The organism is Coprococcus sp. AF19-8AC, from assembly GCF_003603115.1.
GTDB classification, from domain to species: Bacteria; Bacillota; Clostridia; order Lachnospirales; family Lachnospiraceae; genus Coprococcus; species Coprococcus aceti.
Window position 1 is genome coordinate 865,070 of record NZ_QTMI01000001.1, and the last position, 115,343, is coordinate 980,412.

Annotated in this window: 104 protein-coding genes and 3 tRNA genes (2 of these 107 running past the window's edge); 13 read left to right on the forward strand and 94 right to left on the reverse strand. The window is 44.2% G+C overall.

The annotated features are described in order from the left end of the window. Nucleotides 1–102: the 5' portion of an Asp23/Gls24 family envelope stress response protein gene (locus DWX57_RS03920; RefSeq protein ID WP_015534873.1), read on the reverse strand. Its footprint begins 258 nt before the window's first position; the window shows 102 of its 360 coding nt (coding positions 1–102); the start codon lies at nt 100–102; its stop codon lies off the left edge, out of view. Nucleotides 103–326: 224 nt separating this feature from the next. Between DWX57_RS03920 and rpmB the strand changes: the two genes are divergently transcribed. After that, entirely contained in the window at nt 327–512 is a 186-nt protein-coding gene (gene rpmB / locus DWX57_RS03925) for a 50S ribosomal protein L28 (protein WP_015534872.1), read from the forward strand. Between the two features lie 320 nt (nt 513–832). Here rpmB and DWX57_RS03930 read toward each other — a convergent pair whose 3' ends face one another. The 6 genes from DWX57_RS03930 to DWX57_RS03955 form a co-directional block, all read right to left on the reverse strand. After that, nucleotides 833–1,249, reverse strand: a complete 417-nt coding sequence (locus DWX57_RS03930) for a GerW family sporulation protein (protein ID WP_117549019.1) — start codon at nt 1,247–1,249, stop codon at nt 833–835. A gap of 1 nt (nt 1,250) precedes the next feature. Then, nucleotides 1,251–2,147 (reverse strand): DUF2953 domain-containing protein, encoded by an 897-nt coding sequence (locus tag DWX57_RS03935; protein ID WP_120123070.1) that lies wholly within the window; start codon nt 2,145–2,147, stop codon nt 1,251–1,253. Nucleotides 2,148–2,179: 32 nt separating this feature from the next. After that, complete coding sequence (locus DWX57_RS03940; protein ID WP_015534869.1) at nt 2,180–2,503, reverse strand: hypothetical protein; 324 nt, start codon at nt 2,501–2,503, stop codon at nt 2,180–2,182. A 24-nt stretch (nt 2,504–2,527) separates the two neighbouring features. Further along, on the reverse strand, nt 2,528–3,955 hold the full coding sequence (locus DWX57_RS03945; protein WP_117549021.1) for a hypothetical protein: 1,428 nt from the start codon (nt 3,953–3,955) through the stop codon (nt 2,528–2,530). A gap of 47 nt (nt 3,956–4,002) precedes the next feature. Then, nucleotides 4,003–4,848, reverse strand: coding sequence for a hypothetical protein (locus tag DWX57_RS03950; protein WP_022216549.1), 846 nt, complete (start codon nt 4,846–4,848; stop codon nt 4,003–4,005). Between the two features lie 173 nt (nt 4,849–5,021). Next, nucleotides 5,022–5,357 (reverse strand): LysM peptidoglycan-binding domain-containing protein, encoded by a 336-nt coding sequence (locus DWX57_RS03955; RefSeq protein WP_022216550.1) that lies wholly within the window; start codon nt 5,355–5,357, stop codon nt 5,022–5,024. Nucleotides 5,358–5,571: 214 nt separating this feature from the next. Here DWX57_RS03955 and DWX57_RS03960 point away from each other — a divergent pair, with 214 nt between their 5' ends. Beyond that, the gene (locus DWX57_RS03960) at nt 5,572–9,792 is read left to right on the forward strand and encodes a 2-hydroxyacyl-CoA dehydratase (RefSeq protein WP_120123071.1); all 4,221 of its coding nucleotides are present in this window, start codon (nt 5,572–5,574) and stop codon (nt 9,790–9,792) included. Nucleotides 9,793–9,879: 87 nt separating this feature from the next. Here DWX57_RS03960 and DWX57_RS03965 read toward each other — a convergent pair whose 3' ends face one another. The 3 genes from DWX57_RS03965 to DWX57_RS03975 form a co-directional block, all read right to left on the reverse strand. Next, nucleotides 9,880–11,163, reverse strand: a complete 1,284-nt coding sequence (locus tag DWX57_RS03965; RefSeq protein ID WP_117549024.1) for a hypothetical protein — start codon at nt 11,161–11,163, stop codon at nt 9,880–9,882. Continuing rightward, nucleotides 11,163–12,119, reverse strand: coding sequence for a hypothetical protein (locus tag DWX57_RS03970; RefSeq protein WP_117549025.1), 957 nt, complete (start codon nt 12,117–12,119; stop codon nt 11,163–11,165). Before DWX57_RS03970 ends, DWX57_RS03965 begins: the two co-directional genes overlap by 1 nt. Nucleotides 12,120–12,205: 86 nt before the next feature. Next, a complete protein-coding gene (locus DWX57_RS03975; protein ID WP_117549026.1) occupies nt 12,206–12,664 on the reverse strand; it encodes a hypothetical protein in 459 nt (152 codons plus the stop codon). Nucleotides 12,665–12,819: 155 nt separating this feature from the next. Between DWX57_RS03975 and DWX57_RS14680 the strand changes: the two genes are divergently transcribed. Then, the gene (locus tag DWX57_RS14680; RefSeq protein WP_055144587.1) at nt 12,820–13,026 is read left to right on the forward strand and encodes a helix-turn-helix domain-containing protein; all 207 of its coding nucleotides are present in this window, start codon (nt 12,820–12,822) and stop codon (nt 13,024–13,026) included. Here DWX57_RS14680 and DWX57_RS03985 read toward each other — a convergent pair. From DWX57_RS03985 to DWX57_RS04025, 9 genes are all read right to left on the reverse strand, one after another. Continuing rightward, nucleotides 13,023–13,418: a hypothetical protein gene (locus DWX57_RS03985; protein WP_055222548.1), complete on the reverse strand. Its 396-nt coding sequence runs from the start codon at nt 13,416–13,418 to the stop codon at nt 13,023–13,025. The genes DWX57_RS14680 and DWX57_RS03985 overlap by 4 nt on opposite strands. Before the next feature lie 397 nt (nt 13,419–13,815). Continuing rightward, the gene (locus DWX57_RS03990; protein ID WP_120123072.1) at nt 13,816–14,700 is read right to left on the reverse strand and encodes a hypothetical protein; all 885 of its coding nucleotides are present in this window, start codon (nt 14,698–14,700) and stop codon (nt 13,816–13,818) included. 184 nt (nt 14,701–14,884) lie between these two features. Continuing rightward, complete coding sequence (locus DWX57_RS03995; protein ID WP_055222544.1) at nt 14,885–15,127, reverse strand: hypothetical protein; 243 nt, start codon at nt 15,125–15,127, stop codon at nt 14,885–14,887. 109 nt (nt 15,128–15,236) lie between these two features. Then, nucleotides 15,237–15,632: a hypothetical protein gene (locus DWX57_RS04000; RefSeq protein WP_055144596.1), complete on the reverse strand. Its 396-nt coding sequence runs from the start codon at nt 15,630–15,632 to the stop codon at nt 15,237–15,239. A 161-nt stretch (nt 15,633–15,793) separates the two neighbouring features. Beyond that, nucleotides 15,794–17,179 carry an AAA family ATPase gene (locus tag DWX57_RS04005; RefSeq protein ID WP_117549028.1) on the reverse strand — a complete coding sequence of 462 codons (1,386 nt, stop codon included), beginning with the start codon at nt 17,177–17,179 and terminating at the stop codon, nt 15,794–15,796. A gap of 103 nt (nt 17,180–17,282) precedes the next feature. Then, on the reverse strand, nt 17,283–17,561 hold the full coding sequence (locus tag DWX57_RS04010; protein WP_117549029.1) for a hypothetical protein: 279 nt from the start codon (nt 17,559–17,561) through the stop codon (nt 17,283–17,285). 108 nt (nt 17,562–17,669) lie between these two features. Next, complete coding sequence (locus tag DWX57_RS04015; protein ID WP_120123073.1) at nt 17,670–18,692, reverse strand: hypothetical protein; 1,023 nt, start codon at nt 18,690–18,692, stop codon at nt 17,670–17,672. 29 nt (nt 18,693–18,721) lie between these two features. Beyond that, a complete protein-coding gene (locus tag DWX57_RS04020) occupies nt 18,722–18,895 on the reverse strand; it encodes a DUF1848 family protein (RefSeq protein ID WP_330514390.1) in 174 nt (57 codons plus the stop codon). Between the two features lie 16 nt (nt 18,896–18,911). Then, on the reverse strand, nt 18,912–19,913 hold the full coding sequence (locus DWX57_RS04025; protein ID WP_117549032.1) for an IS3 family transposase: 1,002 nt from the start codon (nt 19,911–19,913) through the stop codon (nt 18,912–18,914). Between the two features lie 234 nt (nt 19,914–20,147). On the opposite strand from DWX57_RS04025, the gene DWX57_RS04030 reads away from it, so the two are divergent. After that, entirely contained in the window at nt 20,148–20,621 is a 474-nt protein-coding gene (locus DWX57_RS04030; RefSeq protein WP_117874252.1) for an RNA polymerase sigma factor, read from the forward strand. Between the two features lie 3 nt (nt 20,622–20,624). Then, the gene (locus DWX57_RS04035) at nt 20,625–21,350 is read left to right on the forward strand and encodes a hypothetical protein (RefSeq protein ID WP_243106166.1); all 726 of its coding nucleotides are present in this window, start codon (nt 20,625–20,627) and stop codon (nt 21,348–21,350) included. A gap of 248 nt (nt 21,351–21,598) precedes the next feature. Here the strand turns inward: DWX57_RS04035 and hisF are convergent, their stop codons facing one another. The 30 genes from hisF to DWX57_RS04185 all read right to left on the reverse strand — a co-directional run bounded on the left by hisF (nt 21,599) and on the right by DWX57_RS04185 (nt 59,826). After that, nucleotides 21,599–22,360, reverse strand: a complete 762-nt coding sequence (gene hisF / locus DWX57_RS04040) for an imidazole glycerol phosphate synthase subunit HisF (protein WP_120123074.1) — start codon at nt 22,358–22,360, stop codon at nt 21,599–21,601. Nucleotides 22,361–22,363: 3 nt separating this feature from the next. Beyond that, nucleotides 22,364–22,975 carry an imidazole glycerol phosphate synthase subunit HisH gene (hisH, locus tag DWX57_RS04045; protein WP_117549448.1) on the reverse strand — a complete coding sequence of 204 codons (612 nt, stop codon included), beginning with the start codon at nt 22,973–22,975 and terminating at the stop codon, nt 22,364–22,366. Between the two features lie 27 nt (nt 22,976–23,002). Continuing rightward, nucleotides 23,003–25,279, reverse strand: coding sequence for a DNA gyrase/topoisomerase IV subunit A (locus tag DWX57_RS04050; RefSeq protein ID WP_120123075.1), 2,277 nt, complete (start codon nt 25,277–25,279; stop codon nt 23,003–23,005). Nucleotides 25,280–25,342: 63 nt separating this feature from the next. Further along, a complete protein-coding gene (locus DWX57_RS04055; RefSeq protein WP_055273466.1) occupies nt 25,343–27,244 on the reverse strand; it encodes a DNA gyrase/topoisomerase IV subunit B in 1,902 nt (633 codons plus the stop codon). Between the two features lie 101 nt (nt 27,245–27,345). After that, nucleotides 27,346–28,956, reverse strand: coding sequence for a sensor histidine kinase (locus DWX57_RS04060; RefSeq protein ID WP_117874255.1), 1,611 nt, complete (start codon nt 28,954–28,956; stop codon nt 27,346–27,348). Beyond that, nucleotides 28,956–29,633 carry a response regulator transcription factor gene (locus DWX57_RS04065; RefSeq protein ID WP_117874256.1) on the reverse strand — a complete coding sequence of 226 codons (678 nt, stop codon included), beginning with the start codon at nt 29,631–29,633 and terminating at the stop codon, nt 28,956–28,958. The genes DWX57_RS04060 and DWX57_RS04065 overlap by 1 nt, the downstream gene beginning before the upstream one ends. 165 nt (nt 29,634–29,798) lie before the next feature. Further along, a complete protein-coding gene (locus tag DWX57_RS04070) occupies nt 29,799–30,443 on the reverse strand; it encodes a hypothetical protein (RefSeq protein ID WP_120123076.1) in 645 nt (214 codons plus the stop codon). Between the two features lie 138 nt (nt 30,444–30,581). After that, on the reverse strand, nt 30,582–31,307 hold the full coding sequence (trmD, locus tag DWX57_RS04075) for a tRNA (guanosine(37)-N1)-methyltransferase TrmD (protein ID WP_015534852.1): 726 nt from the start codon (nt 31,305–31,307) through the stop codon (nt 30,582–30,584). 49 nt (nt 31,308–31,356) lie between these two features. After that, the gene (rimM, locus tag DWX57_RS04080; protein ID WP_120123077.1) at nt 31,357–31,899 is read right to left on the reverse strand and encodes a ribosome maturation factor RimM; all 543 of its coding nucleotides are present in this window, start codon (nt 31,897–31,899) and stop codon (nt 31,357–31,359) included. Between the two features lie 223 nt (nt 31,900–32,122). Then, entirely contained in the window at nt 32,123–32,350 is a 228-nt protein-coding gene (locus tag DWX57_RS04085; protein ID WP_004851223.1) for a KH domain-containing protein, read from the reverse strand. Between the two features lie 102 nt (nt 32,351–32,452). Further along, nucleotides 32,453–32,698: a 30S ribosomal protein S16 gene (gene rpsP, locus DWX57_RS04090; protein WP_004851225.1), complete on the reverse strand. Its 246-nt coding sequence runs from the start codon at nt 32,696–32,698 to the stop codon at nt 32,453–32,455. A gap of 25 nt (nt 32,699–32,723) precedes the next feature. Next, nucleotides 32,724–34,070 carry a signal recognition particle protein gene (gene ffh, locus DWX57_RS04095; RefSeq protein WP_120123078.1) on the reverse strand — a complete coding sequence of 449 codons (1,347 nt, stop codon included), beginning with the start codon at nt 34,068–34,070 and terminating at the stop codon, nt 32,724–32,726. Between the two features lie 30 nt (nt 34,071–34,100). Next, nucleotides 34,101–34,457 carry a YlxM family DNA-binding protein gene (gene ylxM / locus DWX57_RS04100; protein WP_120123079.1) on the reverse strand — a complete coding sequence of 119 codons (357 nt, stop codon included), beginning with the start codon at nt 34,455–34,457 and terminating at the stop codon, nt 34,101–34,103. 106 nt (nt 34,458–34,563) lie between these two features. Next, nucleotides 34,564–35,817 (reverse strand): ATP-binding protein, encoded by a 1,254-nt coding sequence (locus DWX57_RS04105; protein ID WP_117549041.1) that lies wholly within the window; start codon nt 35,815–35,817, stop codon nt 34,564–34,566. A 394-nt stretch (nt 35,818–36,211) separates the two neighbouring features. Further along, the gene (locus tag DWX57_RS04110) at nt 36,212–36,457 is read right to left on the reverse strand and encodes a hypothetical protein (RefSeq protein ID WP_330416363.1); all 246 of its coding nucleotides are present in this window, start codon (nt 36,455–36,457) and stop codon (nt 36,212–36,214) included. Between the two features lie 86 nt (nt 36,458–36,543). Beyond that, complete coding sequence (locus DWX57_RS04115; RefSeq protein ID WP_120123080.1) at nt 36,544–42,087, reverse strand: DUF4132 domain-containing protein; 5,544 nt, start codon at nt 42,085–42,087, stop codon at nt 36,544–36,546. A 136-nt stretch (nt 42,088–42,223) separates the two neighbouring features. Next, nucleotides 42,224–42,637, reverse strand: coding sequence for a hypothetical protein (locus DWX57_RS04120; protein ID WP_120123081.1), 414 nt, complete (start codon nt 42,635–42,637; stop codon nt 42,224–42,226). A 1,079-nt stretch (nt 42,638–43,716) separates the two neighbouring features. Continuing rightward, complete coding sequence (locus tag DWX57_RS04125) at nt 43,717–44,412, reverse strand: YczE/YyaS/YitT family protein (RefSeq protein ID WP_120123082.1); 696 nt, start codon at nt 44,410–44,412, stop codon at nt 43,717–43,719. Then, a complete protein-coding gene (locus DWX57_RS04130; protein WP_120123083.1) occupies nt 44,409–44,870 on the reverse strand; it encodes a MarR family winged helix-turn-helix transcriptional regulator in 462 nt (153 codons plus the stop codon). The genes DWX57_RS04125 and DWX57_RS04130 overlap by 4 nt, the downstream gene beginning before the upstream one ends. 173 nt (nt 44,871–45,043) lie before the next feature. Next, entirely contained in the window at nt 45,044–50,347 is a 5,304-nt protein-coding gene (locus DWX57_RS04135) for a glycoside hydrolase family 9 protein (protein ID WP_120123084.1), read from the reverse strand. Between the two features lie 135 nt (nt 50,348–50,482). After that, nucleotides 50,483–51,454, reverse strand: coding sequence for a bifunctional riboflavin kinase/FAD synthetase (locus DWX57_RS04140; protein WP_120123085.1), 972 nt, complete (start codon nt 51,452–51,454; stop codon nt 50,483–50,485). Nucleotides 51,455–51,466: 12 nt separating this feature from the next. Continuing rightward, a complete protein-coding gene (gene truB, locus DWX57_RS04145) occupies nt 51,467–52,369 on the reverse strand; it encodes a tRNA pseudouridine(55) synthase TruB (protein ID WP_120000418.1) in 903 nt (300 codons plus the stop codon). An 84-nt stretch (nt 52,370–52,453) separates the two neighbouring features. After that, nucleotides 52,454–53,401: a DHH family phosphoesterase gene (locus tag DWX57_RS04150; RefSeq protein ID WP_120123086.1), complete on the reverse strand. Its 948-nt coding sequence runs from the start codon at nt 53,399–53,401 to the stop codon at nt 52,454–52,456. A 33-nt stretch (nt 53,402–53,434) separates the two neighbouring features. Beyond that, nucleotides 53,435–53,848, reverse strand: coding sequence for a 30S ribosome-binding factor RbfA (gene rbfA, locus DWX57_RS04155; protein ID WP_015534838.1), 414 nt, complete (start codon nt 53,846–53,848; stop codon nt 53,435–53,437). A gap of 8 nt (nt 53,849–53,856) precedes the next feature. Then, entirely contained in the window at nt 53,857–56,742 is a 2,886-nt protein-coding gene (infB, locus tag DWX57_RS04160; RefSeq protein ID WP_120123087.1) for a translation initiation factor IF-2, read from the reverse strand. 3 nt (nt 56,743–56,745) lie between these two features. Further along, nucleotides 56,746–57,075, reverse strand: a complete 330-nt coding sequence (locus DWX57_RS04165; RefSeq protein ID WP_082418050.1) for a L7Ae/L30e/S12e/Gadd45 family ribosomal protein — start codon at nt 57,073–57,075, stop codon at nt 56,746–56,748. Continuing rightward, nucleotides 57,059–57,328 carry an RNase P modulator RnpM gene (rnpM, locus tag DWX57_RS04170; protein ID WP_015534837.1) on the reverse strand — a complete coding sequence of 90 codons (270 nt, stop codon included), beginning with the start codon at nt 57,326–57,328 and terminating at the stop codon, nt 57,059–57,061. The genes DWX57_RS04165 and rnpM overlap by 17 nt, the downstream gene beginning before the upstream one ends. 49 nt (nt 57,329–57,377) lie before the next feature. After that, a complete protein-coding gene (gene nusA / locus DWX57_RS04175) occupies nt 57,378–58,568 on the reverse strand; it encodes a transcription termination factor NusA (RefSeq protein ID WP_117549056.1) in 1,191 nt (396 codons plus the stop codon). A gap of 12 nt (nt 58,569–58,580) precedes the next feature. Further along, complete coding sequence (gene rimP, locus DWX57_RS04180) at nt 58,581–59,003, reverse strand: ribosome maturation factor RimP (protein WP_055144996.1); 423 nt, start codon at nt 59,001–59,003, stop codon at nt 58,581–58,583. A 184-nt stretch (nt 59,004–59,187) separates the two neighbouring features. After that, entirely contained in the window at nt 59,188–59,826 is a 639-nt protein-coding gene (locus DWX57_RS04185) for a precorrin-2 dehydrogenase/sirohydrochlorin ferrochelatase family protein (RefSeq protein ID WP_015534836.1), read from the reverse strand. 99 nt (nt 59,827–59,925) lie between these two features. On the opposite strand from DWX57_RS04185, the gene DWX57_RS04190 reads away from it, so the two are divergent. Beyond that, nucleotides 59,926–61,158 carry a peptidoglycan-binding domain-containing protein gene (locus tag DWX57_RS04190; RefSeq protein ID WP_118017490.1) on the forward strand — a complete coding sequence of 411 codons (1,233 nt, stop codon included), beginning with the start codon at nt 59,926–59,928 and terminating at the stop codon, nt 61,156–61,158. 66 nt (nt 61,159–61,224) lie between these two features. Here the strand turns inward: DWX57_RS04190 and DWX57_RS04195 are convergent. From DWX57_RS04195 to DWX57_RS04255, 13 genes are all read right to left on the reverse strand, one after another. Then, a tRNA-Glu gene (locus DWX57_RS04195) sits at nt 61,225–61,296 on the reverse strand. Between the two features lie 41 nt (nt 61,297–61,337). Further along, nucleotides 61,338–61,409: transfer RNA gene (locus DWX57_RS04200), tRNA-Glu, on the reverse strand. 41 nt (nt 61,410–61,450) lie between these two features. Next, a tRNA-Glu gene (locus DWX57_RS04205) sits at nt 61,451–61,522 on the reverse strand. 130 nt (nt 61,523–61,652) lie between these two features. Beyond that, on the reverse strand, nt 61,653–66,548 hold the full coding sequence (locus DWX57_RS04210) for a PolC-type DNA polymerase III (RefSeq protein ID WP_120123088.1): 4,896 nt from the start codon (nt 66,546–66,548) through the stop codon (nt 61,653–61,655). A gap of 47 nt (nt 66,549–66,595) precedes the next feature. Continuing rightward, nucleotides 66,596–67,645, reverse strand: a complete 1,050-nt coding sequence (gene ispG, locus DWX57_RS04215) for a flavodoxin-dependent (E)-4-hydroxy-3-methylbut-2-enyl-diphosphate synthase (RefSeq protein ID WP_117549059.1) — start codon at nt 67,643–67,645, stop codon at nt 66,596–66,598. A gap of 58 nt (nt 67,646–67,703) precedes the next feature. After that, nucleotides 67,704–68,801: a M50 family metallopeptidase gene (locus DWX57_RS04220; RefSeq protein WP_120123089.1), complete on the reverse strand. Its 1,098-nt coding sequence runs from the start codon at nt 68,799–68,801 to the stop codon at nt 67,704–67,706. 1 nt (nt 68,802) lies between these two features. Further along, a complete protein-coding gene (dxr, locus tag DWX57_RS04225; protein ID WP_117549061.1) occupies nt 68,803–69,945 on the reverse strand; it encodes a 1-deoxy-D-xylulose-5-phosphate reductoisomerase in 1,143 nt (380 codons plus the stop codon). Nucleotides 69,946–70,037: 92 nt separating this feature from the next. Next, on the reverse strand, nt 70,038–70,835 hold the full coding sequence (locus tag DWX57_RS04230) for a phosphatidate cytidylyltransferase (RefSeq protein WP_117549062.1): 798 nt from the start codon (nt 70,833–70,835) through the stop codon (nt 70,038–70,040). Nucleotides 70,836–70,856: 21 nt separating this feature from the next. Beyond that, on the reverse strand, nt 70,857–71,585 hold the full coding sequence (locus DWX57_RS04235) for an isoprenyl transferase (RefSeq protein WP_117549063.1): 729 nt from the start codon (nt 71,583–71,585) through the stop codon (nt 70,857–70,859). Nucleotides 71,586–71,630: 45 nt separating this feature from the next. Next, nucleotides 71,631–72,176: a ribosome recycling factor gene (gene frr, locus DWX57_RS04240; RefSeq protein WP_015534829.1), complete on the reverse strand. Its 546-nt coding sequence runs from the start codon at nt 72,174–72,176 to the stop codon at nt 71,631–71,633. A gap of 45 nt (nt 72,177–72,221) precedes the next feature. Beyond that, nucleotides 72,222–72,920, reverse strand: a complete 699-nt coding sequence (pyrH, locus tag DWX57_RS04245) for a UMP kinase (RefSeq protein ID WP_055145001.1) — start codon at nt 72,918–72,920, stop codon at nt 72,222–72,224. 250 nt (nt 72,921–73,170) lie between these two features. Next, on the reverse strand, nt 73,171–74,583 hold the full coding sequence (locus DWX57_RS04250; RefSeq protein WP_117549064.1) for an LCP family protein: 1,413 nt from the start codon (nt 74,581–74,583) through the stop codon (nt 73,171–73,173). 119 nt (nt 74,584–74,702) lie between these two features. Then, nucleotides 74,703–75,515, reverse strand: coding sequence for a Cof-type HAD-IIB family hydrolase (locus DWX57_RS04255; protein WP_055224117.1), 813 nt, complete (start codon nt 75,513–75,515; stop codon nt 74,703–74,705). Between the two features lie 122 nt (nt 75,516–75,637). Here DWX57_RS04255 and DWX57_RS04260 point away from each other — a divergent pair, with 122 nt between their 5' ends. Then, nucleotides 75,638–76,036 carry a 23S rRNA (pseudouridine(1915)-N(3))-methyltransferase RlmH gene (locus tag DWX57_RS04260; protein WP_015534825.1) on the forward strand — a complete coding sequence of 133 codons (399 nt, stop codon included), beginning with the start codon at nt 75,638–75,640 and terminating at the stop codon, nt 76,034–76,036. A gap of 6 nt (nt 76,037–76,042) precedes the next feature. Here the strand turns inward: DWX57_RS04260 and DWX57_RS04265 are convergent, their stop codons facing one another. Continuing rightward, complete coding sequence (locus tag DWX57_RS04265; RefSeq protein WP_015534824.1) at nt 76,043–76,498, reverse strand: 23S rRNA (pseudouridine(1915)-N(3))-methyltransferase RlmH; 456 nt, start codon at nt 76,496–76,498, stop codon at nt 76,043–76,045. A gap of 15 nt (nt 76,499–76,513) precedes the next feature. Next, nucleotides 76,514–77,962: a hypothetical protein gene (locus DWX57_RS04270; protein ID WP_117549066.1), complete on the reverse strand. Its 1,449-nt coding sequence runs from the start codon at nt 77,960–77,962 to the stop codon at nt 76,514–76,516. A gap of 272 nt (nt 77,963–78,234) precedes the next feature. Between DWX57_RS04270 and DWX57_RS04275 the strand changes: the two genes are divergently transcribed. Beyond that, nucleotides 78,235–80,259, forward strand: a complete 2,025-nt coding sequence (locus DWX57_RS04275) for a Na/Pi cotransporter family protein (RefSeq protein WP_242992612.1) — start codon at nt 78,235–78,237, stop codon at nt 80,257–80,259. Nucleotides 80,260–80,369: 110 nt separating this feature from the next. On the opposite strand, the gene DWX57_RS04280 is transcribed toward DWX57_RS04275, so the two are convergent. The 16 genes from DWX57_RS04280 to glgA all read right to left on the reverse strand — a co-directional run bounded on the left by DWX57_RS04280 (nt 80,370) and on the right by glgA (nt 98,719). Next, the gene (locus DWX57_RS04280; protein ID WP_055224121.1) at nt 80,370–81,032 is read right to left on the reverse strand and encodes a thiamine diphosphokinase; all 663 of its coding nucleotides are present in this window, start codon (nt 81,030–81,032) and stop codon (nt 80,370–80,372) included. Nucleotides 81,033–81,054: 22 nt separating this feature from the next. Continuing rightward, complete coding sequence (gene rpe / locus DWX57_RS04285; protein WP_117549067.1) at nt 81,055–81,717, reverse strand: ribulose-phosphate 3-epimerase; 663 nt, start codon at nt 81,715–81,717, stop codon at nt 81,055–81,057. Then, the gene (gene rsgA, locus DWX57_RS04290; protein WP_118649327.1) at nt 81,717–82,589 is read right to left on the reverse strand and encodes a ribosome small subunit-dependent GTPase A; all 873 of its coding nucleotides are present in this window, start codon (nt 82,587–82,589) and stop codon (nt 81,717–81,719) included. Before rsgA ends, rpe begins: the two co-directional genes overlap by 1 nt. A gap of 14 nt (nt 82,590–82,603) precedes the next feature. Next, nucleotides 82,604–84,814, reverse strand: coding sequence for a Stk1 family PASTA domain-containing Ser/Thr kinase (pknB, locus tag DWX57_RS04295; protein ID WP_120123090.1), 2,211 nt, complete (start codon nt 84,812–84,814; stop codon nt 82,604–82,606). Nucleotides 84,815–84,820: 6 nt separating this feature from the next. Next, the gene (locus DWX57_RS04300; RefSeq protein WP_015534819.1) at nt 84,821–85,555 is read right to left on the reverse strand and encodes a Stp1/IreP family PP2C-type Ser/Thr phosphatase; all 735 of its coding nucleotides are present in this window, start codon (nt 85,553–85,555) and stop codon (nt 84,821–84,823) included. Nucleotides 85,556–85,638: 83 nt separating this feature from the next. Beyond that, the gene (rlmN, locus tag DWX57_RS04305) at nt 85,639–86,715 is read right to left on the reverse strand and encodes a 23S rRNA (adenine(2503)-C(2))-methyltransferase RlmN (protein WP_120123091.1); all 1,077 of its coding nucleotides are present in this window, start codon (nt 86,713–86,715) and stop codon (nt 85,639–85,641) included. Nucleotides 86,716–86,745: 30 nt separating this feature from the next. Next, a complete protein-coding gene (rsmB, locus tag DWX57_RS04310) occupies nt 86,746–88,083 on the reverse strand; it encodes a 16S rRNA (cytosine(967)-C(5))-methyltransferase RsmB (RefSeq protein ID WP_118649326.1) in 1,338 nt (445 codons plus the stop codon). A 35-nt stretch (nt 88,084–88,118) separates the two neighbouring features. Then, nucleotides 88,119–89,045, reverse strand: a complete 927-nt coding sequence (gene fmt, locus DWX57_RS04315; protein WP_118649089.1) for a methionyl-tRNA formyltransferase — start codon at nt 89,043–89,045, stop codon at nt 88,119–88,121. 34 nt (nt 89,046–89,079) lie between these two features. Then, entirely contained in the window at nt 89,080–89,547 is a 468-nt protein-coding gene (gene def, locus DWX57_RS04320) for a peptide deformylase (RefSeq protein WP_015534815.1), read from the reverse strand. Nucleotides 89,548–89,567: 20 nt separating this feature from the next. Continuing rightward, entirely contained in the window at nt 89,568–91,826 is a 2,259-nt protein-coding gene (priA, locus tag DWX57_RS04325; RefSeq protein ID WP_120123092.1) for a replication restart helicase PriA, read from the reverse strand. Further along, nucleotides 91,795–93,348, reverse strand: a complete 1,554-nt coding sequence (locus tag DWX57_RS04330; RefSeq protein ID WP_120000391.1) for a UDP-N-acetylmuramoyl-L-alanyl-D-glutamate--2,6-diaminopimelate ligase — start codon at nt 93,346–93,348, stop codon at nt 91,795–91,797. Before DWX57_RS04330 ends, priA begins: the two co-directional genes overlap by 32 nt. A 137-nt stretch (nt 93,349–93,485) precedes the next feature. Further along, nucleotides 93,486–93,725, reverse strand: a complete 240-nt coding sequence (gene rpoZ, locus DWX57_RS04335) for a DNA-directed RNA polymerase subunit omega (protein WP_015534811.1) — start codon at nt 93,723–93,725, stop codon at nt 93,486–93,488. 77 nt (nt 93,726–93,802) lie between these two features. Beyond that, nucleotides 93,803–94,441 carry a guanylate kinase gene (gene gmk / locus DWX57_RS04340; protein WP_117549074.1) on the reverse strand — a complete coding sequence of 213 codons (639 nt, stop codon included), beginning with the start codon at nt 94,439–94,441 and terminating at the stop codon, nt 93,803–93,805. A gap of 27 nt (nt 94,442–94,468) precedes the next feature. Next, nucleotides 94,469–95,347, reverse strand: a complete 879-nt coding sequence (locus DWX57_RS04345) for a YicC/YloC family endoribonuclease (RefSeq protein ID WP_117549075.1) — start codon at nt 95,345–95,347, stop codon at nt 94,469–94,471. A 95-nt stretch (nt 95,348–95,442) separates the two neighbouring features. Beyond that, a complete protein-coding gene (locus DWX57_RS04350; protein ID WP_055280072.1) occupies nt 95,443–97,188 on the reverse strand; it encodes an Rqc2 family fibronectin-binding protein in 1,746 nt (581 codons plus the stop codon). Between the two features lie 94 nt (nt 97,189–97,282). After that, nucleotides 97,283–98,719 carry a glycogen synthase GlgA gene (glgA, locus tag DWX57_RS04355; protein ID WP_015534807.1) on the reverse strand — a complete coding sequence of 479 codons (1,437 nt, stop codon included), beginning with the start codon at nt 98,717–98,719 and terminating at the stop codon, nt 97,283–97,285. 182 nt (nt 98,720–98,901) lie between these two features. Between glgA and DWX57_RS04360 the strand changes: the two genes are divergently transcribed. Next, the gene (locus DWX57_RS04360; RefSeq protein ID WP_055144706.1) at nt 98,902–99,399 is read left to right on the forward strand and encodes a DUF5721 family protein; all 498 of its coding nucleotides are present in this window, start codon (nt 98,902–98,904) and stop codon (nt 99,397–99,399) included. Nucleotides 99,400–99,647: 248 nt separating this feature from the next. After that, nucleotides 99,648–101,615, forward strand: coding sequence for a molecular chaperone HtpG (htpG, locus tag DWX57_RS04365; RefSeq protein WP_120123093.1), 1,968 nt, complete (start codon nt 99,648–99,650; stop codon nt 101,613–101,615). Between the two features lie 122 nt (nt 101,616–101,737). Here htpG and DWX57_RS04370 read toward each other — a convergent pair whose 3' ends face one another. The 5 genes from DWX57_RS04370 to DWX57_RS04390 form a co-directional block, all read right to left on the reverse strand. Beyond that, nucleotides 101,738–102,610 (reverse strand): methionyl aminopeptidase, encoded by an 873-nt coding sequence (locus DWX57_RS04370; protein WP_015534804.1) that lies wholly within the window; start codon nt 102,608–102,610, stop codon nt 101,738–101,740. 113 nt (nt 102,611–102,723) lie between these two features. Then, nucleotides 102,724–104,829, reverse strand: a complete 2,106-nt coding sequence (locus tag DWX57_RS04375; protein ID WP_120123094.1) for an LTA synthase family protein — start codon at nt 104,827–104,829, stop codon at nt 102,724–102,726. A gap of 112 nt (nt 104,830–104,941) precedes the next feature. Then, nucleotides 104,942–105,616 (reverse strand): orotate phosphoribosyltransferase, encoded by a 675-nt coding sequence (pyrE, locus tag DWX57_RS04380; protein ID WP_055144715.1) that lies wholly within the window; start codon nt 105,614–105,616, stop codon nt 104,942–104,944. A gap of 90 nt (nt 105,617–105,706) precedes the next feature. Next, nucleotides 105,707–106,849 (reverse strand): tyrosine-type recombinase/integrase, encoded by a 1,143-nt coding sequence (locus DWX57_RS04385; protein WP_117549079.1) that lies wholly within the window; start codon nt 106,847–106,849, stop codon nt 105,707–105,709. A 134-nt stretch (nt 106,850–106,983) separates the two neighbouring features. Next, nucleotides 106,984–107,163, reverse strand: coding sequence for a helix-turn-helix domain-containing protein (locus tag DWX57_RS04390; protein ID WP_015534801.1), 180 nt, complete (start codon nt 107,161–107,163; stop codon nt 106,984–106,986). 258 nt (nt 107,164–107,421) lie between these two features. On the opposite strand from DWX57_RS04390, the gene DWX57_RS04395 reads away from it, so the two are divergent. The 3 genes from DWX57_RS04395 to DWX57_RS04405 are packed head-to-tail and all read left to right on the forward strand — an operon-like array spanning nt 107,422 to nt 110,348. After that, a complete protein-coding gene (locus tag DWX57_RS04395) occupies nt 107,422–108,375 on the forward strand; it encodes a hypothetical protein (RefSeq protein WP_117549080.1) in 954 nt (317 codons plus the stop codon). A gap of 55 nt (nt 108,376–108,430) precedes the next feature. After that, nucleotides 108,431–109,336, forward strand: a complete 906-nt coding sequence (locus DWX57_RS04400) for a hypothetical protein (RefSeq protein WP_055144724.1) — start codon at nt 108,431–108,433, stop codon at nt 109,334–109,336. A 13-nt stretch (nt 109,337–109,349) separates the two neighbouring features. Then, entirely contained in the window at nt 109,350–110,348 is a 999-nt protein-coding gene (locus DWX57_RS04405; protein WP_055144727.1) for a virulence RhuM family protein, read from the forward strand. 265 nt (nt 110,349–110,613) lie between these two features. Here DWX57_RS04405 and DWX57_RS04410 read toward each other — a convergent pair whose 3' ends face one another. The 9 genes from DWX57_RS04410 to DWX57_RS04455 all read right to left on the reverse strand — a co-directional run. Next, nucleotides 110,614–111,468, reverse strand: a complete 855-nt coding sequence (locus DWX57_RS04410) for a DUF2262 domain-containing protein (protein ID WP_015534800.1) — start codon at nt 111,466–111,468, stop codon at nt 110,614–110,616. A gap of 29 nt (nt 111,469–111,497) precedes the next feature. Next, nucleotides 111,498–111,866 (reverse strand): hypothetical protein, encoded by a 369-nt coding sequence (locus tag DWX57_RS04415; RefSeq protein ID WP_055144730.1) that lies wholly within the window; start codon nt 111,864–111,866, stop codon nt 111,498–111,500. Nucleotides 111,867–111,921: 55 nt separating this feature from the next. Then, nucleotides 111,922–112,641, reverse strand: coding sequence for a PoNe immunity protein domain-containing protein (locus tag DWX57_RS04420; protein WP_055144732.1), 720 nt, complete (start codon nt 112,639–112,641; stop codon nt 111,922–111,924). Between the two features lie 35 nt (nt 112,642–112,676). Beyond that, nucleotides 112,677–112,910 (reverse strand): hypothetical protein, encoded by a 234-nt coding sequence (locus tag DWX57_RS04425; RefSeq protein WP_055144735.1) that lies wholly within the window; start codon nt 112,908–112,910, stop codon nt 112,677–112,679. A gap of 214 nt (nt 112,911–113,124) precedes the next feature. Then, the gene (locus tag DWX57_RS04435) at nt 113,125–113,913 is read right to left on the reverse strand and encodes a hypothetical protein (protein ID WP_055144741.1); all 789 of its coding nucleotides are present in this window, start codon (nt 113,911–113,913) and stop codon (nt 113,125–113,127) included. Nucleotides 113,914–113,938: 25 nt separating this feature from the next. Continuing rightward, on the reverse strand, nt 113,939–114,376 hold the full coding sequence (locus tag DWX57_RS04440) for a hypothetical protein (protein ID WP_055144743.1): 438 nt from the start codon (nt 114,374–114,376) through the stop codon (nt 113,939–113,941). Nucleotides 114,377–114,526: 150 nt separating this feature from the next. Next, the gene (locus DWX57_RS04445) at nt 114,527–114,742 is read right to left on the reverse strand and encodes a hypothetical protein (protein WP_118649080.1); all 216 of its coding nucleotides are present in this window, start codon (nt 114,740–114,742) and stop codon (nt 114,527–114,529) included. Between the two features lie 20 nt (nt 114,743–114,762). Then, entirely contained in the window at nt 114,763–115,173 is a 411-nt protein-coding gene (locus DWX57_RS04450; protein ID WP_055144752.1) for a hypothetical protein, read from the reverse strand. Between the two features lie 43 nt (nt 115,174–115,216). Beyond that, nucleotides 115,217–115,343, reverse strand: partial view of a hypothetical protein gene (locus DWX57_RS04455; protein WP_133300871.1) — the 3' portion only. The gene runs 122 nt beyond the window's last position; only the last 127 of its 249 coding nucleotides appear in the window; its start codon lies beyond the right edge, outside the window; the stop codon is at nt 115,217–115,219.

Here is a 115,343-nt window from a genome sequence, read left to right on the forward strand (position 1 = left end):
TACTATTCCAAAACAGTCAAGGGCTGTAAGTCCTGCAACCTGTGCAACAACACTCTCATCTATACTTACTTTACCGTTATCGCTATTAATATATTCCTTCATACACGACTCCTTTCTAACAAAGTCACCAGTGTTCATCATATCTACCGACTTATAAACACAATTACTCATCAATTATAGCATAAATCTAATTTTATTCTATAGTATTTCTTCATTTCCAATAAAAAATAAATATTTTGCTTGCATATGGAAAAATAATCTGCTATTATATGTCTTGTTGTGAACTTAGGAAGAAAGTTAGTTTATTCATTGAAGGAGGTGCTATTATGGCAAAATGTTCAATTTGTGATAAAGGTGCTCATTTCGGTATCAAAGTGAGCCACTCTCATAGAAGAGCAAACAAGATGTGGAAGTCAAATGTTAAGTCTGTTAAGGCTGTAGTTGATGGTACACCAAAGAAGATCTATGTTTGTACATCTTGCTTAAGATCTGGTAAGGTCGAGCGTGCATAATATTTGCATAATATCACCGATTCAGTTCTGGTATAAATAAGAGTGATGATCCTCAAGGATCATCACTCTTATTTTTTTATCTGCAGGAGAATATATAAGATAACAGCAATAATATAACGATTATGAGAAATTCCACAAATCCACTTATGAAATATCCTATAACCACTCCCACCGCTGTGAAGAAAAACGCAAATCCTGTGAATTTTTTCCAGATAAAAAATCACCACCATAATGATTTATTATCATTATATGTGGTGACTTTTTAATAATGCATTTCCCAACGCACTGAATCTTACTTATATTATATATTCTGATATTTATTATTCTGTGACAGATTCCTCTGACTGTGCGACATCATTTATCGCCTTGTCAACATTCTTCTCTTCCTCTGTCTTGTCCTTCTTGAACAGACCCACGACCTTATCTACGACCTCTGGGGCCATGTCTATGATCTTTGTTACGGCATCCTGGTTCTTGAGATTTACAAGTCTCGTATTTCCTCCTGAGACGACAAGAACAGCAGACGGGCTCATCTTTGCTCCGATTCCTCCGGCAGCTTTGTTGCCGTCCTGCTTATTGAACGCTCCGGCAGCCATACCAAAATTGACATCTACAAGAGGAATAATGATCGTGTCACCGACATACACAGGCTCTCCAACCACCGATTTCGATGATATAAAGCCATCCATTCCCTTAAACATAGAACCAAGTGTTCCCTCAATATTCATATTTGCCATATCAATTTCCTCCTGATATCTTTTTTAATCGAGCAATAGTTATCTTGACATTCTTGTTCCAGATCACCTTCAGCACGCTCCAGCCGATTGTTCCAAGTCTTATCCTGCCCTTCATGAACAGGTCTCCTTCCAGCCGGGCTTCAGAGAAATCCGGTGTTATATCTATATTATCATAGTATAGCGGGAAAAGCAGGCTCATATACCCCAGGCGCTCACCTGTTGTTGCCGGGTCATCCGCACCATATATGATCTGCCCCTTAAGCTTTGTGGGCTTAAGATGCTTTAACACCTTTATCAGTTCAACCTTGAAAACTCTCATGGCTTCCTTTGTTCTGACATTGTGTACAAGCTTAGTATAGCCATCTTTTTTCTTTTTCAGACTGGCAAACTTCTCTGACAGATCTTTGAACTTCGATACAACCGTCTTTGCCATACTGTCTATCCTTCTGCCCAGCCTGATGAGCGGCCCCGGTACGGGCTCCTCAAATTCGCTGTCCTCAAGAAGAAACCGCCTGTCCTCCGGCTCCACCGATGGATAGTCTTCATATCCCGGACTGTCAGAAGCTTCTTCCTCTGTCCCAGCCCGACTGTATTCCCCGGGTTCAGAATATACCTCTTCTTCCGGCTCCGGTATGGCACTTTTTTCGCTGCCCATGATGGTTCCGCCAAACAGCCTCAGCCTGTACCGAAGGCCGTCCGAATCATACAAAACCTTAAAACACAGGACAAAACCAAGCCATCTGGCAGAGAACTTCGCAAATATGTCATCATCCTTCTTCACATACGCCCTGTATCTCACCGGCGCAAACAATACGAGAAGTGCTAGAAGCACTACCAGTCCCACCAGCGACAGGATAACTATGAGCAGTATCTTCAATATCAACCAAACAATATGCATGCTCCATCCCCTTAGACCCAGAGACTATCTGGTCACGATGCAAAAAATCTCTCCACATCAACATCCCCGGTCTTCTTATATATATCATCTATTATATCCCTGACAAGCAGTACAGCCTGGAATCTGCTTGGAGCTGCACCGACAATATGTATAGCATCGCCCATGTCAGTGTAGATCTTCTGCCTGAGTTCATTCAACTCATATATCTCCAGAATCCCATCTCCAAACAACGGAAGTGTGATAACGAACACTCCAGGCACATATTTTACTCTGTGGAAGCGCCTTATTCCTCTGACCATCCTTATGATCTGCCGGTCCCGGGCTCCACCAACATAAAACTTATCATCAATGACCATATTCAATCACCTGTAATAAACAGTTTATTCTTCCATCATCTGCTTTATAACAATATAGTCCGCAAGAAGTTCACTCTTTTCCCTGCATCTCGAAAGAGATCCGTTTACATATTCCCTGATCTCATCAGTGGTGTTGAAGAAAACAGGTATGTTGGAGAGTATCTTTGCCATGATGGCTCTGTTGACTGTCATTGAGTTGGCTGCAAACAGATCTGCAAACTCATTTGTCAGCTTCTCCTTACATGCAGCTATATAATCAGTATCCACATTGAGTACGCCCATCACAGCTATATTGTCTATATCCACAAACATACTTCCCGAGAGAAGCTTATCCATGATCTCCAGATCTCTGTATGTATCCTGAAGCTCATTTGCGGCAATATCATCGGTGTAACCGGTTGAGATGTCGTACACAGCAGACTCAAGCATTACCTTATGCTCTCCTGCCAGCTCCTGTTCTCCGACGATATCGTCAAGGAGTGCATATACATCCTCAAGATGCTCTCCGTCGTCAGCGACAGCCTTCTCTATGACAGTCATCGCTTTCTTACAGCTCTCAGATACGCCTTTCTTTGAATCCAGCGCAAGCATCATAACATAGAGATCGTTTACAAGCTCTATGATGAGCATATATTCAGTCACAACCGAATTCAGGAATGCTGCACTTCTGTCCAGCACATCAGTGAGCTTTCTGTAACCATCGTAATCAAGAGCAGTGTAATCACCGGCCTTTAAGACCTCAAGCGCCTCATGTAGTTCAGGGTACTCTGTCTCAAATCCCTCTGGAAGTCTTATGAGAGCAGTATTCTCGATCATCTCAATAAACTGGTCAAGAGACTCCTTCTCCACTCCATTATATATATCAAGCGTTTCTCCCAGAATGTCATAGAATCTGTTCTTTGTCATACGTATCGGGAGCTGTCCTATGATGGACTGCAGTTTGGAGTTAATGGCAACCTTGTCCTGATCTGCGAACACAAATCTGTATATCTCTTCTGCAAAGTCACTGACGCCCGCCTCATCGAGCTCCTTAAGCTCCTTCTGTATCTCCTCGTCAACATTCTCCGGATAACTGTATTCTTTCCTGTTTAAAATATACTCATACATCTCAAATGCATCCGTGTATGATGTGAGCACCTTCATCTTGGCTGTTATGGTGTTCCTGACATCCGAGATAAGCTTCATGTCAGCATCCTCGCACACCGTCTTATCTCCCACAACAAAGTCGCCTATCAGCTTGTCGATCACAGCCTGGCACTGAGCGATATATGGATCATCAGGGACATCCCCATCCATATGCATGTCCTTGAGTGTCAGGTAATTCAAGGTGAATTTGTGGCATGCATATTCATAATTTGCTTTCGATGCCACCCCTGCAAACAGTGCAAGATTCCTGTCCAGATCCTTCTTTCTCTGTATATCGGTTATAAGCTTCTTCTCTTCATTATACATAATAAACTTCCTCTTTTATCTTCTTTATAAATCTTTGATCGTATATCCTAGTTGTGTGTATGGGTAAACAGATGATCCTGACAATACTCCTTGTTACCTGTACACTTTGAGCAGTACCTGAACTGCAGATCAGGATAATCTTTGTCCGTTCTTCCACACACAACGCATCTGTGTCCGATATTCTCCTGTTTTGCTGTCCGCACCTGCCTGTTATAATTTCTCCGCCTCTTCATCTGCTTTGGCGAAAACTTTCTGAAGTTCTTCGTGCTCAGATAGAATATCACAAAGCTCACAAGTGACATGGCTATGTTCACTCTTCCCATAAATGTCTCATTGATGAAGTAATACGCTATAATGACGATATACAGTATCGAGAGATACTTCATCTTGATCGGTATGATCATGGCGTATAACACGCTCATGTCAGGATAGCATACCGCTATGGCAAGGAATATGGACATCAATATATAATATGTCGATGCATATGCGAAATAACCAGTCGAGCTCGCGTAATCATACCTTATGATATAGGTACAGAATATGTGTGCAAGCATTATACCGATCATGGTAAACAGCATGGAGCTGAACATGTACAGATTATAAAGGAATGTTCCGATAGTACGTTCCAGCAGAGATCCCAGACTGTAGTAAAATATCAGCATGATTATCGTGAATATATCGACACCGAATACCGGTGGTGTGATTATCCATGTGAAAAGTCTCCACACCTGTCCATGCATTACCGCCGCCGGATCAAGTGTCAACATGAACAGTATCTTTGGCTGGAACATGAACAACAGATATCCTATACCGTAGCCTATGATGAGGTATAATGTGAGGTTTCGAATGGAGTATCTGCCAAACTTCTTCTCGATCTTACTTATTATATTCATAGAAAAACTCCTGTCATACTTTTTTAAACTACACCTTTTGAATTATATAATATAAAAAATGAGTTTACAACAGTAGAATAATTAAGTTTTTCTAACCTGGCGGATAACAGCAAAATAGCTGCCAGCTATAAACCGGCAGCCAGGACAGATATCATACAGCCATGTGCATCCATCTACTTCTGAAAGTCCACATACTTTATCTCCATGTCCGCGGCAAGGGCCATCTTGTAGAGATCCGGATTGAATTTGAACAGATCATCCGGAGATACTCCGGTATTCTTAAGGACATCCTCAAATGTATCTCCATCCTGCACTGTATATATAAGAAAATCTTCCTCCATGATCACGGGAATACACACTTCATCCCCCGGCTGCATATTGTATACGTTGATGTACGGGTTTGCTGATATGATGTCGCTGAGCTTTACCTTGTATATCCTGGACAGCTTATACAGTGTGTCCCCTCTCTTCACTACATGGATAACTCCGTTACAGGTATCAAAATTCATAGCTTACCCCTGAAAGGCTTTTTTATAATATATTCACCTCCGATGATATAGTTACCTGCAAAAAACTTTTATTTTTACATTTTCTGGTAATGGTTAAGTTTTTATAAAGTCATTGTATTTTTTTAAACCCTACACTATAATAAAGTAGCTTTATCGGCAGAAATGTCGAAATCAAACACATTCAACACACAAAAGAAATTGGAAGGGTTGTTTTATGTACACATTAGGAATTGATATTGGATCAACAACAGTTAAGGTTGCTGTCCTTGACAAGGACAACAAGATACTTTTCTCCGATTACAAAAGACATTTTGCAAATATCAAAGAAACACTTAAAGATCTTGTACAGGAAGCAAAGGATGCCCTCGGCGAGAACGAGGTCAATCCATGTATCACCGGTTCTGGTGGACTGGCACTCGCCCAGCTCATCGGTGTGCCATTTACCCAGGAGGTAGTCTGTGTATCAGAGGCACTGCAGGACTATGCACCACAGACCGACGTGGCAATAGAGCTCGGCGGTGAGGATGCCAAGATCATATATTTTACAAACGGAATCGAACAGCGTATGAACGGCGTATGTGCCGGAGGTACCGGTTCTTTCATCGACCAGATGGCTACACTTCTACAGACCGATGCATCAGGTCTTAACGACTATGCAAAGGATTACGATACCATCTACCCTATCGCTGCAAGATGTGGTGTATTTGCCAAGACAGATATACAGCCACTCATCAACGAGGGAGCTACAAAGCCAAACCTGGCCGCTTCCATATTCCAGGCCGTTGTCAACCAGACTATATCCGGTCTTGCATGTGGTAAACCTATCAAGGGCAATGTTGCATTCCTGGGCGGTCCTCTTCACTTCCTTCCGGAACTGAAGAATGCATTTATCCGAACACTCAATCTTACAGGCGACGCCATCATAGATCCAGGACACTCACATCTGTTCGCCGCAGTAGGTGCTGCCATGAACTCCAAACCTGAGGTGTCCATGACGCTTTCAGAGCTCATCCACGCTCTCTCCCAGGAGCTCAATCTCTCCTCTGGTGTGGAGAGACTTGCACCTCTTTTTGAAAGTGATGAGGATTACGAGAAATTCAAGGCAGATCACAACAAGTACGCCGTAAAGCGCGGTGATCTCGCAACATATAAAGGAAACTGTTTCATCGGTGTCGATGCCGGTTCAACCACCACAAAGGTTGCACTTGTCGGTTCTGACGGTGAACTGCTCTACGACTTCTACAGCAGCAACAACGGAAGTCCACTTAACACCACCATCAGAGCTATAAAGGATATATACAGCAAGCTTCCTGAGGGCGCAGTGATCGCAGGCTCATGTTCTACTGGTTACGGTGAGGCTCTTATCAAGCAGGCTCTCTCTCTGGATTTCGGTGAGGTTGAGACAATAGCCCACTACACAGCCGCAGCATTCTTCGACCCTGAGGTCGACTGCATTCTTGATATCGGCGGTCAGGATATGAAGTGTATCAAGATCAAGAACGGCGTTGTAGATAACGTTATGCTGAACGAGGCCTGTTCATCAGGATGTGGATCATTCATAGAGACATTTGCGAAGTCACTGAACTATGACATAGCAGATTTTGCGCACATCGCCATCACAGCGAGAACACCTATAGACCTCGGTTCAAGATGTACCGTTTTCATGAATTCAAAGGTTAAGCAGGCGCAGAAGGAGGGCGCATCCGTGGCTGATATATCCGCCGGACTTGCCTACTCCGTCATCAAAAATGCCCTGCTCAAGGTTATAAAGCTCACGGATCCAAAGGATCTCGGCAAGAACATCGTGGTACAGGGTGGTACCTTCTACAACGATGCAGTTTTAAAGAGTTTTGAAGTCATATCAGGAAGAACAGCCATAAGACCTGACATCTCAGGTATCATGGGTGCTTTTGGTGCTGCCCTCATCGCTAGGAACAAGTACAAAGAGGGATTTGTCACGACTATGCTCCCTATCGAGGAGATAAGAAAGCTCACATATGAGAGCTCCATGACAAGATGTAAAGGATGTACAAACAACTGTCTCCTTACAATAAACAAATTCTCAAACGGCAAGAGGTTCATCACCGGAAACAGATGTGAGAAGGGTGTCGGTCTGAAGAAGAACGCAGACAACATTCCTAACCTCTTTGAATATAAGCTTGGAAGAATATTTGGCTATGAGTCACTTAAACCTGAGGAGGCAAAGCGTGGCGTGATAGGTGTTCCTCGTGTACTCAACATGTACGAGAACTATCCTTTCTGGCACACATTCCTCACAAAGCTTGGATTCTCAGTTGTACTGTCTCCAAAGTCATCGAGAAACATATACAGCCTGGGTATCGAATCAATACCTAGTGAGTCAGAGTGTTACCCTGCCAAGATCTCACACGGACACGTTATGTGGCTGCTGAAAAATGGAATCAAGTCCATCTTCTACCCATGTGTACCATATGAAATGAACGAGACTCCTGAGGCAAACAATCACTACAACTGTCCTATCGTTGCTTCTTATGCAGAGAACATCAAGAACAACATGGAGGAACTCAAGGCTGACGACATAACATTCATCAGACCATTTGTGGCCCTGGACAACGAGGAAGCTCTCGTAAAACGTATGTACCGTGAGATGTCCAAGTACTATGATGTGACAATGGACGAGATTGGAAGCGCCATACATGCGGCGTACGCAGAGGCAGAGAAGGTCAAGGAGGATGTGCGTGCTAAGGGCGAAGAAACTCTCAGATACATTGATGAACACGATATGCTCGGCATAGTTCTGGCTGGTCGTCCATATCATCTGGACCCTGAGATCAACCATGGTCTCCCAGAGCTCATCAACTCATACAAGATTGCTGTATTTACCGAGGATTCAGTCGCACACCTTGGCAAGGTCGAGAGACCTCTTATTGTCTCCGACCAGTGGATGTACCACTCAAGACTGTACAAGGCAGCCAACTACGTCAAGACCTGTGACAACTTAGAGCTCATACAGCTCAACTCATTCGGCTGTGGTCTGGACGCTGTAACAACTGACTGTGTCAACGATATACTTACCAAGTCAGGCAAGATATACACTGTCCTCAAGATCGATGAGGTCAGCAACTTAGGTGCAGCAAGGATCAGAATCAGATCCCTCATAAGCGCGGTCAACTCAAGACATGAACAGCACTACAAGACATGTCCGTCAAGCAGTGCCATCAACAGAATAGAATTTACCAAGGAGATGAAGAAGGACTATACAGTTCTTGCACCTCAGATGTCTCCTATCCATTTCGATCTTCTTGCACCTGCATTCAAGTGCATGGGAATCAACATTGAGATCCTGCCGGATGCAACCAAGGAGACGATAGATGTTGGTCTGAAATATGTAAACAACGACGCATGTTATCCATCTCTGATCGTTGTCGGACAGATGATGAGCGCCATCACTTCAGGAAAGTACGATGTGAACAAGCTGGCTGTCATCATGAGCCAGACAGGAGGCGGATGCCGTGCAACAAACTATGTAGGATTTATCAGACGTGCCCTCTCCAAGGCAGGCTACGGTCAGATACCTGTAATAGCACTGTCAGCCCAGGGCTTTGAGAAGAACTCAGGTTTCAAGATAAGCTACAAGGTCGTAAAGCGTGCAATGCAGGCTCTGATATACGGTGATGTATTCATGAGATGTCTGTACAGGACAAGACCTTACGAGAAGGAAAAGGGTTCGGCAAATGCACTCCATGAGAAATGGAAGAAGGTTTGTCTGGAGAGCCTTACAAAGACCGGAAGCAACGCAGTATTCAAGAAGAATATACAGGGAATCGTCCACGACTTCGATACTCTTCCACTCCTTGATATCAAGAAGCCTAGAGTCGGAATTGTTGGAGAGATACTTGTAAAGTTCCTGCCATCAGCCAACAACCACTTAGTTGACCTGCTGGAAGCAGAGGGAGCAGAGGCTGTTATGCCAGATCTCCTGGACTTCTTCATGTACTGCTTCTACAACAACAATTACAACTATGAGTTCCTTGGCAAGACCAAGAAGGGAGCCATAGTCAGCAACACTGTTATAAAGGTTCTGGAATCCTTCAGAAAACCTGCAAGGGATGCTCTTGAAAAGAGTAAGCGATTCGAGGCTCCTGCCCATATCGAAAAGCTTGCTGCCTATGCAAGACCAATCGTATCCATAGGAAACCAGAACGGTGAGGGATGGTTCCTTACAGGTGAGATGATAGAGCTCATAAAGAGCGGTGCACCTAATATTGTGTGTGCTCAGCCGTTTGCATGCCTTCCAAACCACATCGTGGGCAAGGGTGTTATCAAGCATCTGCGTGAGGCCTACCCTGACGCCAACATTGTGGCAGTCGACTATGATCCTGGTGCATCCGAGGTCAACCAGGTCAACAGAATCAAGCTCATGCTTGCCGCTGCGAACAAGAATATGAATAAATAAAAGATAGTTATATAACGCTAAAGGCACATCACATACAGAATATTTCTGCATGTGATGTGCCTTTTTCACGTTATGAATTACCTAGGTTTAATTATATCTTTTCATGAACCGCTGCTTATCTTTGCTTAACTGTTCTGCACATGCGATCCTCTCATCACCGGTTATCCGGCTGTCAAACCAGTTGTCGTTGTCATCAGAAAACCATCCCGCAAAGTAATCCGAGCAACCCTCAGGTATAACGCCATTCCGCTCCCTGAGTTCCTCATGTGCGTCGCTTACCACCTGTGTCTTCCAGATGTCCACAACTGACTGATATTCATCCGGATCGGTATCATCGATGGTCCTTATATCAAATATCGTGTCCGGCGCCAGACCGGGATCCATCTCTATAATTCCAAATCTACAATACTGGGCTCTGTTCTCCATGACCTTGAGGCTTCTGTCCGTATAATAATCCCTTCCCAGTATATACACACCACATCCGGTGGCGGGATCTACCTTGAGCGGAATACATATATCTGTTCTCTGCTCTGTGTTCAGGATGTCCAGAAGCTTTGTGCTCTCCTCCTCTAGCCTGTTCTCATCTCTCTGTGGCTCAACAACTGAACTGCCTAAAAAAGGATTATTCAGCCTCTTAGTCTGAAATAACTGTTCAACAAGATCAAGACTTTTATCCTTCTTTCTTGGAATAAGGTTCTCCATCTCTGAGACGTTATCCATACGGCCTGTATCCTCACCGCTTCTGATCTGTCTGAATCCCATGTCGTAGAATTTGGCGGCTATATCATACATTATTATGGAATACAGCATCTCGTATGTTATCATCTGTACAATGCCGGGGCTCTGGCAATCTTCGCACGGAAGGTCTATATCGGACTCATCCAGAGAAACAGGAACCACATCGTCATCTCGAAAACACTCTCTTACTGTTCTGTCAAATAACTCCTTGTCTTCACCGGCAGTCTTGAGCAAAGCTTTGAGTTTGTCTTTTGTCTTACGTTTTCCAGCCGCAAGCTCATCTTCCAGCCTGTCAAAACCCCTTCTGATGAGCTGTCTGTTTTTCACTCTGGCCATGGTCTTCCTGTTGCCATACACTACACCGGCTTTGTCTTTTTCCATGTTGATCTTCGGCATATTGAGCTTTATTCTGATATATCCCTCCATGAACCCAGGAATATCGATCTCTCCGCGGTCGTATCTCAACTGGAGTCTCCGGAGTTTTATGTAATTTCTTTTATCATCCCCAGCTTCCCGGGTATCGATGTCTTTCTCGTATTCATCCCTTATATATGTGAATATTGCAGACTTCTCTATTTTCTCATCAAAGTCTTTTTTGAGATTTTTGTAGTATTCCCTCTTAAAATCCTTCATCAGTCATCCGCCCCGCCTTCTGCGTGCTTCTTTGCCGCGTAGCTCACCATGCGCTGTGCCCTTTTCATGTAAATGTATGAGTCAGAAAATGCATCCTCAAATCCATATGACGATGCATTTATGCTGCACAGATAGATATTGAGCATCCTCTTTACTACATTTGCAAGATCGATATCCTGCGGAAGTTCATCGGAAAAATATATTTCCCTGAAGCGTCTGTATTTCGTGCAGAACACGTCAGGATTCTGGACATCACAAATCCCAATGAGCTCTGGCATCTCTTCCCCAGTTACCGATTCGCTCCAATCTTCCATTTCCTCTCTTATCTCCTCAGGAAGATCTTCTATTTCCTGATATGAACCGTTGATACGCTCCACATCTTTCTCATAGAGCTTATTTGCCCTGTCAAGCATCTCATCTGTTATCAGGCTTTTTATCTTCTCACCTGAAAGCAGCTCGTATAAAGAATCACAATATGCCAGAAGATTGGCACGCTGTACACCACCGCAGTAGAACTCGGTAAACACATCGTCATATCTCATCTCACCTGATCCAAGCTCCTCTGCCATCATGTATATCTGTTCAAATGTCGGCACCGGCAGTTCAACCAGCTCTTCATCACCCAGATAATCCTCCGTCAATATTACCTTTATTGCAAGATACATAAAATCGCTCAGATATTCCCGGAGCACATCCGGCATGTGCTCAGAAGTGACCGACCTGAAACCGTTTTCTCTCCACATGTTGTTGGCTGTTCCATACTCTTCTATACGATCTACATTCGCCGCTATGAAGCTATCTATACGTTCCTCGCTGACTACACCATTAACATCCGTAATCTCCGGCAAAAACGATCTGTTCCTGCCGCTCATCTCAGCTTCAATGTCGCGCAGCTTTTTCTCAAAGCTGTACTGACGGAAGCTCATATTTCTCATTTTATCTACCATATACCCCATAAATATTGCTCCTTGTATATTATTTATATTCATTTTCATACTTACATCTGTCCATGTCAAACATATTCTCTGTTTTTTCCGGTTAATTACTTACATACCTTATCGTCATTCTCCATTTCAGTATGTCGATTTAAATACCTTCCATTCCGGATGTTCCTGATCACCATGTCCGCAGCAACGCTGCTGAGTGTTATCTTAGTAACACCTTCCGACGTGGTATATCTTCCCATGCCTATCTTTTTACCTTTTTTCGTTACGACGCAGTCATACTTTCCTCTTGAACCTTCCTTACTCATCAGATATTTGTCTGACACAAGCCCCATCACAATGGAATATGTATTTAACATATCCTCCTGTATCACCTCTGCCAGGTCATATATATCAATACACTCTCTTACCTTGAATACAAGTCTGTTGAGAGTGCACCCATACTTAAAATCCATCCTGTCAACATGCCCGGCAGCGTAATAAATTATGTCCGTAATTATACGGAAACGTTCCTTTTCCAACTGTTCCAGCCCAGGCTGGTCTGTATTTTTACCCATCATATTCCTCCTCTATGTCACAAATGTCTGCAGATCAATTATATTTCTTTATTATTTCTTCCCTCCTATATCACTGCTTGCGTTTTATAGTCAACTTATTGAGCATATTAATTGTATGAAATGTGATAGTTTTAACAGTAATGGAGGTTTTTCATATGATTTCTTATAGACCCTTTTACGAAACACTATACAAAAAGAACATCACTGAATATGCTCTCATATTTAAGCACGGCATACCGGCCAATACCATTCACAGAATGAAACATGGTGAAGCCATAACTACAAAGACTCTCGATGTTCTCTGTAACATTCTCGACTGTCCGGTATCCGATATAATTGAATTTGTCAAATCTGACAGCTAGATAAATTCCTTTTCCACATCTATGTACTCGCCTCTGGCAATCATTTGTACATATCTAAGCAATTCTTTCTTTGTCTCCCTGGCTTTCTGCAGCCTGCAGATCAGCTTTTTGATTTCCTCGTCATCAAGAAGATTGTTTGGATATCGACACAGATTGATAAAAATATCATCCTCGGTTGATGAATATATCATCGGCATCCCATCGCCATTCACCTTCATTTTCACAACAACTGCCAGATTCTGCATGTCCAGCTCATTATTTTTCAGGTCTCCCATATAGTCGCAAAAATAATTAAATGCAACATAATAGTCATCATTCTCTATCTTGAGAGTTGAGATATAATTCTGTTTCTCCGCATATAAATTGCTTCTTATTAACTTGAATTTCTTCATAAACATTGCCTCCTTTTCTTATACTGGTATGTCTCAAGCTTCTATATCATAATATCAGCCGTTTATTTTTCTTCCGTTTTTTTTACATAAAAATACCCTCTTTATCGGTTGACCGGTAAAGAGGGTAAATATCTCAATATTTATGATAGCGTTTTTAGGTGTTATTGGTGTTACTATGTTCTATGGCACGACATTAGGAGTTTGTCGGAAGTATGGGCTGCTTATATCAGACGGTACACTTTCTATAGTTGGTTTGCTCTTTAATTTTGGTATCTGTGTGTTATCAAAATAAAACCCAGTCCATAATCTGAATTATAAGCTGGGTTTCTTGTTACTGATGCTAAAGCATAACATGAAAAAAGCCCTGATATCGCTATCAGAGCCTTTATTTCATGTGTTACTTTCTGGCACCACAGACACTGCATTCTTTATGTGTGATGGCATCATGGTGTCTTGTGCCAGTCTGTACCTTTTCAGTACCAACCCACACTGAACCCCAACCGATGCTAAGTGCACATCTACCAGCTGGGTCTGGGTCTGGGCAGTTAGGAAAACAGCTCACACAATGGTCTGCACACCATCTTTGTTTTGCACTAGGCTGTTCAAGGTCATCGGCAAGAGTTCCATCAGGCCAGTAGCTGTGATTCTCATATACATCCTGCTCTTCATAGATAGGCTCATCCCACTCATCCTTATCTACAACTGTCTTCCATGTATGCTGGTGAGCCACTACTAAACGAAGTGTCTCTACTTTATTGTTTGAATATCTGACTGTGATCTTTACTGTACCCTTCTTCTTAGTGGTAACAGTAAAGGATTTCTTGTTCTTTGCAAGCTTTACTGTCGCAAGCTTTGTATTAGAGCTCTTCACATACTTGAGCTTTATGTTGGTGTTTATTACACGCTTTTTAGACGGACTCATTGTAAATTTCGTAGTTCTGACTACGTTACATACTATACGTCTCTTGTCCTTTGTGATCACCGTAAACTTTGTTTTTCCGTTACGGATTCCTGACACAACCACCTTGCGTGATGATGCTTTTCTCATCTTCACTGCACTCTGGCTTCCAAAGCTTATCTTTGCAATATCAGCCGGCATGGTGATAGTCTTTCTCTCTCTTCCTGCCAGATAGCACGTCATAGTCTTGGTCGACTTATACGCTGTGCTCTTACTGGTTGTTGCAGCATTTGCCGAAACATTAGGTATCAGTGATAATGCCATCACACATACCATAATCAAAGTTACAATTCTGGTTATAAAACCTGTCTCACTCTTTTTCATATTACATTCCCTCCTTCGTATAATGCACCGTATTTACGGTATCCCTCACACTAAAATAATTGATGTGCTATATGGATATGCAATACACACACTTATTTTCTTATTATACAGTACAAGCTACATCATAGTCAATATGTTGAGTATTTACATTGCATACATTTTCATAACTAATATTGGAACTATTTTAAATATCCATAGTCCAGATTTTTATTTTCATTTCAAAGAAGTCTACTATATCACCCCCATTACTCAGATTCCATCCGGACTTTATATACTCATCCGTCCACTCAATTACTATATCTGCCATCTCGTCCAACGGAATATTTGGCAATGGCCTGAGACATTCACCTACTCCGTACATCCTGGCAAGACATATTGCAATTTTCACCCAGTTTTTTTCGTACATTTTAATCTCTGTATCATCCATACTCTTTTACACCTCCGCAATATTCCTCTAACTCTCAAGCTCATATACGAAGTATAATCTTCCAACATAGATATTCCGTATAAAAAACGGAGATTTTTGCCAGGCAATGCTATTTTCTTTTATTTTTCACTTTATCATCCGGCTGTATGAATTTTAGCTTATCAGGGGTGCGGTAGCTGAAATGTACCGTGTACATATCTCCCTTTTCTGCCTGCAGATTTATTGTCTGCAGATCTTCAACGACATACTTTTTGCCATCATAGGTATATTCCAATGTGAGTTTCTGGCTGTATCCACCCATCATATCGTCATTTGTCACCTCTGTCACGGTTGCGACAGCTTCAGAGTGGATACGCCGGTTCTGAATATACATTCTCACAAAAAATATTACTACAATTACCAATGCTGTGATCTTCATAATCTTCCACAGCATTACCAGCTTCTCGCGGCCAAATGCATACATGACAATAAAACAAAAAAGAAACGCTTCTAAACAATACAGCATATATTTTTACCTCCTGCAATCAAATACCTAACCTGTAAACAAATCATATCACCAGTTATATTTCTTCCGTTTTTTCAACGGCAGGCAAACGACCAGACAAAAAAGAACCACAATGCATAATTTGCATTGCAGTTCTCCCGCTGATATCTGATTATATTTATCTAAGCAATAGTGTACTCCGTCCTGTTACAGTCCTCAAAAAGCTCATCATCAAGCTTTCTCTGTAGCTGTGAGCGGATAAATCGCACTCCCATTCTGTTTTCGGCCGCCTGCTTTGCCAGCTTGTGCTTTGCATTAGCTGACATCTTCAGCCGCACCCCGTAATAGTCCGCAATCTTATCGACCGGACTGATCCCTTTGGCATTTAAGATGGCGTAGAAATCATCCTCTGTCATCTCATTTAGCTGCACTATAGTGCCTATACGACCGGCGACCTCGCTTCTGACATTTGCGTACTGCACCAGATCTTCCTGAGTGAATGTACTCCTGTATCCGTCAAATGACTCGTCAGACGATACTGCACCAAAACCTATAGCCCTGCTCTTATTCACAGCCACATCCTTCGCTCTGACCATGGAATCGAAGGAACCCAGGAACACAAAACTTACATTTGATGTATCTATATCAAGAGCTGGTTCACTGTTCGACGGATTGCCATCAAAATGAACCATGTCCCCCTCCAGGACCTTCAGCAGTTCATTCTGGACTATGTAACTGTAATGCCTGTCGTCCGCATCCTCGAACATCTTGTCAGCCTCATCAAGGACAATGATAAGGTGGCCCATTTTATCCTGAGGCACCACATCGAACAGATTTCTGACTTTTGTATTGCCCTTCCAGCCCGTGCCCGTCAGAGAGGTGGCATTGTGGATCACTATGTTCGGATATAGCTTTGCGAGCTGCCTGAATATCTCTGTCTTGCCACAGCCGGTAGGGCCTGCAAAGAGTACATTCTGCCTCCTGCCATTCACATGGTTCCAGAGGAGCATGGCAGCGGCGCGCTTTGCCTCCTTCTGGCCGTACACATTCCGATCAAGGTACTTGTATATCCTGGCAGGTGAACTCAATATATGACTCACCTGTCCGGATGCTTCTGACGGAATCTCATCTTCATAAAGGATATCCTCCTCTATTTCCTCAGTCTCACCATCAGTCCTCCTGTCGTGATGATTTCCGAATATTATATCACTTACCCGCTCACTCACATCTGAGTCACACGGAATGCTCTCCTGGTCAGTCCTGCTGTATGCACACATAAGCGTAGCTGAAATGTCCTCCACATCCTCGTCCCGGATGTTCAGGTTTTCCAGAGCTGTGAGCAGCAATTCTCCGACCGTTTTGCTGGTTTTGTGCTGCCAAACCCTGTTCAATTCTTCAACCTTATCAAGCTCCTCATAATACTCTTCATCCGTCATAGAGTCATAGACCCCAGCCTTTGCCCTTTTGGTGAAGTCGACCGCAGGATTGGTTATGCTCCTGTTTCTGAATCCTCTTCCTGCCGCCTTGATAAGTTCTGCATAAAGTCCTTTCATATTTGTTATATCCATGTGTAAACTCCTTTCTTTCTCCGAAGTGTATGCAAATGTTTTGTTTTCATGATTAGAGTATACACACGATATTTTTATGTCTCGTAAATTCTACGATCGTTTCTCATCTGCCACAGCTCAAGCTTCTCTCCGTCGGCACACTTTTTCCTGTATAGAAATGATTCTGTTCGTATCTGAAGTAATATTTTTTATTCTCCTCAGTGTCATTTATGATTTCCATATCCTGATATCCGGGTCTTGTAATATGCCTAGGTTTTAACTGACTCACCTTGAGTCCCCTGCGGGCCAGGCAGTCAACAAGATATGTCGCATATCTCGTATCATATGCATGATAATGCTCAAGTCTCTGTGGCTTTCTACTATATGTAACCGCTATATACAAACACTCTTCGTAGGTATTCCTTCAAATTAACTACATTTGCCATGATTATCTTATGTTCTTTCTACTGCTGCTTCCATTACTGTACTGATAATAAAATTCTGTCTCTGTCTAATACAGAGAATCGGGACCGTATGTTCTCTCCATTCTGTACAACATATCCGTCTTCTCCATCGCCTTCCTGATGTAGATAACCGCATCTGCCATGTCATATGCATTGCCATATATTGATATGTTGTGCTTACATAGATACATATCAAGAGCCCCTTCGACCCCCTTTGTCATGATGTACAGATAGCTATACGGCACCTCGTCTGAATAGAGAAGCGCCATAAACTCCCTGAACCGTGCGCAGAATGTCTCCGCATCCGCCACATGTTCGTGAAGATATTTCCACGGCTCAAGATCATGGAAAAATGGCTTCTCCTTCAATGGGATACCGCATCCTTCCATAAAGAATTCATATTCTTCTTCATCTCCACCTATACCATAATCACAGTCCATAATATCAGCAGGAGATTCATTTGAACTCCGAACATCCCCGCTCTCAGCCTCAAGCTGCTCAAATGCGACTTCCATCCTTCTTTTCATGTCCGGTGTCATCCATGTGTCCTCTGTGCTGTCACTTAGCCAGTAATACACCTCAATGCCCCACGAGATGACTCCTGAATCCGACAGAAAACCATCACACTCATATTCCATGAGCAGATTATCCTTGTCCTGCCCAGAATTGAAATTCCTGCATCCTGCAAGTATTGTGTTAAATGACTCATCGGGAAGCGTCTCAATCTTATTCTCCAGCCAATCAAGCTTGAGCAGAGACATGCGGACAGCCAGGTACAAATACAGTCTCATATATCTGCAAAAGCTCTTCTGCCCGGGCAGAGCTTTCTCATCAACTATCCTGCCAAACCAGAGCATGTTTTTGCCAGCATATATATCCATCAGATCTAAAAACTCACCTATGAAGGCCTGCGTTTTAGACTCACTGAACTTTCCGTTCTCATCTGTTACATATGGGACGATCGAGTGAGACCTCCCGCTTATGATCTTTTCAAATTCGTCCATGAGATCATGGTATTTTTTCTTATTTTCGCTGACCTCATTGAGTCTTTGTCTCTCAAACCAATCCACGATCATTCCTCCTTATCACCCGTCCTAACTTACAGACTCCTATGTTTTTTCTTCATAACCGAGTGAAATGCAGGAATGAGCTGTCCCTTTTTATCAGGCAGATTCGTCTCCATATCCTTGCCGTAACACTGGAAATAGTATTTGTAAGCATCCAGTTCCGAAAGCCTTGGAAGCATCGGTATGGGATTCTTTGTCCAGAACACAATGCAGTCAACCACCTCAGGTGAGAGGTCTATCCTGCTTATATCTCACCTCATAAGGAGGCTTGTTATTGTTGTAAGTATGTGGCCGCGTCGTATTGTAGTAATTCTCCACAAAATCATCTACTGCATCGTACAGCTCGCTCTCATTACCATAGCTTTTTCGGTTGATCAGCTCGCTCTTTAACGTGCTGAAATACCTTTCCATGGGTGCATTGCTGTAGGGATGCCCCGGAGGGCTCATACTCTGACGGATACCTCTCTCTAGACAATATGTCGTGAATTCCTCCGATGTAAATTCATTTCCCTGATCAGAGTGAAGGATCAGCCTCCGTGGATCTATTTCTTTATCTGTGGACAGAGCCTTTTTCAAAGTCTTTATAGCAAGTTTCGAGGTCATTTCAGTGCCACACAGAGACGCTACAATACTCCTGTCATACAGATCCATAATGGCACAGTTGAACCGTATACTTCCATTTTCAAGTGCGATGAATGTAAAATCTATGCTCCACTTCTCATTTACCCGGCCCGCCTTGAAATTACCCTTTAAAATATCCGGGCAAATGTGAAAAGGCATGCGCTTTTCATACGGAGGATGTCTGGCACCAACCACCGAACACAATCCAAGTTCCTGGTTCATATACTTTCTCGTTGTCTCAAGGCTGATATTATAACCCCTCTGAAGCAGATAGTAATGCATTTTTCTGTATCCGTCGGTGCCATTATGCTCTTCATATATAGAACGGATCTCATCTAAGATCTGATCTTTCTGTGCCTTGCACCCATCTCTTTTACTGTGCAGGTAATTATAGTACACACTTGGCGACAGCCCAAACTCGTTCAAAAGCCAGCGCACGCCAAACCTGCCACTATACTTTTCTATGAATTCGTATATTGCTTCCCTACTCTCGCCATCCAGATCTTCTGACCTCAGCCGTGTAAAAGAAATCTTCTTATCGGTCTCAGCAAGCTTCTGCAATAGACCGCTCAGATACGGATCTTTCCTTTTCGCCATGCTCATACGCAGTCCTCCTTTTTTGTAAAATCAATATCTCATGTCAGGTCTTATTGTACATCTGATACATTTTTGTCCCGTACAAATTACGAAGCAATTTTCAATATTGATTTTTGGATAGAAATTTTCGTATCCATGTGCTATTTTGATACTTTGATTTGTTTTATATATGAGAACTCAATTGAGAAGGAACAAGATTCCTGATTCTCTCATACATACAAACCACGGAGGTGATGACACTTGAAGCAGCAGCAACTGCTTGAACTATATGACAATTACTCGGACAATGCATTCCGTCTGGCCATGAGTTTTCTTGGCAATATAGTGGATTCCGAAGACATTGTCCAGAATGTATATACCAAGCTTATAGAAAAAAGTCCTCACATATCAAAGGGATGTGAGAAGTCCTATATTCTCACCATGACCGCAAATATGTGCAGAAACCATTTGAAATCAGCGGCAAACAGACTGAACAGCAGCTATGAAGAGCTGGCAAACGATGATCTCACAAGTGGCTTCAATATGGAGGAACAGTCAATGTTTGCAGCCATAAACAGGCTGCCCGATACATACAGCACGGCCCTGTATCTGCACTACTACGAGGGGTATTCATTCAAGGAGATCGCTAAGATGCTTCATTTGTCAGTCTCAGCAGTCTCCATGCGGATATCCCGCGGAAGGGATCAGCTAAAAGAATTTTTAAAGGAGGAATAGATCATGAATAATAAAGATATAAACGAATTATACAAAGCTACCATGGACAATGTGACCATGCCCCAGGATGACAAAGACGATCTCAGGGCAAAGCTTGCCGAACAGGCTCAAACCGGCAGATCTGGTCACAGACTCGCCCGCGTCGGCAAATATGCCGCCATCGCCGCTGCCGTGTGCGCAGTTCTTCTGTGCATCCCAGCGACAAGAACAACCGTCTCAGCAGCCATAGACTACATAAAGCAGACCTTCCACCTGGCAAATGGTACCGAAGTGACATACGAGGAAAACAGTGAGGGAAACTCCATACAGTTCACCATATCTACAGATGATGTCAACGGTTACACGAAAGTTGAAAACGGCCGTCTCTACCTTGTTCTCGGAGATACCAAGGAAGATATCACCGACAAATGCGGTCCTGACAAATATTTCCGTCATGAGATCAAGAATGCGGACGGCTCACACAGCGTCATTCTCATCGGAGGTACACCTGATAGCTGCGGCTGGTGCGAGCTCTTCTTCGACAAGAATGGAAAATATGTATTTAACAACATGAACGTTCAAGACTACAACGACCCATGGCTTAATGACGCCCTGCATGCCGAGGGTGTTGACACAGGCAATCCTTATCTGGATGACACAACAACTGAGGATTCTTCTGACAGCGTATATAGTGTAGGCCAGTCTGTAGATGACAACGCCTCAGAAAATGCTACTTATATTGAGCAGTAATAAGTTTAAATTGTCTAATCTAAGCTATTTCACTCTTCAGGGGAACTTTCCCCTGAAGAGTATTTTATTTAAATAAGGACACAAAATTATCGCCAATTTGACGTTAAAATTAAAAAAGATACAACTTCTTTTGAAATTGTATCTTTTTTAAGATTTGAGACAAAAAGCCGATAATTATGTATCCTTTTTTCTGAAAATCATGTTCTTAGAGAAATCATCCAATCTAAATACACTAAAGAAAATCCTCTCTACAGTCTCATAGGAATTCCCTTGTCCTGGAGATATCTCTTCAAAACTCCTATCTCAAGCTCTTTATAATGGAACAGGGATGCCGCAAGTGCTGCGTCCGCACCGCCCTCTGTCAGGGCATCATAGAAATGATCCTTAGTTCCTGCACCGCCTGAAGCTATGACCGGGATGTTCACGTTGTCTGCTATGGTTCTGGTGAGTTCTATGTCATATCCCGCCTTTGTTCCATCGCAGTCCATGCTGGTAAGTAATATCTCTCCTGCGCCAAGTTCTGCGGCCTTCATAGCCCACTCAACTGCATCTATTCCACAGTCGATTCTGCCGCCGTGCTTGTATATGTTCCAGCCTGAACCATCATCACGTCTCTTGGCATCTATTGCTAAGACTACGCACTGGCTGCCAAACTTGTCAGCGGCATCAGCTATAAGCGTCGGATTGTCTATGGCTGCCGAGTTCACGGATATCTTGTCTGCACCCTCACGGAGTATTGCCTTAAAGTCATCGACAGTTCTTATTCCGCCGCCGACTGTGAACGGAATGAAGATAGTCTCAGCAACTCTTCTTACCATGTCGACAACTATATTTCTCTGGTCTGATGAAGCTGTTATGTCAAGGAAAACAAGCTCATCAGCGCCCGCCTTGTCATACGCTGCACCGACGGCAACCGGATCCCCGGCATCTATGAGATTTACGAAATTTACGCCCTTTACAACTCGTCCGTTCTTCACATCAAGACAAGGTATTATTCTCTTTGTATGCATGTCCTACACCTCCAGCTCTATAAAATTCTTCAGTATCTTAAGTCCAACCTCTGAGCTCTTCTCAGGATGGAACTGACATGCAAATACATTGCCGTGCTCCACAGATGCATGAATCTGTGTTGAATAGAATGTGGACGCTGCCACATCCTCAGGATTCTTTGCCTTCAGATAATATGAATGAACGAAGTAGACATATGGATTCTCAGGAAGCCCCTTAAAAAGTCTTGCCTTTGGATTTATCTCAAGGTTATTCCATCCAATCTGTGGTATCTTAAGTCCCGGTGCATCCGGTATGCGGAGTATCTCACCATCAAGGATTCCAAGTCCTGTTGCCTCCGGCGACTCCTCGCTGGTCTTGAACAGAAGCTGAAGTCCAAGACATATCCCAAGAAACGGCTTGCCTGCATCCACAACATCATAGATGACATTCTCAAGGCCGTACTCCCTGATCTTTCCCATAGCGTCCCCAAAGCTTCCAACTCCAGGTAAGATAACCTTGTCACTCGCCATGATCACATCTCTGTCCCTTGTGATGACAGCCTCCTCGCCGAGATACTGGACTGCCTTCTCAACACTCTTTATGTTACCTGCGTCATAATCCAAAATTGAAATCATCTGTCTCTGTCCTTTCAAAAGTTTTTTCTAGAACCTCAGCTTGCTTCCCTTGCCGCCGCGCTTGCCCGGCTTAACTCTGGTAAAGATTATCTCGTTATCTCCAACCTTGAAGGTATCCTTTGTGCTTCCCACAAATACCGACTCAAGGACATCGTCACCCTCTAAGTTGATGAGCTTGACTCCCGCTGCGCCCTTGCCCTTCTCAGGAATCTCCGCTGCGTCAACTCTTATGTAATAGCCCTTCTCTGACTGTGCGATTATGAAGTCGCCCTCGGAGATTTTGCCGATATATATGATATCATCACCGACTTTTGAAGCATTTGCAGCACGCCTTGTGGTGTCAAATGCGGAGCCGTCAACAACCTTGGCAAGCCCCTTCTTACTGACGAACAGCAGCTTGTCAGTCACAAAATGCTCTATGCAGTCCATGAACAGGATATTCTCGTCACCATTCATGTTGCAGAACTCGAACACCTGGATTCCCTTGTCGGCAAGACGTCCTATGAGGCTTCCTCCGCCCTTCTTGCTGGTGTTCTTCTTCGCCTGAAGCTTAATGATGTCTGCAACCTTGATCGTATACACCTGATTATTGTCAGCAAATACCGCTATCCTGTCAAGATTCTGACACTTAACCGCAAATCTGTAATCCTTCGTGATCTGGTCGATGTTCTTCTCGTATACATTTGCATCTACAACCTTGATGTAATAGAATCTGTCGAGAAGTACAGCCACATCTGTAGCCACGACCTCAGCCTTCTTCACAACAACAGTTCCATAGTTATGGATCTGAGTCCTTCTAGGTATGGCATACTTTGCCTTGATCTCAAGCATATCATCTATCATCTGCTGCTTCATTGCATCTCTTGACTCCATGAGCCTTGTATACTTCTTGATGAGTTTCTCAGCGTCAGAAAGCTCCTTCTTTAAGGCATTGATCTCCAGGCCTATAAGCTTCTGAAGTCTCATGGCAAGTATCGCATCCGCCTGTTTCTCTGTGAAACACAGGAACTTTGCGTCCGCCTCTGAGCCCTTGAATCTGAACTTGATATTTGATGTATCGCCGTGCATGAGGCACGCCTTTGCATCTGCAACCTTTGTACTTCCGCGGAGTATCTCTATGATCAGGTCTATGCAATCGACAGCGGTTAAGAGTCCCATCTTGATCTCTCTGATCTCCTCCTGCTGTGCAAGAAGCTTTCTGTACTTCGTATCATACAGACCGTACTTGAAATCTGTATAAACCTTGAGTATCTTCTTAAGTCCCATTACCTCAGGCTTACCATTGTTGATACAGTTGATATTCACGCCAAACGTATCCTCAAGGGCAGCCTTCTTATATAATATATTGATAATGTTCTGTATCTCCTCGTCAGAGGTTCCCTTCTTCACATCGATACACAGACATTCACCGTTCTTGTCTCCTCTGTCCGCGATATCCACGACCGCTGGAAGCTCTCTGTTTCTGACAAGCTCTGCGACAGTATCAAGGAACTTGGCAGTACCTCCGATCATTGTATATGGAAGCTCTGTGACACAGATACTCTTTCTTCCGTATCCGATATCCCTGACCTCTACCTTACCGCGCACCTTGATCTTGCCAAGTCCTGTGGCATACACATTATACAACTCCTCAGGTGTTGCATTGATGATTCCACCTGTGGCAAAATCCGGTCCCGGCATGAGCGCAAGCAGATTCTCAAGCTCTATCTCAGGATCATTCAGGTATGCAACAGTTGCATCTATGACCTCACCAAGATTGTGTGTAGGAATATTTGTCGCCATACCTACTGCTATACCGGTTGAACCGCTCACCAGGATATTTGGCACCTGGAAAGGCAGGAAAGTCGGCTCTGTCTCCGTTCCGTCAAAGTTTGGTATGAACTGATCCTTGAAGAACGGAAGATCCTTCATGCACACATCCTCTGTGTACTTAGATATACGCGCCTCAGTGTATCGCATGGCAGCCGCACCGGAACCGTCCACCGCGCCAAAGTTGCCGTGTGGGTCAACAAGTGGTATCGGCAGTTTCCAGTTCTGTGCCATATTTACAAGTCCTTCATATATGGAACTATCTCCGTGTGGGTGATATTTACCCATTGTATCTCCGACTATTCTCGCACATTTTCTGTGTGGCTTGTCGGAGCCTGCAAGACCATCCAGTGAGTAAAGTATCCTTCTCTGGACAGGCTTTAATCCATCCCTTACATCCGGGAGCGCTCTCTCTGTTATAACCGACATGGAATAATCCACATAGGACTGTCCCATCTCGCTCTCATAATCTACATTTAATATCTTTTCCGACATGATCTATCCCTTTCATCATACAAACTGTGAAAACGCGCTGCTAAGCATTCCCAAATATCACTTTTATATATCTAGCACCGCATCCGCACTGTGTGTCTCTATGTACTCTCTTCTAGGCGCAACCTCAGTTCCCATGAGCGTCTGTGTGAGCTGATTTGCCTCAACACGGCTGTTCACTGATACCTGCTTTAAAAGTCTTGTCTCAGGGTTCATGGTCGTCTCATAGAGCTGGTCTGCATCCATCTCACCAAGACCCTTGTATCTCTGGATCGTGAACTTGTTCGTGTGTGTCTTTCTGTACTTTGCAAGCTCATCATCTGAGTACAGATATTTGATGTTCTTGCCCTCGCCAACTCTGTAGAGAGGCGGAATAGCTATGTATATATGTCCCTCGCTGATAAGGTCAGGGTAAAATCTATAGAAGAATGTAAGCAGAAGTGTCGCTATGTGGGCACCATCCACATCGGCATCAGTCATGATGATTATCTTGTCGTAATTCAGCTTGCTTATATCGAAATCATTGCCGTATCCCTGCATGAAGCCACAGCCAAATGCATTGATGAGTGCTTTGATCTCGGCATTCTCAAGCACCTTTGCAACAGGCTTCTTCTCCACGTTGAGTATCTTACCTCTAAGTGGAAGTATTGCCTGATACTTTCTGTTTCTCGCGGTCTTGGCTGAGCCTCCCGCCGAATCTCCCTCGACTATGAATATCTCGCATTTAGACGAATCTGAGGACTCCTGCTTTGCAAGCTTGCCATTTCCCTCAAATGAAAACTTGTTTATATTGATCTTGGACTTCTCAAGCGCCTTTCTCTTGGAGAGAGCCACCGCCCTGTCCACTATATCCTTCAGCACATCATAATTTCTGTCAAAATAAACTGTGAGCTGTTCCTTCACGATATCGTCGACGGCCTTTGACACGTCCGTGTTGGAAAGCTTTGTCTTAGTCTGTCCCTCGAACTGAGGATCCGGATGCTTCACGGATATGATAGCCTGCATGCCAGATCTTATATCTGCACCTGTCAGATTGGAATCCTTCTCTTTCAGAGTTCCAAGCTCATTTCTCGCATAATTATTGATAAGCTTGGCAAATGCTGACTTGAATCCTGTCACATGGGTTCCACCTTCAGGATTCGTGATATTGTTGGTAAATCCTATGATATTCTCCTCGCCGTCCTCCGTCATCAGAAATACTATATCTGCGGCGATTCCGTCCTTCTCCCCCGATATGGCGACAACCGGTGATGTATGTGTGAGTCCCTGGGATATATCCTCAACAAATGCTGCAAGTCCCCCTGGCTGATGGAACACTATAGGCTCCTCGCCATCCCTCTTGTTCTGGAATGTGATCGTAAGATTCGGATTCAGATATGCTGTCTCCTTGATCCTCTGCTTGATGGCGTCCGCCTTGAACTTTACTGTCTCAAATATTGTATCATCAGGATAGAGTGTCACAGTTGTACCTGTTCTCTTTTCCTTGAGTTTTGTCTTTGGAAGCATACCGTCAACAAGTTCAGTTGTCGGTATTCCCTTCTCGTATGTATCGTGATAGAGATAGCCATCCCTGGCAACATCTACTATAAGCTTGTTAGACAGTGCATTTACAACTGCAGAACCTACTCCGTGAAGTCCGCCGCTTATCTTGTAGGTGGAGCTGTTAAACTTACCACCTGCATGCAATACTGTGTATACAACACGCTCCGCAGGAATTCCCTCCTGCTCATGTATATCGACAGGAACGCCTCGTCCATCGTCAGACACGGTTGCCGAGCCATCCTCGTTGATGCTCACCCATATATTGTTGCAATACCCCGCCAGATGCTCATCCACCGAGTTGTCTATAAGCTCCTGTATGAGGTGGTTCAGTCCGCTTCGCCCTGTGTTGCCGATGTACATTCCCGGTCTCAGTCTTACCGGCTCAAGGCCCTTTAACACCTCAATGTTTTTTGCACTGTATGACATAATCTTCTCCCATTTTATAAATATATTTGCAGATGCCAGAATCCAACAGAAAAAGGAAACCCTTAGAATTATAGCCTAAAAGTTTCCTTCTTGCAAAGTATTTATTGTTCTGACGTGTTATCTGCGCTATTCTCCGGTATCATTTCCGGTTCGCCATCATCCTGCTGTATGATATCAAGGTCGAAGTAGAATACCACTCCATTCTCCACATTGTAAACACCATAGTTCTTGTTGTGAGCCGCCATGGACGCCGCAACTATAGAAAGTCCAATACCGCTTCCACCATACTCTCTCGTCCTCGCCTTGTCCACCTTGTAGAACTTAATGAATACCTTATCAAGCTCATCGTCAGGAATGTTTGGTCCCTCATCATATACAAATACTCTCAAGTTGCCTGTGACGAGTCCATCCTCAGTCCTCCTCGGCTGATCATAGTCCTTATTCGCAGTCCACACTCTGACCTTGCCTCCATCGTTGCAGTAATGAAGTGCATTTGTAAAATAATTGGTGAATACCTGCTCTATCATGAACTCATCTGCATATACGTTGCACACATCATTCAGCTCATCCGCCAGCTCAACTTCCGCATGGTTCTGCTCCACCAGAATGGATGATGAATCCACTACATTCTTTATGAGTGCATCTATATCGAATACCACAGGATGAACCCTGTCCACCCCAAATTCAAGCTCATTCAGATCAAGTAACTGTCTGACAAGCTTATTCATCTTGCCAGCTTCGTCCAGAATGACATCGCAGTAAAACTCCTTGCTCTCATCATCCTCTATAACATTGTCTTTAAGGCCCTCGGCGTATCCCTGTATGAGAGCTATAGGAGTCTTGAGTTCATGGGACACATGGGACAGGAACTCCTTCCTCATCTCATCTATCTGTACCTTCTCATCAATATCCGTCTGCAGCTTAGCATTTGCCTGTTGAAGCTCTGTCAGCGTGTTTCTCAGCTGATATGACATCTCGTTCATACTGTCCGCCAGCTCACCAATCTCATCGTTGGATGCGTGATCCACCTTCACATCGAGATCAAGCTGTGCCATACGATTGGCAACCAACGCAAGATTCTTTATCGGCTTTGCAACCGCATTGCTGATAAAATAGATCACGGCAAATCCAAGTATCGCAACAACCGAGAATACAAAAAAGAAAAACTTTAGTGATATAATTATCGTTGAGTCTACGCTGGAGATTGGTTTTCTGATTACAACCACAAAACCATTGTCAAGAAATCCTACCACGTCATAATAGCTGTTTCCGGTATTTTTATCATTTGTGATCTGTATATCATATTTATCTGTCTTTTCAATCTGCTTTCTCTTTATCTTCGGATTATCCGGATTTTTGCCACCACTGTAATTGAAGTAGTCCGCTATAAATGACAGGTTGTTATATACCGCAGCCTCCTCGTTCACCGTCGTGTACACATGCATATTCACGCTGTCGAAGATAAATATCATCGCACCTGACTGATTGATCACATCATTTGCCAGCTCTTTACTGTCTATATCCTCATCCCGGCCGAACAGTTCATTGCAGGAATTGTATGTATCCAGCAGCATCTGTTCCATGCCGTGATAGAAATACTTCTTGATAAAAAGCATGGTTATGGCACACGACATGACAACCATAAATAGTATAGTCGCCGCAAGCGATAAAGTTATCTTTGTTCTGATAGAAGTTCTCTTTGATCCGGTCATCACTCCACCTCAAATTTATAGCCCATTCCCCATATGGTCTTGATATATTCGCCCTTATCGCCCATCTTGCTTCTGAGCTTCTTGACATGAGTATCTATGGTTCTGGCATCGCCAAAGTAATCATAATTCCACACATTGTTAAGTATCTTCTCTCTCGACAGTGCCACACCTTTATTCATGATAAAATACTGCAGCAGCTCGAACTCCTTGAAGCTGAGTTCAATAGGCTTGCCATCTATAGTCACCACATGAGCCGACAGATCCATCTCAATACCTCCGGCTACAAGCTTCTCATCTGAAGCGGCATCCGTTGTTCTTCTGAGTATCGCTGCAACTCTGGCAACAAGTATCTTGGGACTGAACGGCTTCGTTATGTACTCATCTACTCCCAGATCAAAGCCCTGGAGCTCATCGCGCTCATCTGCCTTCGCGGTAAGCATGATAACCGGAACCTGTGAGAACTTTCTTATCTCCTTAAGAGTCTCCCATCCGTCCATCTTAGGCATCATGACATCAAGTATTACAAGAGATATATTCTTGTCATTCATGAATATATCCAGGGCCTGTTCACCATCTCCGGCCTCAAGAACCATATACCCCTCTCTTGTGAGGAAGTCCTTGACAAGCTTCCTCATTCTGCTCTCATCATCAACCATAAGAACCTTTATTGAATCCATATCGTACCTCCACATATAGAATAATATCCAATTTATCTCAATATAACATTGATATTTGTAAAAAATGTGAACTGAGCATATTTTTTACAGTATACCACAGCCAAAAAGCAGTGAACACACTCATGTATCCACTGCTTTTCAAAATATTCTTCTATATCTTAAATACTACTGCGCTGCCTCTGTTGTCTCAACCTCATCTGTCATGGCCTCGCTTGGATCTATAGCCTCTGTGTTGGCCTCTGTTGTGCTTCCTGCCTCACTGGTTGCAGTTGTTGCTATCTCGCCGTTCAACGTTACATTCTCCTTCTGGGCAAGTGCATATACCGCGTCATTGTATGCTGTATACTTGCTCTGGGCGTCTGAGAGAAGCTTCTGTGCCTCTGTCTGGATGTCCTTGTTCTTATCCTTAACAGCAGACTCAACCTTCTGCATAGCCTCATACTGTGCATTCATGGCATCATAATACTGATCCTTGAGCGCCTTCACCTCGTCGGTCTTGACTTCTATAGCCTGTACGTCGTCAAGAAATGTCTTATAATTTGGAAGCAGATTGTCTGTCAAATCCTTGAGCAGAGCATCTGTATCAACAGCAGTTCCCTCAGCAAAATATGAGTTGAACTTCTTCATGATCTCCGCTTCCTCTGTATCCATCTTAGGGATATCTGTTCCAACAAACTTGATGAACTCATCCTTCACCTCTGATGCAGCCTCTGTGGTTGCCGTCGTCTCGTCTGCCTTCTTGTTTCCACATCCTGTAAATGAGAATGCAAGAACCATAGCCATCATAGTCATAAGTAATCTGCGTTTCATAATCTTTTGTCTCCTTGTTCTTCCTTGTATTTGTGTATGCCCTGCAGTCGCGTCTCCACAAGGTTATGGCAGAATTCGAATAACCTCGAATTCTGCCATCTCTTAGTATACCACCTTAAGACCACAGGTGGCAACCTGCTATTTTCTTCGTTTCTTTTTCTCCTTAGGAGGATTCTCGATCATATACTTCTCGTACATGTCCGGCCTGTGCTCCTTCGTCCTGGTGATAGACTGTTCAAGTCGCCACTCATTTATGAGCTTATGGTTGCCCGAAAGCAGTACATCCGGAACCTTCTTCCCCATGAATTCAGGAGGTCTGGTATACTGCGGATACTCAAGCAGATTGTTATAAAAAGTCTCTATCTCAGCACTGTCCTCGTTATTCAGAACCCCTGGGACAAGACGAGACACAGCATCCACGATAGCCATGGCTGGAAGTTCTCCGCCAGTCAGCACAAAATCGCCTATGGACATATAGTCATCGACTATCATCTCAAGAACCCTCTCATCTATTCCCTCGTAATGACCACACAGAAGAACTATGTCCTCCTTCTCCGAGAGCTCCTGTGCAATACCCTGATTGAAGGTTCTTCCCTGCGGAGTCATATATATGACCCATGGTTTTCTGCCAAGCTTCTCCACCAGTGCCGTGTATGCATCATACACAGGCTGCGCCTGCATGACCATGCCTGCGCCTCCCCCATATGGGTAATCATCCACATGATTGTGTTTATCCTGGGTGTAATCTCTTATATTTATAGCTTCTATATGAAGTTTTCCCGACTCTATGGCCCTTCCCGTGATACTCGTTGAAAGTCCATTCATAACCATCTCGGGGAAAAGTGTCAAAATATAAAAATTCATAGTCCGCTCCTAGTATATGTTCATCATCTCACCAAACGTCTGTATGCGATCAATCCTCGTCATCTGAATCATCTGCTTCTACCATCTCAAATGTTCTGACCTTGACCTTCTTATTCTCTGTGTCAACATCGAACACGAAATCCGGTACTACAGGTATAAGGATCTCGCTGCCATCATCCTTCTTAACGACAAATACATCATTTGCCAGAGTCTCCAGCACGTCGTCAAGGATTCCTATGCGCTCGTCATTCTGATCATATACATCAGCGTCAAGGACATCACAGATGAAGAACTCTCCATCCATGAGAGGAACTGCATCCTCCCTGTCAACAAGTATGTCATAGTTCTTAAAACGCTCTATATCATTTATGTTATCGTATTCTTTGAACTTAAGAATAACCATATTTTTCAAAAATTTACAAGATGTACAATTAACCTCCAAAGTCTCTCTGCCATTTGACAGATAGCACTTCTTCAAGGTCTTGAAACGATCATTGTCATCCGTTGTCGGATATACCTTAACCTCACCCTTTATACCATGGCTTGAGGTTATCACTCCTACTCTGAGTCTGTCTTCTGTGTTGTGTTCCATGCTCTCTCCTATATAAATATGGTAGCACGCTGAGGCGCGCGCAGGTCATCAGGCCTACGCCTGTGACATATAAAGTGGTAGCGCGCTGAGGCGCGCGTAGGTCATCAGGCCTACGCCTGTGACATATAATATAAGGGGGAGTATAAACTCCCCCTCTTAACTCGGTAATAAATCCTCTGTCATATGAAGATTAAGAAATACCACTTATCCTGCTTATGCAGTTCTACTTAATATCAACGACAACCTTCTTATCACCCTTTGAAGCAGCTGCCTTGACAACTGTACGGATGGATTTGGCGATTCTGCCCTGCTTGCCGATTACCTTACCCATGTCTTCTGGTGCGACTGTAAGGTCTATCTTTATTATGCCGTCTTCTTCAGTCTCGGTTACAGCTATCTGCTCAGGATGATCTACTAGGGACTTTGCAATGATTTCTACTAAATCTTTCATCTCTATACCTCCCAAATGGAACACCAGCCATGCAAAATCGACTTCGTCGATGGCTGGCGCTGCATATCAGCTTTTCATAGAAAAGCTGATACATCCGTAAAATTACTTCTCGATACCTGCCTGCTTTAATAACTTTGCAACTGACTCAGTTGGCTGTGCTCCTGTAGCTAACCACTTCTTAGCAGCCTCCTCGTCGATCTTTACTACAGATGGCTCCTGGTTAGGATCATATGTTCCGATCTCCTCGATGAATCTACCATCTCTTGGTGATCTTGAATCTGCTACGATTACTCTGTAGAAAGGATGCTTCTTATAACCCATTCTTCTTAATCTAATCTTTACTGCCATTGTTCTTGTTCCTCCTAAATATTAATTATCTTAAGCCAAAAGGCATTTTAAAACCACCGCGTCTTCTCTTTCCACCCATCATGCCTGACATCTGCTTCATCATCTTCTTAGACTGTTCAAACTGTTTAAGGAAACGATTGACATCTGCTATCTGGACACCGGCTCCATCTGCGATACGCTTCTTTCTGGATGGCGATATCGGATCCTGGAGTGAACGCTCTCTAGGTGTCATGGACAGAACGATTGCTTTTGGTGTTTTAGCAGCGTTCTCATCTATCTCAACATTCTTCATCTGACTTGCCATGCCAGGCATCATAGAAAGGATCTCCTGCATGCCGCCCATCTGCTCGAGCTGAGCCATCTGATCAAGAAAATCGTTGAAATCAAAACTTGCTTTGCGGAACTTCTGTTCCATCTCTTTGGCCTTCTCCTCGTCGATGGCTGACTGGGCTTTCTCTATAAGTGACTCTACATCACCCATTCCGAGGATTCGGCTCGCCATACGATCCGGGTAAAATGGCTCCAGATCGGTAAGCTTCTCTCCCATACCTGAGTACAGGATTGGCTTGCCCGTTACTGCCTTGATCGACAGTGCGGCACCGCCTCTGGTATCACCATCCAGCTTTGTGAGGATGACACCATCTATACCTATCTTATCATTGAACGTTGTCGCTACATTTACCGCATCCTGACCTGTCATGGAATCCACAGTCAGTATGGTGTAGGCAATGTCCAGATTCTCCTTTATCTCTGCAAGCTCGTTCATCATGTCCTCATCGACATGAAGACGTCCTGCGGTGTCAAGGAACACCAGATTGATATTGTTCTTGGCTGCATGCTGTACAGCCGCCTTCGCAATATCCAGTGGCTTGTTGTTGTCTCCCATGGCAAACACAGGAACTCCAACCTTCTCACCATTCACCTGCAGCTGCTTGATAGCCGCCGGTCTGTATACATCACATGCCACAAGAAGTGGCTTCTTGCCTTTGTTCTTGAACTGATATGCAAGCTTTGCCGCCGTGGTGGTCTTACCTGCTCCCTGAAGTCCACACATCATGATGATCGTGATCTCATTGGATGGCCTCATCTTGAGCTCTGTCATCTCAGAGCCCATGAGCTTATCCATCTCTTCCTTGACGATCTTGATTACCATGTGTCCAGGATTCAGACCTTTGAGAACTTCTTCACCTACAGCTCTGTCACTCACCGACTTGACAAATGACTTAACAACCTTGAAGTTAACGTCGGCCTCGAGAAGTGCTCTCTTGACTTCCTTCATGGCCTCCTTGACATCATCCTCAGTAAGTACACCCTTGCTTCTCAGCTTCTTAAAAACGTTCTGCAGTTTATCTGATAAACTGTCAAATGCCATAGACATTCTCCCTTCTGATATTATCTATCATCAGAAATCTTCGAGTATCTTATCTGAATAATTCACTATATCTTCAATTCTGCCCGCAAGCCGTTCATCCGAGTTCATCGTCTTAAGCTCATCCGCACATTCCTTGATCTTCTGAACCTGTTCCTGTGCCTTCATGAACTTATGTACCAGCATAAGCTTCTCCTCATACTCCTCGAGGATCTTGTCACAGCGCCTTACCATATCATATACGCCCTGTCTGCTTATGTTGTTGAGTCTCGCTATCTCTGAGTAAGACATGTCATTGTTCACGACATCCTCGTACACGCTCTTCTGATGCTCTGTGAGCAGCTCACCATAAAAATCATATAACATAGACTGTCTGACTATCTTCTCCATAACAAACTCTCCATAACGCACCTGCCTGTAAAGTATTTTTGCTTTACCATGGGCTATTCTAATACAGGCAGGGTGTGTTGTCAAGTGTTTTTTCTTGACAACCTCACTAAAATTCTAAACTATCTGCATTAAGTAAAAAATATTTCATTCCCATAATCACAAATCCTTCATCATTTCTATACGGCTTTTTCGTTCCATTTACTATAACAATCTTCTTAAATGAATCTGGAATATTCCTAAATGAATTAAATTCCTGTGTCTGTTTTTCTTCAGAAACCATATCATAGGCTACTTGAATATAATATCTCTGACTACCCTGATTCACTACAAAATCAACCTCAAACTGCTTACGAGTAGTTTTTCCATAATCATTCTTTGCATACACATCTACGATACCAACATCCACATTGTAGCCTCTAATAAGCAGTTCGTTATAAACTATGTTCTCCATAATATGAGTAGGTTCCTGCTGTCTGAAATTTAACCTGGCATTTCTAAGTCCCACATCTGAAAAATAATATTTTAAGTTAGCACCCACATATTTTCTTCCCTTAATATCATACCGTTCCGCTTTAGAAATCAAAAAGGCCTCCGCCAAATAATCAATATGATTAGATATAGTCTTATTGCTATAATTGATACCCCGTTCACTTTTAAAAGTATTTGATATTTTAGTTGGATTGGTCGGTGCGCCTATGGCAGAAGCAAGAATATCGACTAAAGTTCCAATTTCATCAACATTTTTAATGTTATTCCTCTCTACAACATCCCTGATATAGACATTGGTAAAAATATTTTTTAGATATTCTGCCTTTTGGCGTTCCACAGAAAATTGTGCTACCTGTGGCAAACCACCATATGTCATATACTCCTCCCAAGCTTCGTCATAATCTCCATCATACGCACTATAGAACTCAGCAAAAGATAATGGATAAATTTTTATCTCATCACCTCTGCCTCTAAATTCAGTTACAATATCACTGGATAAAAATCTCGAATTACTTCCGGTCACATATACATCAATATTGCTAATCCTAAGCAAACTATTCAGCACTTCCTCAAATCGTGGCATAAACTGTACTTCATCCAAAATCAAATAATACCTCTGATCATCTTTCATTGCATCCTTAATGTATTGATAACACTTTTTCGGATCCCTCAGTTCTTCGTTTTCGATACCATCTAATGCAATCGCAATAATATGTTCATTATCTACACCATTCTCTAATAAATAGTTCTTAAATAATACAAATAATAGAAATGACTTTCCACATCTCCTGATTCCTGTGATAATCTTTATCATTCCATTATCTTTTCTTATCTTCAGCTGTTCAAGGTATGCATCTCTCTTGATTTCCATTGTTACACTCCTTGTTTTTGTGTATGGACACATTTTTTAGTAATATTATTTTACTATCCCGTGTCTACTTAATCAATACCAACTACTATTTTATGTGTATTTTCACGTTTTTATGTAGCAGTCAACAATAAAAATATAAAAAATATCTACCCTATACAGATTCAGTTTTTTATTATCTATTTATATCCGCCTCTCTACTATCAAATAATTATCCAATTTGTATACATCTGATAAAACAGCAAATGGCTATGCGATTAACGCATAGCCATTTACGTATTATGTTGTTTCCCAAGTAGCGAAACAACTCTGTTATCATCCCCACTTAAGGCAGGCACTCCTTTGTTTAATAATATACTCAACACTATTTTATGTCAATATCGATGAAAATTTTATTTTAATATACCTTCCTAACCTTCTCCACGCCATAAAGCTCTTTGAAGTATTCCAGATCGTCATCCGACTTTATCACCATCACACCCACAAAGCTGCCGTCCTGTCTGTTCTTAAAACCTGCGACCTGCTCGCCGGTGCAGATAGAACACCTGATGACAGCCTCATGCATGTTCTCATCATATGGGAACCTGTTATCTGCATCACCACGTCCAATTTTAAGCCTTGTTATTATATTCCTGATTCCCATTATGTCATCTTCTTTCTCTGTCCGGAAATCTGTCTGTCAAACATCACATCACTTACTTGTCACAGGCAGCAGTATTATCTTCACACTCACTGCTCGATCTGTCCCAGTATATACGGATCCTTGATCTTATTGTCCTCCGCAAAGAACAGTATCTTCGTGAGTACCTCCGATGTCTTTGGATCATCATCCACAAATGGCAGGAATATTCTGCCACGCCTCTGTGAGTGTACAGGAAGTATATTTATCATAGGTCCTGCCTCCTGATGCACCACTCCACTTCCAAGGTGAACTGTGTAATTTGCGCGCTTGCCCTCTATCACTGCGTGATTCTTTGTAAATGTGACATTTGTCAGCTTGAAAAGTGGCATAGTGAATTCTGCTATCGCCTTTCGCATCTCAACAGTTGAGTGTGAGGTCTCAGGATCCACGCCTCCTGCATGCGCCACGGAAACAGCCATGTCCACATCCCTCATGACCTCAGAGAATATGATGTCTGGGATATCCTTGATTCTCATATTCTTTCCTGTCTTTCTATCTGAGAACACCACCCATTCGAGGGTCGGTGACTCTATATCCGCAGGTGAGAACCAGTCTGCAAGCGCGTATATCTGTGCTACTATGTTCTCCTTGTAATACACTTTCTGGAGTCCGTCCTCTATGTCTGCTACCCAATGTCTTGACCTCAGACAGCCAAGTGTCTTCTTCGGCTGGATCTGATTGCCCGCGTATCTGAGGGAATGTTCCATATTCATTTCCTCTTCGGTCTTCACATAGAGTTCTCTGAACACCTGCTTGAACGGCTGAACGATCTTGTTGTCAAATACATATTTCTGTATATCATGCCATTTGCCAGCCATGTACATGTGGAATGGATGTGCAACTGTGAGCTTGGTGTCGTCTGACAAATGTTTGTTTTCATCACCAGCGGTTGTTTCAACAAACACATTGAATCCATCCTCAGTTGCAAATCCAAGAACTACATTCTGACTAGGTACGCCAGCACTTTCGCCTCTTGCATTATCTAACTGCACATCACCAGCATCGCTGTTATTCCTCAAATCTACATTCTTGCTGTCATCAAGTTCATTTGCCCCTGACATAATACTGTCAGCCGCATTATCAAGCTCTGCCTTCACGCCATCCGGCTCCGCCACCTTGAACACCAGCGCAGCTACCATGTCATGTATAACAGGATTCTCCAGCATGCCCCTGATCTCAGCCCAGGTGTATTCCTCCTGGCTCTCCATCGCATCCTCAAGCATCGCCTTTGTACGCCTTGACTGCTCCGCCATCTGCTTCTTGGCATCCATCAGAGCCAATACATACTCATCCTTCTTGATCTTTGCCGGAACGGACTTTAACTGTTTGCCGTTCTTCTCACAGATGACAGCGCATTTGCCGCCATCCTCCATCTCAAGCCATATGGTCACTTCTCCGACCTCATGCGGCTGAAAATATTCCCTCATGCCCTGAACTACAAGGCTTTCCATACGTAGGGTAAGTCTCGTCACGTCCTGATATCCGGCATTGATCGCCATATTGCGCATAGCTGTAGAAACTGCTGCCGCCTCGCTGGCTCTCCTCTGCGCTCCGAACTGCTTGCTCTCCTTCTTGAACTTCTGAAGGAACATGTACCTGTCCTTTATCTGCTCCTCATTCTCTATCGGCAGGATTCCCACCGCCATGAGCAGATCTTTGTTTCTCTTTGCCTCGATCTCAGCCATCAGCTCGGGCTCAACATATTTGCCAAGTGCCGCATCCGCATATTTTCTCGCCCTGGTATGCTTTGCACCATCTGAAATGTATTTCGCCGCCTTGTATATAAGCTGGAATCGCTTGTCACCCAATCTGTCATAGACTTCGGTAAACCACGTCCTGTCAAATGCGCCGTCGTTCAGCTCATCCACCTCAAGCGGTGTAAATCTCGCTATCATAGCCTTTCTCTTGTCATCAAATGACTCGTTCATGTGCGCCATGAAGTAATAGCATCCCGCAGTAAATCCATCCCATCCAAGATACTCTCCAACTATATCTATCCACTCTGGAGAATACATAGCCGCCTCTATAAGCCTGGCATCACTTATATCCGTACCTGTAAGATAGGCCTTCAAAGTCTCCGCACTGTCATTTGCATCAGGCACACACGCCTGAAGAAGATGAGACATACTGTTCTTCTTGCTGACCTTCTGACGATTATAGTAATAACCGGTATTGAAATACGTTGATCTCTCCAACGTCTCCTTGCCTAGGGCTGACAGTATCCTGACAAAATACTCCGCTCCGAATATTCTTGTAAGCCCGTATATATATGGAGAGAATTCTGTCTCCGTGTCTCCCCTTGTGAGCTCTGCAGAAAGCACAAGCTCTGACATATCAGTGTACAGCTTCTTAGCTATATCCAGCCTTTTCTCGTCCGTCTCTGAGAACTCTCCTTCCGGACTGTGAAGAAGTATCTGCCGCACACTTCTCAGCCTTTCACGCTCCGTATATCCCCATTCATAGCCTCTGGTCTGCACCTTCCTGTTACGCTCCGTTATAAAACGCATCACGTCAGATACACATTTGAGGCTCCTATCCAGGGAATTCCCCTCAAATGCCATCTTGTACATATAATCCCTGGATATAATACCACGGCTGTATGCGGCAATGTAGTTCTGGAGACCAGGAACCGGCATGACACTTCCTGTGTGTACCCAGTAATATGAATTTCTATCATTTACAACGTCTGAAGGTATATTAAAGTTATGACACTTTGCAAGGGCATAGTTGTATGGAAACAAATGCCTGAAATCCTCTTCATTCTGCCTTGCCTCGTCAGAATCCTCTTTTACGTCTAATGTATTGCTGTCACCATCGATTGCAAGCCACCATGTTATTATCATAATCTGCTCATTTGTGAGCACACTTCTGTGATATACCTTTGAATCATCACCAGATATACTGCTGCCACCTTTATTCCCGCCAAATGTATATATGAGCTCATCGTTTCTTCCAAGCAGATAGTCTGCTGCCACAACGGCAAGCCTCCTCTTGTCACTATCCATCACATATCTTCTATACAGGAATCCAATTACAGCTCTGGCAATGGCAAGATATCCGAATGCCGGACATTCTTCTATATATATATTTCCAAACATATCCGCCATAAAGCTCTCACAGTACTTCTTGAAATCCTGTTTGTCACTGTTGTAGCCATTCAGATACACGTAGAGCTGCATGCACATATACGGAGTCTGAATATTTTTCTCGTAGAAATCTACCCACAATTCCTCACATGCCACTTTGTCACGGTTCACATATATGTTTCCACCTGCCTCACCAAGCAGGCCGATCTCTCCGTCAGCCATCTCATACTCATCATTTTTGTGCTCATCCACAAATGCATCAAATTTTCTTAATATATTTATAACTTCTGAATCAGATGTCGTGTCTTTCTTTTTAGGCACAATCTTTGATTTGAGTTTTGCAAATGCACCCTCGCTCTTGGCAGTCTTGCACAGATTATCATTTGCAATCCCGCTTTCAGGGAAATACTTTTTGTACAGCTCAAGGCACTCAGCCAGATAACTCTTGTCAAATATCGGCTCATAGTCCGCATTTACATCATAAAGTCCATACCCCTCATCTGCACCAGCCCGGTCTGTGCCAACATTTTTTATCTCACGTATAAGAATCTGCTCCTTAGTTGTAACACTGGATCTTCCATTCGCAGACTCCCTCTGCATAGCGTCTATATGACCAACACAATCTGTAAAAAGGTTCTGCCTGTTCTCATCATTTTTGAGCTGGAGCAGCAGATCAAGTCCCGCTGTTCTCTTCTCCTCCTTGGAATCTGCGAGAAGTCTTCCGATGAGATCGTCCATGTCATCACCGTCAAGTTTATAAAGTATAGACAGTACAGTCTCCCTTATGTCTGACTTCTTGTACTTGAGCATATTCTCAAGCTGTACATAATTCTCCGGCGAAAGTTTCATATCCTTAACGATCATCGCCGCCTTGTTTCTGGTATATGTCTCCTTGTCGGCAACCGCATCCACCAGTATGGCACGCTGTCTGTCATTTGCCGGCTGCCTTACAAGCAGAAGCAAAAGCGCATCTCTGCTGTACCTTGCGGAATCTATCTCAGGAACCATCTCCGCTATGTAAGTGATCTTGTCCTCATCCCTGAGAGCGCTTGCACAGACCGCAAGTCTCATGATGATTGCAGATCTGTCCAGATATTCGGCATTCCATGGAAATACACACGGATCAAACTCAAGCCTCTTCTTTGGCATGCGCTCAAGTATGCCCATGAGGATATCATACATCTCCTGACATTCTTTCCTGCTGTCAAAATATTTGTCCACCTCGGCAAATGTCATTTTCTTAAGTTCATTGTTGTACGATCTGCCGTCTTTATATATGAGACTATTCATATAAGGCTGGTAATCCGACATGAAGCTTGGCATGATGACCGCCATGGTATCCATCTCGTCCGGAAATCTCTTGATAAATTCCTTTGCAACGCTGTGTGTGTACACCTTTCCCAGACTCATTGCCCTGATATATGTGCCAAATACCAGTCTTTGGTGTCTGCTGCCATCAAGCGCCAGCTTGTTCATCACATGGCATGCCTCGTCCACATCAAAGAAACCATAGCTCCACAGCGCAAGATAGATCTGCATGGCATCCTCGCCGGATAAAGCTTCACGCCTTGCATTTTCATCATTCAGATATGTATCTATAAGAAGCAGCTGTTTCTTCTGTATACGGTCAAGCTTGCTCTCCTCGTCAGTCACAAGTCCTGTCCAGGTGGCTACAGCCCTCATGACAGACGAGAATCTCAGAAGATCATTCTCCTTTATTACATGGAACAGGGTCATAAATGCACCTGCTGTTCCATAATCCATGTTCTCACATATCGCCTGCCTAAGCCCCTCCTGAAGCTTTGCTGCAACGAGCAGCTTGCCTACAGCCTCATGGAGTCTTGTGTTGGAGCTCATATATATTCCCCTGAGGATATTGGTCGTTAGCCTTGTCTGCGCACTCTCACCGAACATGATGTCCATGAGCACTTCCTCAAGCTCTGCATTTCCTCTGTCGAGCTCCGCCTGTATCCAATATTCAGATACTATTCTATACCCATTGCTGTTGCCATCCCTGTAATAGCACAATATATCCTGCGGCATTTTCTCCTTGTAGAGAGATACTATGTCGCATCCGTATATCCCCATGGAGTGATATTCATTCATGATCCTGAAATATCTGTCAAGAAATGCCCCATACCTCTTTGTACGCATGGTTCTTCTGTAATAATACTGGCTTGTCTGCCACTTGATTATGCTGTCTATAGAAGTGTAGAAATCCTCCAGCAGATGATCCGGCACCCACCCCGGCAAATGCTTCAGCTCCTTCCTGAAGAATTCCGAAGGAACATTCTTTTCATTCTCAAGAAATGTCTCAAGTCTCTTTCCGATCATCGACTCTTTTACATCTCCATAGTAATTATCCATCTCCTTAAGAAGCTTCTGCGCATCCGCACTGTAGCTCTTTCTGAGCTTCGTGGAATTCTCGTCAAATACCTCTCTCACTTCATCTGCGATTCTCTTCTGCTCCTCAAGCTCAAGTCTTGTCTTCTTGTCCTCCGCCATTGTAACCCCTTTCTTTTGTCCACGTATCATCTACGCAAATCATGCCATTGCATATTCCCATATTTTGCGCATATACTGTTCGCGTTCCTGTTCGCTAGTAGTCTTTGACCAATACTTTGAATCTACGATCTTTTACTTACCACATTCTGCCCGCCAGCATTGTGAGGCGGATAAATGTGATCTCATCCCCTTCGTTAAACTCCTCTTTCCTGTTCAGCTCCGTTAATTCATCCATACCGCGGAACACTCTGAACAGCCCATCCTCAAATCCCTGAATGGCTGTCTCTACCGCCTCTTTCACATCCGGTTTCTTCTCCCCATAGACGATCCCGAATGCTATCTTTCCTATTCTTCCCATGTCATCGATCTGTTCATCTGTCAGCACTGCATCGCCGCGATCCATGCGGGATATGTACTGTGCCACGCATATCTTTACTGTCTCTGTTATGAGTTCCCGTAGCGTACTCGGTGCTGTGTCATATTCAAATGGGACCTTGTGCACTGTGTTCTTCCGCTTGCCAAGCTGTTTTATGTTCATGTATAAAGTCATGTAATTCCCCCGAAATCTTGTTATATGTATATTCACATTGTGCAGAAATTGCACATACTGAAATAAATGTTCAACTTGTGCAAAAATTGCACATATTGAATAATAGTGTCTGTTAAGCCACATTAGCACTTTCTTTGAACTTATATGGTCTAAGTGTTTTGTAGAGCAAATAAAAATTTATCTTTTCATGTATATTGATTATCGAACATATGTTTGTTATAATATAAGAGGTGCTACCCTATTCGGTAGGCGGTTAGCCTTCGCCACAGGAGTTTATAGCCTGTGTTTACATAGATACATCCATTTACGGAAATCTATTACGGAGGTTTGTGCTTATGCTTACAACGGAACTTTTTATAGCCATCATCAGCTTATGCATAACATGCTTTGCTCTTGGTTATGCCCTTGGCTCTAAGAGCAATGATAAGAAATAAGACAAAAAAGTAACCGCCCTGTCCTGACAAAACTTGGCGGTTACTTTTTTGTAATTGCAATATCAGGGCTAACCGTCTATCGGTAGCACCTCTTTATACTTATATTAACATTCAACCGCTTTTATGTCAAATATATCGTTTTTATTATTTAAGTATAATCATAAACACTTATTTATCATGCTATAAATTATACACCACGTAATATCAAAAGCAAACAAATAAAACTCCACCCAATCATTCCGGCTCATGTATTTACTTAAAAGCCTTGCCAACAAAACCCAAATGTTATATCGTCTCATATAAACAAGTACAAAAGGGAATTTCAAAAATGAATTTAAAACTTACAAAACCGGAAAACGCCACCGTTCCCGCATCATATGACGTAGATAGGAATAGATCAGAGCAGCCTTCCGATACGAATTTAGAGCAGATACTGTCACTTGATTGATGGAAAGAAAAAGCGCATAGAATACAACAGTCAGACATACGTAGACGAGCTCACAAATACCGCCTTTCAGGATAAAGTCCTGAACTTTTATACCTTACAACCCTATATTTTAGAAAACGAGAAAATATTATCCCTAATTCTACAAAACAGGTTGATTAAGGATAAAAATTCGACCGGCTCTCCAACAGGAACAAGTCCTAATGCAATTGCTCCATTCTCTCCCTGAGCACTTCCTCCTCAGTGTATGTGTGCTTTCCAAGAAGTTTATCTCGTTTTCCGCCAAATGCCTTATTCAACTTGCCAAGATTGAACCCAACAAGGAATGCGGCAATAACCGTACCGGCGCCCACGCTTCCAAGACTGTGTATGCAGATCAGGCATGTTACGACCGACACAGCCACCATAGAACAGTCAAATCCGATCTTTACCTTTGAAAATTCAATGTGTGTGACCTCTGAGACAGCCTGCATAACACCCTCCCCGGCAAGTGGGATAAGATCCGCCGGCAGATAAAAGAATATTCCGCCTGCTATGAATATGGTACTCACAAGCATCAAAACACCCCTGACAACTATGTTATCTGTTGATGGCAGAAATGTCGCAAGATAATTACAGAACGTCGTAAAGTATCCAAATACTACTCCAACCACTATCTGAAGGAGATTTATCGGTTTGAAATTCTTTCGAAGTATAATGATCTGTATAAGCACAAGTACCGCATGGAATATGATGGTCGCTTTTCCCATCTCTATTCCCCATACACAGGTCATGGTATATGGTATGGAACTCACCGGCGACACACCGAGATTGGATTTTACCGACAGTGCAATTCCTATAGTCATAATAAACAGTCCAACGAAATACATTGGAATTCTTACCTTCATGTTCTTCATCTCTTACGTTCCTCTTTTCTGTTGTCTTTTTCGCTGCCCTTCATATTGTCGTACACCCTTACAAGAAGTGACTGCAATTCTTCCGTCTCCTCCGCGGTAAATCCCCTCAGTGCCACGGCTTCAACTAAGTCAAACTTATGATTGAGCATATCCACATACTCTCTGCCCTTATCCGTCAGATACACATACAGGGATCTCCTGTCCCCTGTCTTAGTGCACCTCTGTATGTAGCCCTTATTCTCCATGCCAGAAAGTACCACAGTTATCGATGCCGGTTCTATATGACATCCCGCCGCAATATTCTTCTGACACGCACCATCATGATCCTTCAGATAATCCAGCACCTTAGGTTGTCCCATGGTGAGCTCTGTATCCTTTATCTGGCTCAGCAATGCCTTCTGTACCATGAAATGATCTGCCATCAGCAGATAATGTATGGATTTCTTATGTTCATCCATTCGGATTCTCCTCTCATTTTAGTTATAATTCTAATTATTAGAATACTAACGATATTATACACATATTTTTATATATGTCAAATCGCCACTCATTCAGTCTGCACAAAAAAGATCCGGGAGCATCTGCACCACTCCCGGATCTTCAATTATTATATATTTTATTAAGCCCTTTGTTATTTCTTTATGACTGCCTTCTTAGATACTCCTCTGTTCAAAAGTATCTTTTTATAACTCTTAAGCTTTTTTGCAGGCACCTTTACAGTAAGCTTCGCATATGTACCCTTGAATGCCTTGGCTCCAACAGTTTTTCCTGTCATCTGTGTATTCTTTATCACAACCGTCCTGAGCTTCTTACATCCATAGAACGCCCTGGCGCCTATGGTCTTAACATTTCTGCCAAGAGTAATCTTCGTAACCTTTACATTCTTGTTGAACGCCGCTTTTCCTATGGCTGTAACCTTAAATGTCCTACCTCCAAGCTTTATCGTATCAGGAACAGCAACTGTCTTTGTCTTCTTGACAACAGATACGAGAGTTACCGTTCCATTGCCATTCAGGGATGCATTTGTGATCTTGTACTTGTAATTTCCATTTGCATAGATCTTACCCACAGCCGCAGTTATGTCAAAATACTTTGTCTGTGTTCCACTGTAATTACCGATTCCCATTATCACAACTTTTGCCTTGCCAAAGTCTTTATTTGACGAATATGCAACTCTGTAATCCTTGCCCGCTGTGAGTGTCCGCTTACCGCTAGTCACCTTCACCGCTGGTGTTATAGCCTTGCCTGTATATACAGCCGACTTTGTGATTGTCACAGAGGCTTTACTTATCGCCTGCTTGTTTATTGCAAATGTAAGAGTCTTTGAGCCCTTATATCTGCCCTGACCTTTGACAACTACCTTTGCTGTACCGGCATTGGTATTGCTGCTATATGAAACTATATAGTCAGTTCCCGCATCAAGTGTTCTTCCACGTGATACAACCTTTACGGCCGGTCTTGTCGCTGCACCTGTATATGTAGTCTTGTACGAAGCATTTCCAGTTGCCGCAAATGTAATATTTGCATCAACGCTTATATCCACAACTATCCATATCCATACAGCCTTAAATGTTATATCCTCTGATACAGCGCCGTACACAGAATCAGCATTATAGCTTGTTCCGGCTTCATTCTGCCATGCCAGCACATATCCATCCCTCGATGTCTTGTAATCAGTACCATCAGACATGGTGATATTTATTTTCGACAGATCAAGAGTTGATCCCTTGTTTACAGATGACGCATACAACTGGTTGCCATTCTCATCTGTGAACACAACCTTTACCATGGTTACACTGTCGCCCTTGCTGTCTACCGGATCCTTGGAATAAGTTGGAGCTCCACCTATTGACACATCGCCATCAACAATGATCGTTCCATCATCTGACTTTACGCCAAATGAATCTCCACCGACTGATCCGGATGCATCCGCCGTAACACTTCCACCAACCAGTTTGATAGAATTGTCTGCTGAGATTACCGACTCCCCATCGCCAAGTCCTGATGACTTTGCATCAACAGAGCCTCCGGTGATCTCCACATCCGATGCCGATATTGCAGAAGATACGGAATCTATGCTGTTGCTTCCTCCAGCTATCTTCACCGTTCCTGCAGATTCAATTCCCTTGCCGTCGGACTTTATCTGTATATTGTCTATCTCGATATTTCCATCTGCCTTGATCGCAGCCGCACCCGGTGTCGCCGTTGATATCTTGGAAGATGTATCCTTTCCAGATACCTTTACATCCGCTGCGTTACTGTTATCGCTTACACATGTTATACCATCAGCAATCTTATTTTCTCCGCTTACCTTTATGACAAATGTTCCAGAATTGCCCGGACGAACCGTGATCTTCTTTACAGTAGCATTGTCCACGGTTATTCCACTTGCATTTCCGGTATCAACAATTACATCCTCACCATTTCCTGTGATCGTGTAATCCTTATTCTCGGTAAATGAAACTGATATGATTCCACCAGACTGTGATACCTTTACAGTTGGATTTTCCTCACTGTCTGTGAATGCTCCAACATATCTGCTGTCATTCAGTCTTCCGATGTCAATTACGAAAGGATCTGATAAAGGTGTAGTCACCTCAAGTGCCTGGCTGATCTGACCAGACTTGACATTTGCAGTTTCTTTTACCCTGCCATGTACATAATATGTAGTAAATTCCTTGAGTCCGGTAAACTGAGCACCATTCTGCCACGTAAGCTTTGATGCATCAACATCCTTCTCACTGGATATTGCATACTCGATCTCACCTGCTGCTCCTGACACCTTGCCGCTGACGGTCACCGAATAAGATGTTACTGATGTCTTTGTCAGAGTAACAACGGAGGTATTTTCTCCCTTTGCCACTGTCGCTTTGAGTGTTATGTTCACTAAACTATCCTCTGCTGATATAGTAAGTGTATCACTATAGCTTCCGGCGTCGAGTCCATTTACAGGTTTTACAGCTACTGTAGTTTCCTGACCTGCAGATATCTGACCTGCTGGTGATGAAACTATCTGGAATGCTGTTCCACTCTTAAGCTCAGCTCTCACACCTGTAAGATTATCCTCTCCGGAATTTTCCAGAACTATGTTCTCTGAATCTGATATCTGATATCCGTATACCAGCTTGTCCCATGATAAAGACTCTGTCTTACATGAAAGCGTTCCAGGTGTGCGCACTGTAACTATACACTCAGCCTTAACGCCTGAACCATCCTTCGCGGTTGCTGTGATGGTTGCCGTTCCGGCCGCAAGTGCTGTTATCTTGCCATTCTGTACCGATACCTTTGTCCTGTCAGAGCTTGTCCACACAAGTGAGCTGTCTGTCGCATCCACCGGTGTGACTGTGGTTTTTATCTGTCCACTCTCACCTACCTTCATAGTAAGCGCCGTTTGGTCAAATGTGATTCCTTTGACTGGTATAACCTGAGTTTCCGTAGAAGACTCTGTAGTCTTTTCTGTTGATGAATCTGTATTGGTCTTTGTTGACTCTGTAGTTGCCTTGGTTGACTCCGTGGTGGTACTGCCACCTGACTCTCCGCTTATCGTTCTGAGCTCTGGTGACACCTCACTCTTTGGAACCACCTTCTGAACTGCCCTTTCCTCGTCAGTTCCGCTATTCTTCACATAGAGGTAAAGTCCGGCTGCGGCGCCCACAAGTCCTGCGTTGTAGTCAAGAGCTACCTCCGTATACTGATATTCATTTGCATTATCATCAAAGCTTGTGCTCGATCCACTTGGTCCGCCAACCAGTGCTCCGGTTAAAACGTGTGCCATGTCTGTATATTTGTTTGATGACACGTCGCTATATCCACTTGCAGCCCTGTGGTGTGGATGTTTTACAGAATACTTGTTATACCCAACCACAAAGCACTTAGAACCTGCATTGTTTCCAAGGATATATTTCATCTGACCATTTGCCCAGGATGAATAATCCTTCTTACTGTTGATCTTATCATACATAAGACCTGTCATCTGATGGGCAGCGTTATATCTCGCTGATCCCCATGAATCAATAAGACAGTAATTATTATCATCTGCCCTTGTTTTACCACTTATAATCCCTGACTGATTTTCAACAAATGCGCTCTCTCCTTTAAACTGTGGACTGTAGAGCAATGCCAGTGGATCCACGCTGTTCCAGCACAGCGCCCAGTTAGGGTTAGATTTGTTTCCATAGACGCTGTTGTATTTATCTGCATAAGTATTCTTTCCTGTCGCTTTATAGAGAAGTGCTGCAGCTAATGCATAGTCGTCATCCCATGAGCCTGATGCATAAAAACTATATGCAGGTCCTGCACTTGTCATCTTTGCCTTTGTATCAGCATATGTAAATAACTTCTCCGCATATGTAAGTGCCTTTGCATCCTTATAATTCAGATAATATGCTGCAAGAGCCGCCGCTGTCTCTGAAACTATATCTGTACACGTATCCGAATCAGATGTGAATGTTGCCTGTCCGCTTCTGGACGACTGCTTTTCCGGAGCTCCCCAGTATCCATGATCGACATTTCCATCACCGACCTGATAACAGAAAGCCTGAACCGAGCCATCACTTCCAAGGACTGTGCATCTCTCGAAATAATCAACGAATCTGTCCATGATCCTCTTATAGTGTGCCTCTGTAGCAGTATCCGCAAATGCCTCAGCAAACTCCATGTGCGCAAGTCCTAGAACTGTAGCCGAATATGCCTGTGGCAGACCAAACTTGGCATGATCTCCCGCATCATGGTATCCACCGCTGACATCCACAGTTTTTCCATTATATGTTGTTTTTGCATCCTCAGTATGGCAGTTTGATCTCCAGGAGAACTCACTCTTTGCAGCTACATCACTTCCACACATATTCGCATCATAGAAGTAGAGTGACTCCTGAAGAAGCTTTGCATAATTGTACTCAACATCTGTATTGATCTCGCCTGTGTTGTCCCCGGCTCCGCCAGATGATGATGAAAGTGAACCGATAAATGAGTCAAATGCACCTGACTGTGAGCTGTAGTACACCTTGACACCTGTTATAGACACACCATTTGCCGTGCCTGTGTAGCCAAGCTTTGAATAACTCACGCTCGATCCGGCATTTACTGCACCTGACTTCTTGGATGTGTTTGGATATATGTACAGCTTTCCATCACTGAATACACCCTTGAGGGCTGACCAGCTACTGTAATCCTTTACTGCAGTTACTGAACCATTCACATCAGCCACCGCTATCCAGTCTGCTATGTATGAATTGCTCTTGTTATTTATCGTTATCTCTGTCTCGTAGTAGCCGTCTCCCTTGGCTGTTCCATCTCCATCGGCAAGGCTTGCAGTTACGCTTGAGCTTGTGTTTCCTATAGAATCAAGATCCGCACTTCCTTGTCCGCTGCCTCCCGAACCGCCAGACTCCCCTGATGAACCACCAGATGTGCTCTTTGTTCCCGAGAGCACCGCTGACACGATCCTGAATTTGATCGTGCTGTTCTCCTGGAGATTTGCAATCTGTATACCAAATGCCACGCTCTCTGTGCTGGTAGTATTGATCGATGCCAGATCAAGTGTAGCCTCAAACTGTCCGGCTTTTTCCAGATTAATCCATACATCATTATTGGACCACGATGGCCCATATGATACAAATGGCATAACTCCTGAACTTTCCCCACTTAGTTCAGTGAAATCCTCCACCGCATATGTGATCTTGAGTGTCTTATACCCGGCATCAGCAATCGCTTTCATAGAGCCGAGTTCACTCGGTGGAGAAAACCTCATCTCTGCCTTAGGCTTCTTACTATAAGTATCCGACTTTGCAGTCACCGTCTTCCAACCGGTGTCCGGTTTCAGATCCAGCGTTATGGTCTCCGCCTTAGCTGTGATCTCCGGCCATGTTATATTGCCGATGATCATGCATAAGGTGAGAACATATGCCAGGATCCTGCTCGCTGCTTTCTTTCTCATTTCCCTTTTCCTCCTTGTACTTCCTTTTCTACCAGAAAAAAATACCCTATTATTAAAAATATAGCACAGAAAACATCTTCATGCGACCCAATAATCCGTCATTATTTATCCGCATAATTACCAATGTTTTCTGTGCTATTTTACCAACACCTTGTTTCCAAGTATTCTCTTTGAATTCTCTATGTCATTTGTCATCTGGGCCTTGAGCTCATCCAGGCTTCCAAATTTCTTCTCACCTCGGATCTGCTCGATAAGCTCCACCTTGATGACCTGTCCATATATGTTCCTGTCAAAGTCGAAGATATTCGTCTCTATGGTGATATTTCCCTTGTCGTTGACTGTAGGATTGTCTCCTATGTTGGTGATTCCCATATAGACTCTGAAAGGATCCTCATATCCCGTATGCTTCCCCCGGATTATCCTGATCCTTGAAGCATACACACCAGCCGGCGGGTACAGCTTGCGTTCCTCTGGCAGCATATTCGCCGTTGGTATTCCTATGGTTCTTCCAAGCTGCTTGCCGGACACCACCTCACCTGTCATGCTGTATGGTCTTCCGAGCATCGGGATGACAGATCTCACATCTCCCTCAGATATATTCTTCCTGATGACTGTGGAACTGACCACCTCATCATCCTGTTTCAGCTTGTCTATGACTATGACCTTATATCCATACTCGTCCGCATAGCTTCTGAGGGTATCCACATCGCCCTTTCTGTCTCTGCCGAATCTGTAATCGCTTCCAACCACGACATATCCGGCCCGCATCATGTCCACCAGAACATATCTGATGAACGCCTTCGGCTCTGTAGCCGCAAATGCATCGTCAAACGGATATTCAACCAGGACGTCAACTCCGGTATCCGATACCACCTGTGCCTTCTCGTCAGATGTGTATATGGTCTTCATATTGCTCACATCAAACACATGATTCTCCCTCATGTCAAATGTGAACACAACGCCCATATATCCCTGTCTCTGAAGCATCAACACCTGCTCTATCAACAGCATGTGTCCCTGATGGATACCATCAAACTTGCCCAGGGCAACCGCCGTGCGCTCTGTGCTATTCAGTTTTACCTTCTTCGTGTCCTTTATATGAATCATAACTGTCTGTCCTTAATTGCTCACCGGAAACATCTTGAACGGCACATACTGCCTCTTCTCATCGCTGTATTCATACAGTGCCGCAAATCTTCCATTCTCATCGAACACCTTGACATAGGTATCCCTGTGTATCTTATTCTCGGCAAATGCATCCGCACTGAGCTTATTTCCATTTGCCAGAAGCTTAACACCCTTCTCAGCTATATGAAGCTCCGGTATATCCGGCATGAGTTTATCCGTTGTTAATATATGCTGCATGAGTGTCCCGTCATCCCTTGCCTTCTCCACCTCATCAAGCGTCAGACTTTCTTCTATAGTAAAGCCCTTCACCTCGGTTCTGACAAGCTTCTCCATCACCGCACCGCAGCCAAGCTTCTCTCCTATATCCCTGCACAGGCTTCTGATATATGTTCCCTTGGAACAGCTCACATCGAATGTCACCCTCGGAAGTTCTACCGACTGTATGGTGATACCATGTATCGTGACCGGTCTCGGCTCTCTCTCTATAACCTGTCCGGCCCTCGCCAGCTCATAGAGCTTCTTACCATTTACCTTGATGGCTGAATACATAGGCGGGATCTGCATGTAATCGCCTACAAAACTCATCACCGCAGCCCTGACTGTCTTCTCATCAGGATATACATCTGTCACGTCTGTCATGACTCCTGTCACGTCTTCGGTGTCGCTGGTCTTTCCGAGAAGCATGGTACATGTGTATGTCTTGTTCTTCTCAGTGAGCAGATCGCACATCTTCGTAGCACTTCCCAGACACACAAGAAGAACTCCCTCCGCCATGGGATCGAGAGTTCCGGTATGACCTATCTTTTTCTGTTTTAATATACCACGGAGCTTTGCCACCACATCAAATGACGTGAACCCCTGCTCCTTATATATATTGATAAATCCATCTATCATAACTATTTCAAATCCAATCCAAAGTCTTTTACATCAGTCCGCTGTATCAGTACCTGTTCCAGATCACATCTTTTCTGCAATTTATCAGCCAAGCTGTTTCTCTATATCCGCAACTATCTCCGCAACTATCTTTTCCGGATCACCTGACATATTGCATCCCGCAGCCTTCACATGGCCGCCACCGCCGTGGCTGCACGCAATCTCACTCACGTTCACGATATCATTTGCCCTGAGGGATATCTTGTAATTATCCTCACCAGCCTGATACATGAAGAAAGCAACCTCAGTACCTGATGTCAGTCTGAGCTGATCCACTATTCCATCCGTATCCATCTTGCTGGCACCAAATCTGTCAAAGTCCTCCTTTGTCAGAAGTGTATGGGTTATCTTTCCATCTGCAAACTGTTTCATATTGAGAAGAGCATAGCCCAGAAGCTTGTTCTGTATGAGCGTCTTCTTGTAGAAGGTTTCATCTATGACAAAGCTTGGTCTTGCCCCCTTCTCTATAAGAATTCCCGCTATAGTCATGGCTGCCCTTGTTGTATTGCTGTGCTTAAACACTCCCGTATCGTGGACTATTCCGGTATACAGGCACTCTGCACACTTCTGATTGATCTTATCAGCGTCAAGGAGCTTGAATATGGCTTCCGCAGCAGAACACGCACCACTTTCCACATAACATACATCTCCAAAACCCTTATTGGACACATGGTGGTCTATACACAAGGTTCTCTTCGCAGTCTCATAATATCTGACAAATGGTGTGAATCTGTCCATATCTCCGCAGTCAAGCGACATAAACAGATCATAGGTCTCGTCATCTGCCTCATGCTTTACAGTAGATGCACCATTCAGGAACATGAACACATCCGGGAATTCCTGAAGATATACCTGAACCCTCTTGTCAGGGTAATTGCCTGTAATATAGTTATACATTCCAAGTGTTGAACCTATACAGTCACCATCAGGATTGATATGTCCTGTTATGGCTATGCTGTCTGCGTTCTCTATCTCCCTTATAAGATCGTTCATGATATACCTCCTTTTAAATTCTCATATTATATCCTACTCTTCAAACTCATCTTCACTCTCTGAGTTTTCATCTGTACTCTCATCAGCATCGCCATGCTTTCCGAGAGCCTCATCTATCTTGTGGGACATACTGACACCATACTCTATGGACTGGTCCATGATAAATGTTATCTCCGGTGTATTGCGCAGATTTACAGAATGAGCAAGCTCTCTTCTGATATATCCCATTGCGCTGTTCAACCCTGCAAATGTGGAATCAACAGCATCCTGGTCACCCAGGACACTGATATATGCCTTACAGAACTTGAGATCAGGTGTGACAACCACATCAACGACCGAAGTCATAGGTGATATTCTTGGATCCTTGATCTCACGGCTGATGATCCTGCTGAGTTCTCTCTGGACCTCACCGTTGATCCTGTTATTCTTTACACTGTTTTTTCTCATATCTATTACTACTTTCTAGGCACCTCTACCATCTCGTATGCCTCTATCTGATCTTCCTCTGCAACGTCCTGGAAGTTCTCGAATACCATACCACACTCAAAGCCGGACTTAACTTCCTTGACATCATCCTTGAATCTCTTGAGTGAAGCAAGCTTTCCTTCAAATATAAGATTGCCCTCTCTGGTAATCCTTACGCTGCAGTTTCTGTTGATTGTTCCGTCGAGAACATATGAACCGGCAATGACACCGATACCAGAAGCCTTGTATGTCTGTCTGATCTCTGCGTGTCCGATGACCTTCTCCTCATATATAGGATCAAGCATACCCTTCATTGCTGAATCAATATCCTCTATTGCATTGTAAATGACTCTGTACAGACGAACATCTACCCCCTCGCTGTCAGCCATATCCTTTGCTCTCGCATCCGGTCTGATATTGAAACCGATTACGATGGCATTTGATGCTGATGCAAGAATTATATCTGACTCGTTGATAGCACCTACACCTGCATGTATGCACTTGATAACGACCTCGTCATTTGAGAGTTTTAAGAGACTCTGCTTAACGGCCTCAACTGAACCCTGTACATCTGCCTTGATGATGATCTTGAGCTCCTTGAGGTTGCCGGCCTGGATCTGGCTGTACAGATCGTCAAGTGACATTCTCTGCTTTGTATCTGCAAGAAGCTTCTCCTTACCCTGCGAGATATATGTCTCTGATATGGTTCTTGCTTCCTTCTCATTGTCAACTGCCATGAATATCTCGCCTGCATCAGGAACTGTGTTGAGACCTTGGATCTGTACAGGTGTTGATGGAAGAGCCTCTGTAACTCTCTCACCTCTTGAGTTGGTCATGGCACGTACCTTACCATGTGACGCTCCGACAGCGATGTAATCTCCAACATGGAGTGTTCCCTTCTGTACAAGCATTGTTGCAACAGGTCCACGTCCCTTGTCAAGCTCAGCCTCGATGACGATACCTCTTGCCTTTCTGTTAGGATTTGCCTTAAGTTCGAGCACATCCGCTGTGAGGAGGATCATCTCAAGGAGATTGTCAATACCTTCCTTAGTATGTGCAGATACAGGACAGAATATTGTTGAACCACCCCAATCCTCTGGGATAAGCTCATACTCTGTAAGCTCCTGCTTAACTCTCTCTATATTGGCACTTTCCTTATCGATCTTGTTGATCGCTACTATGATCTCAATTCCTGCAGCCTTTGCATGGTTTATAGCCTCAATAGTCTGTGGCATAACACCATCATCGGCAGCTACAACAAGGATAGCTATGTCTGTACTCTGTGCACCACGCATACGCATTGCTGTGAACGCCTCATGTCCAGGAGTATCAAGGAATGTGATGGTCTGGCCATTTACATCTACAACTGATGCACCGATGGCCTGTGTGATTCCACCAGCCTCGCCCGATGTAACCTTTGTCTGTCTGATCGCATCAAGGAGTGATGTCTTACCGTGATCAACGTGTCCCATAACGCAGACTACTGGAGGTCTTGGAACCATGTCCTTCTCGTCCTCTTCGTCCTCCTTCAGGAGTTCCTCGATCACATCTACCTTCTCCTCTTCCTCAGCTATACAGTTGTACTCAAGTGCGATCTCTGAAGCCTCGTCAAATGGAAGCTCTGAGTTCACATTGACCATCTTGCCTGCGAGGAACAGCTTCTTGATAAGTGCTGTTACAGGAGTCTTTACCGCATCAGCCAGCTCCTTGAGTGTTACAACCTCAGGAAGTGTGATGGTTCTGATTGCATCCGGATCCTCCTGCACAGTCTGCTGCTTCTTCTGTGGCTTGTTCTTCACATTCTTCGCAAGTCTGCTGATATCAGCCTCGACCTCCTCAGGTGATCTTCTGTTGCCCTTACGTGGCTTGTTCTTATCTCTGTTGTAGTTATCTCTGTTCTGGCTCTTTAAATCCTTACCCGGCATCTCCTTCGCATCGAAGTCCTTGCGGTCTCTCTTGAATGGTGCTCTCTTCTGAGCTGGGCTGTCATCCTCGTCATCCTTGCCAAATGGCATATTGATACGGTTGCTGAAACGGTTGCCACCATCTCTGTTAAAGCCTCTTCCGCCCTGGTTTCTATCTCCATTGCCGAAGCGTCCGCCACCCTGGTTTCTGTCTCCGTCTCTGTTAAACCTTGGTCTGTCACCCTGGCCGTCCCTGTTAAATCTTGGTCTGTCACCCTGGTTTCTATCACCATCTCTGTTAAACCTTGGTCTGTCATTCTGGCCGTCTCTGCCTCCTCTTGGTCTGTCACCCTGGTTTCTGTCGCCATCTCTGTTAAACCTTGGTCTGTCACCCTGACCGTCTCTGCCTCCTCTTGGTCTGTCACTCTGATTTCTGTCGCCCTGGCCATCTCTGCCGAATCTTGGCCTGTCGCCCTGATTCCTGTCACCCTGGTTCCTGTCGTTGCTGAATCTGGCTCTGTCTGAACCGCCCTGTCTGTCGTTGTTGAATCTGACTCTGTTACCGTTGTTATTCATCTTGCCGCCGTTTCTATCCTCCCTGGCAAATCTCACATGGTTGCCAGAACCCTGTCTGGCTGCTGAATTGTCATCCCTTGAAGGATTCTGCTTCTGCGCGTCCGCCTTTGGCGCTGCAGCAGGCTTTGCTGTCGCAGGCTTTGGCTGCTCTGTCTTAGGCGTTGCCTTTGGAGCCTCGGCCTTCGGCGCTGCAGGCTTTGGGATCTCAGCCTTTGGAGCCTCGGCCTTTGGCGCAGTCTTTGCTCCAAACTTAGCCTTGATTATTCCAACCATCGAATCGTCCAGATTGGACATATGACTCTTGATCTCAATTCCTTTTGCGCCAAGGGTATCTATGATATCTTTATTTGAAATGTTTAACTGTTTTGATAATTCGTGTACTCTGATTTTAGCCAAATGTTACACCTCCATGTTTTCATTTACATTCATGTACTTTATGATCTGATTCCCGAATCCCTCGTCAAGTATCGCAATGGATGTTCTCATCTCATTGCCACTGTACTTGCCAAGCTCATCCTTTGTCCCGTACTCATAATAAGGAATCCCATAATAATTACATTTCTGGTCGAAAAGTTTCTTCGTATTGTCAGAAGCGTCCTTCGCCACAATGACCACGTACGCGCTCTGATTCTTAACTGCTTTCTCTACTGAGAAATTGCCACTGCACAGCCTTCTGGCTCTGGCACACAGAGAAATTAACGAGTAGATCTTGTTATTCTTCAATGTCACGCAGCTCCTTGTCTAATTGTTCATACACCTCAGCAGGTATGCTGACCTTGAAAGCCTTCTCAAGTGCTTTGCTTCCAACCGCCTTCTTAAGGCACTCGGATCTCTTGCATATATAAGCGCCTCTTCCGTTGAGCTTGCCGGTTGCATCAACTGCGAACTGCCCGTCATTGCTTCGGACTATCCTTATCAGCTCACTCTTCGGCATCATCTCACGGCATCCAAGGCATTGCCTCAGAGGTACCTTCTTTGCCATCTCATCACTCCCTATTCTCTATCATGTGCCACTACATCAATGCAAATGATTACTCTTCGTCGTTTGTGTCTACTGTTTCATCTATGTCAAATGAAGCAGCATCGGCATCTTTATCTTCGCTTACTTCATCATAATATTCATCGTCGTTATAAGAATCAAAGTTCTCATCGTACTCATCCTCTGGCTGCTCATCAAAGTAACCCATCTCCTCAGCCTTTGAATGGCTCTTGATATCGATCTTGTATCCTGTCAGCTTTGCTGCAAGGCGGGCATTCTGACCCTTCTTACCGATTGCAAGTGAAAGCTGTGTATCAGGTACTACGACAAATGCTGTCTTCTCATCAAGATCAACGGATACGTCCTCAACATCTGAAGGACTGAGCGCATTGTAAATAAACTCAGCAGGGTTCTCACTCCAAGGAATGATGTCGATCTTTTCACCGTTCAGATCTGCAACGACAGCATTTACTCTGTCACCATTGATTCCTACGCATGCTCCAACTGCATCGACGTTCTCATCGTTTGACCATACTGCGATCTTAGATCTTGATCCTGCCTCTCTGCAGAAGCTCTTGATCTCAACTGTTCCGTCTGCGATCTCTGTTACTTCCTTCTCAAAAAGTCTCTTGACGAGCTCTGGATGAGTTCTTGATACAGTGATCCTTGGTCCTCTGTTTGTCTTCTTGACCTCTGTGATATAAAGCTTTATTCTGTCGCCTCTCTCGTAGCTCTCTCCCTCGATCATCTCTGACGGCTTTAAGAGTGCCTCTGTCTTGTCATCAAGGCTCACATTCACGCTGTCTCCAACCTGTCTCTGAACGATTCCTGTTACGATATCCTTCTCCTTCATATGGAAGTGATCGTATATAGCTGCTCTCTCGTTCTCGTTGATCGCCTGAACGATGACATTTCTCGCACGCTGGGCTGCGATTCTTCCAAAGTTCTTAGTTGTGATCTCTATATTTACTGTATCACCTATCTCGTACTTGCTGCTTATCATCTTGGCCTGCTCCAGTGTTATCTGGCATGCAGGATTCTCAACTTCCTCAACAACCTCTTTGGCTGCATATACATGGCACTCACCAGTCTCTCTGTCCAGTGAAACTGTAATGTTCTCGTCTGTATTGAAATCCTTCTTGCAGGCTGTCTTGAGTGATCTCTCTATAGCCTCAAGCAGAACATCCTTGCTAATGTTTCTCTCCTTCTCAAGCTGATTCAATGCTTCAATGATCTCTGACACCTTTTTATCCTCCTAATATATAAATGCTAATCGTATCATGGAAATATCTTTTCTCGTTATTGTTATCTCTGTCTCATCCTCAAGCTCAATGGTAACTGTATTCTCATCATATGCCTTGAGCACACCCTCGAATTCCTTTGCACCATTCACCTTGGCAAATGTCTTGATCTCCACGACCTTACCTATGCTTCTCTTGAAATCCTTCTCTTTCTTCAGTGGTCTCGTAAGCCCCGGTGAGCTGACCTCCAGTATATAGGCATCTCCTATATAATCATCCTGGTCAAGCAGGTCTCCAAGTGCTCTGTTCACTATCTCGCAATCACCGATCGTGATGCCACCTTCCTTGTCCGCATACACTCTGAGGTAATAATCACTGCCTTCCTTGACGTACTCCACATCAACAAGCTCCAGATTGTTCGCCTCAATGATCGGCATCACAAGTGCCTCCGTCTTTGCTTCAATATCCGCTCTCTTCGTAAATACGACCACCTTTCTGTAAAATATTATCCCCACAACAATTGAGAGTGGGCCAAGGCCCACTCTCATGCTGCAATCTATAACAATCTCATTTATTGTATCATAATTATCAAATAATTCAAGTACAAATATTAACAAATATTTATGCGTTTCTTCTGGCTGCGTCCTCACGGTAATATTTGTCAAGCACCTTGTTCGCCTTCTTGTCGTCAAGAACGCATTTGTTGGACAGTGCAACCTTGACGAGTTCATCCAGTGCTTCCTCCCTAAGTGCCGTGCTCTTGATGTTGACATTTGCAAGCTCTGTGTACGCTCCCATCTTTCTTGTGAGCGCCTCGTACTCCTCTGGAAGCATCCTGTCTATCATATTCCTGATCTGCTTGGATACCGCCTGGCTGTTGCCACCTGTTGTGACTCCCACCACAAGATCTCCGCGGACGATAACGCCTGGAAACAGGAAGCTGCTGAGCTCCTTGTTATCAGCCACATTTACCATGATGCCCCTGTCATTACAATATGTACCTATCTTGGCATTGATCTCCGGGCGCCTGGTTGCCGCCACAACAATGTCTGCATTCTGCAGTATGTCAAGTGCCACGTTGCTCTCATGTACATTTATTCCCTTTATCGCTTTTATATCATCGCACACCTTCGGCGCAATGACCGCTATCTTCGCTCCGAAATACAGCAGCGAATTGATCTTTCTAAGTGCTGCCTTACCTCCACCTACAACTATTACTTTCTTGCCCTCAAGATCGATGTACATTGGAAAGTATGCCATATCTTATCTCCTCCGAATATTCTATAAATCTAGTCATATACTTACTGTGAAAGCTGCTTAAAAAACTTTCACAGCAAATTATAAATGAGGAATTAAGAAATGGCAATTACAAATAACGTTGGTTCACTAAAAATTCAGATAACGAACAATAATTTCTTTCCCGTCGAGGGTGCTTCCGTATACATAAGCCCTACGGGAATGCCCGATTCCACCTCAGAGGAATTTGTCACCGATAAAAATGGTATCGTCATCGATGAAGAGCTTCCCGCCCCCGATGTCGCCTACAGTCTGGAGCCTGGCGAAAACCAGCCATACTCGGAATACAACGTGCTTGTGAACGCTCCCGGATACAACGAGCGCTTCATCTCCGGGGTTCAGATATTCTCCGGTGAGAACGGGATCCAGAACATAGAGCTGACACCATCCGATGGAAGCGATACGAACCCTACCGTTCTCGACGCCCACACCCTCTGGAAGCAGTATCCACCCAAGATCGCCGAGGACATGATAAAGCCGGTGAATCCATCAGGCGGCATAGTGTTGAGCCGCGTCGTTGTACCTGAGACCATAGTTGTCCATGACGGCGCCCCGGCGGACTCCACCGCCAGGGACTACTATGTTCCATATAAGGATTACATAAAGAATGTTGCCTGCAACGAGATATATTCCACCTGGCCTGATGCAGCCATCCGTGCAAATGTACTGGCGATACAGTCATTTACCCTTAATAGGGTCTATACCGAGTGGTACAGGGGAAAAGGATACGACTTTACTATCACGAGCAATACCGCGTTCGACCAGAAGTGGGTCTACAATGCAACCATATTTGAAAATGTCTCCCAGATCGTCGATGAGATGTTCGCCAACTATCTCTCAAAGCCCAACGTTACACAGCCACTATTCACCCAATATTGCGATGGCAAACGTGTATCCTGTCCGGGCTGGATGACCCAGTGGGGGTCAAAATCCCTGGCAGACGACGGTCTCACCGCCATCCAGATTCTCAGATACTATTACGGGGATACAATATACATCAACACCTCGGAGACCATATCCGGTATACCTTCATCATATCCGGGCTACGAGCTGACCATCGGCTCAAGCGGCGACAAGGTCTCCCAGCTCCAGAGGCAGCTCGCCAGGATCGCACTCAACTATCCCGCCATCGGTACCGTAACCGTCGACGGCGTATATGGTCAGGAAACCGCTGATGCTGTGAGAAAGTTCCAGCAGATATTCAATCTTCCGGTTACCGGAGTCACCGACTATAAAACGTGGTATAAAATTTCACAGATATATGTGGGAGTTACGAAGATTGCGGAGAATGTGTAGCACCGCTTCACACACTATGGCATGAAAACACAAAAAAACTGAAATCTTAATGATTTCAGCTTTTAGCAGTTCGTAGGGGAATCGAACCCCTGTTTTCGCCGTGAGAGGGCGACGTCTTAGCCGCTTGACCAACGAACCATAGGTCTTGGTATCTAATTATTGAATCTTTCGATTCTTAGCAGTTCGTAGGGGAATCGAACCCCTGTTTTCGCCGTGAGAGGGCGACGTCTTAGCCGCTTGACCAACGAACCATAGGTCTTGTTATCTAATTATTGAATCTTTCGATTCTTAGCAGTTCGTAGGGGAATCGAACCCCTGTTTTCGCCGTGAGAGGGCGACGTCTTAGCCGCTTGACCAACGAACCATAAGTGCTTGTATCCTGCCGCTTCGCTTGCGACCTGTTTAATATAACAGAAACGAAAGCAGAATGCAAGCACTTTTTTTATAAAATTGCAAACTTTTTTCAGATTATTGACTTAATTTGTTCCGCCAGCCTACATAAAGTCAAACAGCGAAAGCTGATTTGTCTCCGGCATTCCGTCCAGGATGCCCAGCTCACTCATCTTCTCGATGGTTCCCTTGCCGATCTTTGCACGCTCATTGATCTCCTCCTTGGAGAGGAACGGCCCCTTCTGGGCGGCATCGTAGAGCTGCTGTGCAGCCTTCTCTCCCATTCCTTCTATGGATGCGAAGGATGGCATAATCTTGCCGTCTATTATCTGGAACCGGTCAGCCTTTGCCTTATATATATCTATTGGAACAAAGTCGTAACCTCTTGCGTACATCTCAAGAACTATCTTCAAATCCTTGAGCTTGCCCTCGTCCTTGGCTGATCTCTTGTTCTTGTCCACCTTGCTTATCTCATTGATATGGAAGAGAACTCTCTCCTTGCCAAAGCACATCATCTCATAGCTGAAGTCATCAGCTCTGATACTGAAGAATGCTGTATAGTATTCAAGCGGATAATTGACCTTGAACCAGGCAATTCTCCACGCCATCATGACATAGGCCGCCGCATGGGCCTTCGGGAACATGTACTTGATCTTCTGACATGACCACACGTACCAGTCCGGTACTCCGTGGGCAGCCATCTCGGCTTTCCAGTCATCCCATTTGTCACATTTGCCCTTGGCCACTATTCCCTTACGAACCTTCTCCATGATGTTGAATGCAAGTCCGGCGTCAAGTCCCATGTGTATCAGATATACCATGATATCATCACGACAACAAATGGCTGTCGATATGGTACACTTGCCCGACTTGATGAGCTCCTGCGCGTTGCCCAGCCATACATCGGTTCCATGCGCCAAACCCGCTATTCGCACAAGATCTGAGAAACATGTCGGCTTGGCATCTATAAGCATCTGCATAGCAAAGTCCGTTCCGAACTCCGGCACCCCCAGGCTTCCAAGAGGTATCCCATTGATATCCTCCGGTGTGATCCCCAGCGACTTTGTGCTGTGAAACAATTCCATGACATCCTTGTCGTCAAGTCTTATCTTTGTGGCATCAAGTCCCGTCAGATCCTCCAGACGCCTTATCATAGTCGGATCATCATGTCCAAGAATATCGAGCTTCAGCAGGTTATGATCGATTGAATGGTACTCAAAGTGCGATGTGATAATATCCGACGTCACATCATTTGCCGGGTGCTGTATAGGTGTAAATGAATATATCTCCTCATGTCTCGGAAGAACTATCATACCACCCGGATGCTGCCCCGTGGTTCTCCTGACACCGGTACATCCCAGGGCCAGACGCTCCATCTCACACCTTCTCTTTGTGACTGTTGCATTCTCCTCAGCGTACTTCTTCGCGGATTTCTCATCCATTCCGGATGCCTTGGCCTCCGCCATAAGCTCCTCTTTGGAGTGATCCTTGAAATAATTGTACACATATCCAAATGCTGTCTTTTCCGCAACACCACCTACGGTTCCCGCCTTAAATGCCTTGCCCTTGCCGAAGAGCACCTCGGTGTAGGCATGTGCCTTCGACTGATACTCTCCTGAGAAGTTCAGATCGATATCAGGCTCCTTGTCTCCGTTGAATCCAAGGAATGTCTCGAATGGTATATCGTGTCCTTCCTTTATAAGCGGTGTTCCACAATTCGGACAGTCTCTGTCCGGCATATCACATCCGCTCATTCCCGAATACGACTTTACAAGCTCTGAATCAAAATCCACAAAGTGGCATTTCGGACAGATATAGTGAGCCGACAGCGGATTTACCTCCGTGATACCGGCCATTGTTGCGACAAATGAAGATCCAACCGAACCTCGGGAACCAACCAGATATCCGTGGTCATTGGAATCCCACACAAGCTTCTGTGCGATGATGTACATAACCGCAAATCCATTTGAAATGATGGAGTGCAGCTCCCTGTCAAGTCTCTCCTGAACCTGAGGTGGCAGGTCTGGGCCATATATCTCATGTGCCTTGGTATAACATATATCCGTAAGTGTCTGATCCGAATTCTCGATGATAGGAGGCGCCTTGTCCGGTCTGACCGGCTCTATCCTCTCTATCATGTCCGCTATCATATTCGTGTTTGTGATGACGACCTCCTTGGCCTTGTCACTTCCAAGATACTGGAACTCTGCCAGCATCTCCTCCGTGGTACGGAAATACAGCGGTGGCTGCATATCAGCATCGTCAAAACCCTTGCTCTTCATGATGATCGCCCTGTATATATAATCCTCAGGATCAAGGAAATGCACATCACAGGTTGCGACCACTGGCTTGTTGAACATCTCTCCGAGCTCCACGATCCTCTTGTTGTATCCGATCAGATCGTCCATGGTCTTTGGATTCCTTGTATCCCTCGTCATGAATTCATTGTTGCCAAGCGGCTGTATCTCAAGGTAGTCAAACCAGTTGACCAGTCTCACTATCTCCTCATCCGACGCATCATCAACTATGGCACGGAACAGCTCTCCCGCCTCACAGGCAGAGCCTATTATCAGACCCTCTCTGTATTTGTTGATGAGACTCATCGGCATACGCGGCCTTCGCGCAAAATATGTCAGATGAGACTCAGATATGAGCCTGTACAGATTGACTCTTCCTATCTCGTTCTTTGCCAGGATGATTCCGTGATATGTCTTATCCTTCTTGATCGCATCAGGTGAGGTGCTTCCAAGGACATTTAGATCATCCATGGTCTTAACATCTCTCTCCTTCAGCATGTCGAGCAGCTTGAAGAATACTTTCGCCGTGGCCTCCGCATCGTCTATGGCTCTGTGGTGATGCGCATTCACGACTTTGAGTTCCTTACACACTCTGTCCAGAGTGAATTTTCCAAGCTCCGGCAGCAGTATATGGCTGAGCGTCATGGTATCCAGAACCGTGTTGTCGAACTTAAGTCCAAGCTCCTCCGCATTCATTCTCACAAATCCCGTATCAAATGACGCATTGTGGGCAACCACGATATCGTCACCGCAGAACTCCACAAATCTCGGCACGATCACATCGAACATCGGCGCATCCTTTACCATATCATCATTGATGGATGTGAGCTGTTCTATCTGGTATGGGATAGGCACACCCGGATTTATAAACTCCGAGAATGTATCTACGACCTCTCCGTCCTTCACCTTGACCGCACCGATCTCTATGATCTTGTTGTGCTTCTTGGAAAGTCCCGTTGTCTCTATATCAAATACCACGTATTCCGAATCAAGGCTCTGATTCCTTGAGTTCTTGACCAGATCCTTCAGGTCATCGACAAAGTAACCCTCGACACCATATATGATCTTGAAATCTTTTCTGAGTCCCTTTGTATGGTTTGCTATAGGGAAAGCCTGAACAACACCGTGATCCGTGATCGCTATGGCAGGGTGTCCCCAGTCGCTGGCACGCTTCACGATGGTCTCTATATCGACCACACTGTCCATCTCGCTCATCTTGGTATGCATGTGAAGCTCGACACGCTTCTCAGGATATGTATCCATACGAGGTACACGGAAGTCCTGAATGTGCTTCATACCGAGCACTCGGCATATCATAACCTCCTTGGCATACGAGTCGAACTCGGCAAGGCCCTTCATCCTATAGAACTTACCCTTCTGTATCTCCTCGCGGTAGACCTCCATATCCTCAGGGCTGCAGAACATCTTGAAGCCTATGGTGTCTGTGAAATCTGTTATATATCCCGTCAGTATGATCTTGCCATTTCGGAGCTCTCTCTCCTCAGTGCTCATGATCTGTCCGTGGATGACGACCTCTCCGATACCATCGTTGATGCTGGATATCTCAAGCAGCTTGCCCTCCACATCTCTTCCTATGAACACCTCTGGATCATCTGAATATCTTCTCCTTTTTCCGAACTTCTCCTTTTCACCGCCATTTTTCTGGCCTGAATCGCCGCCGGAGGATGCAGGGGCAGCCTTCTTCTCATCAGGCTTGTGTCCCTCGCTCTTCTTATCTTCCTTCTTCGACACTCCGAGCTTATCCTTGTCCACGGCCTTTCCATCCACGATGATGTCGCCATGATCCCTGAGGTTGTTCAATATGGCATCTATCTTCTGCTGCTCAACAAGTGCACTGGCTCTCCTCAGCTTCTCCTTGTCCGCCTCACTGTACTCAAATGCAACATTGACATTCAGGTCAAATCTCTCCTGGAACATCTCTTCCATATACGCCTTTATTTTCTCAGCGTGTATATGCGCTATCTTACTGTCCTCTATAGCTATGGTTATCGCGTCTCCGTCACAGTACAGTTCTCCTATCGATCTGGATATAAGCCTGTAGCCCACATTGCTGAATGATCTTATATCATAGAGTATGCTGTCCTGATATGCTTTGACTATTGCTTCAAGATTGTACTGTGTAGAAAGTGTATAGTGCTCCCGTATCTGAACCGTATACCTTTTATTGCCAAATACAAACTTACGGATACACTCCTCCGCCTTTTCTATATTCGGTCTGCTTATTATATGTCTCGATCTTATGTCAACCTGCAGGATATTTTTACTGTCATATATCGTGACTTTTGTCACATACACCTCGGTGAACAGACCTGCAAGCTCCTTAGTCATCTCCACTCCGGGGAACACCGTCATGAAGAGCTCCGCCTGCTCATTTCCGGCATCTGAAACCGCCGTTGCAGAGCCATCATTACTCTCATTTCCACTCACTGAGCCTTCCGGTGTATCAACATCAGCCTCGCACCCCTCGACCATATCGCCACCAGTGCCATCACTGACCACGTCTTCGTCCTCGACATCTTCCTCCATATCATCTGCGATATGCCAGTCCGAGTCGTGAACATCCGCCTGGGTGTACGATGCGCTCTCCTGCTGCATATCAGCATACATCTGGCTCTCATACATCTCCTGTTCAGCCATCTGGGCTTCATAATCCATCTGAGTCTGCATCTCATCGGCATACATCTGATCTATATTCTCTTGTTCCAAAATACGATCTTCGTTGTTCAATCCTATTCACTCCAATTATCTAACTCGCGCTTCAGCGCCGGTATAAATTCATCCTCACTGAGTCTGCCAACTATCTCACCCTTCTTGATGAGCAGTCCGCAGCCCTTGCCTCCTGCAATTCCAAGGTCGGCTTCCTTGGCCTCTCCCGGGCCGTTCACCACACACCCCATAACTGCGACTTTAATATTGAGATGGTCATAGTCTGACACAAGCTTTTCCACCTTATTTGCAAGTCCGATAAGGTCGATCTCAGTACGTCCACAGGTCGGACATGACACAAGCTCTACTCCGCCCTTTCTGAGTCCAAGAGCCTTGAGAATAAGCTTTGCTGACAGGATCTCATCCACCGGATCTCCTGTCAGGGACACTCTTATCGTATCGCCTATTCCCTCATGGAGTATGATTCCAAGTCCCACCGATGATTTGATATTTCCTCTTGTGACGGTTCCTGACTCCGTGATTCCCACATGCAGAGGGTAATCTGTCTTGTCCGCGATGAGCTCATGGGCTCTCACGCACATCATAACATCAGACGACTTGATGCTTATGACTATGTTGTGATAGTCAAGCTCCTCGATCATGCGCACCTTGTCAAGAGCGCTCTCAACTATTCCCTCTGCGGTCACTCCGCCGTACTTCTCCACGAGATTCTTCTCCAGAGAACCACTGTTTACACCGACCCTTATAGGAATATTTCTCTTTCTGGCAGCCTCGACTACCTTTGCCAGCTTCTCCTGTCCTCCGATATTTCCCGGATTTATCCTGATTTTGTCCACACCATTTTCTATGGCCTTTATGGCAAGCCTATAGTCAAAATGTATGTCGCCCACAAGCGGAATGTGGATCTGTTTCTTTATAGCCGGGATTGCATCTGCTGCAGCCTCATCGTTTATCGTACATCTGATTATGTCACATCCGGCCTTCTCAAGCTGGAGTATCTGTGCAACCGTAGCCTCCACATCGCTCGTCTTTGTGTTGGTCATGGACTGTATAAGTATCGGATTGCCTCCGCCTATAACCCTGTCACCTATGTGGATCTCTCTTGTCTTCATATATACTCACAGCGCCAGTACATAAGCACTGGCGCCTTTCCTCCTTCTTTAATTGTCTTTAACTGAAAAATACATTCTTTATATCATTGAACAATATTACGACCATGAGGATCATGACCAGCACAAATCCCACAAATGTGACTATGTTTTCCTTGTCCTTCGGAACCTTCCGCCTGGTTATAAGCTCGATCATCAGGAACAGGAAACGTCCTCCGTCAAGTCCCGGTATCGGAAGCATATTCATGATTCCAAGGTTGGCCGAGAGAAGCACTATATAGTTCATCCAGTTGAGGAGAACCGTAAGGACATCGACCTTTGCAGCCTCATTGAACGTATCGTTCATGGACTTTGCCACACCCACAGGGCCGGACACCTCATCTGAGCTGACCTGTCTGGTGACTATGAGCTTAAGGCTCAGGAACGTGGCCTTGACCCAGTATCTGACCTCATAGGCAGAATACTTCATCAGCTCGCCAAAATTCTGTGGCAAGACATAACCGCAGCTTACGATTCCCACCTTATAACCTGCACTTGTCTCCACCGGATATACAGTCGTATCGTACACCGTGCCATCCTTCTTCTGCATCTTGAGGTCTATAGGAGAACCGTCCCCGTATATCTCAAGATATATCTGAAGCTCCCTGAAGTTCTTGATCTTGCTTCCGCCGATCTCAAGGACGGTATCTCCATCCTCTATCCCGGCCTGCTCCGCAGGATAAACTCCATTGAACTCCTTGACAACATCCGCATACTCGCTTTCCTTCGCCATCCCGCTGTCGTACACCCTGCCGATAGTCGCAGGATCTGTACCACAGAAGTGGATTATGACCGCTGAAAAGATAAATGCTATAACTATGTTCATGAACGGACCGGCAAGGACCTCCGCCATACGCACCCATATGGACTTCTTCTCAAATGCGTTCTCGTCATCCTCATGACCTTCCTCGCCTTCGCTTAGCAACATACAATAACCGCCCAGAGGTATGAGTCTCAGTGAATACTGTGTATCCTTCTTGGTAAACGAGAAGAGCTTTGGGCCAAGTCCCATGGAAAACTCAATTACCGATATATGATTGATCTTTGCGACAATAAAATGTCCAAGCTCATGAAAAAATATTATCACACCAAATACTAGAATTATGAGAATTATGTTCAATCTACCACCTGCTTTCTACAAAATCATATACCCAGCGCTCAGTGTCAAGTATCTGTGACACGTCAGGGTTTTCTATAACTGTATGACTCGCCATACACTCCTCTATTATCCTGTATATATCGAGGAAGCGTATCTTCCTGTCAAGGAATTTTGCCACTGCGCACTCATTTGCCGCATTGAATACAGTCGGCATTGAACCGCCATCTGCTATGGCAGAATACGCATACTTTAATCCCTTAAATGTATCCATGTCCGGCTTCTCAAGAAGAATCGAGTTCATAGTCCAGAAGTCCAGTCTGTCACCGGCCATGTATCTTCTCTCCGGATAACACAAAGCGTACTGTATCGGAAGCTTCATGTCCGGAGTTCCAAGCTGTGCTATGACTGCGCCATCCCTGTACTCAACCATCGAGTGGATTATGCTCTGTGGCTGGACTACCACCTGGATATTCTCCGGCTTCACATCAAAGAGCCACTTTGCCTCTATAACCTCAAGTCCCTTGTTGACCATGGTTGCTGAATCTATTGTTATCTTTCTTCCCATACTCCAGTTTGGATGCTTGAGCGCATCCTCCACCTGAACATTCTCAAGAAATGCGGTATCCTTTCCCCTGAAAGGCCCACCTGACGCTGTGAGCAATATCTTCTCCACATCGCCGTGCACATTTCCCTGAAGGGACTGGAATATAGCGGAATGTTCGCTGTCAACAGGCAGTATCGCTACATTCTTCTCCGCCGCCAGCGGCATGATGATATGTCCCGCTGTCACCAGAGTCTCTTTATTGGCAAGTGCTATGTCCTTTCCCGCATTTATGGCTGCTATAGTCGGTCTTATTCCGATCATGCCAACTATTGCCGTGACAAGGATGTCTGATGATGAAAGCTCTGCTATCTCTATCAATCCGTCCATGCCCGCAACAACTCTTATGTCAGTGTCCGCAAGGCACTCTCTGAGTCTCGCAGCATTCTCTTCGCTCCATATTCCCACAACCTCAGGCGAAAACTCCCTCGCCTGTTTTTCCAGGAGCTCTATATTACTTCCGGCGGCAAGCGCCACTATATTCAGATCTTCCTGAACCCTAACTATCTCAAGGGTCTGTGTTCCAATTGAACCTGTAGAGCCAATTATCGCTACATTCTTCATGTTATCCTCCTGTATCCGGATTTACCGGATCATCTATCCGAATATAATAGGCAGTATCCAGTGAACCCACTGGGCACTGCCCATCATGTATCCTACAGCAGATATACAAGCAGATAATAAATTATCGGTGCTGTAAATATTATGCTGTCAAATCTGTCCAATATTCCTCCGTGACCCGGAATCAGCTTTCCGTAGTCCTTGATGTCGTTATTTCTCTTTATCGCAGATGCTGCCAGATCTCCAATAACCGCCGGAAGTGCACCGACAGCGCCGACAACTGCAAAAAGTAATGGCGCATAGTTCATGGTGTCTACATACTTATCAAACAGTATGCCAAACACTGCTCCGAATACACCTGCTCCAACGATACCGCCGATAAGACCCTCTATGCTCTTCTTAGGGCTGAGCACAGGTGCCATCTTGTGCTTTCCGAAGGCTCTTCCCACGAAGTAAGCACATGTATCATTTATCCATGAGCTGACAAATATCAACAGGACAAGTACCAGTCCATGCTCCATGTTTCTTATGAGATATACAAATGACAGCATGACACTTACATAGAAGAAATCCATAAATGCCGCCATGATCTGTTTATCGCTGTATGTTGGGAATGTCAGCACATACACAGCAAGCATAACCAATAAATATACGACCATCATAGGAACAATAATGTCCATACGATCCAGGTATATGGCTATATAATACAGAACTGTCGCCAGGTAACACACGATTCCCGGAGTCTTCTTGTTCACTCCGTATACTCTGAGCAGCTCCATATTGCCCACAAGGGATACCAGAGCCATAAGGCCGCATGTTACTATCCCTCCAAAATATAATGTGATGGCCAGTATCACTACCAGAACCGCACCACTTATCACTCTCTGTTTCATTAACTAATATCCTCCGGATAACTATTTTGCATCTCCGAATCTTCTCTCTCTCTTATTGTAGTACCTCACGGCTTCTATCAGAGAATCCATGTCAAAATCAGGCCACAGTGTATCTGTGAAATAAAACTCAGAATATGCAAGCTGCCATGGGAGGAAGTTGGATGTTCTCTCCTCACCGCTTGTCCTTATTAGCAGATCAGGATCAGGCACACCCTTTGTGTCGAGATATTCCGCAAACAGGCTCTCGTCAATGTCATCCGCACTGATCTTTCCCGCATCGGCATCCTTCATGATCTTCTTCACCGCCCTGACAATCTCATCACGTCCACCGTAGTTTATCGCTATATGGAACTGAAGTCCTGTATTCCCCGCAGTCTCCCTCTCCAGATCATCCATCTTCTGAACTATATCCTCCGGGAGGCCCTCGCGCTTACCTATGAGGTTAACCTTCATGTTGGCGTTGTTAGATCTCTCTATACTGTCAACCAGGTACTTTCTGAAAAGATTCATGATACCTGTGACTTCCTCAACAGACCTCTTCCAGTTCTCCGTGGAAAAAGCATACACTGTGAGATACTTTATTCCAAGCCTATCGCAATTTTCACATATAGCCTCAAGAGCCTTCGCACCCTCTGCGTGTCCATAGTTCCTGGGAAGAAATCTCTTCTTTGCCCATCTGCCATTTCCATCCATGATCACAGCCACGTGCTCCGGCACATTAAGTAATTCTCCGTTAATCTCTCTCTTCATATTCTCTCCGCATTCCATTTTAGGGATACATCATATCCATGATTATTATACTGTCATGATCTCCTTGGATTTTGACTCAACAGCCTTGTCGATCTGACCAACGTACTTATCTGTGAGCTTCTGGATCTTGTCCTCGTTGTCCTTGAGCTCATCCTCGCTTATGTCTCCGTTCTTCTCCATCTTCTTGATGGCATCGTTGGCATCACGTCTGATGTTTCTTATAGCGACCTTTGCGCCCTCACCCTTCTTCTTGATATCCTTGACGAGCTCTTTTCTTCTGTCCTCTGTGAGCTCTGGGAAGTTGAGGATGATGTTTCTTCCATCGTTGTTAGGTGTGATTCCAAGATCAGAATTCATGATAGCCTTCTCTATCTCCTTGACAAGTGATGGCTCCCATGGTGCGATGACCAGTGTTCTGGCCTCTGGAACAGTTATATTTGCAAGCTGCTGCATAGGTGTTGGAACTCCATAATACTCAACCTTGATCTTGTTGAGGATGTTAGGGTTCGCTCTTCCTGCTCTGATGGTAGCATACTCAGCCTCAAGATTCTCAACTGACTTCTGCATCTTCTCTTCGTACTGTGTTAACATGATTCATTCCTCCTGGATTATATATTTTTCTTATTATTTTCCCTTTTATTCCGCATTCACATATGTTCCGGTGAAACCGCCTGTAACGGCTTTCACTATGCTGTTCTCATCATTCAGGCCAAACAGCATCATAGGCATCTTGTTCTCCATAGCAAGAACTGCTGAGGCAAGATCTATTACTCCGAGCTTGTTATCTACTATATCGCTCATCTTCATGCTGTCATACTTCTTAGCGTTCGGATTGGTCTTTGGATCACTGTCATATACTCCATCGATGGCCTTACCTGAAAGAATGACATCTGCCTGAACCTCTATTGCCATAAGCACTGTCGCCATATCTGTTGAGAAATATGGATGGCCGATTCCACCTGCAAAAAATACGACATCTCCCTGCTCCATATATGCGATTGCCTTGTCCTTGTCAAAAAGCTCAGTCATATTACCACATACAAATGGTGTCATGATGTGTGTCTTTATTCCGCAGCTTCTGAAGCTGTCCGCTGTGTAGATACAGTTCATGACAGTTGCCAACATTCCTATGGAATCCGCCTTAACTCTGTCCATGTTGTCTGAAGTTCTTCCTCTCCAGAAGTTTCCTCCTCCTATTACTACACATACCTGTATTCCCTTGTCTACTATCTGCTTTACCTGATTGGACACATCTCTGACTGTCTCCTCGTCAAAACCATGTTTCTTATCACCGGCAAGAGCTTCACCGCTCATCTTGAGCAGAATTCTGTCCATCTTCATATCGCGATCCATCCTTTGTGTTCATATTTTATTATTCATATTATATATCGTCATATCCTAGCATGATAACCCATGCAGACATCTGCCTGACGACCTGATTCATTATAGCACATACCCTTTACATTTCAAAGTAAAAAAGAAAGGCACATATCACTGTGTACACGTGCATATGATATGTGCCTTGCTGTTATGCTTATTTCTGTTATATGTCACCCGACATCCTGCTTTCAGATCCCAGATATCATCAATAGCCATCAGAATAATCTGACTCCGTCGATACAATGGAATCCACATCATCCTGAACTGTAAATGTATCAAGATCAAGCTGATTCTCACAGCCTGAATCATTGATGATGTTGTAGCTTATATTCTGTACGGTAGCTGACGGTGTATAATTCATGTCGTCGAACAGGAATCTGTGAAGTGCTGTGACATTCGTTGCGAGATCACAGGCAACGACATAGCTCACCTCATCCATGGTAGGACTGGCGATGGTAAACGGGAATCCTGTTGTAGTAGACAGCTTGTAGTTGAAGCAGGATTTTGCCATATCAATGATCTCTTCCTCTGTAAGGCTTGATGCAACATCATCCACAACCACGTTGATACAATCAAGCAGCTTGGAGATTCCTGCTGTCTTTGCCGCCTCTATCATCTTGGAGATAACTGTTCTCTGTCTCCATGTTCTTGTTATATCACCCTCATCTGTACTTCTGATTCTTGAGTAGGCTGTAGCCTGCACACCGTTCAGATGAACGACACCTGTGTCATATACATAATCTGAATAAATACCATTTACACCCATCTGCTCGTCAATACACTGGTTGAGCTTATAAAGCTCCTCCTCCTTCAGCTCTATATCAATTCCACCCAGGGCATCGATGGCTTCTGTGAGGGCTGTGAAATTGACCGCAACGTAATCTGTTATATTCAGGTCAAGGTTCTTATTTATCATATTGACAGCGCCCTGTGCTCCGCCGTATGCGTATGCATGAGCTGCCTTCTCGTATGACTGGCTGTCATTACAGAGCTCAAGGTAAGTATCTCTGTACAGTGAGAGAAGCTTGACCTCCTGTGTATCATTGTTGATGCTACAGATGATTATACTGTCTGAACGCACTCCTTCGTCAACCATGCCTGCATCTCTGGTATCTATACCAAACAATGCGATGTTGGTGTATCCTGTCATCTTCTTGACTGTTTCTTCATCCAGATCCTCATTTATATGAGTGTCCTTCAGCTCTTTGTACTGCATCTTGTTATATGTGTTGTTGATGTACGACTTCACAAACAGAACGCCTATGACTATGGCTGCAACAACCTCGATTGCAAGTATGATTCCCCATACTCTGTTCTTTTTCTTTCTCTTCTGATCCTTCATATCCTGCTCTTCTTCCGCATATTCATCTTCATAATATTCATCATCCGATGTATAAGCTTCCTCTTCTGATGCCGCATCCTCTTCATCGTCTGCGCCCGGTCCAAATGCGCTGTCGGAATAATCATCCTTTGCAATACCGGTTCTGCCATGATCATCTGAATAATCATCGGCATCGTCATCGTAATCATCTTCATCGTCAAAAAGCATCTCTCCGGCATATCTGCCCTTAACACGCTTCATATCATCGTCATCATGACCACTCATTTTATTTCCCATATTTTTCTCCTAAATATCGAATGTATCTGTCAAAATTTAACTCATATAGCAATACATTTTACTACAAATATCTCATCAATTCAACGGGATACACATAATTCACACATTTTTATACTTGATCAGTCAGCCAGGATAAACTTGTCCACCACCGGCACAAGTCCGTCCTCGTCATTTGACAATGTTATATAATCGGCATGTTCCTTCACTATGTCCTGTGCATTTGCCATGGCGACTCCCACCCCGGCATACTCTATCATCGTGAGGTCATTATATCCGTCACCGCACGCCACAAGATCCTTTCTGTCCATATCAAGGACCTCAAGAAGCTTCTCAAGGGATGTTGCCTTGTGAACATTTGGCGGCATGATCTCCACAAAATATGGCTCCGAGCGGAATATGTTAAGCTGATCACCGAACTTTTCTGCAAGCTCCTGCTCTATCTTCTCCGCCTTGTCAGGATCTGCGGTAAGAAGACATTTGTTGAGAGGGAAATCGATATATTCCCTGAAGTTATCTATCCTCATGATCTCCATATGATTGATACTTGCCTCAAATGTCATGTATCCGTCTATATCAGTTCCGGTTATAACTCGGTCTCCATCGTATGTCACCATTCCGCAGCCCGCTTTCAGACAGTAATCATATATATCCCTCACCACATCATTGTCAAGCACAGCCTGATATACCACCTCACCGGTACTGTAATCGACGATCCTTCCGCCGTTGAAAGCAAGCACATATCCGCCAAATCTGTCAAGCTCTATGGTGTCTGCTATCTTCCTTATTCCAGGCAGTGGACGTCCCGATGCTATCGCAACGATATGCCCCTTCTCCTGTGCCTCTATTATTTTCTCCAGCGTTGCCGGAGTAATATCCTTCTGAGTATTTGTCAGCGTTCCGTCAATATCAAGTGCCAGTAATTTTTTACTCATTTTATCCTCCATAATGTTATAACATAATTTGCTATATATTTTCTCCTTGATGCTATATAATGTCATAGTTAGGATGCCGTTACGTCATCCTGCCGCCCATTTCTGACTTTAGGAGAAATCACATGGATATAAACATATACGTTAATCAGAAAAAAATCAACCCTTTGTATCAGAAAGCCATCGCCGAGTACGTCAAGAGACTTTCTCCATACTGTACTCTGTCTATAGTATGTGTTGCAGGGAAAATTAAATGCACATCAGGGAAAAACACCACAAACTACTGCATATCCGGCTCCGATACCATCTCATCTGAGGACTACGCAGCCCGCATCAACAGTCTGACTTCAAGCGGTACCTCAAAGATAAACTTCTACATAGGGTACGATGAATCACTCACAGCTGATATGGAAAATTTCTCTCTCTGTTCAGTACAGCCGTCCGCCGAGATGACTGCCCTCCTGCTGTCCGAGCAGACCTACAGGGCATACACTATCCTGAACAACATAACCTACCACAAATAATCCCTGTCAGCTCCGGCTTATGATCGCAAGCTGCTCCGCCAGCGTCACCCTTATGAGCTGATGCGGAAATGTCATATCCGACACGCTCATCCTGTAATCAGCCCTCCTCACTATATCTGCAGCAAGTCCAAGAGATCCCCCTATCACAAATGTAACCGTGTCATGTCCGCGCTCCGATGCCCTGCGGACCTGATCGGCAAGTCCTTCCGTGGTCGTCTTCTTTCCTTCTATACACAGTGCTATAACATAGTCGTCTCTCCCGATCACATGTCTCAGCCTGTCCGCCTCGGCCTCAATGATCATGGCATTTACCTTGTCGCCAGCCTTCTGAGGTATCCTCTCGTCAGGAACCTCGCATATCTCCAGACGTCCTCTCTTGTCGATCTCCTTCTTATATTCATTTAACATCTGCGTAAAATGCTGTTCCTTTATCCTGCCGACGCAGGCAATCCTGTATATCATATGAACTCCTTCAGATCAGGCCTGATCAGCCCTCATCCTGTCAAATATCTTCAGTTCTTCCTCTGTATTTTTCTGCGTGCACACACTTACTCCAATGGTGAACAGCAGACTCACTGCAAATCCAACCACGTCACCGCTGATACCCGAGTATGCCGCCAGGCTGCCTCCGTTCACAAACGGGAGATATTTCCACATAACAAATGTGAGTATTCCTGCTATTATTCCAGCATACATGCCTTTTCCGGTCGCATGCCTGTACGTCAGTGTACAGAAAAGAGGAGCCGCAAGTGCCGCCGCACACAATCCCCAGTTTTCGGCGATCATATGCTCTCTGTTGAATTCAACAAACTCTGCCACCAGGAAAACGCAGCATCCGGTCAGCACAACAACACCTATATCTATAAGAAGCTTTGCGATTCCACCGGCTCTTGAGATTGCAGGAACAAGCCCTCTTATATGTTCGCATATATTTCTCATGAACGATTCCAGCATTACGACAACCGCCGCTATAAACACCATAAGCGCGGCAAATCTGAACACATACGCATAGGTTCCCGTTCCAAGCAGCTTCTTGAGCATCAGGTTGTACACCTGGAATGAGTTCATATTTGCCCATGCCTTCTCAGGATAGAGCACCGGTACGACCAGAAGTGCCAGTATACAGCTTGAAAGTATTGTGAACCCTTCAAAGATTACAGCCCATATTCTTCCGACATCGAGCTCCTTGATATCCCGGATATTTAAGACACCCTTGTACATCAGCGGCATGGCTATACATCCAAGTCCTACTCCCGTCATGGATATCGCACTTCCTATATCCACTGTTTTGCCATCGTAATACAGTATATTCAGATAAATGCTGGTTCCCCCTGCAAGCCTTGATCTCCTGTAATTGTCAAGTATCTCCCTCGCATCCATCCTGTAAAATACCAGTCCGATCATCGTCAGACATACGATTATAACCATTATGAACACTATTGTCTTGATTATTCCCATCAGCTTATTGTCAACCAGTATGGTGGCAAGGATGAGAAATGACACTATGATGGCAAGGCTTATGCTCTCCGGCATGTCCATAAAATAGGCGACAACCGATACGATAACCTTGAGAACAGACACCAGTATCAGGCAAAGCGTCACTATCCATATGACGGACACCAGATCTTTCAACTTCCATGACCCATATCTTGCTGCGAACAGCTCCGGAGCATTGTGTATCTTTTTAGGGGATATCTCAGCATACGAATTCATACGCTTTGACAGAAATATCCATCCGACAACATTGCCCACGAACAATCCCATGGCCACAAGGCACTGTCCTGCACCATGTATTACTATATTAATAGGTAGCAGAAATATGACCCACAATATTACATCATTGGCGCATACCTGCCCTGCGGTGGACACACCGCCACAGTTCTGCCTTTTGATTCCAAATACTCTCTTATCACTAAAAACAGACATGTATCAGCCACTCCATTCTTTTATCTGAATCTTCGTTATCATTTTTATATAATATACCCTGCTCATTCTACCACAGTTGAAGTTTTGCCGCCACCATCATATTTATTGTGACATTTGCCGAAATGTTACCATCAATTGCATTATTTTTTCAATAGTACAAAAACTAGTGATGTGTTATAATTTGAACCGTATGGGCTTTTACATATTTATTACATATTTTTTACCTGTCAGAAACACAGGTAAAATTCATTTTACTCAGGAGGGCTATAATTTTGGATTTATTTTCTATTTTAACATTGCTCGGAGGCGTAGGTTTATTTCTGTTCGGAATGAATCTCATGGGTGCCTCGCTGAAGAATCTCGCCGGTGGCAGTCTGGAAAAGGTTCTTGAGAAACTTACAACCGGAAAAAATCAGTTCACGGGAACTATCAAGGGTTTTACACTCGGTACAGCCGTAACAGCCATCATTCAGAGTTCGGCAGCAACGACCATCATGCTCATCGGCTTTGTAAATGCCGGAATCATGAAGCTTGGGCAGGCCATACCTGTCGTGTTTGGTGCCAACATCGGTAGTACCGCGACCGCACAGATCCTTCGTCTCGGAGATCTTGCGGAGACTAATATTCTTCTTAAACTTTTAAAACCGTCATCATTTGCTCCTATCCTTATATGTATAGGTGCATTTATCATACTATTTACAAATAACAACAAGAAACGTGATATTGCAAGTATTCTTGTTGGTCTTGGAATCCTCTTTCTCGGCATGAATACCATGGAGGGTGTATTTGCGCCACTCAAGGAATCAGAGAGCTTCCAGAATCTGTTCACATCGTTTAATAACCCATTACTTGGTATTTTAATAGGACTTGTGCTCACAGCCATCATACAGAGTTCATCTGCATCAGTAGGTATACTCCAGGCCATTTCGTCCACAGGCGTCGTTACATACGGAACAGCCATTCCTATCATTATCGGTCAGAACATCGGTAAGTGTATGACCATTATCCTCGGGGGAATCGGTGCGAACAAGAAGGCAAAGAGAGTTTCTCTCTCATATCTTCTCTTTAACATATTCGGAGCTGTGTTCTTTGTTATTGTCATATACGGACTTCAGCTTTTCATAGACATGCCTTTCATGGACAAGGTCGTAAACCGTGGTAACATTGCAAACGTCCACTTCCTGTTCAACTTTATCATAAGCCTGATACTTCTGCCATTCTCCAATCAGGTGGCAAAACTTACAGGAAAGATCATCAGGGACGACGAGGAGTCCAAGATCGACAAAGAGCTCGCCACACTGGATCCGAGACTTATCGCTACCCCTTCCATCGCTATTTCACAGGCAAGAAATGTCATGTTTGCCATGGCTGACTGCATAAGAGAGAACTTTGCAATAGCATGCAGACTCATCAGTGATTTCAATGAAGAAGATGCCGCCAAACTCGAGGAGAATGAGGATTTCATAGACAAATGTGAGAGCTCACTCAACAACTTCCTCCTCAAGGTAACATCACAGAACAACATGTCCAGATCCGAACGACTTGATGTGTCTGAGCTTCTGAACAGTCTGAGTGATATGGAAAGGATTGGTGACCACTGTGAGAATCTTCTCGTTGTATCGAGAAATATAATAGATCAGAAGATAAACTTCTCAGATCAGGGAATGAAGGAGATCCATACAGCGCTCAAGGCGACTAACAATATTATTGATATGACTCTGAACGCCTTCAAGGAGGACGATCTTCAGGCAATATCAAGAATAGAGCCACTTGCACAGACCATCAGCGAGATAACAGAGCTTATAAAGGATCACCACGTTGTGAGACTTCAGATGGGCGAATGTGGTATCCCTGGAGGATTTGCACTGGTTGACATTCTCACAAGTCTTGACAGGATCGGAAGCCACTGTAAGAACATCGGCCTTCACATTGCCAAGAAGATCAGGGGTATCCATATGGACGAGATGCACGGACACATCTACATCACCGGATACAAGACATCTGAGGAATACAAGGCTCTGTATGCATATTATTCATCCATGTATGCCGATCCGATAACAGAAGGCTTTGATGCAAGCATCCGCGAACTCCGTGAGTTAACAACACCTGATGAACCTGATAACAAAGCTAAGGTTTCCGGCGACGAGCAAAAGAATGAGTCAAGGAACAACCAGAAGTCCGACCTGAAGAAAAAGTCATCAGCAAAAAACAAAGTAGCCGACAGGCACGAAAAGATAAAAGAAAAGATAAATGAGAAATATCCTGAAAAGGGTAAAAAGAACTCCAAGAAAAAGTAAAGGAATATAACAAACTGCTATGTGAAAAAGCTCTGCACAGATAATACACTGTGCAGAGCTTTTTCGTTATATTTATATTGTAGTTTATATGCCTGGTCTTTTAAACCATATCAGTCACGGCTGTAATTGACGATCATATAGCCATCTTCTATCTCTATCCTTGCATCCTCCGATACAACCCGGTTGCTCACTCCAAGGCTGTCTCCTATCTCAAATGTACGATTCTCCACGTTGTATTCAAACCCTGTAAGTGTTACCCCCGTGACGCATCCACCGTACGGTATAAAAGATATATAATCGTATCCCTCCAGCCGGCTTATTCCGGCACTGGAATTTATCATGGTTATTACATTATGGTCATCCTCTATATACGCATTTACGCCTTTATCTGCACACTCCTTGAGCAGTCCTATGTTTGCCATCGTATGGTCAAGTCTCGTTCCTGTGGCCCCCGATATATAAATATCCGTAGCACCTTCCTCCATGGCATGCATGATGGCTACATGAGTATCCGTGAAGTCCTTGTGTGTGTCCAGATCAACAAACTGTATGGAGTGCATCTTTTTAGCCATCTTCCTGTACACGCCCACAGTCACCTTGCTGGCTGAATCGAAGTCACCCACGATCACATCTGGTACTATTCCTATCTTATTGCAGGTCTCTATACCCTTGTCCACAGCTATCACTCTGCTGCTTTCAAGGTGTCTGTCCATGATTCCCTGAAGTGAATACAGATCAACTCTGCCTCCGGATATTATAATATAACTTTTCATATCACTATTTGCCCTTTATTATCTATGCCTCATATTTCTCAAATACTTTGAGAAAGCTGCAGCTGTTCTCGTAGGCATCTCCGCCAAATACCGCAGAACCGGCAACTATGACATTTGCACCGGCTTCTATGACGTCACCCACATTCTTCAAATTGACTCCACCATCCACCTCTATATTGAGCTCAAGGCCTCTGTCATCTGCCATTTTTCTGACCTCAGCCACCTTTCTGAGTGCTGAAGGAATGAATGACTGTCCGCCGAATCCCGGATTGACACTCATAACAAGTACCATATCCAGATCGTCTATCACATAGTCAAGCACTGATACAGGAGTTGCCGGATTGAGTGCCACTCCGGCCTTCATTCCAAGCTCATGTATCCTGGCAACGGTTCTGTGCAGATGCTTACAGCTCTCTGCATGTACGGTTACCCAGTCAGCACCTGCCTTCTTGAAATCCTCAAGATATCTGTCCGGCTCCTCTATCATGAGATGCACGTCAAATATCATGTTCGTCTCTTTTCTGAGACACTTTATGACAGGCGCACCAAATGATATGTTCGGAACAAACGCACCGTCCATAACGTCAAGGTGCAGCGCAGGAACTTTCGCTCTGTCAAGCTCCGCAATGCCGTCCGCAATATGTGCAAAATCAACTGACAATAATGAAGGTGAAAGAATTATCATTACCATTTCCTCTTTTCTTTTAAGTCGTTATATATCATTACATAATCTTCGTATCTTATACGGCTTATCTCTCCGTCCGCAACCGCCTGCTTTACCAGACAATCCGGCTCACTGACATGATTGCACATGTTGAATCTGCACTTTCCCGTATATGCCGCAATATCCGGGAAATACTCCTTGAGATCCTCCGCCTCTATGGAATCAACATAGAGCGATGAAAAGCCCGGGGTGTCCATAATATATGTCCTGCCGCCAATGTGCATGAGCTCAGAATGTCTCGTGGTGTGCTTGCCACGCTTTATCTTGTCACTTATAGCGCCTGTCTGGGCCTCCGCCTCTGGCTTGATCGCATTGAGAGTAGACGACTTGCCGACTCCCGATGGCCCCGCAAACACCGTTGTGCGGTCTTTTATGATCTCCCTGAGCCTGTCTATGCCCTCGCCTTCCCTGGCACTTATGAAGATTGTCTCATACCCGCTCTTGCTGTATGATCTGCAAGCCTCCATATTGTCCGGCGAAAGATCCGTCTTGTTAAAACAAATGATAGTCTCAACACCGCTTTTCTCCATGCTGACAAGGAATCTGTCAAGTAGGTTAAAGTTCGGCTCAGGCTCGCTCACGGCAAATATTATGATCGTCTGATCCACATTTGCCACAGCAGGTCTTATTAAAGAGTTAAATCTAGGCAATATCTCAACGATATTACCTAGATTGTTCTCAGGATCAAGTATCTCTATATTCACATTATCTCCGACAAGGGGCTTGACCTTTTTGTTTCTGAAGATGCCCTTCGCCTTACATTCGTACAAATGTCCATCCTCGGCGTCTATATAATAGAATCCACCGATTCCTTTGATTATCTTTCCTGATATGATCTCTGCCACTACTAATTACTCTCCTGTGTAAATGTAGCGGACAAACCGCCCGTGTTAAAGCTTGATGTGACATCTATTCCCTCTGAATCCGTGATGGTCACAGAGAATGATCCCTGGTTGCTCTCAAGTCCTGTAGGACCCTCAACTCCATCTATATTGATAGGGAAGTCTCCTGCACCAGCCTTGCCGCTGTATACAGAGAATGTCTGTCTGCCTATTGTGTATGAGATGTCAACTGTCACACTTCCAAATGTATCAAAATCAAACTCTATATTCGATATTGAACCGCTGAAAGATACAGAGTATGTAACCTTCTGAGGTCCCTTACTGACAACATATGACACGGTAGTTCCCTCGTCAACCTCAGTGTTGACCTCAGGATCCTGTGATATTACCTGGCCTTCCTTCACATCATCGCTGTACTCATAGCTTGGATTGCCTACCAGGTTGACCTTCTGAAGCTTATCTGCTGCATCTGCCTCAGACATACCCTTGAGGTTAGGAACTGCGATCTTCTTCGTCTCCTTACCGTTACTGATGATTATCTTGACTGTTGAGCCCTCCTCAACCTCTGTTCCGGCAACAGGATCTGAGGATATTACATGATCCTTCTCAACATTATCATCGTACGCATAGCCATGTGTCACCTTAAGTCCTGCCTCCTCGAGCAATGTTGTGGCCTGACTGTCCTCATATCCGAAAACATCCGGCACCTTGGTCTTTTCCTTGCCCGATGACACGTAAATAGTTATCTGTGTATCCTTTGTTATGGATGTTCCATCATCTATACTCTGTGATATTACATAGCCCTTCTCAACTGTGGCATCTGTCTTCTCCACAAATGTATAGTTGGTGAAGCCATTCTTCTTCATCTGCTCCTCAGCCGCAGTCTTATACAGACCTACTACATTGACCATAGGTACTGTCTCCTGTGCAGTTGTGTCGTTCGCTCCCTCTGTGGTTATGACATCGGTGCTTTCCTCCGTCTTACCCTTACCGCCCAGAATATTCCAGCCGGCTATCTTGCCTATGAGAAGTATGGCAAGTATGGCAAGAACCACCGCGATGGCAATACTTGATACCATGATTATCTTCTTAAGTCTTGGATCAAGCTCCTCTTCTCCATCGTATTCCTGCTCCTGTTCTCCATCATCTGCCACTGACTCGTCCGTATCATCCTCTTCATCGTCGTCATCTGGGAACAGATCGTCGAACTGTGACGGCGGCATAACTGGCACGTTAGCCTTGATCTCTGACGTTCTCGGACTTACAGGTGGAATCTCCGTAGTATCTGCCTTATCGACCTGTCTTCCGGTCTTGATCATCTCCATCTCCTGCTTTGTCATCTCAATGGTAGGGGATGTAGGAACGCTGGTCTTAGGCACCACTATACAATCTATATTAGGATTCTCTTTTACTCTGTTGAGATCAGCTATAAGCGCATTTGCTGTGAGATATCGTCTCTCCGGCTTCTTCTGTGTACACTTTCTTATGATCTTCTCAAGGCTTGTAGGTATATCCGGGTAATACTCCCTAGGTGATACCATCTCGCCCTGAATGTGCATCAGCGCTATAGCCACATTGTTCTCGCCTTCAAATGGAACATGTCCTGTGAGCATCTCATACATGGTGATACCGAGTGAATAAATATCACTTCTCTCATCTGAGAATCCGCCCCTTGCCTGCTCCGGTGATATGTAGTGAACACTACCCATCGCATTTGTCGTGGTCGTGCTTGACGATGCGGCTCTTGCGATTCCGAAATCAGTAACCTTCAGCGTGCCGTTGTTCGACATGATGATGTTCTGAGGCTTTATATCTCTGTGTATCGTGTGATGCTCATGGGCTGCCTGAAGTCCCTGGGCTATCTGTATGGCAAAATCGATCGCCTGCATAGGCTCTATTCTGCCGTGGGCCTGTATATATTCCTTGAGGGTGGTTCCCTCCACAAGCTCCATTACTATATAATATATTCCGTTGTCCTCACCGACATCGTATACATTCACAATATTAGGATGTGACAGCCCCGCCGCAGACTGGGCCTCTATCCTGAACTTTGTAACAAAATTAACGTCTGAGCTGAACTCAGGCTTAAGCACCTTTATGGCAACATATCTGTTTAACACATGACATTTTGCCTTATATACCTCTGACATACCGCCAGATCCAACCAATTCTATGATCTCATAACGACCGCTGAGCATCGTTCCCGGATTTAACATACCAATTTATTCCTCCCAATCTATCGCAGCTACAACGGCAGATATATTGTCCTTGCCGCCGTAGTAATTCGCTCTCTCCACCAGCTTCTCACCGACTGTCTTAAGATCATCCGACTCTGATACAATGTCCCGAATCTCGTCGTCCTCTATCATGTTCGACAAACCATCAGAACATAGAAGGATCTTATCATCCGCTGAAAGTTCTACTTCAAAGAAATCCGGAACCACATCATCACCTATTCCAAGTGCTCGGGTTATAATGTTCTTCTCTGGATGATTCCGTCCCTTATTCCTGTCGAGCTGACCATTCCTTATCAGCTCCTCAACCAATGAGTGATCAAGTGTGACCTGTCTTATCTCATTGTTAACTATATATAATCTGCTGTCACCTATATTCGCGACATACATGATTCCATCATCGATCACTGCAGCTACAAATGTCGTTCCCATACCTGCGTAATCCTCCGGATTGCTGAGCGCAAGCTTATACACCTTGTCATTGGCATATATTATCGCCCTCTTGAGCAGCGATACAGGATTGCTTATCTCGCTTTCACTTATATATTCAACTGCGGCTTCAATCGCCGTTCTGGATGCAACGTCCCCGGCCTTATGACCGCCCATGCCATCCGCAACTATGTACAGATTGCTGATAGCCCCTATTGGCTCATCTGTATAAAATATGCTGTCCTGATTCATGGAACGCTTTTTTCCAACATCTGTTATTCCAAATGATTTCATATATTCTCTCCATCAGCCTAAAATATTATCTGATACGCCACCTTGCCTATTTTAGCACAACACATAAAAAAGAACAAGACGAACTATTTATCCGTCTTGTTCTCCTCCTCATATTTACGGCGGAGCTGTCCGCACGCTGCGTCTATGTCACGCCCCATGCTTCTTCGCACCGTAGCTGTTATCTGGTTTCTCTCCAGAATATTTTTGAAATTCTCAATGGCGCTGTTATCCGCCCTCTCGTAACCCCTCTCCTTGATCGGATTTACGGGGATGAGGTTCACATGGCAGTTTCTTCCCCTTATGAGACGCGCCAGCTCGCATGCCTTCTCAGGGCTGTCATTCTGCCCTTTTACAAGAGAATACTCAAATGTTATCCTCCTGCCCGTCCTATCAAAGTAATAATCACAGGCGTCCAGAACCTCTGCAATGCTGTATCTGTTGGCTATCGGCATGAGTGCCCTTCTGTCCTCGTCATTTGGCGCGTGAAGCGACAATGCAAATGTAATGGAAAGCCCCATATCCGCAAGCCTCTTTATCTCAGGCACTAAACCGCAGCTCGACACTGTGACATTTCTCTGGCTTATGTTCAGTCCATTCTCGTCCGTCAGCATCTCTATGAACCTGACAAGATTGTCAAAGTTATCCAGCGGCTCTCCTGTTCCCATCACGACCACATTTGACACACGCTCACCTGTTATCTTCTGGATGCTGTATATCTGTGACAGCATCTCGGACGCTGTGAGATTCCTCACCAGCCCGCCTATGGTCGATGCACAGAACCTGCAGCCCATACGGCAGCCCACCTGGGATGATATGCACACGGAATTGCCATGCTTGTACTTCATGAGCACGCTCTCTATGACATTCCCATCATGGAGTCTGAACAGGAATTTATTTGTGCCGTCATCCTCTGAAATGAGTCTGGTGACAACGCTCACACCATATATTCCATATTCATCCATCTTCTCTCTGAGGCTTTTCGGCAGATTGGTCATCTCCTCCGTTCCGTCCGCAAGCTTCACATGAAACCACTGATATATCTGCTTCGCCCTGAATGCCGGCTGACCGGCACCGGTGACCCAGTTCCTGAGTTCTTCCATATTCATTGATTTCAGATCCGGCTGTCTAATATCCTTATCTTCTCTATCCTTTACTTCCATACTCTGTCCAATCTTTTATACATGTTCTATCTATTTTGTACGCACGAACTTCGATATGAAAAATCCATCACACTCATCGACTCCCTGTAACAGAGTTACATATCCTTTATCGCCGCCGTGCCCCGGTACAATCTCATCTATACTCACAGTCTCAAAATCATGATTTTCCACAAACCACTTAACATTGTTCTGATTCTCCCTGCTGTCTATAGTACATGTCGAATACACCAGTGTTCCACCCGTTTTCACATATCTGGATACAGTGTCAAGAATATCCCTTTGAAGCTGTGCCAGCTCGTCTATGCTGTCACCTGTCACATTGTACTTGATATCGTTCTTCCTGCCCATTATGCCAAGTCCCGAACACGGAAGGTCTGCTATTACCACATCAGCCTTTCCGACAAGGTTCTCATCAAGGTCTCTCGCATCCCATGCCTCGACAGTGACATTTGTCAGTCCAAGTCTGTCCACGTTCTCCTCTATGAGCTCCGTCTTGTTCTCGGTGAGATCCCTTGAGATAACCCTTCCTGTCTGTCCCGCAAGACTTGCGGCATACATGGTTTTGCCGCCCGGTGCTGCACACACATCCACCACCAGATCTCCATTCTGTATACCTGCTGCCCTTACAGCCAGACACGAACTCTGATCCTGTACAACAAATTCTCCATCCATGAATCCTGGGATCCTTCTGACATAATCATATCCCTTTATAAGAAGTGATGTGTCATTCAGGCTTCCTCGCACTGTCTCTATTCCAGCGGCCTCCAGCTTCCTCTCGACTTCATCAACGCTTATCCTGTCTGTATTCACCCTTATGGATGTCGGACGCATTTCGTAGCTGCTTCCGAGTATCCTGTCCACCGTTTCTCTGTCATAGTCCTGCAGCAGTATCTCCACAAGCTCCACAGGAACTGAATATTCAACCGAATAGTATTCCAAAGGTGATGTGTTCTTATCAGGGTATTTTATACCATCCCTGTTTCTCCCGATATTTCTGAGCACTCCGTTGACAAAGCCTCTGAGGCTTCCAAATCCATGATCCACCGCCAGCTTCACCGACAGGTTGCAGGCAGCCGAATCCGGAACAGAGTCCATAAAGAACAGCTCGTAAGTTCCCATCCTGAGGACGCATCTTATGAGCGGCTTGCACTTGTTCACCTTTGTTTTGGAGAACTGGTTTATTATGTAGTCCAGCTTTATCCTCTGCTCTGTGACTCCCTCGACCATTCTCGTGATGTACGCCCTGTCCTGTTTGCTCATGAACTGGTTGGCGCGGAGTGCCGTTCCAAGTGCTATATTTGAAAATGTATGATTTTTCTCTATGTCCAGTAATGTGGTCAGAACCACCTCTCGAGTCTTTGTATCCATTCTACCTCTGTCCATTCTTCATCAGATATATTTGATCAGATGTGCTCTCCGGCTGTGAGTTTATTGCCCGCAAGGAACGCCGCCGCATCCATAGGCTTCTTGCCCTCAGGCTGCAATCTTGTTATCTGGAGTGCATCCTGTCCACACGCTATGGCAAATGTCTTCTTGGTCACCATGGTTATCTCACCCGGTGCAATGCCATCCTCACGGCTCACTACCTTTGCCCCATATATCTTGACATTCTTGCCGCCTATCCTTGTGTATGCACAAGGCCATGGCTGAAGACCTCTCACAAGTCTCTCTATCTTCTCTGCCGGCTCACTGAAATCTATATCTCCCATACCCTTGTTCAACATGGAAGCGTAACAGCTCAGGCTGTCATCCTGAGGGGTCCGAACCGCAGTTCCATTCTCAAGCTTTTCAAGGGTTGACAGTATAAGCTGCGCACCGCTTGCCGCAAGCTTGTCCGTCAATGTCTCTCCAGTGTCATCGTCACCGATAGACACAATCGAATGTTCTATCATATCTCCGGTATCAAGTCCCTTTGCCATGTACATGGTGGTGACTCCGGTCTCCTTCTCGCCGTCAATGATCGCCCACTCGATAGGTGCCGCACCGCGGTACTTCGGGAGCAGCGATGCATGGATATTGACACATCCGTACTTCGGAATATTGAGTATGCTCTCAGGAAGTATCTGGCCATATGCTGCCACAACTATCACATCAGGTGCATACGCTCTGATGATGTCCACGTTCTCCTGCTCACGGAGCTTCACCGGCTGATATACCGGAATATCATATTCCATTGCCTGTACCTTCACCGGTGTCGGTTGAAGCTTTTTGCTCCTTCCCTTTGCCTTGTCCGGCTGCGTAAAGCATGCCACAACGTCATGTCCCGCTTCCACTATGGATACAAGTGCGTGCACGGCAAAATCAGGGGTTCCCATATATATAACTCTCATCTGCATGTCCTCCTTGTTATAGGTTAAGTATCTCTTAATTCTGCTCTACCTCGTGAAGGCCATCCTCGACAAGATCCTTGTAGAGCTTTCCGTCAAGATGATCAAGCTCGTGGCAGATAGCTCTCGCCAGAAGTCCCTCTCCCTCGACTGTAAACTCCTCCATATTCTCGTCAAATGCCTTGCATATTACATGCATAGGTCTTGTAACTGTTCCAAATTTTCCAGGAAGGCTGAGGCATCCCTCCTCACCTGTCTGCTCTCCGTCTGATTCTGTTATCACAGGATTTATAAGACAGAGTGGATTGTCATCGCCGACATCAATAACAACTATCCTCTTGAGGATTCCAACCTGAGGTGCGGCAAGTCCAACTCCATTTGCCTCATACATGGTATCAAACATGTCATCTATGAGTGTAAGTGTTCTGTCATCCATCTTCTCAACCGGTCTGCACACCTTTCTGAGTATGTCATCTCCGTCATATCTTATATTTCTTATCGCCATGTCCACAAATCTCCTTTTCACTAATACATATTTACCGGATTCAGGTCAAAGAATACGCTCACATCGTTCTCTCCGTTCTCCTTAAGCCATTCCTCGACATAATCCTTGACATCCACCAGCATCCTGTAATCCCGGTGTTTTATATACAACACCCGCCTGTACACATCCTTTATCTTTGATATGGCCGGTTCCGAAGGACCGATCACAGACAGATGTCCTGCATTTATATATTTTCCCCTTATAAGAGAATACATCCTATCCATTATATTGGCAAGCTGTTCTTCGTCCATGCCCGTGCCCATTATGACCATCATATTCCACTCCGGCGGATACCTCATGAGTGATCTGTACGCCTCCTCGATATCGTAGAATGCCCTGTAATTCTGGGACGCTGCCGCAGTTATGGCGTAGTTGTCCGGCTTGTAGGTCTGTATCACAACCTTTCCGGGCACATCACCCCTTCCGGCTCTTCCCGCAGCCTGGGTCAGCAGGTCAAATGTCCTCTCACCGGCTCTGTAGTCTCCGCTGAACAGTGTGAGATCCGCCAGCAGCACACCCACAAGTGTCACTCTGGAAAAGTCATGTCCCTTGACTATCATCTGGGTTCCAATGAGTATGTCCGCATCGCCTCTTCCGAAGCTCTCAAGTATCTGCTCATGAGAATTCTTCTTCGAGGTCGTATCCCTGTCCATCCTTAAAGTCCTGGCCTCCGGGAACAACCTGTGTACCTCCTGCTCGACCTTCTCGGTTCCGACTCCATAGCCTCCTATGAGCTTTGAACCGCACGCCGGACATTTGTCCGGCTCCGGCATTCTGAATCCGCAGTAGTGGCACACAAGCACGCCCTTCTGTGTATTATTTCCAGAGTGCAGTGCCATGGACACGTCACAGTGCGGACATTTCACTGCCTCTCCGCAGCTCCTGCAGGATACAAAGCTGTTATATCCCCGCTTGTTGATGAACAGTATGATCTGTTCCCGCTTGCTGAGCCTGTCCGCTATATCATTTGCAAGCTCGTCGCTTATTATGGATCTGTTGCCCCGGTGGAGTTCATCCCTGAGATCTACTATGCTTGTCTCTGCCATGGCTCTGCCCTCAACACGGCTGTCCATGATCCACAGCCTGTACTCACCCGCCAGTGCACGCTTGTAGCTCTCCACGGAAGGAGTTGCGGAACCGAGTATGACACTCGCCCCCTCAAGCCTTGCACGTTCTATGGCAGTCTCCCTTGCGTGATATTTTGGCGGGCTGTCACTCTTATAGCTGCTCTCATGCTCCTCGTCTATTATTATCAGCCCCAGCTTCTCAAATGGGGTAAACAGCGCAGACCTCGGGCCTATCACCACATCCACATCGCCCTTCCTTGCGCGCTCAAACTGATCATACTTCTCCCCGCTGCTGAGCTTTGAGTTGACCATGGTCACACGGTCACCAAAGTATCTGGAGAAATATGTCAGTGTCTGATACGTGAGTGCTATCTCAGGTATCAGCACGATCGCCTGTCTGCCCGCGCGGACGACTTCACGGATACACCTCACATACACCTCAGTCTTGCCGCTTCCCGTCACGCCATGAAGAAGATAAGTCCTGTGTATACCCTGATCTGCATCACTTACGAAATCATCGACTATCCTCTGCTGGTCACTGTTAAGCTCTATATCAGGAGCCTCAAATGCCTGCTGCCTCACCGCGTCAGACACCACATCCCGGTATCTGCTGTCCTCAACGATACGAACGACACCTTCGTCCTCCATGGCCTTAACCGCCTGATGTGACACATTCAAAGTCCCGGTGGCCTCCGTCATTGGGAGCTCATGTCTCACCATAAGCTCGCGGAGGAGCCTGAGCTTTGCCCTGGCATTCTTCTTCATATATCTGTATTCCCATGTGTCCACATCCTCGCATGAAAGGACAACATATCTGACCACCACGGACTTAACCGTTTTTTTCACCGGCATCACCGTCTGGATGGCATTTATCATGGTGGAGCCGTAGTTCTCCTTTATCCACGCCGCAAGGGCAAGGAGCCTTCCCGGAGCTGCCACGCCGTCCTCGCACAGAGAATCTATAGACTTTATCCTGCTCTCATCATATTCCGTGGAATCCGATATCCCTATGACATAGCCTTTTCTCAGATTATTTCCCTTGCCAAATGGAATGTTGACCTGACTTCCTATCTGTATCCTGCCGGCAATATCGTCAGGAATAGCATATTGAAATGTTCTGTCTATCGCCTCATGGGATATATCAATTATCACATCTGCGTACAATCCCCGCATTTTTCTCCTCCAATATCTGCCGTATCATTTCTCTCTCGTCCATTTGTGTCCTGCGTCCCTCTATATCCTGATATGTCTCATGGCCTTTGCCGGCCAGAAGGACTATATCATCCCTGTCCGAAATCTCCAGAGCGTATCTTATAGCATCCAGACGGCTGCATATCTTTACATATTCTCCTCCGCCCTCGAGAACCCCGGTCTCAATATCCGTCATTATCGCCTCCGGGGATTCAAACCTCGGGTTATCACTTGTTATGACCGTCATATCCGCCAGCCTGCCCGACACAAATCCCATGCCTTTTCTGCGCCCGGCTGATCTGTTGCCGCCGCATCCGAACAGACATATAAGCCTCTTCGGCCTGTACTGTCTGAGGGTGGTCAGTACATTTTCCAGGCTCACGGCATTGTGGGCATAATCGATGAATATCCTTGCGTATCCCGGAATCTCCACCGGCTCGAGTCTGCCCCTCACCTTCATATCCGACTGCGAATCCTGCATTACCTCCATCGGTATCCCGATGATCCCGCAAGTGGTTACCGCAGCAAGAGAATTGTACACATTGAACTCTCCCGGTATGCCAACAGTCATGTAAGTGCTCTCCCCGTCCGTTCTCTCACACTCATAGCCTATCCCCATAACTCTATGGAGAATGAGCCTGTGTATCGCTCCCGCCATACACACATTGCCATCCCCGGCTGCAGTGTGATTCCTCACACCATAATATACCACTTCAGCCCCTGCATTCACAGCCTCGGCAGCAATACACCCAGAATACATGTCATCTGCATTTATCACCGCAGTCTTACACTTTGAGAACAGGCTTCTCTTCCATCTCCCATACTCGGCAAATGTGCGGTGTTCATTCCGCCCAATGTGATCCGGAGCAAGATTTGTATATACGCATATATCAAATTCTATCCCTGACACACGGCCGTGCATAAGCCCCTGTGACGATACCTCCATGACGCAGTATTCCGCACCATTTGCCACCATGTCTGCAAGCTTGCGATGGAGATATATCGTTCCCGGAGTGGTGTTCACAGATGGTATCTTCCGGATACAGTCATCGATCTCTATGGTTCCCACAAGACCGGTTCTACGCCCCCATCTGTCCAGCATAGACTTTATCATACATGCGACCGTGGTCTTTCCCTTTGTCCCGGTCACACCTATAACCTTCATACTTCGTGACGGAAAATTCCAGAAATTATTACATATCATTCCTATACCGTGGCGATAGTCATACAGTCTCACGATCAGTACACAATCGGTATCCCCCCAGCGTCCGGCTGACCGCTCCGCAGGTATGCCGATATCATCTGTCATGACTATACACGCTGCGCCCCTTGCCACGGCATCATCTATATAGCGATGTCCATCTGTTCTCGCACCTCTCCGGCACACAAAAAGAGTTCCCTGTGTGACATCTCTGGAATCATCTGCCAGATCCGTAATCTGACAGTCAATGTCCCCTGCCAGGATCTCATAGACCGTGCCTTTTAGAACATCTGACGCCCTCATGATACACCTCCCGTCGACATATTCCTGTTTATTTAGAATATGCCACATCCGGCACAGTTGTGTATCAGAAAAATAGGAGGCTGTGCTAAAAGCTCCAACCTCCATTCTTCTCACTTACCGCTATATATTCCGGTCTGTTAATCCTCGTCTGCTCCGACGATCTTTACCTTTCCATGGTAAACTTCATCTACAGCGATGGATAATGGCTTCTTCTTTGGGTCTGCTGCCACCATAGGCTCCTGGCCATCAATGATCTCTCTTGCTCTCTTTGCTGTTGCAAGAACGATTGAATATCTGCTGTTTACTACAGGCTGCTCACCTGGCTCAACCTCTGCATTTACTACTGACATTAAGTCTGTGTATGATGGATGTAACATGATATTATATCCCCTTTCTTATATGATTATTGAAATATTCTTCTAAACTGCTGTCCACTGTTATCCAGTCTAATTTATCAGAGTTTCTTTATCTCTGCAAGCTCTTCTTTTATTCCGGCTATATATCCAAGCTGATTATCTCTTCTGCAGCCATAGCTTCTGATGACTGAATCCACGGTGTGTATACACTCGTCCAGATCATCGTTGACTATGATGTAGTCGTACTTGTCCATGTCCTCAGCTTCCTCTGTGGCCTTTCGGAGTCTCTTGATTATGGTCTCCTCCGACTCTGTTCCTCTTCCTGCCAGTCTGCTCTTAAGCTCGCTTATGCTTGGAGCTGATATAAATATGAGAAGCGCATCAGGGAACTGCTTCTTGACATTGAGTGCACCCATGACCTCTATCTCGAGTATGACGTCCTTGCCATCAGCAAGCTTCTCCTCAACATACTTCTTTGGAGTTCCATAATAATTCTCTACATACTGTGTCCACTCGATAAATCCGCCGTAGTCAATGAGATTCTCAAAATCCTTGCGATCCATGAAATAATACTCTCTTCCATCGACCTCACCCTCTCTCGGTGATCTTGTCGTCGCCGACACTGAAAGGTTATATCCAAAATCCGACACAAGTCTCTTGACAACTGTGCCCTTTCCAACTCCTGAAAAACCGGATATGACTATGAGCGATCCACGCTTTGTACTCTTATCTGCCATCATCATTACCTCTAAAAATTATGTATTCTATTCCAGATTCTGTATCTGCTCTCTGACCTTCTCTATGTCAGTCTTGAGCTGTATCGCCTTGTCTGACACATCAAGTGAATTGGCCTTTGAAAGTATCGTGTTCGCCTCTCTGTTCATCTCCTGTGCGATGAAATCCAGCTTCCTGCCGACGCTTCCGCCATCCTCCAGAATCTTCTTCGTGCTGCTGATATGGCTCTTAAGCCTTACAGTCTCCTCGTCCACACATATCTTGTCCGCATATATAACGACCTCTGTGGCGATCCTGTTCTCATCTATAACAGGATTGTCAAGAACCTCTGTGATCTTGTCCGTGAGCTTGCGTCTGTACTCCTCCACAAGTTCAGGTGATATCTCCTCTATATAATCAACGGCAGCTCTCATTCCGTCAAGCTTGTCGATCATGTCCTTCTTAAGGTTCTCTCCCTCTGTTATCCTCGACTGCACGAACACCTTCGCAGCCTCGTCAAGGGATGTCTCTATTATCTTCCACAGCTCATCCTGGTCAACCGCCTGCTCCTCAACCGTGAACACGTCAGGGAAGCCTCCAAGCTGTGCAGGTGTTATGCTGTTCTCAATTCCAAAATCCTTGGACATCTCCTCGAAATATCCCATGTACTTCTCGGCAACGTCCTTGTTGTACTTCAGCTTGACATTGTCATCCGAGAAATCCTCGTATGTGATGAACACGTCAACCTTTCCTCTCTCAATATATTTTTTGAGATATGTTCTTATGTTTGTCTCAAAGAAGCTTATCTTCTTTGGGAGCTTTATATTGATGTCGCAGAATCTGTGATTGACTGACTTCATCTCTACAACTATCTTGTATGCATCAGTCACCCTCTCGCTGCGGCCAAATCCTGTCATGCTTTTTACCATATCTGTCTCCTAATATTCCCAGGTTATATGTTGTTTTCAATTACCTGATAACAGATAATATATTATACTTCACACCTGTTTAAAAATCAAATTATTTATTGTACTTCCTCTATTCCCGCAATCCTCGGCTCTGCGATCATCGAGTAATTCGTATGATATATTACAAATCCAGGCTTTGCCCCCGCAGGCTTTTTGATATTTCTGCGCTCGGTATAGTCTATCTCCACCTTCGGTGCCGTCCTTCCAGACGAATAATACGCTGCAAGTCTTGCCGCCTCCTCATATGTAGAATCAGGAAGTTCTCCCGCACCCTCAAGTCTCACGATGACATGGGAACCCGGCATCTTCTTAGCATGGAACCACATATCCCCACCATTTGCGAATTTAAATGTGAGCTCATCGTTCTGGATATTATTCTTGCCCACATACATATGGAATCCATCGCTGGATATGTAGTGCAGCGGTTTTGACTTTGCCTTTTTCCTGTCGCCCTTGCGTCCGTAATGTCCCTTTACATATCCGCAGGCTACGAGCTCCTCCTTGACCTGTGCCAGTGAATTCTCATCTATCGCCATATCAAGGAACGTCTGTACCGACTGAAGATGCTCCAGCTCACTCTTCGTCTCGACAGTGAGCTGTGTAAGTGCCTCATAAGTCCTCTTGAGCTTGTTGTATCTCGCAAAATATCTCTTGGAGTTATCCATAACAGATATGGTCTTGTCAAGCGGGATCTTTATCATCTCGTTAGTATAGTAGTTGAGAGCCTCAAAACTGTCCGCTCCCTGTTCTATATTGTAACCATATGTGTTGATCAGTTCTCCGTACACACGGTACTTTTCCCTGGATTCAGTGTCCTTTAACTGAGCGAGCTGCAGGTCGTACTTCTTGCTCGTTCTCTCAATGGCATTCGAGACGATCTTTCTGAGATCCGATGACTTCTGTCTTATCCTTGTGACCGCACTCTTTCTGTAGAAATACTCATCAAGCACCTTTGAAATGTCATCCCTTGATTCTATGGTCTTGTCGCTGTACATCGACAGATGCACCGACGAGAACTCCACTGGAGTGTAACCGTCCAGTATGATCTCAGGAGTATAGTCCCCGTTCCTTATATCAGATACTATCCCGGCAAATTCATCATAAAGCCTTGCGACATCCGCCTCGCTCATGCTGTCCACAGGCATGTTGCCGTCAAGTCCTGCCCTGTAGGTTATCTCACTCGCCACAACCGGTGAAAATCCGGTTATGTTCTGGTATATCGCCTTTATGATATTCGTAGGGCTCGAGCTCACACGCTCTATGAAGTCCCCGCGCTCTATCTCAAGCGGGGATACCTTTCCTCCCGCCGGAGGATACTCATAAGTCCTGCCCGGAAGAACCTCCCTCACTGAGCTCACCATATGGGATATATGCTTTATGCTGTCGATGATGACATTCTCATCCGTGGCAAATATGATATTGCTGTGCTTACCCATGATCTCTATGATGAGTTTCTTTCTCTTTAGATCTCCAAGCTCGTCCAGATGCTCGATGACCATGACAACTATTCTCTCAAAGCCCGGCTGATACACATCAACTATCCTTCCGTTGTTGATATGCTTCCTGAGGAGCATACAGAAATTCGGCGCTGTCATAGGATTCTCCTTGGCGGACTGCTGAAAGTATATAAGCGGGAGGCTTGCATCCGCAGACATGAGCAACCTGTAATTCTCCCTGTTATTCTTTATTACTATGTTGAGCTCGTCCTTCTCCGGCTGATATATCTTATATATCCTTCCGTCGATGAGTTTCTCCTTCATGTCTCTTACCACATTGGATATCACTATTCCGTCAAACGCCATATCTGTCTCTCCTATATCCCTGAAAAAAGGCAGAAAATGCAAATTCATTCTCTGCCTCTTCCATATCTACTACCACATTACTGCTATCCTGATCCTACAGTGAATTGTAGAGATCCTTATATATATTCGCTGAGTTATACCATGAGTAATCCTGTCTCATGCCACGCTCCTGGATTCCATACCATGCCTCTTTGTTGTTATAGTACACTTCCTTTGCATAGTTTATGGCATTGAGGAGCTCATATGCATCATAATTAGCAAATGAGAATCCTGTTCCTGTACCCTCGAACTGATTATAAGCCTCAACAGTATCTGCAAGACCACCTGTCTCTCTTACTACTGGAACTGTGCCATATCTGAGTGCCATGAGCTGTGTGAGTCCACATGGCTCAAATCTTGAAGGCACGAGCATCACATCGCAGCCTGCATACATCTTATGAGATCTCTCATCTGAATAATAGATGTTCGCTGATACCTTTGCAGGATGTATTCCCTGATAATACTTGAACATGTTCTCGTACTTGCCGTCACCGGTTCCGAGGACGATGAACTGTACTCCGTCACAGCATATATCGTTCATGATCCTGTCAACCAGATCAAGACCCTTCTGGTCTGTGAGTCTGGATATGATTCCTATTACAAACTGATTCTCATCCTGAGGAAGTCCACATTCCTTCTGCAGTTCGATCTTGTTGATCTTCTTGAGCTGTCTGAAGTTATCCACGCTGTAGTTCTTATATACCTGAGGATCTGTTGCAGGATTCCATACCTCGTAATCTATACCGTTGACAATGCCCCAGAGTGACTGCCATCTGGCACTTAAGAGCCCGTCAAGTCCCTCTCCATAATATGGAGTCTGTATCTCCTTGGCATATGTGTTACTTACCGTTGTTATCTTATCTGCATATACAAGTCCGCCCTTAAGCATGGAAGCATCCTTCTGGATCTCCAGCTTGTCCGGTGTAAATACATAATCAGGGAGTCCTGAATACTCCTGAATGGTCTTTATATCCCACTTGCCCTGGAACTGGAGATTATGAATAGTCATAACAGACTTCATGCTTGTATAGAACATATCTCCTGCAAACAGAGTCTTGAGATATACAGGCACAAGTCCTGCCTGCCAGTCATGACAGTGAAGTATATCCGGCTGGAAACCGATCGATGGAAGGATCGAAAGCGCTGCCTTTGAGAAATAACAGAACTTCTCGATATCCCACTTTACATCACCATAAGGTGTAAATCCGTTAAAGTAATACTCGTTATCTATGAAATATACCTTGACACCCTCATACTCCAGATACATAACGCCAACATAATCATTCTTGTAACCGATGTCCATATAAAAATGCGTTATATACTGCATCTTCTCCCTGTACTTGTTCGGAATACAGAGATAATTCGGCATGATGACTCTCACATCATACTCGTTCTTATCAAATATCTTTGGCAGTGTTCCAACTACATCCGCAAGACCACCCGTCTTTATAAATGGCACACACTCTGATGCTATATATGCAACCTTCTTCATCAAATAAACCCTCCATAACATTTAGACATTAAATCCTTGTACATTATATCACACGGGTATCCATAATTCAATAAATCAGTGTATCTATATTGTTGCATTTGCCACATTCCGCTGATATACTTTTAGCATGCAGCCGCACGCAGATACGGCTGGATCACAATCCAGAAAACAGGAGATTTTCAATGTTAGACATCACCATCACCGAGACCAGGGACTTCGTGAAGAAGCTTCTGATGGACAATACATTTGACCGTTTTCTCGCCATGGAGGCATTTGTAAAAAGCGGGATAACATACAGCTTTGACGGAAGGGTAAACAAGGATTTCTATGACAAGGAGGAGCTGGAGCTCATGGCTTCCACATCCTACGCCTCATGGGAGTCCATAAAACCACATGTATATAATGTTATAAGAGGAAAGAAGCTGCCACTGAGCTTCAAGATAGTGCTCGTGCTCTCCCAGCCGGACATCATGGATATGCTTGAGAAGAACCATCTCACCATACCGGTATCCGATGTGGCAAATCTCACCTTGAACGTCTACTATGACGGCATGAGCATACAACTCACATCCATGGCGACCCAGAACATATTCACCATGGATAAGACCCTTGAGCATGTGTGGGATGCGGAGATCAGGGATTTCCTGAAGACTGCCGGAATATATTTCACCGAAAGCTGATTTTTTTAAGAAATTTAATATGATTTTTGAAGATCCGGCACCTCATCTGATGCCGGATTTTTTACGCACCACTCTGTTAGCACTCATTTTGTCTGAGTGCTAATTTTTTCTTGACTTTAGTTACCAGCTGATTTATCATATCTTTTAGCCTGATGTGTCAGTGTACATTTCTATTAAGATTGAACACAGATCGGGGATGACACATCTTTCATTGAAAACCATTATATTTTAAGGAGATGTATACAATTATGAAGAATGGAAATTTATCGATCAACAGTGAAAACATTTTCCCTGTCATCAAGAAGTGGCTGTATTCAGACCACGATATATTTGTCAGGGAGCTTATATCAAACGGCTGTGATGCCGTGACAAAGCTTAAGAAGCTGTCTCTCATGGGCGAATTTGACGAGCCGGATGAGCCATATCGTATAGATGTGACCACAAGTGCCAACGACAAGACCATCACATTTACCGATAACGGTATCGGTATGACTGAGGAGGAGGTTGAGAAATATATCAACCAGATCGCTTTCTCAGGAGCCGAGGCATTCCTTGAGCAGTACAAGGACAAGGCAACAGAGGAACAGATCATCGGGCACTTCGGACTGGGCTTCTACTCCGCATTCATGGTTGCCGACAAGGTCACCATCGAGACAAAGTCATACAAGGACGGCGAGGACGCTGTATACTGGGAGTGCGAGGACGGCCTTGAATACTCCATGAAGAAGTGCATTAAGGCTGACCGAGGTACTACCATCACCCTTTATCTGAACGAGGACAGCTATGAATTTGCAAATGAATACAGGATCAAGGAGGTCATCGACAAGTATTGTTCGTTCATGCCTGTTGAGATCTACTACACCAACGCAGACGAGCCACAGGAAGATCCTAAGGATGCTACTGTAGACGTGGATGCAAAGGAAGTCAGCGACACAGCAGATAATGCTGAGGGCAGCACTGACAGCAAAGGCCCAGACGCAGACGATATAAAGACCGAGGAGAAGAAGCCTGAAGCTCCTAAGCCACTCAACACCACTACCCCACTGTGGGCAAAGCATCCAAACGACTGCACCGACGAGGAATACAAGGAGTTCTACAGAAAGGTATTCCACGACTACAAGGAGCCTCTGTTCTGGATACACCTGAACATGGACTACCCATTCAACCTGAAAGGTATCCTGTACTTCCCTAAGATCAATACACAGTATGACAACCTTGAGGGAACGATCAAGCTGTACAACAACCAGGTATTCGTCGCCGACAATATCAAGGAAGTAATTCCTGAGTTCCTCATGCTCTTAAAGGGATGTATCGACTGTCCTGATCTCCCACTGAACGTATCACGTAGTGCGCTTCAGAATGACGGATTTGTCAAAAAGATCTCAGACTACATCACCAAGAAGGTTGCAGACAAGCTGTCCGGCATGTACAAGACACACAGAGAGGACTACGAGAAGTACTGGGATGACATCAACCCATTTATCAAGTTTGGTTGTCTGAAGGATCTCAAGTTCCTCGACAAGATGAAGGACTTCTGCATCTACAAGAACCTCGAGGGCAAATATATAACTCTCCCTGAGTATCTTGAGGCAGGAAAAGAAAAGTACGAGAACAAGGTATTCTATGTAACCGACGAGCAGGCTCAGTCACAGTACATCAACATGTTCAAGGCTGAGGGCATGGACGCTCTGATCATGACACAGACCATAGACAGCCCATTCATCACTCTGCTTGAGCAGAAGAACGAGAATGTTCACTTCTACAGAATAGACGCTGAGCTCTCTGACAACTTTGTCGGCGAGGAGCTCTCAGAGGAGACTGCAAAGGAATACAAGGATAAGCTCACAGCTACATTTGAGAAGGCTCTCGACATGAAGAACCTGAATGTAAAGGTTGAATCCCTGAAGAACGAGAACACATCTTCTATCCTCACCCAGCCTGAGGAGACAAGACGTATGCAGGAAATGATGAAGATGTACGGCATGGCCGGTATGGATCCATCAATGTTCGGTCAGGGCGAGGGCGAGACACTCATCCTGAACAGCAACAACAAGCTTGTTAAATACGTTCTGGACAACCCTGACAGCGACAACACAGCTACGATCTGCTGTCAGTTATATGATCTGGCCGTACTTGCCAACCGTCCACTGTCAGCAGAGGCAATGACCAAGTTCATCGCAAGAAGCAACGAGATCCTTGGAATACTTACAAAGTAATATAATCTGTCTGCCGGTTTACGGCAGCAGATCCTAATGGATAACTAACACAACAAAAAGCAGCAGCCCGATATGTCTTTGATAGCATATCAGGCTGCTGCTCTTTTATTCTATTCCACTCCCTAGTGGGCAAGTATCTCCACTCCATGTTCTGTCATAACCAGTGTGTACTCCCACTGTGCCGATGGTGAGCCATCCTCCGTGTAGATAGTCCAGCCGTCATCTGCATCCTGATATACATCAGGGCCGCCCATGTTGATCATAGGCTCAATGGTGAACACCATTCCCGGAGCAAGCACATAATCCTTGCCAGGCTGTCCTATATGACTTACATAAGGCTCCTCATGAATTGCAAGACCTACTCCATGGCCGCCTATCTCACGGACAACCGAATAGCCCTGCTCCTGTGCAAATTTGTTGATGGCATATCCTATATCTCCTATGGTCACATATGGCTTGCTGCACACCTCAACACCTATATCAAGAGCCTTCTTTGTATCCTCTACAAGCTTCTTCCATGCGGGATCAACATTTCCCAGCATGAACATTCTTGATGAGTCTCCGAAATATCCCTTGTACTCTGTTGTACAGTCGATATTAACTATATCTCCATCCTGGAGAATAATGTCATCACTTGGAATGCCGTGGCATACCACATCATTTACCGATATACACACACTCTTAGGATATCCCTCATATCCAAGACATGCAGGAATAGCGTCTATGGACTTTGTATAGTTATAGATAAGGTCATCCAGCTCTCTGGTAGACACTCCTATCTTGACAAATGGAGTTATGTAGTCGAGCACAGATGTGTTGACCTTTGAAGCCTCCCTGATTCCCTCGATCTGCTCTGCGTTCTTGATCATCGCATGTGTAGGGATCTTGAATCCTCTGTTCTTCATATCCTCAAGCTTATCGTCAAGAGCCAGGTGACAGGTCTTGTATTTCTTACCACTTCCGCACCAGCACATATCATTTCTACCAAGTTTCATAATTAACCTCTTTCTTTATTGCATAATATTTTCATTACATACCTATGGTATTAGCCACAAATACTATAATACGTTTTTGAGAATAATTCCACATTTTAATATGATAAATATTGTCAATTATCCTCGTCTATCCCCAGGTACCTGGCAACATATGTATAATACCCCGACTCTGTTATGTTGTCAGTTGCTGTAAATTTATCCGCGACATATAGCTGCATCGCACTGAAACTGTCATCCGATACCTCCGCACCCGTGTGGGATGTCAGCGTGTCCGTGACTGCGTTATATTCAAATGCATCCGTTATAAAGCTTCTGTCCGGGAACAGCACCAGTCCTGTACTGTCTGACAGGATATCCCTTCCTATGATGAGCCTCGAATCATAATCCACTCCCATGACATTGAGCATGGTCGGCAGGATATCTATACTGCTGCACACCTTGTCAACTCTCACCGGCTTCTCCATCGACGCCGACCATATGACAAGTCTGCTCCTGTACGCCTCAAGACTGTTTCCAAAGTTCTCCCCTGCCAGTTCGTCCACAACGTCCATATTGTCATACGGTACATGATCCCCCGCCAGGACGATAACAGTATTGTCCAGCAACCCCTTCTTCTCAAGTCTCTTCATCATATATTCAAGCATCTTTTCCATTTCGTACTGGGATGCCAGATATGCCTTTGTCGTATCCAGGACATAGTTAAGGTCACTGACCACAGCCTTGTTCTTCTCCGCCATGGCATTTGCCGCACCGTATCCATATGGCACATGACCGCTGACCGTCAGGTAGTACAGGTGGAACGGCTGCGTCTCTGTATACTTGTCAAATGTCTCCTCCATCATGACAAGATCCGACTGAGGCCACATGTCCTGCCCGTTCTCGTCAGTCTGGTACTCAAGCCCATTACCGCTGGCTATCCACTCGTATCCCAGCGCCGGATGGGTGATATTCCTGTCATAATATGTATAGTCGTTGTCATGGAATCCGTAACAGCTATAACCGAGTCTCTTGAGCGTATTCGCCATGGAAAACAGCATGCCATTCTCATTGTCGGCAGCCCTGCACATACTGAGGTATGAACCGTTCTTAGTCGGGCTTCCCATCAGGTTTGCATACTCTCCGCCTGATGTTGAACCGTACCATAGCGGCTGATAGTAATTTTCAAAGACAAAGCCCTCGTCCGCAAGTTTTGACAGTGTAGGGAACAGACCGGAATCAAGCGCATAGCCTGAGAACCCCTCCGCAGTTATCCATATGACATTATAGCCCTCGAACATACCTGTATATTCATTCTTATTTGTCGGGGGTATATTTGCAAAATATTCGCTGAGCGATGAAACCGCATCATTTCCCGCAAGGTCATTTATGGCATCAAAATCCAGATCCAGGACATTCGGGGATGTGTCGATCACAACCTCCTCTGTGGTCGCTTCCGCGACATCCACCGTCTCGGTGGTAATCTCCTGCATCGTTGTGCTCTCTGTGGAGGCAAGTGAGTCGATATCGACCTCACCACCCGAGGCAAAGTTTATCCTGCTCTGTGCTGAGCTCTTGCCTGCGATACCCTCTCTGACATCCACCACAAAACTCTCCATGACGCCGAGCTTTTCAACAGAGAGATCAACCGATGTATATTCCTTGTATAAATTGTACGGACTGTACACATCCGAGGCCACAGCCCACATCACAAACAGTGTTGTGGCATACACCAGAGCTGTTCCGGCGGCACCTATGAGGTTCACCCACCACCTTCTCCTGTCAAATGCCATAAATGTCCATATGCACACGATCATTATGAGCACCGGGACAGCCAGAAGAATAACGTCCACTATCTGTGCCTTTATATTGGATATGACCGTGTCCGCATTGTCCACAGCCTGATTTCCGAATTTTATGGTTCCAATAACAGACAGATAGTTGTTGAAGACCGAATGATATACGTACTGGGCGATGAAGATCACACCCGTAAACAACGTGAACAGCGTTGCAAGTATCTTATTGATGACCGGCGGAAAAAATCCTGTCAGCACGCTGAACACGCCTCCAACCACCACCGCAAATGCTATTATAGCGGCTATGTTCCCATCATCCAGGCTGAAATTCATGCCGTGAAACAGCAATTCATAATACAAGATCAACACAGTGAACAGTATCCACCCCGACCATTTTCTGAAATATTCTCTTACATCCCCAAACATCGCCTTAAAAAACTTTATCATACGTTGGAATCTCCCATATAAACAAAAAAAATAAAGATATGGCCCTTAACTCCATATCTTTATTTTATATAATATTTTAAGACTTTTTACAATATTTTAAGATATATTATATCTACTTTACACCGTACTGATCATAGTAAGCGTCGATAGCGGCCTTAAGGGTGTCATCTATGATAACTCTTCCCTTATACTCTCTGTTGTAAAGATGCTCCACTACCTCTGCCATTGTTACGATAGCTGTTGTCTTGATTCCGTAGTTCTCCTCGATCTCTGTCAGCGCACTCTTCTCGCCCTGGCCTCTCTCCATTCTGTCTACTGAAACCACAAGACCCATGACATCCACGTCGCCCTGTGCCTTGATGATAGGAAGTGTCTCCTGAATAGATGTTCCGGCTGTTGTGACATCCTCGATGATGACAACCTTATCGCCATCCTCTATAGGACTTCCAAGGAGTATTCCCTTGTCGCCGTGATCCTTTACCTCTTTTCTGTTTGAGCAATACTTGATGTCCTCATCGTACATCTCTGCTATGGACATAGTTGTCGCAACTGTGAGAGGTATTCCCTTGTATGCAGGACCAAATAACACATCAAAATCCAGACCAAACTCTGCATTTATAGCCTCAGCATAATACTCGCCAAGTCTCTTGAGCTGGGCACCTGTTCTGTAAAAGCCTGTATTGACAAAAAATGGTGTCTTTCTTCCACTCTTTGTAACGAAATCTCCAAACTTGAGTACGTTACAGTCAATCATAAATTCGATAAATTCCTGCTTATATGCTTCCATTTTAATAAAACCTCCTGTATTTACAGGGGTTCCGGGGAACCCCTTATTCTCAAAATAGCCTTACTACACACTTACTACACACTTTTGAGCTTACACAGCCTTTTCCATCTTCATCATCTCTGTAAACAGTGTATCCTCTGTCACATGACAATACAAATCCATTGTCATCTGCAAGGAGCCATGTCCGAGAATCTTCTGTAATGTCTTTGGCTGCATTCCGTTCTCAATTGCTCTGGTTGCAAAAGTATGTCTTAAGCAATGTGGTGAAAACATCTCATAGTCAGGATGCTCTTTTCGAATCCGGTTTACAATGGCACCGATTGCCTCCTGCACTATGAACTGTTGTGTAGGTCTGTTGTTTTTCGTAACAAACACCAAGTCCCTGTACTGTTCCTCTGTTTCGATTCCCTTAAAGAGAATCTTCTGTTTTTGAATGCGCTGTCGTTTCAATGCCTCCAACGCCCTCGTGGTTAATGGAATCGTTCGTCTTCCATTCTTGGTCTTTGCATCATGCATCTCAAAAATGTACTTACCATCTTTTTGAAAATAGCACAATGTGTGACGCACATACAGTACCTTCTTGTCAAAATCAATGTCCTTCCACTGAACACCACAAAGCTCTCCAATACGCATTCCGGTTTCTATGGCAAGCACAAACAGATTATAGTAGAAACTACTCTGTGCCTCACCTAAAAACAACTCTGCTTCACTTACTGTCAGTACACGTCTTTCCTTCTTATCTTCCTTGGAAATCACCGTGTTTAATTGCTTTGCAACATTTTTTGTAAGTAAATCAGAGTCGATTGCTTTTTCCAGCATATCCACCAGAATCTTTTTCGTGTTCTTTCTGGCATTATCAGAAACAAGCTCATTGAGTGCATTCTGCATGATAATCAGGTTCAATGATGTCAGCTTACGCCACCCAAGCTCCTTCTGTATCCGCTTATAATGTGTGGCATAGGATTCCCTAGTGGAATTCCTGCAATTCTTCTTACAGGTATTCATCCAAATCTCATACCACTCATCAAGGGTTACATCCTTGGTGACAACATTCAGTGCCTTCTCATCCTCATACTGTTCCTCACGCATCCTTTTACGAAGTTCATTCAGATTGCTTGCGTATATGGTCTGCGTCTTGCCGAAACGATTCACAAATCGTCCCTGATAAAGTCCATCACTCTTTCTCTGTGTAATGCCTTTACCAAGTTCTTTACCTTTTATGGATTTACCCATATCTGCCTCCTTCCAGCGTGTATATACGTTGAAAGGAACCATCAGTCCACCCAATTGTAGCATATACACACTTAATTTTCAATTAGTTTCATGGTTATTTAATAAATTCATTGTCTTTTTATGAATCAAATTTCCTAGCATCCAATCTGATTCAAAAGCCATTCATCCAGCTTGCCCTTGTGAGCATACAGTCTGTTTCCGATGCGAACCGCGAATACATCAGCATTTTCAGCCAACAACTCACGTGCCTTTGTCTGACCAATCCCCAAATAAGAGCAAAACTCTTTTACAGTCAATAAAGCCTTATCCTTCATTCTTCTACCTCCTCAAAATCCTATTTCTAAGCCAAACACAAATAAATTTCTGTTTTTTCTCCAAAAATATAGAACATTTGTTTGTGTCATTTTATAATGGTTATGCGCATACCATTTCTTTTCAAAAGTAATCGTTTCTTATCAAAAACTATTACTCTCTCACTTATAGGAGATTTAGAAGGGGTTTTGCGGAAGTGTTTTTAAAAAAAGTTGCAAAAAATTTTAAATAGGTATATACAAGGCAGGTTTTACGGATAAATGAACATTAGAAAACATCAGGAATTGATGGACTTCTGGGAATATTCTCATAACTTCGACAGCGAAGACGGAGCCTTTTCCATAGATGAGGATATTACCTTTGAGGCATCCCAGCAGGAATTACAAATTGAATTAGAGCATTTTAATGAAATGGATTTGGAACAGGAATTACATCCCATAAAAGATGATAATTTCCAGCCGAAGGATGAGCACCCCAATAAGACCATGTTAAAAAAGGAGCTTCGTGCCATTGCTTTAAAGCGACTGGAGGACGGTGCCCGCACTGTTTCGGATTTTGAGGAAGTGATAAGGGAATGGGACCTATTAGATTCCAACAGAGAACGCAAGGAGCGATATCACGAAATCGGCAGAGAAAACCTAGACAGCAAGAAGGATGTGGCACCACTTGCCATTGTTATCCCGGCTCCCATCAATCATGCTTACTGGCGACAGCTTATGAAAGGGGACTATATAGACATTATCTCTAACTGTCCTTTTGAGATGCACAACTCCCTTTCCGATGAGGACTATTCCAAGATTATTTATGACTTAAAGGACGACCATAAGGAGTTGATATACTTCCTATATCTTAGAGATTTCACTACCAGTCAGCTTGCTGCTTTACGTAATCAGAGCGACAGAAATATCCGTGGTGTCCGCTCTACTATTCTTGGTCAGATTGAGAAAAAGGTTCTTATGATACTGGTGGACAGGCAGGGAGAGGATTTTCCTTCTACCAATGGTAATCTTACCATGGAAGAACTGGACTTCCTATTAAGACATGAAGAAGAGATCCCGGCTACTATGGAAAAACTGGATAAAGAAAAGCTGGCTCTACTAAAGGAAATCGGTGTAGTGGTAAGAAGAATTGCCAGAGAACAGGAAAACCAGGCAAAGGAAGAAACCAAGAAACGCAAGAAAAATAATCGATCGGATCGTAAAAAAAAAGTTTAAATATGCATACAGACGTGCTATGATAGTAATAGTTTTTGCACAGAAAGGAATTACTATGAAGAATATCTTTCAGAAATCCAGTTCCAACTGGGTGAAATATGATAAATACGAATGGCGAACAGCCGCAAACGGAAAGTGTTATATTACACCTTCTGCGGATGCCAAGCCATCCATCTACAATCCTATCAAGGATTATGAGAAGCTGGTGCTGACCGCAATTAACATCGGTACTACTGCCATGAACAAGGCAAGTGAAGTTGAATTAAAAGAAGCCATTATGAGCTTTGTATCCGAATACGGTATGCTGGGACTAATGACTGCCCTGCCTACCACACCGGATTTTATTACATATGAGGCAGTCTATCTGCCAAAGAATCATTTTATCAAGGAAGGAAGCATCTCTACAGAGAAGTATCTGTCCTACTTTTTCCCTTTTGACAAGATTGATTTTCGCAAGAAAAGTGTGGAATCAAGTTGGAGTACTGACTGCGTAGAGATGATTGCTTTAATTATGACCATGAAGAATAAGCCGCAGGCTGTTATGATGAGTTTTCAGAATGAATATGCCGAGCCCTATGAATGGCTTGTGGAAGTATTCCGTGACTGGGCATTTACCTTCTTCTCCAGCTTTCTTTATTATCTGGACTACGACAGACTGGATAAGAATGAACGTAACCTATACCGTCAGGGAATGGCTGCTTTCGGCGGTGTGGCACCTACCTACCGCATAGAATTGCGGGAACGCCCTACCATTGTCTGGGACTTCAATTCCTTATTGTTATGTGTACAGATGATGTTTTCCTTTATGCTGACGGATGAAAACTCCACCATGAAGGTATGTAAGCACTGCGGCAAAGCATTTGTTGCCACCAGACCGAATATGGAATTCTGCTCACCACAGTGTAAAAACCAATACAATGTGTATAAAAGCAGAGCCAAAAAGAACGATACACCAACATAGGAGGACTGCGTATATGAATCATTCCAATATTATTATGTACACAACCGAAGACGGTTTGACGAAAATAGAAACTACCTTTGAGGATGATACTGTGTGGCTTTCCATTGACCAAATGGCAGAGCTGTTTCAGCGTGACAAATCAACGATATCACGTCACATCAAAAATATTTTTGAAGAGGGAGAATTACAGCGCATTTCAGTTGTTGCAAATTTTGCAACAACTGCCGCCGACGGAAAAACCTACAATGTCGATTACTACAATCTCGATGTAATCATCTCCGTAGGCTATCGTGTAAAATCCCACCGTGGTACACAGTTCCGTATCTGGGCTATGAGAATATTAAAAGAATACATGAAAAAAGGATTTGCATTAGATGATGACCGCTTAAAAAGACTTGGCGGCGGCAATTACTTTGACGAATTGCTTGCCCGTATCAGAGACATCCGCTCCTCTGAAAAGGTATTTTGGAGAAAAGTTCTGGAAATCTATGCTACCAGCATCGATTACGATCCTAGTGCAGAAAGCTCCATCCTATTCTTTAAGCAGGTGCAGAATAAGATGCACTGGGCAGCACACAAGCACACAGCTGCAGAAGTTATTTACCAGCGTGCCGATGCTGAAAAAGATAATATGGGACTTACCTCATGGGCTAGTGACACCATCCGTCGCCCCGATGTAGAAATTGCAAAAAACTATCTTACCCAGCAGGAATTGGATGCTTTAAACAAGATAGTTACAGCCTATCTCGATATCGCCGAGGTACACGCTCTCAATCAGGAACCAATGTATATGAAGGACTGGCTGGAAACCATTGACGATTACCTGAAAATGACCCGCCGTGATATTCTTACCAGTAGCGGTCACATCAGCCACAAGCAGGCACTTGATAAGGCTCATGCCGAATACACCAAGTACAAGAACCGCTTGGAAAACACCATTTCCCCAGTTGAACAGGACTTTATCAAAAGCATTGGTACATTGGAAGAGATTGCAGATTCCGACAAGAAATAAATACCCAAAAATACTTCAGGCGGGCCTAAACAGCCCGCTTGCAACAAAATCAACTTCTTGGATTTCCTAAATCAAATTTAGCAATCGCTTCATCCAAGATTCCGCTCCATTCAGCCAATCCGCATTCATTAAATTTCTGAATCTCGGAATTAATCACGTCTAACAACATTTCCAGCTTTATTTGGTTCCGGATTAGGCTTTGAATATAACCAATGGTTTATAAAAACAGATTTTTCACTCATCTTATTTCTCATGCTCCTATGTTTTATCTCATCTCGGCACACACCATTTCACCCTTAGAATTTACATCCACATCTATCTCATGTCCACCAAATACATAACCATCATCGTATCCTACAGTATAAGAGCCATTCTGATTCACAAATATATATTTCATTCGACCCTTTAATGCGTCTGCAAATTCTTCCGGTGTAGAAAAATGAATTTCGCATTCATCTTCATATTCTTCCACGCACTCCAATGCAGCATCATACAGATCCTCATCAGATGCAATATACGATCTAAACACCTCATCCTTTGAAGCAATATGCTCTGCAAAATCTCTGGCAACAGTCAAAGGCTTTTTCCAAGTTGCCTTACTGTCCCACTCTACCTCAATATAAATTGTGATGTCATTACCTGCAAAATCATACTTACCTTCAAACAGACCTTCCGATTTTTCTAACACTAATTTCCCCAGCACCTCATCCTCTAAGACAATTGGTGCCAGATACTTTTCCTGATTTTTATCAAGCTTTGTTCCGGATGCATTTTCTTCCAAAACCTCTCTGATGTACAGAAATGCAAGTTCTCCGAAGTAACTATACTGTAATCTTCCTGCCACCTTATAAATGACACCCTCTTTAAATCTGTTAAAATATCCGCTGTTTTTCTCCTGTGCATCATGTTCCTCGTTAGGTATAGGCCATGTCATAACCTTTATCTTCTTCACCATACTGGCAGCGTTTATATCATAGATTGCAACAGCAGAACGTGTAATAATATAATACTTGTGACTCTTGTCCCATCTGGACGAGTCACCTTTTCCAACAAGAACGTAATATATGCTCTCCTCACCCTCAAATTTATTATCTTCCTGATAGATTTCATGTATATCCATAGTCGCTCCTCCACAATAATCAAATCTATTTATGCCGTTGTACACCAAAATATATAATAAAACATTTCCTTTGTTTCTATAACCCAAGCATTGTCAAAATCTGTTATAGTACCTGTTAAGGTTTTTATGGGTTCTCCTATTTCAAAGGATACTTTTCGATTCATTCCCTCAATAATTTCATGTAGCCATTTTACAACATCGTCTGTAGCATCTACAAAAACACAGTTTTTATATTCTTCAGCATCACAAGAAAAATCATTCTTTATCTGATAGTCCAAAGCTTTTTGAATAAATTCATCAATGCTTGATGTTTCATTTTTTCCTGCAACTACTATACATAAAGTCTGTTCTGAAACCTCGCAATTAAAGGCAAGATTACCAAATTCTATTCCGAACATTTAATCACTCCAATCCATAAATCACAACACTGCAACATACCCAACCTGTAGTTCCTTACAATAAATCGGAGGCGATATATTTCGAATCGCATAGTGCAGACATATCAAGCGCTAGCGCTTTTGCAACTGCTGTCAGCACAATATCAGTAGCACCGGTATATGTATATCTGTCTTCCGCTAATGACTCATAATACTTTACAAGCTTTCTGTGATGCTTGTCCTTTACAGTGTTCAAATGCCTTAAAAACAAGTCAGTTCTTTCTGCATCAGGAGCATTGTAAACATCTACAATCCCTCCATTTTCTTTACTAAAATCTCCGAAATACCCCTTATCCCTATAATAAAAACCTTTGGAAGAATAACACTTTCCTTCAAAATATAAATTACGGATAATATCCAGACGAATATCTATGTATTTTTCTTCAACCATTTTTGTTTTAATAAAATCCACTTGCTCAGAATCAACATCAAACAAATATGCTAATGAGAGTAAATTAGCCACATCGTCATATGTTAGGTTCCCTTCACAGTACAGAACCTTCTGTTTATCATTTTCTATATATTCCAAAACATCATGCTTTATCTCATCAATTTCATACCCCAATTGATATTTAATCAAAATAACAGATAATAGCTTTAAGCCTATTGCAATATGAAGTCTTGAGGCATTCTCTTGGTTAAGATTATCTTTATATCGATTAATTCTTTTTTCAAGATTTTCTAATTCTTTCTGATAGTATTCCTTTGACTTAAAATCATCTTTTATTCTATTCATAATTTTATCCCTTCATTCCGACTAATAAATTTTTCTTAATACTCTCCCGGACATACTTCTATTCCCAACGAATATTTTACCTCATTCAATAGCTCTTCCTCAGTTAAGTTATACGGAAAAGGCTCTGCATCCTCCATAGCATTATTCATAAGTTCATCATATGTTCCATACTCTATCACAATAAATGGTTTATCCGAAAAACAAACTTCATCCACTCTATAATACTGTCCATTATACTCAAAAGTCGGTCTGACAGAACTGTTTTTCACAGCATCATTTCCTCTTCCGTCAAGAAATGACACCACAAACCGTATTGCGGCTCCGTAAAATCATATTGCAATGATTTCTCCCAATCCTTTGCATTCAAAAGCGTTAAAATATTCTTATCTTCTCCATTTGTTCGGTATGTGCTGCAGCGACACTTCATGCCATGAAATTCTACAATCATTTTTTTACATCCTTACTATTTTTTGTTCAACCATATTACTCAATTTTAGCCTCTACCAAAATATAAAACTTATATTCCTCGTTCTCAATCCACATGGAAGTCTTTGTAATTTGCACATTTAAAGGGCACTGGTCATCAAATACCGTATAACATTTCGTTCCCGAGCCCTGATATACAGCCTCTCCGTAATATTCCTTTTTCATATATGTAAGCTTCAGCTTTAATGCTTTATCAAAAGTAGACCATGCATTCGAATCATTTTTCAGATATGACTCCTTGCACCTTTCTGCTTCCATTACCATATCCGAAAAATTCAACAGCTCGATTTCTGTATTTTTATCTATTTTTAATTTTGTCTTCTTAAAGCCATTTATCACCTTTACCTTTGGAACAGATGGCACTTTTGCTTCTACTTCTGCTTCAAAAGAAACGTTTTCTCCACATTCCTCATTCCAAAACACATTCGCCTGACCGGACCATTTTACCTTAATCAAATCCTGCGTAACATCTAAAATATCAATTTTTCCTGATGTGACATCCTCGTGCTCTAGCACATACAAAGTTCCTGCCTCTTCGCCCTTGTTATTATAAGCCTCATTCCATTCAAAGCTTTTTCCTATTAATTTATTTGGTTCTTTTACTCCGATATGAAAACCATTATTATGATACAATCTAATGGTTCTAAGCTCATAATCCAAATCTTCACCCTCATAGCTTCCGTCTATATCCAGAAACATGATTAATGATTTGTTATCTTCTGACATCTCAAAACCTACATTAGCAGCAGTGATTTTATATTCATAATTATTCAGTTTCAAATACATATCGATCCCTCCCGGCATTGTGTTGCTAAATTTCTAATTTTTCATTTTGAGATAAAATGTACTCCACTGGATTTTTGCAAAACCGATTTGCTCTTGATTTTTTCATAACCCCAATTATCTCTTCCATTCGTGGTGAGTAAATCTTATCTCCCACAAGAAACATTGCACCGATTTCTTGTACATATTCAATCACTGAAATTAAGTTGGTTTTCGTAAGACTTCGCAAATCCAATCGACAGCTTATTTCATCTAATATGTTATCAATGTATATGAACTCTATACACGTTTCATCCGATTTTCCATACTGGATAATGTCTTTTGACCAACTATCCTCCTGTTCAAGAAACTTAAGATTATGCGGTGGTTGAGGTATCCCTTTCCACGAAATCATTTCATCATGACTTAATCTATCAAAATTTAATCTTGCCGGTATAATATTGCATTGAAACTGCCATATCGCCATGTTAAGTCCACCCACTATCATCTATGTTATAAACATTTATCATAATCGTCAATGTATTTATATTCATTATAGTTCCATAGTCCCCACATGCCACTGGCTGTATGTAAATTCTCTTTGTACATATTCGAATTTTCCCTTCGTATATAAGTTTTACCTTGTATGATTCATGAAATAATTATCCAATAGCCTTCTAATATAGGATGGTGTCACAGGTACTTCCGAATCAAACGGTGGATATTCCAGATTTATCTTCTTATCTTCTGACAAAATGTGAATTCTTAATCTTCCATTATCATCAGCACGCACAAACCAATAGAATATATTTCCTTCATATTCTATTTTTCTTTTCCCTTTCTTTGCAACCATACTCAAAACCACCAATCCTATTAAACCATTTTTTTAATTTCTCCATACCAGCTCATCAGCTCTGACACAGGTGATATTCCACTCTTGGTATAGTTGTCATAACGATAGGATGCATCGAATTTATGCGTAGCAACATCAAATTCCAGCTTATATTCATTGGGACATTTTTGTTGATAACTATCACACAATTCAACCAGCTTATTAATATCTTTTGTTCCAATTGATAAAAACTCGTCAGAAGCTTCATCATCAGCAAAATTCCCCGCGGGTATAACATCGTTTCCTTTCACGAAAATGGCATTAAACATTTTCTGTGATGTATCTTGGTAAATGTAGATATATATTTTATCAACATTTCCGTTTGTATACTCCATACATAGAGATACAAACTCCGCCTGTAAATCAGTAAACGCGTCTTCAAAACCTTTCATCACAATTTTCTCCTTTATCCACGTATTTTCTCCAGTTCAAATTTTAAAACACAATCTCTCCAAGGTCCGGATAGCCCTTCTTAAGCACATCCATATTCCTTTTTAGCAGCGATAGTTTATCCGGCTGATTACTCTTAAAATAATCCGTAATAACTTGAAGTAGTGAAAGA

Excerpts from the sequence above, each read along its gene's own strand:
- rpmB (WP_015534872.1), top strand. The coding sequence starts at position 327 with ATGGCAAAATGTTCAATTTGTGATAAAGGTGCTCATTTCGGTATCAAA.
- DWX57_RS03930 (WP_117549019.1), bottom strand. The coding sequence starts at position 1,249 with ATGGCAAATATGAATATTGAGGGAACACTTGGTTCTATGTTTAAGGGA.
- DWX57_RS03935 (WP_120123070.1), bottom strand. The coding sequence starts at position 2,147 with ATGCATATTGTTTGGTTGATATTGAAGATACTGCTCATAGTTATCCTG.
- DWX57_RS03940 (WP_015534869.1), bottom strand. The coding sequence starts at position 2,503 with ATGGTCATTGATGATAAGTTTTATGTTGGTGGAGCCCGGGACCGGCAG.
- DWX57_RS03945 (WP_117549021.1), bottom strand. The coding sequence starts at position 3,955 with ATGTATAATGAAGAGAAGAAGCTTATAACCGATATACAGAGAAAGAAG.
- DWX57_RS03950 (WP_022216549.1), bottom strand. The coding sequence starts at position 4,848 with ATGAATATAATAAGTAAGATCGAGAAGAAGTTTGGCAGATACTCCATT.
- DWX57_RS03955 (WP_022216550.1), bottom strand. The coding sequence starts at position 5,357 with ATGAATTTTGATACCTGTAACGGAGTTATCCATGTAGTGAAGAGAGGG.
- DWX57_RS03960 (WP_120123071.1), top strand. The coding sequence starts at position 5,572 with ATGTACACATTAGGAATTGATATTGGATCAACAACAGTTAAGGTTGCT.
- DWX57_RS03965 (WP_117549024.1), bottom strand. The coding sequence starts at position 11,163 with ATGAAGGATTTTAAGAGGGAATACTACAAAAATCTCAAAAAAGACTTT.
- DWX57_RS03970 (WP_117549025.1), bottom strand. The coding sequence starts at position 12,119 with ATGGGGTATATGGTAGATAAAATGAGAAATATGAGCTTCCGTCAGTAC.
- DWX57_RS03975 (WP_117549026.1), bottom strand. The coding sequence starts at position 12,664 with ATGGGTAAAAATACAGACCAGCCTGGGCTGGAACAGTTGGAAAAGGAA.
- DWX57_RS14680 (WP_055144587.1), top strand. The coding sequence starts at position 12,820 with ATGATTTCTTATAGACCCTTTTACGAAACACTATACAAAAAGAACATC.
- DWX57_RS03985 (WP_055222548.1), bottom strand. The coding sequence starts at position 13,418 with ATGAAGAAATTCAAGTTAATAAGAAGCAATTTATATGCGGAGAAACAG.
- DWX57_RS03990 (WP_120123072.1), bottom strand. The coding sequence starts at position 14,700 with ATGAAAAAGAGTGAGACAGGTTTTATAACCAGAATTGTAACTTTGATT.
- DWX57_RS03995 (WP_055222544.1), bottom strand. The coding sequence starts at position 15,127 with ATGGATGATACAGAGATTAAAATGTACGAAAAAAACTGGGTGAAAATT.
- DWX57_RS04000 (WP_055144596.1), bottom strand. The coding sequence starts at position 15,632 with ATGCTGTATTGTTTAGAAGCGTTTCTTTTTTGTTTTATTGTCATGTAT.
- DWX57_RS04005 (WP_117549028.1), bottom strand. The coding sequence starts at position 17,179 with ATGGATATAACAAATATGAAAGGACTTTATGCAGAACTTATCAAGGCG.
- DWX57_RS04025 (WP_117549032.1), bottom strand. The coding sequence starts at position 19,913 with ATGAGCATGGCGAAAAGGAAAGATCCGTATCTGAGCGGTCTATTGCAG.
- DWX57_RS04035 (WP_243106166.1), top strand. The coding sequence starts at position 20,625 with ATGAATAATAAAGATATAAACGAATTATACAAAGCTACCATGGACAAT.
- hisF (WP_120123074.1), bottom strand. The coding sequence starts at position 22,360 with ATGCATACAAAGAGAATAATACCTTGTCTTGATGTGAAGAACGGACGA.
- hisH (WP_117549448.1), bottom strand. The coding sequence starts at position 22,975 with ATGATTTCAATTTTGGATTATGACGCAGGTAACATAAAGAGTGTTGAG.
- DWX57_RS04050 (WP_120123075.1), bottom strand. The coding sequence starts at position 25,279 with ATGTCGGAAAAGATATTAAATGTAGATTATGAGAGCGAGATGGGACAG.
- DWX57_RS04055 (WP_055273466.1), bottom strand. The coding sequence starts at position 27,244 with ATGTCATACAGTGCAAAAAACATTGAGGTGTTAAAGGGCCTTGAGCCG.
- DWX57_RS04060 (WP_117874255.1), bottom strand. The coding sequence starts at position 28,956 with ATGACCGGATCAAAGAGAACTTCTATCAGAACAAAGATAACTTTATCG.
- DWX57_RS04065 (WP_117874256.1), bottom strand. The coding sequence starts at position 29,633 with ATGGATTCAATAAAGGTTCTTATGGTTGATGATGAGAGCAGAATGAGG.
- DWX57_RS04070 (WP_120123076.1), bottom strand. The coding sequence starts at position 30,443 with ATGAAACGCAGATTACTTATGACTATGATGGCTATGGTTCTTGCATTC.
- trmD (WP_015534852.1), bottom strand. The coding sequence starts at position 31,307 with ATGAATTTTTATATTTTGACACTTTTCCCCGAGATGGTTATGAATGGA.
- rimM (WP_120123077.1), bottom strand. The coding sequence starts at position 31,899 with ATGGAACACAACACAGAAGACAGACTCAGAGTAGGAGTGATAACCTCA.
- DWX57_RS04085 (WP_004851223.1), bottom strand. The coding sequence starts at position 32,350 with ATGAAAGATTTAGTAGAAATCATTGCAAAGTCCCTAGTAGATCATCCT.
- rpsP (WP_004851225.1), bottom strand. The coding sequence starts at position 32,698 with ATGGCAGTAAAGATTAGATTAAGAAGAATGGGTTATAAGAAGCATCCT.
- ffh (WP_120123078.1), bottom strand. The coding sequence starts at position 34,070 with ATGGCATTTGACAGTTTATCAGATAAACTGCAGAACGTTTTTAAGAAG.
- ylxM (WP_120123079.1), bottom strand. The coding sequence starts at position 34,457 with ATGGAGAAGATAGTCAGACAGTCTATGTTATATGATTTTTATGGTGAG.
- DWX57_RS04105 (WP_117549041.1), bottom strand. The coding sequence starts at position 35,817 with ATGGAAATCAAGAGAGATGCATACCTTGAACAGCTGAAGATAAGAAAA.
- DWX57_RS04110 (WP_330416363.1), bottom strand. The coding sequence starts at position 36,457 with ATGGGAATCAGGAATATAATAACAAGGCTTAAAATTGGACGTGGTGAT.
- DWX57_RS04115 (WP_120123080.1), bottom strand. The coding sequence starts at position 42,087 with ATGGCGGAGGACAAGAAGACAAGACTTGAGCTTGAGGAGCAGAAGAGA.
- DWX57_RS04120 (WP_120123081.1), bottom strand. The coding sequence starts at position 42,637 with ATGACTTTATACATGAACATAAAACAGCTTGGCAAGCGGAAGAACACA.
- DWX57_RS04125 (WP_120123082.1), bottom strand. The coding sequence starts at position 44,412 with ATGAAGAACATGAAGGTAAGAATTCCAATGTATTTCGTTGGACTGTTT.
- DWX57_RS04130 (WP_120123083.1), bottom strand. The coding sequence starts at position 44,870 with ATGGATGAACATAAGAAATCCATACATTATCTGCTGATGGCAGATCAT.
- DWX57_RS04135 (WP_120123084.1), bottom strand. The coding sequence starts at position 50,347 with ATGAGAAAGAAAGCAGCGAGCAGGATCCTGGCATATGTTCTCACCTTA.
- DWX57_RS04140 (WP_120123085.1), bottom strand. The coding sequence starts at position 51,454 with ATGATTCATATAAAGGACACGAAGAAGGTAAAACTGAATAGCACAGAG.
- truB (WP_120000418.1), bottom strand. The coding sequence starts at position 52,369 with ATGATAGATGGATTTATCAATATATATAAGGAGCAGGGGTTCACGTCA.
- DWX57_RS04150 (WP_120123086.1), bottom strand. The coding sequence starts at position 53,401 with ATGAACGATCTTATAAGGGAGATAGAGAACGCAGACAGCATAGCCATA.
- rbfA (WP_015534838.1), bottom strand. The coding sequence starts at position 53,848 with ATGAGAAAAAACAGTGTAAAGAATAACAGGATCAACGGTGAGGTCCAG.
- rnpM (WP_015534837.1), bottom strand. The coding sequence starts at position 57,328 with ATGGCAAAGAAGGTACCTCTGAGGCAATGCCTTGGATGCCGTGAGATG.
- rimP (WP_055144996.1), bottom strand. The coding sequence starts at position 59,003 with ATGCCGATCATTGAGGCGAACAATCTGGAGCTTGTTGATGTGGAGTAC.
- DWX57_RS04185 (WP_015534836.1), bottom strand. The coding sequence starts at position 59,826 with ATGGCATACTTTCCAATGTACATCGATCTTGAGGGCAAGAAAGTAATA.
- DWX57_RS04190 (WP_118017490.1), top strand. The coding sequence starts at position 59,926 with ATGGCAATTACAAATAACGTTGGTTCACTAAAAATTCAGATAACGAAC.
- DWX57_RS04210 (WP_120123088.1), bottom strand. The coding sequence starts at position 66,548 with ATGTATGCCGATGAGATGCAGACTCAGATGGATTATGAAGCCCAGATG.
- ispG (WP_117549059.1), bottom strand. The coding sequence starts at position 67,645 with ATGAAGACAAGAGAGATCCACATAGGTGACAGGGTTATAGGCGGAGGC.
- dxr (WP_117549061.1), bottom strand. The coding sequence starts at position 69,945 with ATGAAGAATGTAGCGATAATTGGCTCTACAGGTTCAATTGGAACACAG.
- DWX57_RS04230 (WP_117549062.1), bottom strand. The coding sequence starts at position 70,835 with ATGAAACAGAGAGTGATAAGTGGTGCGGTTCTGGTAGTGATACTGGCC.
- DWX57_RS04235 (WP_117549063.1), bottom strand. The coding sequence starts at position 71,585 with ATGAAGAGAGAGATTAACGGAGAATTACTTAATGTGCCGGAGCACGTG.
- frr (WP_015534829.1), bottom strand. The coding sequence starts at position 72,176 with ATGTTAACACAGTACGAAGAGAAGATGCAGAAGTCAGTTGAGAATCTT.
- pyrH (WP_055145001.1), bottom strand. The coding sequence starts at position 72,920 with ATGGACAGAATTCTGCTCAAGATGAGCGGTGAAGCTCTTGCCGGTGAT.
- DWX57_RS04250 (WP_117549064.1), bottom strand. The coding sequence starts at position 74,583 with ATGGGAAATAAAATGAGTGGTCATGATGACGATGATATGAAGCGTGTT.
- DWX57_RS04255 (WP_055224117.1), bottom strand. The coding sequence starts at position 75,515 with ATGAGTAAAAAATTACTGGCACTTGATATTGACGGAACGCTGACAAAT.
- DWX57_RS04260 (WP_015534825.1), top strand. The coding sequence starts at position 75,638 with ATGGATATAAACATATACGTTAATCAGAAAAAAATCAACCCTTTGTAT.
- DWX57_RS04265 (WP_015534824.1), bottom strand. The coding sequence starts at position 76,498 with ATGATATACAGGATTGCCTGCGTCGGCAGGATAAAGGAACAGCATTTT.
- DWX57_RS04270 (WP_117549066.1), bottom strand. The coding sequence starts at position 77,962 with ATGTCTGTTTTTAGTGATAAGAGAGTATTTGGAATCAAAAGGCAGAAC.
- DWX57_RS04280 (WP_055224121.1), bottom strand. The coding sequence starts at position 81,032 with ATGAAAAGTTATATTATAATATCCGGAGGCAGAGTTGATCTGTATTCA.
- rpe (WP_117549067.1), bottom strand. The coding sequence starts at position 81,717 with ATGATAATTCTTTCACCTTCATTATTGTCAGTTGATTTTGCACATATT.
- pknB (WP_120123090.1), bottom strand. The coding sequence starts at position 84,814 with ATGTTAAATCCGGGAACGATGCTCAGCGGTCGTTATGAGATCATAGAA.
- DWX57_RS04300 (WP_015534819.1), bottom strand. The coding sequence starts at position 85,555 with ATGAAATCATTTGGAATAACAGATGTTGGAAAAAAGCGTTCCATGAAT.
- rlmN (WP_120123091.1), bottom strand. The coding sequence starts at position 86,715 with ATGGAAGTAAAGGATAGAGAAGATAAGGATATTAGACAGCCGGATCTG.
- rsmB (WP_118649326.1), bottom strand. The coding sequence starts at position 88,083 with ATGGATACAAAGACTCGAGAGGTGGTTCTGACCACATTACTGGACATA.
- fmt (WP_118649089.1), bottom strand. The coding sequence starts at position 89,045 with ATGAGAGTTATATATATGGGAACCCCTGATTTTGCCGTGCACGCACTT.
- def (WP_015534815.1), bottom strand. The coding sequence starts at position 89,547 with ATGGCGATAAGAAATATAAGATATGACGGAGATGACATACTCAGAAAG.
- priA (WP_120123092.1), bottom strand. The coding sequence starts at position 91,826 with ATGCGGGGATTGTACGCAGATGTGATAATTGATATATCCCATGAGGCG.
- DWX57_RS04330 (WP_120000391.1), bottom strand. The coding sequence starts at position 93,348 with ATGAGGGCGTCAGATGTTCTAAAAGGCACGGTCTATGAGATCCTGGCA.
- rpoZ (WP_015534811.1), bottom strand. The coding sequence starts at position 93,725 with ATGTTACATCCATCATACACAGACTTAATGTCAGTAGTAAATGCAGAG.
- gmk (WP_117549074.1), bottom strand. The coding sequence starts at position 94,441 with ATGGCAGATAAGAGTACAAAGCGTGGATCGCTCATAGTCATATCCGGT.
- DWX57_RS04345 (WP_117549075.1), bottom strand. The coding sequence starts at position 95,347 with ATGGTAAAAAGCATGACAGGATTTGGCCGCAGCGAGAGGGTGACTGAT.
- DWX57_RS04350 (WP_055280072.1), bottom strand. The coding sequence starts at position 97,188 with ATGGCGTTTGACGGAATAGTGATATCCAATGTGGTAAGAGACATGAAG.
- glgA (WP_015534807.1), bottom strand. The coding sequence starts at position 98,719 with ATGAAGAAGGTTGCATATATAGCATCAGAGTGTGTGCCATTTATAAAG.
- DWX57_RS04360 (WP_055144706.1), top strand. The coding sequence starts at position 98,902 with ATGTTAGACATCACCATCACCGAGACCAGGGACTTCGTGAAGAAGCTT.
- htpG (WP_120123093.1), top strand. The coding sequence starts at position 99,648 with ATGAAGAATGGAAATTTATCGATCAACAGTGAAAACATTTTCCCTGTC.
- DWX57_RS04370 (WP_015534804.1), bottom strand. The coding sequence starts at position 102,610 with ATGAAACTTGGTAGAAATGATATGTGCTGGTGCGGAAGTGGTAAGAAA.
- DWX57_RS04375 (WP_120123094.1), bottom strand. The coding sequence starts at position 104,829 with ATGATAAAGTTTTTTAAGGCGATGTTTGGGGATGTAAGAGAATATTTC.
- pyrE (WP_055144715.1), bottom strand. The coding sequence starts at position 105,616 with ATGGAAGCATATAAGCAGGAATTTATCGAATTTATGATTGACTGTAAC.
- DWX57_RS04385 (WP_117549079.1), bottom strand. The coding sequence starts at position 106,849 with ATGGGTAAATCCATAAAAGGTAAAGAACTTGGTAAAGGCATTACACAG.
- DWX57_RS04390 (WP_015534801.1), bottom strand. The coding sequence starts at position 107,163 with ATGAAGGATAAGGCTTTATTGACTGTAAAAGAGTTTTGCTCTTATTTG.
- DWX57_RS04395 (WP_117549080.1), top strand. The coding sequence starts at position 107,422 with ATGAACATTAGAAAACATCAGGAATTGATGGACTTCTGGGAATATTCT.
- DWX57_RS04400 (WP_055144724.1), top strand. The coding sequence starts at position 108,431 with ATGAAGAATATCTTTCAGAAATCCAGTTCCAACTGGGTGAAATATGAT.
- DWX57_RS04405 (WP_055144727.1), top strand. The coding sequence starts at position 109,350 with ATGAATCATTCCAATATTATTATGTACACAACCGAAGACGGTTTGACG.
- DWX57_RS04410 (WP_015534800.1), bottom strand. The coding sequence starts at position 111,468 with ATGGATATACATGAAATCTATCAGGAAGATAATAAATTTGAGGGTGAG.
- DWX57_RS04415 (WP_055144730.1), bottom strand. The coding sequence starts at position 111,866 with ATGTTCGGAATAGAATTTGGTAATCTTGCCTTTAATTGCGAGGTTTCA.
- DWX57_RS04420 (WP_055144732.1), bottom strand. The coding sequence starts at position 112,641 with ATGAATAGAATAAAAGATGATTTTAAGTCAAAGGAATACTATCAGAAA.
- DWX57_RS04435 (WP_055144741.1), bottom strand. The coding sequence starts at position 113,913 with ATGTATTTGAAACTGAATAATTATGAATATAAAATCACTGCTGCTAAT.
- DWX57_RS04440 (WP_055144743.1), bottom strand. The coding sequence starts at position 114,376 with ATGGCGATATGGCAGTTTCAATGCAATATTATACCGGCAAGATTAAAT.
- DWX57_RS04445 (WP_118649080.1), bottom strand. The coding sequence starts at position 114,742 with ATGGTTGCAAAGAAAGGGAAAAGAAAAATAGAATATGAAGGAAATATA.
- DWX57_RS04450 (WP_055144752.1), bottom strand. The coding sequence starts at position 115,173 with ATGAAAGGTTTTGAAGACGCGTTTACTGATTTACAGGCGGAGTTTGTA.